Source organism: Stutzerimonas tianxiuensis, assembly GCF_053470365.1.
On the sequence record NZ_JBPVWS010000003.1, the window covers coordinates 1 to 113,066 of the forward strand.

107 protein-coding genes are annotated in these 113,066 nt (G+C 59.9%); 59 read left to right on the forward strand and 48 right to left on the reverse strand.

All coding sequences use genetic code 11. The annotated features are described in order from the left end of the window. Positions 1-909: 909 nt before the first annotated feature. From ACSSNI_RS05145 to ACSSNI_RS05165, 5 genes are all read left to right on the forward strand, one after another. The gene (locus ACSSNI_RS05145) at positions 910-2,103 is read left to right on the forward strand and encodes a flagellin (protein WP_200637097.1); all 1,194 of its coding nucleotides are present in this window, start codon (positions 910-912) and stop codon (positions 2,101-2,103) included. Between the two features lie 69 nt (positions 2,104-2,172). Continuing rightward, a complete protein-coding gene (locus ACSSNI_RS05150; protein ID WP_234484342.1) occupies positions 2,173-2,535 on the forward strand; it encodes a flagellar protein FlaG in 363 nt (120 codons plus the stop codon). Between the two features lie 56 nt (positions 2,536-2,591). Beyond that, positions 2,592-4,013, forward strand: a complete 1,422-nt coding sequence (gene fliD / locus ACSSNI_RS05155; protein ID WP_200637096.1) for a flagellar filament capping protein FliD — start codon at positions 2,592-2,594, stop codon at positions 4,011-4,013. A gap of 394 nt (positions 4,014-4,407) precedes the next feature. Beyond that, complete coding sequence (gene fliS / locus ACSSNI_RS05160; protein WP_200637095.1) at positions 4,408-4,794, forward strand: flagellar export chaperone FliS; 387 nt, start codon at positions 4,408-4,410, stop codon at positions 4,792-4,794. A 73-nt stretch (positions 4,795-4,867) separates the two neighbouring features. Then, positions 4,868-5,161, forward strand: coding sequence for a flagellar protein FliT (locus ACSSNI_RS05165; protein WP_200637094.1), 294 nt, complete (start codon positions 4,868-4,870; stop codon positions 5,159-5,161). Between the two features lie 327 nt (positions 5,162-5,488). Here ACSSNI_RS05165 and ppnP read toward each other — a convergent pair whose 3' ends face one another. Both ppnP and ACSSNI_RS05175 read right to left on the reverse strand, forming a co-directional pair. Next, positions 5,489-5,770, reverse strand: coding sequence for a pyrimidine/purine nucleoside phosphorylase (ppnP, locus tag ACSSNI_RS05170; RefSeq protein ID WP_200637093.1), 282 nt, complete (start codon positions 5,768-5,770; stop codon positions 5,489-5,491). 114 nt (positions 5,771-5,884) lie between these two features. After that, on the reverse strand, positions 5,885-6,226 hold the full coding sequence (locus ACSSNI_RS05175; RefSeq protein ID WP_200637092.1) for a DMT family protein: 342 nt from the start codon (positions 6,224-6,226) through the stop codon (positions 5,885-5,887). Between the two features lie 142 nt (positions 6,227-6,368). Between ACSSNI_RS05175 and ACSSNI_RS05180 the strand changes: the two genes are divergently transcribed. Further along, the gene (locus ACSSNI_RS05180; protein ID WP_102835479.1) at positions 6,369-6,620 is read left to right on the forward strand and encodes a YkgJ family cysteine cluster protein; all 252 of its coding nucleotides are present in this window, start codon (positions 6,369-6,371) and stop codon (positions 6,618-6,620) included. A gap of 23 nt (positions 6,621-6,643) precedes the next feature. On the opposite strand, the gene ACSSNI_RS05185 is transcribed toward ACSSNI_RS05180, so the two are convergent. The 5 genes from ACSSNI_RS05185 to ACSSNI_RS05205 form a co-directional block, all read right to left on the reverse strand. Continuing rightward, a complete protein-coding gene (locus tag ACSSNI_RS05185) occupies positions 6,644-7,333 on the reverse strand; it encodes a glycosyltransferase family protein (RefSeq protein WP_342407090.1) in 690 nt (229 codons plus the stop codon). A gap of 17 nt (positions 7,334-7,350) precedes the next feature. Continuing rightward, on the reverse strand, positions 7,351-8,037 hold the full coding sequence (locus ACSSNI_RS05190; RefSeq protein WP_200637088.1) for a TIGR04282 family arsenosugar biosynthesis glycosyltransferase: 687 nt from the start codon (positions 8,035-8,037) through the stop codon (positions 7,351-7,353). Positions 8,038-8,281: 244 nt separating this feature from the next. Beyond that, positions 8,282-10,435: an FAD-dependent oxidoreductase gene (locus tag ACSSNI_RS05195; protein WP_200637086.1), complete on the reverse strand. Its 2,154-nt coding sequence runs from the start codon at positions 10,433-10,435 to the stop codon at positions 8,282-8,284. 64 nt (positions 10,436-10,499) lie between these two features. Then, positions 10,500-11,507, reverse strand: coding sequence for an arsenosugar biosynthesis radical SAM (seleno)protein ArsS (gene arsS / locus ACSSNI_RS05200; protein WP_234484341.1), 1,008 nt, complete (start codon positions 11,505-11,507; stop codon positions 10,500-10,502). 348 nt (positions 11,508-11,855) lie between these two features. Beyond that, entirely contained in the window at positions 11,856-13,331 is a 1,476-nt protein-coding gene (locus ACSSNI_RS05205; RefSeq protein ID WP_200637084.1) for an FAD-dependent oxidoreductase, read from the reverse strand. Between the two features lie 228 nt (positions 13,332-13,559). Here ACSSNI_RS05205 and ACSSNI_RS05210 point away from each other — a divergent pair, with 228 nt between their 5' ends. The 7 genes from ACSSNI_RS05210 (at position 13,560) to ACSSNI_RS05240 (ending at position 20,207) form a co-directional block, all read left to right on the forward strand. Continuing rightward, positions 13,560-14,639, forward strand: coding sequence for an endonuclease/exonuclease/phosphatase family protein (locus ACSSNI_RS05210; RefSeq protein WP_200637082.1), 1,080 nt, complete (start codon positions 13,560-13,562; stop codon positions 14,637-14,639). Positions 14,640-14,902: 263 nt separating this feature from the next. Continuing rightward, entirely contained in the window at positions 14,903-16,024 is a 1,122-nt protein-coding gene (locus ACSSNI_RS05215) for an aldo/keto reductase (RefSeq protein ID WP_159968444.1), read from the forward strand. Positions 16,025-16,078: 54 nt separating this feature from the next. Then, positions 16,079-17,617: a phospholipase D-like domain-containing protein gene (locus tag ACSSNI_RS05220; protein ID WP_200637080.1), complete on the forward strand. Its 1,539-nt coding sequence runs from the start codon at positions 16,079-16,081 to the stop codon at positions 17,615-17,617. A gap of 267 nt (positions 17,618-17,884) precedes the next feature. Continuing rightward, entirely contained in the window at positions 17,885-18,430 is a 546-nt protein-coding gene (locus ACSSNI_RS05225; RefSeq protein WP_200637078.1) for a c-type cytochrome, read from the forward strand. A 17-nt stretch (positions 18,431-18,447) separates the two neighbouring features. Beyond that, positions 18,448-18,903 carry a DUF305 domain-containing protein gene (locus ACSSNI_RS05230; RefSeq protein WP_148924019.1) on the forward strand — a complete coding sequence of 152 codons (456 nt, stop codon included), beginning with the start codon at positions 18,448-18,450 and terminating at the stop codon, positions 18,901-18,903. Next, on the forward strand, positions 18,903-19,448 hold the full coding sequence (locus tag ACSSNI_RS05235; RefSeq protein ID WP_200637076.1) for a hypothetical protein: 546 nt from the start codon (positions 18,903-18,905) through the stop codon (positions 19,446-19,448). Before ACSSNI_RS05230 ends, ACSSNI_RS05235 begins: the two co-directional genes overlap by 1 nt. Positions 19,449-19,532: 84 nt before the next feature. Further along, the gene (locus ACSSNI_RS05240) at positions 19,533-20,207 is read left to right on the forward strand and encodes a haloacid dehalogenase type II (RefSeq protein WP_200637074.1); all 675 of its coding nucleotides are present in this window, start codon (positions 19,533-19,535) and stop codon (positions 20,205-20,207) included. 19 nt (positions 20,208-20,226) lie between these two features. Here ACSSNI_RS05240 and ACSSNI_RS05245 read toward each other — a convergent pair whose 3' ends face one another. Continuing rightward, complete coding sequence (locus tag ACSSNI_RS05245) at positions 20,227-20,709, reverse strand: hypothetical protein (RefSeq protein ID WP_102835467.1); 483 nt, start codon at positions 20,707-20,709, stop codon at positions 20,227-20,229. Continuing rightward, positions 20,709-23,672, reverse strand: a complete 2,964-nt coding sequence (fdhF, locus tag ACSSNI_RS05250) for a formate dehydrogenase subunit alpha (RefSeq protein WP_200637072.1) — start codon at positions 23,670-23,672, stop codon at positions 20,709-20,711. Before fdhF ends, ACSSNI_RS05245 begins: the two co-directional genes overlap by 1 nt. 287 nt (positions 23,673-23,959) lie before the next feature. On the opposite strand from fdhF, the gene ACSSNI_RS05255 reads away from it, so the two are divergent. The 12 genes from ACSSNI_RS05255 to ACSSNI_RS05310 are packed head-to-tail and all read left to right on the forward strand — an operon-like array spanning position 23,960 to position 35,793. After that, positions 23,960-24,616 (forward strand): cytochrome c3 family protein, encoded by a 657-nt coding sequence (locus ACSSNI_RS05255; protein ID WP_200637069.1) that lies wholly within the window; start codon positions 23,960-23,962, stop codon positions 24,614-24,616. A gap of 3 nt (positions 24,617-24,619) precedes the next feature. Then, positions 24,620-27,580: a TAT-variant-translocated molybdopterin oxidoreductase gene (locus ACSSNI_RS05260; RefSeq protein WP_200637067.1), complete on the forward strand. Its 2,961-nt coding sequence runs from the start codon at positions 24,620-24,622 to the stop codon at positions 27,578-27,580. Next, the gene (gene nrfD / locus ACSSNI_RS05265; RefSeq protein ID WP_200637065.1) at positions 27,577-28,965 is read left to right on the forward strand and encodes an NrfD/PsrC family molybdoenzyme membrane anchor subunit; all 1,389 of its coding nucleotides are present in this window, start codon (positions 27,577-27,579) and stop codon (positions 28,963-28,965) included. The genes ACSSNI_RS05260 and nrfD overlap by 4 nt, the downstream gene beginning before the upstream one ends. Continuing rightward, a complete protein-coding gene (locus tag ACSSNI_RS05270) occupies positions 28,958-29,485 on the forward strand; it encodes a quinol:electron acceptor oxidoreductase subunit ActD (RefSeq protein WP_102835462.1) in 528 nt (175 codons plus the stop codon). Before nrfD ends, ACSSNI_RS05270 begins: the two co-directional genes overlap by 8 nt. Further along, positions 29,485-30,006, forward strand: a complete 522-nt coding sequence (locus tag ACSSNI_RS05275; protein ID WP_159968435.1) for a c-type cytochrome — start codon at positions 29,485-29,487, stop codon at positions 30,004-30,006. The genes ACSSNI_RS05270 and ACSSNI_RS05275 overlap by 1 nt, the downstream gene beginning before the upstream one ends. After that, positions 30,003-31,022: a hypothetical protein gene (locus tag ACSSNI_RS05280; protein ID WP_159968434.1), complete on the forward strand. Its 1,020-nt coding sequence runs from the start codon at positions 30,003-30,005 to the stop codon at positions 31,020-31,022. The genes ACSSNI_RS05275 and ACSSNI_RS05280 overlap by 4 nt, the downstream gene beginning before the upstream one ends. Beyond that, the gene (locus ACSSNI_RS05285; RefSeq protein ID WP_200637063.1) at positions 31,019-31,450 is read left to right on the forward strand and encodes a hypothetical protein; all 432 of its coding nucleotides are present in this window, start codon (positions 31,019-31,021) and stop codon (positions 31,448-31,450) included. The genes ACSSNI_RS05280 and ACSSNI_RS05285 overlap by 4 nt, the downstream gene beginning before the upstream one ends. Further along, positions 31,450-32,262, forward strand: a complete 813-nt coding sequence (locus ACSSNI_RS05290) for an SCO family protein (RefSeq protein ID WP_200637061.1) — start codon at positions 31,450-31,452, stop codon at positions 32,260-32,262. The genes ACSSNI_RS05285 and ACSSNI_RS05290 overlap by 1 nt, the downstream gene beginning before the upstream one ends. Next, positions 32,252-33,277, forward strand: coding sequence for a cytochrome c oxidase subunit II (gene coxB, locus ACSSNI_RS05295; RefSeq protein WP_200637059.1), 1,026 nt, complete (start codon positions 32,252-32,254; stop codon positions 33,275-33,277). The genes ACSSNI_RS05290 and coxB (ACSSNI_RS05295) overlap by 11 nt, the downstream gene beginning before the upstream one ends. After that, positions 33,274-34,899 (forward strand): cytochrome c oxidase subunit I, encoded by a 1,626-nt coding sequence (locus ACSSNI_RS05300; RefSeq protein ID WP_200637057.1) that lies wholly within the window; start codon positions 33,274-33,276, stop codon positions 34,897-34,899. The genes coxB (ACSSNI_RS05295) and ACSSNI_RS05300 overlap by 4 nt, the downstream gene beginning before the upstream one ends. Beyond that, positions 34,886-35,533: a cytochrome c oxidase subunit 3 gene (locus ACSSNI_RS05305; RefSeq protein ID WP_200637055.1), complete on the forward strand. Its 648-nt coding sequence runs from the start codon at positions 34,886-34,888 to the stop codon at positions 35,531-35,533. Before ACSSNI_RS05300 ends, ACSSNI_RS05305 begins: the two co-directional genes overlap by 14 nt. Then, positions 35,530-35,793: a hypothetical protein gene (locus ACSSNI_RS05310; protein ID WP_200637053.1), complete on the forward strand. Its 264-nt coding sequence runs from the start codon at positions 35,530-35,532 to the stop codon at positions 35,791-35,793. Before ACSSNI_RS05305 ends, ACSSNI_RS05310 begins: the two co-directional genes overlap by 4 nt. A 22-nt stretch (positions 35,794-35,815) precedes the next feature. On the opposite strand, the gene ACSSNI_RS05315 is transcribed toward ACSSNI_RS05310, so the two are convergent. The 6 genes from ACSSNI_RS05315 to ACSSNI_RS05340 form a co-directional block, all read right to left on the reverse strand. After that, positions 35,816-38,893, reverse strand: a complete 3,078-nt coding sequence (locus ACSSNI_RS05315) for an error-prone DNA polymerase (RefSeq protein ID WP_200637051.1) — start codon at positions 38,891-38,893, stop codon at positions 35,816-35,818. Beyond that, a complete protein-coding gene (locus tag ACSSNI_RS05320; protein WP_200637165.1) occupies positions 38,890-40,302 on the reverse strand; it encodes a Y-family DNA polymerase in 1,413 nt (470 codons plus the stop codon). Before ACSSNI_RS05320 ends, ACSSNI_RS05315 begins: the two co-directional genes overlap by 4 nt. A gap of 2 nt (positions 40,303-40,304) precedes the next feature. Then, a complete protein-coding gene (gene imuA, locus ACSSNI_RS05325; RefSeq protein ID WP_200637049.1) occupies positions 40,305-40,922 on the reverse strand; it encodes a translesion DNA synthesis-associated protein ImuA in 618 nt (205 codons plus the stop codon). 109 nt (positions 40,923-41,031) lie between these two features. Beyond that, the gene (locus ACSSNI_RS05330; RefSeq protein WP_200637046.1) at positions 41,032-41,355 is read right to left on the reverse strand and encodes a DUF3325 domain-containing protein; all 324 of its coding nucleotides are present in this window, start codon (positions 41,353-41,355) and stop codon (positions 41,032-41,034) included. Beyond that, positions 41,352-42,866 carry a PepSY-associated TM helix domain-containing protein gene (locus ACSSNI_RS05335; RefSeq protein ID WP_200637044.1) on the reverse strand — a complete coding sequence of 505 codons (1,515 nt, stop codon included), beginning with the start codon at positions 42,864-42,866 and terminating at the stop codon, positions 41,352-41,354. The genes ACSSNI_RS05330 and ACSSNI_RS05335 overlap by 4 nt, the downstream gene beginning before the upstream one ends. Beyond that, a complete protein-coding gene (locus tag ACSSNI_RS05340; RefSeq protein ID WP_102835449.1) occupies positions 42,863-43,159 on the reverse strand; it encodes a DUF3649 domain-containing protein in 297 nt (98 codons plus the stop codon). The genes ACSSNI_RS05335 and ACSSNI_RS05340 overlap by 4 nt, the downstream gene beginning before the upstream one ends. 330 nt (positions 43,160-43,489) lie before the next feature. Between ACSSNI_RS05340 and mtnA the strand changes: the two genes are divergently transcribed. The 8 genes from mtnA (at position 43,490) to rpsA (ending at position 55,817) form a co-directional block, all read left to right on the forward strand. Next, the gene (gene mtnA, locus ACSSNI_RS05345) at positions 43,490-44,566 is read left to right on the forward strand and encodes an S-methyl-5-thioribose-1-phosphate isomerase (protein ID WP_200637041.1); all 1,077 of its coding nucleotides are present in this window, start codon (positions 43,490-43,492) and stop codon (positions 44,564-44,566) included. Positions 44,567-44,688: 122 nt separating this feature from the next. Continuing rightward, positions 44,689-47,496, forward strand: a complete 2,808-nt coding sequence (gyrA, locus tag ACSSNI_RS05350) for a DNA gyrase subunit A (protein ID WP_200637039.1) — start codon at positions 44,689-44,691, stop codon at positions 47,494-47,496. A 139-nt stretch (positions 47,497-47,635) separates the two neighbouring features. Beyond that, positions 47,636-48,721 carry a 3-phosphoserine/phosphohydroxythreonine transaminase gene (serC, locus tag ACSSNI_RS05355; protein ID WP_102835446.1) on the forward strand — a complete coding sequence of 362 codons (1,086 nt, stop codon included), beginning with the start codon at positions 47,636-47,638 and terminating at the stop codon, positions 48,719-48,721. After that, the gene (pheA, locus tag ACSSNI_RS05360) at positions 48,721-49,818 is read left to right on the forward strand and encodes a prephenate dehydratase (RefSeq protein ID WP_102835445.1); all 1,098 of its coding nucleotides are present in this window, start codon (positions 48,721-48,723) and stop codon (positions 49,816-49,818) included. Before serC ends, pheA begins: the two co-directional genes overlap by 1 nt. 105 nt (positions 49,819-49,923) lie before the next feature. Beyond that, complete coding sequence (gene hisC / locus ACSSNI_RS05365; protein ID WP_200637036.1) at positions 49,924-51,033, forward strand: histidinol-phosphate transaminase; 1,110 nt, start codon at positions 49,924-49,926, stop codon at positions 51,031-51,033. After that, entirely contained in the window at positions 51,030-53,276 is a 2,247-nt protein-coding gene (locus tag ACSSNI_RS05370) for a bifunctional prephenate dehydrogenase/3-phosphoshikimate 1-carboxyvinyltransferase (protein ID WP_200637034.1), read from the forward strand. Before hisC ends, ACSSNI_RS05370 begins: the two co-directional genes overlap by 4 nt. Beyond that, the gene (gene cmk / locus ACSSNI_RS05375) at positions 53,273-53,959 is read left to right on the forward strand and encodes a (d)CMP kinase (protein ID WP_148924043.1); all 687 of its coding nucleotides are present in this window, start codon (positions 53,273-53,275) and stop codon (positions 53,957-53,959) included. Before ACSSNI_RS05370 ends, cmk begins: the two co-directional genes overlap by 4 nt. A gap of 172 nt (positions 53,960-54,131) precedes the next feature. Next, positions 54,132-55,817 (forward strand): 30S ribosomal protein S1, encoded by a 1,686-nt coding sequence (rpsA, locus tag ACSSNI_RS05380; protein WP_083380720.1) that lies wholly within the window; start codon positions 54,132-54,134, stop codon positions 55,815-55,817. A 152-nt stretch (positions 55,818-55,969) separates the two neighbouring features. On the opposite strand, the gene ACSSNI_RS05385 is transcribed toward rpsA, so the two are convergent. Beyond that, on the reverse strand, positions 55,970-56,413 hold the full coding sequence (locus ACSSNI_RS05385; protein WP_200637032.1) for a MarR family winged helix-turn-helix transcriptional regulator: 444 nt from the start codon (positions 56,411-56,413) through the stop codon (positions 55,970-55,972). Positions 56,414-56,492: 79 nt separating this feature from the next. On the opposite strand from ACSSNI_RS05385, the gene ACSSNI_RS05390 reads away from it, so the two are divergent. Further along, positions 56,493-57,659, forward strand: coding sequence for an aminotransferase-like domain-containing protein (locus ACSSNI_RS05390; RefSeq protein ID WP_200637030.1), 1,167 nt, complete (start codon positions 56,493-56,495; stop codon positions 57,657-57,659). Positions 57,660-57,694: 35 nt separating this feature from the next. Beyond that, complete coding sequence (locus tag ACSSNI_RS05395; RefSeq protein ID WP_159968417.1) at positions 57,695-58,300, forward strand: glutathione S-transferase family protein; 606 nt, start codon at positions 57,695-57,697, stop codon at positions 58,298-58,300. Positions 58,301-58,369: 69 nt separating this feature from the next. On the opposite strand, the gene folE is transcribed toward ACSSNI_RS05395, so the two are convergent. The 4 genes from folE to ACSSNI_RS05415 form a co-directional block, all read right to left on the reverse strand. Next, positions 58,370-58,915 carry a GTP cyclohydrolase I FolE gene (gene folE, locus ACSSNI_RS05400; RefSeq protein ID WP_045427837.1) on the reverse strand — a complete coding sequence of 182 codons (546 nt, stop codon included), beginning with the start codon at positions 58,913-58,915 and terminating at the stop codon, positions 58,370-58,372. Between the two features lie 114 nt (positions 58,916-59,029). Then, positions 59,030-59,587, reverse strand: coding sequence for a Smr/MutS family protein (locus ACSSNI_RS05405; RefSeq protein ID WP_102835438.1), 558 nt, complete (start codon positions 59,585-59,587; stop codon positions 59,030-59,032). Positions 59,588-59,677: 90 nt separating this feature from the next. Further along, positions 59,678-59,995: a hypothetical protein gene (locus tag ACSSNI_RS05410; RefSeq protein WP_200637028.1), complete on the reverse strand. Its 318-nt coding sequence runs from the start codon at positions 59,993-59,995 to the stop codon at positions 59,678-59,680. Positions 59,996-60,185: 190 nt separating this feature from the next. Next, complete coding sequence (locus ACSSNI_RS05415) at positions 60,186-60,824, reverse strand: cysteine hydrolase family protein (protein WP_200637026.1); 639 nt, start codon at positions 60,822-60,824, stop codon at positions 60,186-60,188. 188 nt (positions 60,825-61,012) lie between these two features. Between ACSSNI_RS05415 and prmB the strand changes: the two genes are divergently transcribed. Further along, the gene (prmB, locus tag ACSSNI_RS05420) at positions 61,013-61,942 is read left to right on the forward strand and encodes a 50S ribosomal protein L3 N(5)-glutamine methyltransferase (protein WP_200637024.1); all 930 of its coding nucleotides are present in this window, start codon (positions 61,013-61,015) and stop codon (positions 61,940-61,942) included. 40 nt (positions 61,943-61,982) lie between these two features. Here the strand turns inward: prmB and ACSSNI_RS05425 are convergent, their stop codons facing one another. Further along, positions 61,983-62,723 carry a hypothetical protein gene (locus ACSSNI_RS05425; RefSeq protein WP_200637022.1) on the reverse strand — a complete coding sequence of 247 codons (741 nt, stop codon included), beginning with the start codon at positions 62,721-62,723 and terminating at the stop codon, positions 61,983-61,985. 115 nt (positions 62,724-62,838) lie between these two features. Next, on the reverse strand, positions 62,839-63,804 hold the full coding sequence (locus tag ACSSNI_RS05430) for an alpha/beta hydrolase (RefSeq protein ID WP_200637020.1): 966 nt from the start codon (positions 63,802-63,804) through the stop codon (positions 62,839-62,841). 151 nt (positions 63,805-63,955) lie between these two features. On the opposite strand from ACSSNI_RS05430, the gene aroC reads away from it, so the two are divergent. The 6 genes from aroC to ACSSNI_RS05460 all read left to right on the forward strand — a co-directional run bounded on the left by aroC (position 63,956) and on the right by ACSSNI_RS05460 (position 68,269). Next, positions 63,956-65,047 carry a chorismate synthase gene (gene aroC / locus ACSSNI_RS05435; protein ID WP_102835433.1) on the forward strand — a complete coding sequence of 364 codons (1,092 nt, stop codon included), beginning with the start codon at positions 63,956-63,958 and terminating at the stop codon, positions 65,045-65,047. An 86-nt stretch (positions 65,048-65,133) separates the two neighbouring features. Beyond that, positions 65,134-66,282 carry an MFS transporter gene (locus ACSSNI_RS05440; RefSeq protein ID WP_102835432.1) on the forward strand — a complete coding sequence of 383 codons (1,149 nt, stop codon included), beginning with the start codon at positions 65,134-65,136 and terminating at the stop codon, positions 66,280-66,282. 156 nt (positions 66,283-66,438) lie between these two features. Further along, positions 66,439-66,987 carry a 1,2-dihydroxy-3-keto-5-methylthiopentene dioxygenase gene (locus tag ACSSNI_RS05445; RefSeq protein ID WP_200637017.1) on the forward strand — a complete coding sequence of 183 codons (549 nt, stop codon included), beginning with the start codon at positions 66,439-66,441 and terminating at the stop codon, positions 66,985-66,987. Between the two features lie 322 nt (positions 66,988-67,309). Continuing rightward, the gene (locus tag ACSSNI_RS05450) at positions 67,310-67,519 is read left to right on the forward strand and encodes a PLD nuclease N-terminal domain-containing protein (RefSeq protein WP_102835430.1); all 210 of its coding nucleotides are present in this window, start codon (positions 67,310-67,312) and stop codon (positions 67,517-67,519) included. A 3-nt stretch (positions 67,520-67,522) separates the two neighbouring features. Then, the gene (locus ACSSNI_RS05455; RefSeq protein ID WP_159968411.1) at positions 67,523-67,714 is read left to right on the forward strand and encodes a PLDc N-terminal domain-containing protein; all 192 of its coding nucleotides are present in this window, start codon (positions 67,523-67,525) and stop codon (positions 67,712-67,714) included. After that, positions 67,715-68,269, forward strand: coding sequence for a histidine phosphatase family protein (locus ACSSNI_RS05460; RefSeq protein WP_200637013.1), 555 nt, complete (start codon positions 67,715-67,717; stop codon positions 68,267-68,269). Here the strand turns inward: ACSSNI_RS05460 and ACSSNI_RS05465 are convergent. Beyond that, positions 68,226-69,152, reverse strand: coding sequence for a DNA-3-methyladenine glycosylase family protein (locus ACSSNI_RS05465; protein ID WP_234484340.1), 927 nt, complete (start codon positions 69,150-69,152; stop codon positions 68,226-68,228). The genes ACSSNI_RS05460 and ACSSNI_RS05465 overlap by 44 nt on opposite strands. A gap of 157 nt (positions 69,153-69,309) precedes the next feature. Between ACSSNI_RS05465 and speE the strand changes: the two genes are divergently transcribed. Together speE and ACSSNI_RS05475 are read left to right on the forward strand one after the other, a co-directional pair. Next, positions 69,310-70,170, forward strand: a complete 861-nt coding sequence (gene speE, locus ACSSNI_RS05470; protein ID WP_200637009.1) for a polyamine aminopropyltransferase — start codon at positions 69,310-69,312, stop codon at positions 70,168-70,170. Between the two features lie 376 nt (positions 70,171-70,546). Beyond that, positions 70,547-70,888, forward strand: coding sequence for a ribonuclease E inhibitor RraB (locus ACSSNI_RS05475; protein ID WP_102835425.1), 342 nt, complete (start codon positions 70,547-70,549; stop codon positions 70,886-70,888). Positions 70,889-70,900: 12 nt separating this feature from the next. Here ACSSNI_RS05475 and ACSSNI_RS05480 read toward each other — a convergent pair whose 3' ends face one another. Further along, positions 70,901-71,857: a LysR family transcriptional regulator gene (locus tag ACSSNI_RS05480; RefSeq protein WP_200637163.1), complete on the reverse strand. Its 957-nt coding sequence runs from the start codon at positions 71,855-71,857 to the stop codon at positions 70,901-70,903. 103 nt (positions 71,858-71,960) lie between these two features. Between ACSSNI_RS05480 and ACSSNI_RS05485 the strand changes: the two genes are divergently transcribed. After that, a complete protein-coding gene (locus tag ACSSNI_RS05485) occupies positions 71,961-72,716 on the forward strand; it encodes a sulfite exporter TauE/SafE family protein (protein WP_200637007.1) in 756 nt (251 codons plus the stop codon). A gap of 21 nt (positions 72,717-72,737) precedes the next feature. On the opposite strand, the gene ACSSNI_RS05490 is transcribed toward ACSSNI_RS05485, so the two are convergent. Beyond that, positions 72,738-74,126, reverse strand: coding sequence for an MATE family efflux transporter (locus tag ACSSNI_RS05490; protein ID WP_200637005.1), 1,389 nt, complete (start codon positions 74,124-74,126; stop codon positions 72,738-72,740). A gap of 121 nt (positions 74,127-74,247) precedes the next feature. Here ACSSNI_RS05490 and pdxB point away from each other — a divergent pair, with 121 nt between their 5' ends. The 8 genes from pdxB to ACSSNI_RS05530 all read left to right on the forward strand — a co-directional run bounded on the left by pdxB (position 74,248) and on the right by ACSSNI_RS05530 (position 82,185). After that, positions 74,248-75,393 carry a 4-phosphoerythronate dehydrogenase PdxB gene (pdxB, locus tag ACSSNI_RS05495; RefSeq protein ID WP_200637002.1) on the forward strand — a complete coding sequence of 382 codons (1,146 nt, stop codon included), beginning with the start codon at positions 74,248-74,250 and terminating at the stop codon, positions 75,391-75,393. 109 nt (positions 75,394-75,502) lie between these two features. Next, positions 75,503-77,581, forward strand: a complete 2,079-nt coding sequence (gene dnaX, locus ACSSNI_RS05500; protein ID WP_200637000.1) for a DNA polymerase III subunit gamma/tau — start codon at positions 75,503-75,505, stop codon at positions 77,579-77,581. A 15-nt stretch (positions 77,582-77,596) separates the two neighbouring features. Next, positions 77,597-77,923, forward strand: coding sequence for a YbaB/EbfC family nucleoid-associated protein (locus ACSSNI_RS05505; RefSeq protein ID WP_025241324.1), 327 nt, complete (start codon positions 77,597-77,599; stop codon positions 77,921-77,923). Between the two features lie 145 nt (positions 77,924-78,068). Beyond that, positions 78,069-78,668: a recombination mediator RecR gene (recR, locus tag ACSSNI_RS05510; RefSeq protein WP_102835419.1), complete on the forward strand. Its 600-nt coding sequence runs from the start codon at positions 78,069-78,071 to the stop codon at positions 78,666-78,668. A 200-nt stretch (positions 78,669-78,868) separates the two neighbouring features. Further along, complete coding sequence (locus ACSSNI_RS05515) at positions 78,869-79,858, forward strand: ABC transporter substrate-binding protein (protein ID WP_200636998.1); 990 nt, start codon at positions 78,869-78,871, stop codon at positions 79,856-79,858. A gap of 93 nt (positions 79,859-79,951) precedes the next feature. Beyond that, positions 79,952-80,695, forward strand: coding sequence for an ABC transporter ATP-binding protein (locus ACSSNI_RS05520; RefSeq protein ID WP_200636996.1), 744 nt, complete (start codon positions 79,952-79,954; stop codon positions 80,693-80,695). Then, a complete protein-coding gene (locus ACSSNI_RS05525; protein WP_073300143.1) occupies positions 80,695-81,468 on the forward strand; it encodes an ABC transporter permease in 774 nt (257 codons plus the stop codon). The genes ACSSNI_RS05520 and ACSSNI_RS05525 overlap by 1 nt, the downstream gene beginning before the upstream one ends. Before the next feature lie 9 nt (positions 81,469-81,477). After that, positions 81,478-82,185 carry a type 2 periplasmic-binding domain-containing protein gene (locus ACSSNI_RS05530; RefSeq protein WP_200636994.1) on the forward strand — a complete coding sequence of 236 codons (708 nt, stop codon included), beginning with the start codon at positions 81,478-81,480 and terminating at the stop codon, positions 82,183-82,185. Positions 82,186-82,206: 21 nt separating this feature from the next. Here the strand turns inward: ACSSNI_RS05530 and ACSSNI_RS05535 are convergent, their stop codons facing one another. The 4 genes from ACSSNI_RS05535 to hemN form a co-directional block, all read right to left on the reverse strand. Beyond that, positions 82,207-82,788 carry an SCO family protein gene (locus tag ACSSNI_RS05535; protein WP_200637161.1) on the reverse strand — a complete coding sequence of 194 codons (582 nt, stop codon included), beginning with the start codon at positions 82,786-82,788 and terminating at the stop codon, positions 82,207-82,209. 41 nt (positions 82,789-82,829) lie between these two features. Continuing rightward, positions 82,830-83,378, reverse strand: a complete 549-nt coding sequence (locus tag ACSSNI_RS05540; RefSeq protein ID WP_102835414.1) for an adenine phosphoribosyltransferase — start codon at positions 83,376-83,378, stop codon at positions 82,830-82,832. Between the two features lie 10 nt (positions 83,379-83,388). Next, on the reverse strand, positions 83,389-84,123 hold the full coding sequence (fnr, locus tag ACSSNI_RS05545) for a fumarate/nitrate reduction transcriptional regulator Fnr (RefSeq protein WP_102835413.1): 735 nt from the start codon (positions 84,121-84,123) through the stop codon (positions 83,389-83,391). A gap of 101 nt (positions 84,124-84,224) precedes the next feature. Then, on the reverse strand, positions 84,225-85,607 hold the full coding sequence (gene hemN / locus ACSSNI_RS05550) for an oxygen-independent coproporphyrinogen III oxidase (protein WP_200637160.1): 1,383 nt from the start codon (positions 85,605-85,607) through the stop codon (positions 84,225-84,227). Between the two features lie 193 nt (positions 85,608-85,800). On the opposite strand from hemN, the gene nadE reads away from it, so the two are divergent. Next, the gene (gene nadE, locus ACSSNI_RS05555) at positions 85,801-86,628 is read left to right on the forward strand and encodes an ammonia-dependent NAD(+) synthetase (protein ID WP_200636992.1); all 828 of its coding nucleotides are present in this window, start codon (positions 85,801-85,803) and stop codon (positions 86,626-86,628) included. A 76-nt stretch (positions 86,629-86,704) separates the two neighbouring features. Here nadE and ACSSNI_RS05560 read toward each other — a convergent pair whose 3' ends face one another. The 12 genes from ACSSNI_RS05560 to ccoN (ACSSNI_RS05615) all read right to left on the reverse strand — a co-directional run bounded on the left by ACSSNI_RS05560 (position 86,705) and on the right by ccoN (ACSSNI_RS05615) (position 98,790). After that, on the reverse strand, positions 86,705-87,439 hold the full coding sequence (locus ACSSNI_RS05560) for a sulfite exporter TauE/SafE family protein (RefSeq protein WP_200636987.1): 735 nt from the start codon (positions 87,437-87,439) through the stop codon (positions 86,705-86,707). Then, positions 87,432-87,641 (reverse strand): cbb3-type cytochrome oxidase assembly protein CcoS, encoded by a 210-nt coding sequence (gene ccoS, locus ACSSNI_RS05565; RefSeq protein WP_102835410.1) that lies wholly within the window; start codon positions 87,639-87,641, stop codon positions 87,432-87,434. Before ccoS ends, ACSSNI_RS05560 begins: the two co-directional genes overlap by 8 nt. A gap of 54 nt (positions 87,642-87,695) precedes the next feature. Continuing rightward, a complete protein-coding gene (locus ACSSNI_RS05570; protein WP_200636986.1) occupies positions 87,696-90,134 on the reverse strand; it encodes a heavy metal translocating P-type ATPase in 2,439 nt (812 codons plus the stop codon). A 7-nt stretch (positions 90,135-90,141) separates the two neighbouring features. Further along, positions 90,142-90,645 (reverse strand): FixH family protein, encoded by a 504-nt coding sequence (locus ACSSNI_RS05575; protein ID WP_200636985.1) that lies wholly within the window; start codon positions 90,643-90,645, stop codon positions 90,142-90,144. Positions 90,646-90,656: 11 nt separating this feature from the next. Continuing rightward, positions 90,657-92,069, reverse strand: a complete 1,413-nt coding sequence (ccoG, locus tag ACSSNI_RS05580) for a cytochrome c oxidase accessory protein CcoG (protein WP_200636984.1) — start codon at positions 92,067-92,069, stop codon at positions 90,657-90,659. A 135-nt stretch (positions 92,070-92,204) separates the two neighbouring features. Continuing rightward, entirely contained in the window at positions 92,205-93,122 is a 918-nt protein-coding gene (gene ccoP / locus ACSSNI_RS05585; RefSeq protein ID WP_200636983.1) for a cytochrome-c oxidase, cbb3-type subunit III, read from the reverse strand. Beyond that, positions 93,123-93,305: a CcoQ/FixQ family Cbb3-type cytochrome c oxidase assembly chaperone gene (locus ACSSNI_RS05590; RefSeq protein WP_045427751.1), complete on the reverse strand. Its 183-nt coding sequence runs from the start codon at positions 93,303-93,305 to the stop codon at positions 93,123-93,125. Positions 93,306-93,311: 6 nt separating this feature from the next. Further along, entirely contained in the window at positions 93,312-93,923 is a 612-nt protein-coding gene (gene ccoO, locus ACSSNI_RS05595; protein ID WP_200636982.1) for a cytochrome-c oxidase, cbb3-type subunit II, read from the reverse strand. 12 nt (positions 93,924-93,935) lie between these two features. Next, positions 93,936-95,363, reverse strand: a complete 1,428-nt coding sequence (ccoN, locus tag ACSSNI_RS05600) for a cytochrome-c oxidase, cbb3-type subunit I (protein WP_102835404.1) — start codon at positions 95,361-95,363, stop codon at positions 93,936-93,938. Between the two features lie 344 nt (positions 95,364-95,707). Then, on the reverse strand, positions 95,708-96,643 hold the full coding sequence (ccoP, locus tag ACSSNI_RS05605; protein WP_045427743.1) for a cytochrome-c oxidase, cbb3-type subunit III: 936 nt from the start codon (positions 96,641-96,643) through the stop codon (positions 95,708-95,710). Between the two features lie 99 nt (positions 96,644-96,742). Beyond that, a complete protein-coding gene (gene ccoO / locus ACSSNI_RS05610) occupies positions 96,743-97,354 on the reverse strand; it encodes a cytochrome-c oxidase, cbb3-type subunit II (protein WP_200636980.1) in 612 nt (203 codons plus the stop codon). 11 nt (positions 97,355-97,365) lie between these two features. Next, a complete protein-coding gene (ccoN, locus tag ACSSNI_RS05615; RefSeq protein WP_200636978.1) occupies positions 97,366-98,790 on the reverse strand; it encodes a cytochrome-c oxidase, cbb3-type subunit I in 1,425 nt (474 codons plus the stop codon). An 82-nt stretch (positions 98,791-98,872) separates the two neighbouring features. Here ccoN (ACSSNI_RS05615) and ACSSNI_RS05620 point away from each other — a divergent pair, with 82 nt between their 5' ends. After that, positions 98,873-99,556 (forward strand): alpha/beta family hydrolase, encoded by a 684-nt coding sequence (locus ACSSNI_RS05620; protein WP_200636976.1) that lies wholly within the window; start codon positions 98,873-98,875, stop codon positions 99,554-99,556. An 81-nt stretch (positions 99,557-99,637) separates the two neighbouring features. Here ACSSNI_RS05620 and ACSSNI_RS05625 read toward each other — a convergent pair whose 3' ends face one another. Together ACSSNI_RS05625 and acnA are read right to left on the reverse strand one after the other, a co-directional pair. Further along, entirely contained in the window at positions 99,638-101,206 is a 1,569-nt protein-coding gene (locus ACSSNI_RS05625; RefSeq protein ID WP_200636974.1) for a methyl-accepting chemotaxis protein, read from the reverse strand. 237 nt (positions 101,207-101,443) lie between these two features. Next, positions 101,444-104,119, reverse strand: coding sequence for an aconitate hydratase AcnA (gene acnA, locus ACSSNI_RS05630; protein ID WP_200636972.1), 2,676 nt, complete (start codon positions 104,117-104,119; stop codon positions 101,444-101,446). 308 nt (positions 104,120-104,427) lie between these two features. Between acnA and rlmM the strand changes: the two genes are divergently transcribed. Both rlmM and tusA read left to right on the forward strand, forming a co-directional pair. Then, positions 104,428-105,477 carry a 23S rRNA (cytidine(2498)-2'-O)-methyltransferase RlmM gene (rlmM, locus tag ACSSNI_RS05635; protein ID WP_200636970.1) on the forward strand — a complete coding sequence of 350 codons (1,050 nt, stop codon included), beginning with the start codon at positions 104,428-104,430 and terminating at the stop codon, positions 105,475-105,477. A 54-nt stretch (positions 105,478-105,531) separates the two neighbouring features. Then, positions 105,532-105,783, forward strand: a complete 252-nt coding sequence (gene tusA, locus ACSSNI_RS05640; RefSeq protein ID WP_200636968.1) for a sulfurtransferase TusA — start codon at positions 105,532-105,534, stop codon at positions 105,781-105,783. Between the two features lie 26 nt (positions 105,784-105,809). Here tusA and ACSSNI_RS05645 read toward each other — a convergent pair whose 3' ends face one another. The 3 genes from ACSSNI_RS05645 to coxB (ACSSNI_RS05655) are packed head-to-tail and all read right to left on the reverse strand — an operon-like array spanning position 105,810 to position 109,590. Beyond that, positions 105,810-106,169 (reverse strand): hypothetical protein, encoded by a 360-nt coding sequence (locus ACSSNI_RS05645; RefSeq protein WP_200636966.1) that lies wholly within the window; start codon positions 106,167-106,169, stop codon positions 105,810-105,812. Continuing rightward, positions 106,169-108,700, reverse strand: coding sequence for a cytochrome c oxidase subunit I (ctaD, locus tag ACSSNI_RS05650; RefSeq protein ID WP_200636964.1), 2,532 nt, complete (start codon positions 108,698-108,700; stop codon positions 106,169-106,171). The genes ACSSNI_RS05645 and ctaD overlap by 1 nt, the downstream gene beginning before the upstream one ends. Continuing rightward, complete coding sequence (coxB, locus tag ACSSNI_RS05655; protein WP_200637159.1) at positions 108,697-109,590, reverse strand: cytochrome c oxidase subunit II; 894 nt, start codon at positions 109,588-109,590, stop codon at positions 108,697-108,699. The genes ctaD and coxB (ACSSNI_RS05655) overlap by 4 nt, the downstream gene beginning before the upstream one ends. Positions 109,591-109,734: 144 nt before the next feature. Between coxB (ACSSNI_RS05655) and ACSSNI_RS05660 the strand changes: the two genes are divergently transcribed. Continuing rightward, entirely contained in the window at positions 109,735-110,199 is a 465-nt protein-coding gene (locus ACSSNI_RS05660; RefSeq protein ID WP_200636962.1) for a DUF2231 domain-containing protein, read from the forward strand. Between the two features lie 74 nt (positions 110,200-110,273). Here the strand turns inward: ACSSNI_RS05660 and ACSSNI_RS05665 are convergent, their stop codons facing one another. Further along, positions 110,274-110,687 carry a CopD family protein gene (locus ACSSNI_RS05665; RefSeq protein ID WP_102835394.1) on the reverse strand — a complete coding sequence of 138 codons (414 nt, stop codon included), beginning with the start codon at positions 110,685-110,687 and terminating at the stop codon, positions 110,274-110,276. Positions 110,688-110,807: 120 nt separating this feature from the next. After that, positions 110,808-111,689 carry an ion transporter gene (locus tag ACSSNI_RS05670; protein ID WP_200636960.1) on the reverse strand — a complete coding sequence of 294 codons (882 nt, stop codon included), beginning with the start codon at positions 111,687-111,689 and terminating at the stop codon, positions 110,808-110,810. 234 nt (positions 111,690-111,923) lie between these two features. On the opposite strand from ACSSNI_RS05670, the gene moaA reads away from it, so the two are divergent. Beyond that, positions 111,924-112,919, forward strand: coding sequence for a GTP 3',8-cyclase MoaA (gene moaA, locus ACSSNI_RS05675; RefSeq protein ID WP_200636958.1), 996 nt, complete (start codon positions 111,924-111,926; stop codon positions 112,917-112,919). Positions 112,920-113,066 lie beyond the last annotated feature (147 nt).

The following is a 113,066-nucleotide window of genomic DNA, read 5'->3' on the forward strand; positions in this document are numbered from 1 at the left end:
CCATGTGAGAGTAGGTCATCGTCAAGCTTCTACACCAAACCCCCGATCTTCGTAAGAGGATCGGGGGTTTGTCTTTGCGCACTGAAAAATTCGAAGTCCGCGGCACCGTTCTGCCCCGTAAATGATTCTGTAGTCCGCTGCCACTGACTTTCAGAACGGGCGAGCCATCGCGGCCCGACTTGGCAGCTAAGAGAACGCGAGAAAGTCATCAGCGGTCTGCGCGGGTTGCCGGACGCTTACATGCCCAGAGCCCGGCGCTAATACCGCGCCAGAACCACCTTCGGCTTCGAGCGAATGGCTCAATCCCGCGATGCGGGCGGATGCATTCCGCTGTGCCTGGTCCTCTCTAGAAAGGTCGCTGGTTGCTCTGCTCTTGTTCAGTAAGCGTGGTGGTCCACGCGCCAAAATTCGCCTGGTGGCGAAGAGTTCGGCACTTTCATAGGCGACAGCCTGCGGCGCTGGTATCTGTTAAACGCAAGGTTCGTTCGGCTGGCGACCAGTGGTCACTCTTCGGCGAAACACTCCTTCATTACTGTGTTTGCGAAAGCTTCGGATTCTGGAGGTGCTTGGTTGCGATCGTACAGACGATCACCCAACCGCCTGCACAATACCCAATAGAAGCAGCAGCGCTTAGGATCGGGGCGTTTTTCAAGCTTGGCGCAATACTCATTAAAGAATCTCGCCACTTGTCCGAAAACCTGTGCAGGCGGGCTCGCTCCTTTGCAAATCCGCCGGTGTCGTACAGGTTGTTCTCGGGGCTTGCAAATTATTTTCGACTGCCTCCTAAAGCTCACCGAAACGACGCCGATAAGCTAATCGAATGCGAACTCAATGGGTGCCTGGGCAAACAGCCGGCCCGGAGTCGCAAGCTCAGGCAACCCAAGTAACTAGCGCCCTTGGAGGCACATCATGGCTCTTACAGTCAACACTAACATTGCGTCGCTCAACACTCAGCGCAACCTCAGCAACTCGTCAAATGCACTGAGCACTTCTATGCAGCGCCTTTCTACTGGCAGTCGTATCAATAGTGCTAAAGATGATGCTGCTGGTCTCCAGATTGCGAACCGACTCACAAGTCAGATAAATGGACTGGGCGTAGCGGTTCGCAACGCAAACGATGGCATTTCGCTCGCACAGACAGCAGAAGGAGCTTTGCAACAGTCAACAAATATCCTTCAGCGTATGCGGGACCTTGCATTGCAATCAGCAAATGGCAGCAACAATGATGACGACCGGTCTTCGATCCAAAAAGAAGTATCGCAGCTAAAAGACGAGTTGGACCGCATCAGTGATACAACCACGTTCGGTGGACGTAAATTGCTGGACGGGACTTTTGGAACTCAGCAGTTCCAAGTTGGCGCGAACGCTAACGAAGTGATTTCGGTTAGTGTAGGGAAAATGAACACTGCGAGTCTGTCGGGAACGGTGGCAGAAAAAATTGCGGTGAGTCAAAAGCAGGTGTCTACAGTTGCCCTAGATACTACGCCGCTTGCCGCAGGTAACATTGGAGACTTCACTCTGAAAGTGGGTGACGGTGAAGCAGTTACGATATCTGCTATCGCCGGAGACACGGCTACTACATTAGCTGCACGCATAAACGATAAAGCAATAGGCGGATTGAAGGCGACGGTCGAATCTGGAGCGCTTGTGCTAACAAGCGAAGTCTTGGGAACATCTACCCAATCAGATGCGGCTATCACTATCGGTGGGAATACAGCGACTATGACTGCTGTGTTTGGTGCGACACCAACCGTTACTACGCCCACAGTCAGTGCAGCGGCGGGGCAGAAGTTTGTAAGCGATGTTACGGTCGCTACCGCTGCAGATTCTCAAGAAGCGATTCAAATCATAGATGGCGCTATCGCTCAGATAGACTCGCAACGTGCTGCCCTTGGTGCTGTTCAGAATCGTTTTGATAATACCATCTCGAACTTGCAGAACATTTCTGAGAACTCTTCTGCCGCACGTGGCCGTATTCAGGATACAGACTTCGCTGCTGAAACCGCCAACCTGAGCAAAAACCAGATCCTGCAACAGGCTGGTACCGCGATCCTTGCCCAGGCCAAGCAGCTGCCGCAGGCTGTTCTGAGTCTGCTGCAGTAATAAGCAGAATGCGTTAATGATGAGGGTAGGGCTGCGCTCTACCCTCATTGATTCATGAGAGGTGAATCAATGGACGTCGGAAAAATATCTGGCGGAACCGCACCGCAAACACAGATGACAGCTGGATCGCCACCCAGCCTCCGCAAAGAGGCTGGGTTTTCTGCGTCCGATACGATTCAGGCAGTGACATCTCCGGCAGAAGCGGAAGCCCAGCAAAGCACTGCTGATCTTGTCGAAAAGTTCCGGTCCCAGATGCAAAATATACAGCGAGATCTGAGCTTCAGCGTGGACGATTCTACGGGCGACGTGGTTGTTCGTGTGATCGATGGCGAATCAGGCAAAATCGTCCGGCAGATACCGTCAGAGGAAATTCTTCGCCTTACCGAGCGATTGGATGAAATGCGTAGTTTGTTATTTGAAGCCAAAGCGTGACGGTACGCTTTTTGTATCGGGCTTTGCGGCTAACAATTTCTTGACGAGGTAAGGCTATGGCTGGCGTAACAGGTATTGGTTCAGGCATCGACATCGACAGCATCGTAAAGAGCATGGTCGCTGCCGAGCGCGCGCCAAAAGAGTCGCAACTCGCCAACCTCGAAAAGAAGACCACCACTCAAATTACAGCTGTCGGCGCATTGAAAAGTGCTATTAGCGATTTTCAGACGGCGCTTGGTGGGCTGAACAAGCCGGAGCTGTTCCAGGCCCGCGCAGCGAGTTCATCTAATGCTGATCTACTCTCAGTAACCGCTGGCGTGACTGCTGGTGCTGGCAGTTATCAACTCAATGTTACTCAGCTTGCTGCTGGCAGTAAGGTGGCGCTCCAAGCAATCAAAGATGATCCCGCGGCTCCTGTCACGCTCGGCACTGGTACCTTGACGGTCAGTGTGGGCGATGAGCCGTTGCCAGCGATCACCGTGGATGAAAGCAATAACACGCTGGCTGGTATCCGCGATGCGATCAACAAGGCCGGCGCTGAGAAGGGGTTGACTGCAACCATCGTCACCGATACGTCGGGCTCGCGATTAGTGCTGAGCAGTTCGAAAACCGGTGTGAGTGAGGACATCACCGTTGCGGTAGGCAGCGGTTCGACTGGAGATCTCTCCAAACTTGCCTTTGCGGGTGGGACGGGTGCTCCTGGCGCTGACGGTTCGGCCGGGGTCGTTACCAAGGCTGCCAACGCCGAACTCACTATCGATGGCCTCAATATCAGCAGCGCTACCAACAAGATCGATACCGCCATTGAGGGTGTAACGCTCGACCTGAAAGGCCTGACGGATACAGGAAAGCCGATTACGGTCGGCGTCACGCTGGATGAGGCGGGGGTCAAGAAGCAAGTTCAATCATTCGTCGACGCATACAACAAGCTTATTGGCGTTATCAGTGCGCAGACTAAAGTGACGTCTGTTGGCGACGGCAAGGCACCGGTGACAGGCGCTCTGGTCGGGGACGCAACCGCACGCACGCTGCTCGGCACCATCCGAAACGAGCTGGTGAATGTTCAAGGTTCAGGTGCCATCCGGGCGCTAACAGATATAGGGGTTACCACGCAGAAAGACGGCACCCTGAAAGTTGACACCGATAAGCTCGATACGGCGATGCACAGCGGCTTTGAGGAGTTGGCTGCGTTATTTGCGGGCGAATCAGGCCTTGCGACCCGGCTGGATGCAAAGCTCAAGCCCTACACCGAAACCGGGGGAATTCTCGAGCAACGCAATAAACAGATGACGGAGACTATTTCCGGTATCGACAAGCAAAAAGAAGATCTCACCCGGCGCATCACGTCACTGCAGGACCGGCTTTACAAACAGTTCAATGCGATGGATTTGCTGGTTGGGCAGTTGGCCAACACGTCAAGCAGCCTTATTGCTTCGCTGGAAAATCTGCCGTGGGCGGCGAGCAATTCCAAAAGATAAATAGCTTTGGTAGGCCAATTTGGTGGGTGAACCCCACCCTACGGTTTGACGACCTCCCTCCGCCTTTAGGGTGGGCTTCAGCCCACCAGCGGAGCGCCACACGACCTATCTCAAACGGCTAACGTTGGTCCGATAGCGGGCTCGTCCATGCGTGACGCTTACTGTTCTGGTTCCCTGTACGCATACCGCGGAAACGCAGCCAGGCGCACGGAATTCCCAAAGCCTGCTCCGGCGACTAATGGTCCGATTCGCCAAGTTGTGTGAAACGCTTCATAAATCTCAATCCGCCGCTGAGGTGGTTTTTATTACTGTGATTTATCCAGCTGCTATCAAGCTTGAGCAACCGCGACCGATAAGCTGTACATGCAAACGATGTAGCAAGGGGCTTATTCACATGTACGCAATGTCCGCAATGAAGCAGTACCAGCAAGTGGGTGTGAAGGTTCAAGTCAACGAAGCTGATCCGCACCGCTTGATTCAGATGTTGATGCAGGGCGGTTTGGATCGCATCGCTCAGGCTAAGGGCGCCATGGAGCGTGATGCGTTCGCTGAGAAAGGTGTTCTGGTCGGCAAGGCCATAAACATTATCGGCGGACTGCGCGATGCGCTGGACAAGAGCATCGGCGGCGAGCTGGCCGAGAATCTGGATCGCCTCTACGAATACATGACGATGCGCCTGTTCGAGGCCAGCCGGCATAACGATATTGAGAAGTTGAACGAAGTTGGCAGGCTGCTGGGCGAGATCAAGGTGGCCTGGGACCAGATTGCGCCCAAAGCGTAAGTTATCTGTTCTCCTAGCATCCTGCGGATTGGCTTCCGATTTACTCACCATGCGCTGAAAAACGAGGATGCCCATGTCGTCACCCAAGCAAGCATTCTCACTACTCGCGAACAAGTTGCGTGATGCATTCGCAGCGAGCGATTGGGAAGCCGTTGCGCTGTTGGATGAAGAATGCCGTGCCCTGGTGGCCGCACTAGGTGATGGAGACGCATCTGACTTGGAGCTACGCAAGCAACTGGCCGAGCTTTCACGCGTCTATGACGAGCTTCAACAGGCTGGTAGAGCGGAGCGAGAGCGATTGGCTGGGGACCTGACGCGTTTGAATCAGTCGAAGCAGGTCACTCAGGCCTACAAGCCGCTGGGCTGAAGCGGTCGGGATCGATGGCTGTTTCCGGCTTTGGTGGGCTGAAGCCCACCCTACAGGTGACGTAGGGTGGATTAGCCGACGGAGTAGTCCGAGGTCCGGTTGATGCGGTTGTGGTGCCGTGGTGAGAAACGGCGCCGTACGCGGTAAACGACGGAAGCGCCTCTGGCGATTCCATCCTACGAGGAGCGGTTCACCGTGCTGCGGCTGGGTGGGCTGAAGCGGAGCGCCGCCCGGCGCACCCTGCGGGTTACAGGGGACGTGGGGTGGATGGCGCCTTACCCATCCACCGCAACAAAAGCCCGGATTGCCGCGTTTCAAATCTGCCGCTTAGCGGTACTCACACAAGTAGGCAGTCGCCTCGGCTACTTTCAGCTGAAACTTGCTGTTGGCCGGTACGGTGAACTGGGTGCCAGCGCCGAAAGTTTCGTAGTTTTCGCTTCCCGGCAGTTTCACGTCGAGGCTGCCGGCAACCACGTGCATCACTTCCAGCTGGCTGGTGCCGAACTCGTAATCGCCAGGCGCCATGACGCCGATGGTGGCCGGGCCTGCTGCCATGTCGAAGGCGATGGATTTGACGGTGCCGTCGAAGTACTCGTTGATCTTGAACATTTAGAAAATCTCTAAGGGGTGGGAAAGGGCGGCCAGTATGCCGAAGCCGCTGAATGCCGTCATCAGGTCGTATAACGGCATGGCACGGTGCAGAAATACCCGTCGAAACGGCTGCTACGAGCGAAAGATGAAATAAACCGCCCCCAGCAAACACAACCCGGCCCACAGGTAGTCGAGCTTCATGGGTTGCTGCATGTACAGCACGCTGAACGGCACGAAGATGGCGAGGGTGATGACTTCCTGCATGATCTTCAGCTGGCCGATGGACAGCTCGGTGTAACCGATGCGGTTGGCCGGCACCATGATCAGGTATTCAAACAGGGCGATGCCCCAGCTGATCAACGCGGCTATCAGCCAGGGTTTACCGTTGAGCGTCTTCAGATGACCGTACCAGGCGAAGGTCATGAACAGGTTGGAAATGCAAAGCAGTGCAGCGGTCTGAATCCAGATAGGCATAGGACACTCCGGGGCGGTGGCGAATCCTATTGGCCCTGGATAGGGTCTCGCAAGTATCTGACGAACGCTGCGCAACGCTAGTGCCTTTTGCCGGGGCGGCGATTATGATCGCCGCCCCCGTTATTTCATTTCGGACGTTGAAATGAATTGCCGTCCCGGTTGCGGTGCTTGTTGTATTGCCCCTTCAATCAGTTCACCGATTCCCGGTATGCCTGCTGGCAAACCGGCGGGTGAGCGCTGCCTGCATCTTTCCGAGCGAAACCTCTGCGGGCTATTCGGCCTATCGTCCAGGCCTGCTGTTTGTAGTCAGTTTCAGGCCGATCGTGAGGTTTGTGGAGACTCTGAACAGGAGGCCATTCAGCTACTCGGGTGGTTGGAGCAGGCGACCGCCTAATCCCTTTGGCGTGTCAGTGGCAGTTACCGTTTCGGGACTGTTTTTCTGGCATACAGCCGCGCCAGCGTGAAGGGCGACAGCTTGAGCATGAACGCAATGGCTAACAGGCGGTTTCGACCGGCGCGGCGCCACCAGCCGTCACGTTGCCAGCGGCGTGAGCTGACCCCAAGGCCATGCTCGAGGCGCTGAAAAATTCCCTGCTGGCGCAATCCTTTGACCAGGGGCACTTCCTCGAAAAGCGGCCAGGGCGCATGTTGTCCAGCGGCGAAATAGGCCGTGCGCCGGGCGAAGATGCCCTGATCACCATAAGGCACGCCGACCCGGTTTCGCCACGCCACCAGGCGTTCGATCAAGCGGCCCTGCCAACAGTTGGTGTCGCTGAAGCGCAAGGTGAAGTAGCCTCCCGTAGCACCTTCCTCTATGGCCTCGCTTACGGCCATCAGTGCCTGACGCCCCAGATCGGCGTCGGCATGCAGAAACCAGAGGGTCTCATACACAGAGAGCGCGGCTCCCTGGCGTAACTGCTCGCCTCTCGACGGCGTTGCCGATGACCACAGCGCATCGTTGCTCCGGCACAGCGCTTGGCATCGCTCGCTGACAGCCGCATCCACTACGACGATTTGCAGCGGTATTTCTGTTTCTGACTCTGTCAGGCGCAATTGAAGAAGCAGCCGCTCAAGGCGGTCTTCGTCGTGCAGGCACGGAATGATCACGCTGATCCCCGCTGAGCTCACGCTTGTCGTCTCTCAAGATTGTTCAGCGTCTTTAGCAGTCTCCGCCTCGCTGCTCGGGGGTCGTCAGCGAGCGCCTGGGCTGCAAGGGGTAGGTCTGCCTTTTCATCGATATCAAACAACTCGCCGCTGAGCGAGACCGAATGACCCGCTCGACGGCATGTCTCCGTCAGTGCGTGACCCAGCTCAGGCGTGCTCCAAGGCAGGTCAGCCAGATCCGGCCACGGAAGGTTCGACGCCATCAGCACCACCCCTCCGTCTCGCGCAGCCACGAGCACCGTATCGCGTGTCTCCAACGCAGCGTGTACCCGCTGATAGTCATCCGGTGTGAGCGCCGGGGCATCGCTTCCGATGTACAGAAGCTGCCGGTGGCCGCGGCCGCGCAAGCTGTGGTCCAGGTTGTTGATTCGTTCGCCCAGATTGCCGGCAGTCTGCGCCAGACACAGAGCCTGCGGCATCAGCTGTGTGGCCCAGTCACACGCATCCCTCTGATCGGGGGCAATGACGACCGGCCCGGACCAGCCGCGCAGGTCTTCCAGCGCGCAATCCAGCAGATGCTCGGCGATATTCAAGGCTCGCTCGACGCCGATCTGCGCGGCCAGGCGCTGTTTGCCGTGGCCTAGGGCAGGTCGCTTGCAAATGAGGACCAGCGCTGCGTCGGTTGGAAGGGTTTGCTTTGTAGTCATCAAGTGGCTCTTTGGGGACGTCGGACGCGGCACATCTCGGCGCTGCGGTTATATACGATTTGGAGAGGCCGCCATGCCGATCGTTGCAGCGAGGCGTTGAAGGTGTCTTTGGATCTGTACTGTCGGGCATTCGATGCAAGGTCCAGCGGCTAGCCGTTGAGTTTCATCCGCTGCTTACCTACACGAACAACAAAGTGACGGTGCCGTTTTTGTTTAAGCGGACTTGAACTGCGCTTTGCCATGGTTATTGTGAATCTGCGCTGCCGCCACGTCGCCAGCGATGAAACCGCGCCACCCAGCGCAGCACTCTGGCTGGGGCGTGGGCACGTTTCCATTCGCCTGCAACAGATTTGTTGGCTTCGGCCAGGGTCGGGTAGATGTGGATGGTGCCGAGAATCTTGTTCAGCCCCAGACTGTGCTTCATCGCCGAGACGTATTCGGTGATCAGGTCACCCGCATGCTCGCCGACGATGGTGGCGCCGAGAATCTGGTCCTTGCCTGGCACCGTCAGCACCTTGATATAACCATGCGCTGCCTCGTCGGCAATGGCGCGGTCAAGCTCCTCCATGCCGAAACGGGTGACCTCATAGGCAACACCCTGGGCCTGCGCTTCCTGTTCGTTGAGCCCGACATGTGCCACTTCCGGGTCAGTAAAGGTCGCCCACGGAATCACCCGGTAATCTACTTTGAAGCGTTTGAACCCGCCGAAGAGCCCGTTCACCGCGCCGTACCAAGCTTGGTGAGAGGAAACATGGGTGAACTGAAAAGGCCCGGTCACGTCGCCGACGGCGTAGATGTTGGGGAAGCGAGTAGCCAGGTAATCATCGGTGGCGAGGGTGCCGTTTTTCCGCACTTCCAAACGCAACTCCTCGACACCAAAACCCCTGATATTGGCGGTGCGGCCCAGCGCCAGCAGTACTTGGTCAAACTCGATAACCACTTCGCCGTCGCTATCAAGACTGCGACAGACGAGCTGCCGCTGTCCGTCCGTGAAGCGTTCAGCGTTGTGCCCCAGACGCACATCCACGCCGTCAGCACGCAAGCCCGCCAGTACTGCGGCGCTGGCATCGGCGTCCTCACGGGGTAATAGGCGCTCGTTGCGCTGCACCAGCGTGACCTGGCTGCCGAGACGCTGAAAGGCCTGGGCCAACTCGCAACCGATTGGCCCGCCGCCGAGCACCAGCAGCCGTTTCGGCTGCTTGCGCAGCGCCCACACCGTATCCGAGGTGAGCGGCGCAACCTGCTCGATACCCGGGATGCTCGGCACCGTTGGCCCCGCGCCGGTGGCGATGACGATGGCGCGGGTGGTGATTCGCTGGCCGTTGACCTCAACCGTCCACGGCGAAGTGATCCGCGCCTCGCCCTCGATCACCTCGACACCGAGCCCGGTGTACCGCTCGACTGAATCGTGCGGCTCGACCGTGGCAATCACGCGCTGAATACGCGCCATGACCGCGGCAAAGTCCACTTCGACGTCGATTGGCTTGAAGCCCAGCTGTTCGGCTTTCTTCAGATCGCTGGCCAGTCTCGCCGAACGGATCAGCGCCTTCGAAGGCACGCAGCCGGTATTCAGGCAATCGCCACCCATCTTGTGTTTTTCGATCAGGGTGACCTTGGCTTTTACGGCTGCGGCGATATAGGCGCTGACCAGGCCCCCGGACCCCGCGCCGATGACCACCAGATTGCGGTCGAAATGACGAGGCTTATCCCAACCGGCGTACACCTTGCGCGCTTTGAACCAGGCCAGCGCCTTGCGCGACAGGACGGGCAACAGCCCCAACAGGACGAAGGCGCTGATCAGGCCCGGCGAGAGAATTCCGCCAAGTGATTCCAGCTGACCAAGCTCGCGTCCGGCATTTACGTAAACCAGGGTGCCGGGGAGCATCCCCAGCTGACTGACCCACCAGAATGTCCGGACGGGCAGTCGCGTAAGGCCCATCGCCAGATTGATCAGGAAGAAGGGAAAGACAGGCACCAGACGTAAGGCAAACAGGTAGCTGGCGCCTTCGCGCTCGATCCCCTGGTCGATTTTCGCGAGTCGCTGTTGGAAGCGTGTTTGTACCCAGTCGCGAAGCAGGTAGCGGCTGAGCAGCATCGCCAGAGTCGCCCCCAGTGTCGACGCAAAGGAAGCCAGCAAGGTGCCGCCCAGCAGGCCGAACAGCGCGCCACCCACCAGCGTCATCAGCGCTGCGCCAGGCAGGGATAGCGCGGTAACCAACACATAGACGATGAAGAACACGCTGCCAGCGACCCAAGGGTGAGCCTGCACCTGCGCATCAAGCGCTGCTTGCTGCGTCTTGATGGTGTCGAGACTGAAGTACTGGCTGATGTCGAATACGAAGAAGCCTGCCAGCAGGGCCAGAACCAAGGCTATCAAGGCCACTTTGCGGCTGCTCATCCTTGCGTCTCCGTTCATTGAGGCCTGGTCGGCTAGTCCAGCCGCTTGCTATTGCGCCTTACCTCTAATCGCTCAGGCTGCCACCGCAGCTCGAGCCTTGCCCGGCGGTGCAGGCGTAGCAATGGTCACGCGTGACGATGGCGTTGCCGTTGAGGCTCGTCGTCTGCAGCAGGTTGCGCAAGTGTGGTCGGTCGCGACCAATCAGCTCAGGCATGGCCATTGGCAGGTCGAGCATCTGGTTGAAATCGCAGTCATACAGATAGCCCTGCCAGTCCACGCTGATCAGGCTGCGGCACATCAACGCGCCGATATTCGCCGGCCGGTAGCTGTCGCGCAGCAGCTGCATGTAATCGCCGAATTGGCCCTTGCTGATCAGGGTACTGCCGAAGCGGGCGATGGGCTGGTTGGTAATCGTCAGCAGGTAATTGAAACGAATGCCGAAGTCTTGCCCCAGGTGGCTCTTGTAGTCGGCCTCGAGCTGGTTCTGCGGGGGTGGCAGGCTTGGGCCTTGGGGGTTGTAGACCAGATTGAGGATGCGATCACTGCCCTCGGCTCCGTAGCCGAGACGGTTGAGTTTTCGTAGCCCGGCGATGCTGGCTTCGAACACGCCGTCGCCGCGTTGCTTGTCGACGTTTTCACGCGAGTAGCAGGGCAGGGAGGCGGTGATCTCAACGCCCTGGTCGGCAAGGAACTCCGCCAGATCTTCGTATCCCGGTTCGCTCAGGATGGTCAGGTTGCAACGGTCGATCACCCGCAACCCCTCTCGCCGCGCATGGATGACTATCTCGCGAAAACGAGGGTGCATCTCCGGCGCGCCACCGGTTAGGTCGAGCGTATGCACCGGGTGCGCGTCGATTACCTCATGCAGCAGGCACAGGCTTTCATCGGTCATCGCCTCCGTGCGCGTCGGCCCGGCGTTCACATGGCAATGCAAACAGCGCTGATTGCAGCGGTAGGTCAGGTTGACCTGCAAGGCCTCCAGCGACCCACGACTGATCGGGGGAAACGCAAGGGCGTTGAGAAGAGGAAGCGTGGCATGCATGGCGATCGCTACTCTTGAAGTGGTGTCCATTGGAGCCGCGCCGCGGCCCAGCGTTACAGTTTTTTCTGTATGCGGACAGCGGATCGGCTTGCTCAGGTCGCTTCGGCGAACAGACTCTCGCGATCCGGACACCGAACAGCGTCTCCGGGTGGCACGAACCTATGTGCGAAAGGATGCCCTCAGATCAGGTAAAAATGCACGGGCGATGTATGTCAGAAGGTTATCTATGGCTTACCAGCCAATAGTTACCCAGCCGTCCAGCAGCGCCTCAAGGCTATGCATCGCCTCTGCAAACGAGCTGTGTTCACCAACGAGAGCAATGTCAGCCAGCCGAAGCCGCTTCCGAGCGTGCTTCGGCTTACAAATGCCCCCGATGCGTCAGAGCGGCTTGCTGGCCAGGGGCTGCGTGGCCGGACCATGGATGACTTCGCCGTCGGCCTGGAAGATCGAGCCGTGGCACGGGCAGTCCCAGGTGCGGTCGGCGTTGTTCCAGGTCACGCTGCAGCCCATGTGCGTGCAGGCCGCGGAGACGCCATGCAGCGCGCCGGCATCGTCGCGCCATACCGCAATCTGTTCATCGCCGCGGGTGATCACGCCGCCTTCGCCCGGGCCGATGGCCTCCAGATCATCGACCTGCGACTGGCTCTCACCGCTCTGGTTGTAGTCGTCCGGCGACGGACGCTGGGGATCGAACAGCGTCTTCCATGGCCTGCGTCCGGTCACTATCTGGCGGGCGATGCCGAGCCCGGCGGCGGTGCCGTTGCTGATGCCCCAAGCGTTGAATCCGGTCGCGATGAACAGCCCGGGCGCCTGCTCGGGGTCCGCTTCGCCAACGTAGGCCATGCGGTCGGCCGTGTCGTAATCCTCGTTGCACCAGCGCCACACCGCTTCACCGACTGGCAGGTTGCTGCGCGCCCATTGCTCTAGATCGACAAAGCGCTTCGCCACGTCGCCGTCCTGTCCGGTGTTGAAGCGCGGTCCGAGCACGAGCAGCAGCGGGCCGTGTTCGTCGCGGCCCATGCGAATCGAATGAGTCGGCTCTTCAACGGCAATGAACATGCCGTCGAGGCTGGCGCCATCCTCTGGCCGGAAGGCGATTGCCACGTGACAGCGCGGTTGAGTGGGGCTGGCCATATCGATTGGCGTCTCCACCGGCAGGTGCGTGGCGATGATTACCTGGTCGGCCTGGATCGTGCCGCCGTCGAAACCTACCTGCCAGCGCTCGTTGCGTTCGAAGCTCAGGGCGCGGGTCTGCTGGTGGATCTGCCCACCGCGAGCCTGTACTGCCGCCGCGAGACCGACCAGGTAGCGGGTCGGATTGAACTGTGCCTGATCGGGAAATTCCAGCGCACCGGTGGTCTCGAAGGGCAGGGGGGCACGGTCGAGTACACGCGCTGCAAACCCCAGACAGTGTGCCGCCTCGGCCTCGCGCTCGATGGCTTCGCGGGCGTCGGCCGAACAGGCATAGGCGAAGGCGGATTGACGCTGGTAGTCACAATCGATCTGCAGGCTCTCTACCCACTGACGAATGCGGTTCACCGCTTCGCGGTTGACGTCGGCGTAGCACTGCGCCAGGTCCTGGCCAACGGTGTCGATCAGGTGTCGGTAGATGAGCGCGTGCTGTGTGGTGACCTTTGCGGTCGAGCGACCAGTGACCTGCCGGCCGACTTCGCGCGCTTCGAGCACCACGACCTTCTTGCCTGCCTCGCAGAGGGTCATGGCTGCGCTCAGTCCGACGATGCCGGCGCCGACCACGATGACGTCGCATTCGCTGTGGCCAGTCGCTGGCGGAAATTCGCAGTGGGGTGCGCTGGCAGTCCAGCAGCAGTCAGGTTTTGCAGATAGCGCAGGCATGGTCGGGTCTCCTCGGCTGAGTCGCATGGGCTGTCGACATTTCGCCATCCGTCGCGGCGGCGCCGGCATGACGGGCGGAAAGATCGTCAGGCACTGGGCAGTAGAGCGACCCGGTTCGGGCGGGTTCCAGACCGCCCGGCAGGCAGCCGTTACTCTGCAGAGGAACAATCAGCGCGAAGGCCGATCCGAACTAGCTATGGACTGGACTCAAACAGTGGAGGGCAAGCCATGACCCAAGGCATCCTGGTTGGGGTGACGGTGGTATTCGTGGCGGTCACTCTCATTCAATACTGGAGCAACCCGAGCTGGTGGATACGCGGCTGGGATTTCCCCAAGTTGCAGATCGGTGCGTTGTTGCTGGTGCTGCTGCTGATTCAGCTCGTACTGCTGGATTTTTCGAACCATTGGAATCTGCTACTGCCACCCGCGACACTGGGGTGCCTGGCCTATCAGTGGTGGTGGATACGCCCATACACGCCGTTGGTGCACTGTGAGGCCGATTGGGCCGACCCGAACGACGACGGGCCGCGGATTCGTATCCTGTCCTCCAATGTGCTCACCCCGAACCGCCATGCCGACCGCCTGATCGCTCTGGTGAGACAGTATCGTCCGGATGTATTGGTCACCCTTGAGAGCGACCAATGGTGGGAGGACCAGCTGCAGGTCCTCAGCGACGATTACCCCTTTTCCATCCGCTGTCCGTTGGACAACCTCTACGGCATGCACGCGTTCTCGCGGTTGCCCTTGGAGAATCAGCGGCTGAGTTACCTGGTGCAGGACAATATCCCCTCGATGCACGCCCGGCTGCGGGTCAATGACGAGCTGGGCGTGCGAATGCATTTCCTGCATCCGGCACCGCCGAGCCCGACCGAGAACGACGAGTCCACCGAACGTGACGTCGAACTGCTGATCGTCGGGCGCAGCGTCAAGCAGACCGATGAACCGGTGATCATCACTGGCGATCTGAACGACGTAGCCTGGTCGCCGACTACTCGGCTGTTCCGCAAGATCAGCGGCCTGCTCGATCCGCGCATCGGTCGCGGCATGTTCAACACTTTTCATGCGCAGCACCGTTTGCTGCGCTGGCCGCTGGATCACTTCTTCCACAGTGCTCACTTTCGCGTCGTGCGCATCAAGCGCCTGACGGATATCGGGTCGGATCACTTTCCAATGTTCATCGAACTGCAATACGACCGCCGCCACGCGAGCGAACAGCACAGCCTGGACACCAACGCTGATGACCGGGCGCGCATGCAGAACAAAGTCGCGCAGGAACCGGCCAGCAAGGACGATGTGCCGCATCCTTGAGCGGGCAGCGCGGGCAGCGCGGGCAGCCGTTGGCGGCAGGCGAGGGCGTGACCGCGCGGCTGTGCGCTGGAATGCCGCCGCCCGGGGCCGACAGTCACTATGAGGCTACTGGTCGACATGGATATGCGCAGCGGCCAGATCCTCGTAGCCACGTGACGATAGGGGTCACATCACGCGGCGAAGTGGGGTGCCTGAGGTCCCGGCGTACACGGCGGGCAACATCTAAAGGTCTGCACGCAGGCCGCACACGGTTAGGAGGCAACATGCAGCGTCGCGTCTTTCTTTCTACATTGGCTGCCGGCAGTGCACTGGCGCTGACTGCACCGCCGCTGCTGGCGCAGACCACAGAGGATCAGGTAGCGAGCCGTTCGCCCGATTCACTGCCACGCAACGAGGGCGATCACCCTCGCTATCGACCGCCACAACGCTTTGGCCTCGGGGGCGCCATCGCGCTGGGCGACATGCGGCGCCAGATCAGCGAGGAACAGGCGCGCGCCATTCTCAAGGCTGCCTGGGAGCAGGGCATCCGTTATTACGACACCTCGCCCTGGTACGGGCTGGGTCTGAGTGAGCGCCGGGTCGGCCAGTTACTTTACCCGCGCGATCGCGACGGCTACGTACTGTCATCGAAGACCGGGCGGCTGCTCGAACCCGATCCGGGCTATGACCATCCCGGTTGGCAGGGGGTGGACAACTTCCGTCCCGAATGGGATTTCTCAGCGTCCGCTACCCGTCGCTCCATCGAAGACAGCCTGCAGCGCCTGGGCGTGCCGCGCCTGGACATGGTGTTCATTCACGACCTGTCACCCGACCACATGGGTGAACAATGGCGCGAGCATTTCGAAGTGGCGCGCAAGGGCGCCATGCCTGAACTGGTGAAGATGCGGGAGGAGGGGCTGATCAAGGGCTGGGGGCTGGGCGTCAATACGCTCGAGCCACTGCTCGACGCGCTGGACGCCTCTGATCCGGATATCAGCTTGCTGGCCACTCAGTATTCGCTGCTGAAACATGAGGATGCGCTCACGCGCGCCTTTCCTGCTTGTGCGAAACGCAACGTCTCGCTGGTGCTCGGCGCGCCGCTCAACTCTGGCTACTTGGCCGGTGGCGAGTATTTCAATTACGACCGAGGTGCGCCGGCCGATATTGCCGACAAACGCGAGCGCTATCGGACGCTGGCGCGTGATCACGGCGTCGATCTGCGCACCGCGGCGTTGCAGTTCTGCAATGCACCGGACGTTGTGGCAGCTGTAGTAGCCGGGGCGAGCAGCCCCGAGCAGGTCCGAGAAAACGTTGCATCGATAGTTGATGCGCCTGTACCGGCTGCCTTCTGGGCGGCGGCCAAGGATCAGGGGTTACTGCATGCCGACGCGCCAATACCGCGCTAAACGACGTCCAATGCGAGGGCTGATTTGACTTTTACTGATGGCCGAGCCGGCCGCATGAACTGTCCGGACGGCTTCGGACGAGCACCCTACCTCCGGTCCGGCTCGGCGCACCGAACGTCGGTGGGCGGCGATACGCCCATATCGAGCTTGAAGGCGCGTGTCGACGCTCTGATCCAGGCCTCCACGCCCGGCCATTCGGGATTTCGTCTGCTGCTGTCCGGCGAGGATGCGTTCAATGCGCGGGCCGAAGCCATAACGCAGGCCACCGAGTCGCTCGACCTGCAGTACTACATTACCCACGACGGCATCAGCACACGCCTGTTGCTTGGCGAGCTGCTACAGGCGGCCAGCCGCGGCGTGCATATCCGGCTGTTGCTCGATGACTTCGCCAGCGATGCGCGCGATCACCGCATTCTGCTCAGCGCCGCCCATCCCAACATCGAGATGAAGGTGTTTAACCCGCCGAAAAAGGGCCGCAAACGAGCCATTACGCGACCTTTGGGTCGCCTGCTTGAGCTCCCTCATCAACATCGGCGGATGCATAACAAGCTGCTGCTGGCTGATCGCAATCTGGTCGTCATGGGCGGGCGAAACCTCGGCGATGAATATTACGATGTCGACGCTGATCGCAATTTCGTCGACATCGACCTGCTGTGTATCGGCGCCGTGGCCAGCGATCTGTCCGGCAGTTTCGAGGAGTACTGGCAACATTCACTGGCCGTACCCATCGATCAATGCCTGCGTAAATCCATCAGGCGGTTCGGACGAAGGCAGCAACCTCGGCCCCTGGCGCAGGAAATAGACGATGCCTGTAATCAGGAGCCGGGCCAATGCGCGCAGCTGACCGCTTACCGTCAAGCGCCACAGCTCGGCACATGGCTGGATCAATTGGTCTGGGCGAAGGGCACAGCGCTGTGGGATCCGCCCGGCAAGCTTGCGACGGCCACGGTGCCCGACGAGGACGAGATGATGACTGCACCGTTGCTGCCCGTGGCGCAGGCCGTTCGACGGGAACTGGTGATGGTGTCCGCTTACTTTGTGCCCACCCGAGCGGGGCTGGAGTATCTAAGTAATTGTGCAGGTAGGGGTGTGTCGGTTCGGATTCTGACCAATTCGCTGGAGGCGACGGACGTGCCACTGGTACACGGTGGCTACCAGCCCTATCGCGCGGCTCTGTTGCGCGCCGGCGTAAGGCTGTTCGAGATGCGGAAAAAACCGGCAACGCACTCGCGCTACAGGCTCGCCGACACGCCGGTGAGTCTGCATAGCAAAGCGGCCGTGTTCGATGGTCGTCAGGTATTCATCGGCCCTCTGAACCTGGACCCACGCTCGGTACTGTGGAATTCCGAGGTGGGCGTTCTGATCGACAGCCCGACGTTGGCCAGTGCTGTACGCCAGCTGGTGGCTGAGGGGCAATCCGGAACCGTGAGCTACGAAGTCGAACTCGGCGATTGTAGTCAGAGCGCCGGGCTTGTCTGGAACTATGAGGATGACCAAGGCCGCGCGCTCAGGCTCAAACGTGAACCGGCCAATCCATGGCGTCGCTTCAATGCCTGGCTGGCGCGCTTTTTGAAGATCGAGGCCTATCTGTAGTTCAAGCCGCACTCGGGAGGATCCAGCTCTCGGCAGAGCATATGTCTCTCCTAAATGATTGGAGGCGCGATGCACTGTAGGGATGGAAACAACCAGTGAATGCGCACCAATTATGTCTCTGACATTCAACTCAGAGATGAAGAACCGCTTCGTTTTAATGATCTACATTACGTTTTTGTCAGTTAGCGGAATTGCCAGCAACTAACCTCCGCGCAGTTATGTCTACGCCATAAGCAAAGCCACTCACTCAATGGAGGTAATGAGTACATGGAAAACTCCAGAGGCTCCTTTACCAAAGGCATAGCGGCAGGCGTGGTGTTAGCTGCTTTACTTGCCTTGTTACTCATGTTGTTCGTGGCCTATACCGGCTCATACAACATCGCCGCTTCCCAGGATCATTCACCCTTCGTTCGGTGGTTGTTCTCCACCACCATGAGTAACTCAGTGGCGGCCAGGGCCGATGAGTTGGAAGCGCCTCAAGAATTTTCCGAAGAGCAGGTCGAGGCCGGCGCAGAACACTACAAGGCAATGTGCGAACACTGCCATGCAGGCCCCGGTGTCAAACGAGCCGAGTGGGCCACGGGCATGCTGCCGCAACCGCCGCACCTGGTTGAGGAGGCTGCACATTGGCAGCTAAACGAGGTGTTCTGGCTGGTCAAGCATGGCGTTCGTATGTCGGCCATGCCGGCTTTCGGCGAAACGCATGAGGATGCCGAGCTCTGGGATATTGCCGCTTTCGTAAAGCGGCTACCCGGTATGACCAGCAGCGAGTACGCCGCACTGGGTCAGCAAACCGGCACGCATAAGCACTAATAAAAGGAAACGAGATAATGCAAATGTCCTATTGGCGCTTTGCCGCCATGATCGCAACTTCTACCGTCGTGATGTTCGGCCTGATGTACCTGAACACTTATGCCTTCGAGCATATTTTCTGGAGCGAAACCCGGGCATGGATGGCGCTTCTGATGGGCGCCGTTATGGCGGTGATCATGCTGAGCTTTATGCTCAATATGTATCAGAAGAAGGGCGTCAATATCGCCATATATATTGGCAGCATTGTTGTATTCGCCTTGACGCTCTGGGTAATTAGAAGCCAGTCCACGGTAGGCGATACGGACTATATGAAGGCGATGATTCCCCACCATTCGATTGCAATCATGACCAGCGAGCGCGCACAGATTACCGATCCGCGCGTGCGCAAACTGGCTGATGAAATCATTGCGGCGCAGCGTCGCGAAATATCCGAAATGAAATACTTGATCAACGAACTCGAGAGGGTCGACTGATGCAACTTCATATGCACCGGAGCGGCTCTCGTTCGCTCGCCTGGAAATTGCTCACGCCGCTTGCCGCACTGTTGCTGACCGCCTGTGGCGACCCTGCGCCTGGGGAAGGTGTTAAAAAGCCGCTGATGAGCGGACCGACACCAGAGGTTGTCAGTGCGCGCGAAGCGGTGGGCACGCCTGACATTCCGACGATTGATCCGCAGACGCTCGACGTAGCCGAAATCGACAAGGTGCTGGGCGCAGGGCCGCGCTGCATTTTTGCCTACACCGCCGAAAGCGCGCCTGTTGTCGCTCTTGGGTTGACGGGTGACAAAGCTGGCCAAGGCGTGATGAAGGTTCATGGCCGGTTGGTGAAGCTCGCGGCGCAGCGTGCCGAGGCCGGTGGTTTCGCGCTGAGCACTGATGGCATGTCGGTCAGTATCAAACCCGCTGAGATAGCGGGCGACCCTATGCCAGCCAAACTCACGGAAGCCGATATGGTATTCGAGCTGGAGCAGGGGCTACGGGTTGGCTACCGCGGCTGGTATCGCTGCACCACGCCGTGATCCCTGCGCGATAAGCAGCGATCCGCGCCATTGCCATCCCATGAGGGTCTTTTGGCCCTCCACCGATCCGTGTAGGAGGAGAGCATGCTTCGCCACCTTGTGTTCGATGTAAACGAGACGTTGCTGGACGTTGCCGCGCTTGATCCGCTCTTTGAGCGCCTTTTCGGTGATGCTAGTAGCCGTGTCGAATGGTTCCTGACCTTGCAGGAGGGCTGGATGACCGCGACCATCATTGGCCGCTTTCAGCCTTTCGCTGATCTGGCTCAGGCCGCATTGGTCGTGGTCGGACGCCGGCACGGGGTCGAGGTGAGCGAAGCGCATTGTCAGGAGCTGGTAGAGGGCATCAAGCGGCTGCCGGCCCACCCGGATGTGCGCCCCTCGCTGGAACAGCTGCGCGACGCGGGATTTCACCTGACCGCCCTAAGCAACGGCAGCCTGCAGGCGCTACGGCAGCAGCTGGAGACGGCGGGGCTGGGCAAGAGCTTTGACGCTGTTCTGTCGGTCGAAGAAACACAGCGCTACAAACCGGCAGCGGAGCCGTATCGAATGACTGCCGAGCGCCACGGTATAGCGCTGGGAGAAATGATGATGGTCGCGGCTCATGCCTGGGACATCACCGGCGCGGCGGCAGCAGGTTGCCGGACCGCGTTCATCGCGCGTCCGGGCAAAGTGCTCAATCCGGCCGGAAGCCAGCCGGATCTGATCGGTGATGATCTGCAGGATTTCGCCGCGAAGCTGCTGGCCGGGCGTCAGGCTTAACGCGAGATAGCACTCGGTTTTATTGCTCCGTCTTCTTGCCGCTAAAGGCGGTGATCGGCTTTTCCGCTTCCTTGTCCAGTCCGCTGGCAAAGGTCTTCAGCCCCTCGATGATGGGCATCAGCGCAGCCCATAGTTCGTCGTCGTGCAGCATCTTGTAGGCGCCGGTCACACCCGGCGCTTCGTCGTGCTTGTCGTCCGGCTGGTACCGGCCAACGGCTGCAAAGGCGGACTGGAAAGCGAACACGGTTTTGTAGAACTGCGCGGGCTCGATGCGGGACAGCGCCATGCCGAGGATCGACAGGTTCTGCATGGCGTTGAGCGAGCCTTCCTTGCTCATGCCATCCACCAGCACCTTGAGCAGTTGTTGCTGCGAGCCGGCCAGATCGTTAGCGAAGCGCAGGATGCCGCCTTGATGCAGGGTTTCCAGCAGGGTATCCAGTTCTTCGCGGGCGGTCGGCTCGGTCGGGGTCGGCTTGACGTCGTAATTCAATCGTTGGGCCATCAGAATCTCTCCGGGTGCGGGGCTTGGGCGGGCGGTTCGACGTAGTCCTCGCGATACCACTTCACCTCGACGGGCACGCCATCGTTCGGTGTGCGATGGGCGTTGCGGAAATTGTTCGACGGCAGCGGCGGCTCGCCTTTCTCTGGCAGTACTTCCAGCTTGACCGCGGTTTCCTTGTAAGCCGGCGTGTTCACATCCGGGTCGTGATGTTCACCGGTGAGCAGGTTCAACCCGGGTTTGCCCTGGTGGATGGGCATGAACAGCGTGTTACCGGCGACGCGGTCAGTCACCGTGGCACGCACTTCTACTGAACCGCGCCGTGAGGTCACACGTACCCATGTGCCGTCCTCGATGCCGCGCTCGGCGGCCAGCTCCGGGCTGACTTCGACGAACCAGTTCGGCGCCTGCGACCAGATGCGTGGCCCGCGCCCGGTCTGATTGGTGCTCTGGAACTGCTCGAGCATGCGGCCGTTGTCGAGCATGATGTCGTACTCGCTGTCGGCCGCTTCGGCGGGCGCCTTCCATTCCAGCGGGAAGAGCACGGCCTTGCCGTCATCGGTGTGGAACCGCTCGGTGTAGAGCAGCGGTGTGGTGCTGCCGTCGCTTTGCATCGGCCAGAACAACGATTGCCAGCCTTCCAGCCGCTCATAGCTGACGCCTTGGAACATGGTGGCGATGCTGGCGGCCTCGTCCATGATCTGGCTCGGGTGGGTGTAGCCCCAGTCATAGCCCATGCGCTTGGCGAGGTCGGTGAGGATTTGCCAATCGGGACGGCTGTCGCCGAGTGGCGGCAGCACCTGATAGAAGCGCTGAATGCGGCGTTCGGTGTTGGTGAAGGTGCCGTCCTTCTCCACCGAGGGAGAGGCCGGCAGCACCACGTCGGCGAACTCGGCGGTGCGGCTCATGAAGATGTCCTGCACTACCATGAAATCCAGGCTTTCGAAGCCGCTGTGCACGCTAGTGCTGTCAGCGTCGGAGAACGCGGTTTCCTCGCCGATGATGAACATCGCCTTGACCGAGCCCTCGTCGGCGCCCTTGACCATGGTGAAGTTGTCGTTGCCTTTTTCCAGCGACAGTTTCTCCTTGGGCACGCCCCAGGCTTTGGCCCACTTGTCGCGGTTCTTTTCCTCGGTGACCTTTTCGTAGCCGGGGTACATGTTTTTCAGGCAACCGAAGTCGCTGGCGCCCTGAACGTTGTTGTGGCCGCGCATTGGATAGCCGCCGGTGCCGGGCCGGCCGTAGTTGCCGGTAACCAGCAAGAGGTTCGACAGCGCCGTGCTGGTGTCCGAACCGTGACTGTGCTGCGTGATGCCCATGGCCCAGAGCAGGCACACGCTTTTCGCCTGGCCAATCAGCTCGGCGGCTTCGATCAGTTTTTCTTTCTCGATACCGGTGATCTGCGCAGCGAAGTCCATGGTGAAGGGCTCAAGCGACTGCTTGTATTCCTCGATCTGATTGACCCGTGCATCGAGGAACTCCTGGTCGGCATAGCCCTGCTCGAACATGTAGCGCGACAGCGCTGATGCCCAGACCATGTCGGTGCTGGCGTTGGGGCGCAGGTGAACATCGGCGCGCTCGGCCATCTCGTGCTTGCGCGGGTCGAACACCACCCACTTCTGGCCCCGGTGCTTTTTTTGCGCCTTCAGCTTGGAGGCAATCACCGGATGGTTTTCGGACAGGTTGCTGCCGACCATGACGATCAGGTCGGCCTTCTCCATATCTTCAATGGTGCCGGCATCCCCGCCATAGCCGACTGTGCGGAACAGGCCTTTGGTGGCCGGGTTCTGACAGTAGCGCGAGGAGTTGTCGACGCTGTTGGTACCGATGATCGCGCGGGCGATCTTCTGTGTGAGGTAGGCCTCTTCGTTACTGGCCTTGCTCGATCCGATGAAGCCGATGGCGTCCGGTCCGTGGTTATCGCGGATCTGCAGCAGACGATGGGCGACCAGATCGAGCGCCTCGTCCCAGCTGGCCTCACGAAACTTGCCGTTGTCGCGGATCAGCGGGGTGGTGAGCCGCTTCGGATCGTTGACGAAATCCCAGGCGAACTTGCCCTTGATGCAGGTGGATATACCGTTGGCTGGCGCATCGACCACCGGTTGCACTTTGAGAATATGCCGGTCGCGCGTCCACATCTCGAACGAGCAGCCCACACCGCAATAGGTGCACACGGTTTTGGTGCGTTTGATCTCCGGCTGGCGCCAATGCATGTCCAGCTTCGAGATAGCGGTGATCGGCCGCGCGCCGATGGTTTCCTCAAGCTTCTTGACCATGTCGATCATCGGCCGCTTCACATCCTGCGGCAGCGCCGTGAAGGGGCCGGCGTCGGGCTGCATGGTCTTTTCCAGCAGCGCGTTGCACGGGCATACGGTGACGCAGTGGCCGCAGCTTACGCAGCTGGATTCGTCGATCGGCTTGCCGCCATCCCACAGCACGCGCGGATGTTCCATGTTGAAGTCGATGGACAGCGTCTCGTTGACCTCGACGTTCTGGCAGGCTTCGACACAGCGGCCGCAGAGGATGCACTGGTCTGGATCGTAGGTGTAGAAGGGGTTGGAATGGTCCTTGTCGTAAGGCTTGCGCTTGAATTCGTAGCGCTGGATCGGCGGATTGATCTGCGCATAGGTGTTGTGCAACGTGCAGTCGCCGGTGTTGTGCTCGCACAGCGTGCAGTACAGCTCGTGCTTGGCCACCAGCCGATCCATGCCTTCCTCGCGCGCGGCCTTGGCCTCGGGTATCTGGCTGGTGACTTCGAGCCCGTCGTGCGCTTTCAGCGTACAGCCGCGCACCAGTTCGCCATCGACCTGAACCCAGCAGACGTCGCAGGTTTGTGGCGATCCCAGCGCGCGGTGATAACAGACGTGGGGAAGGTCGATGTCATGGCTGGCTAGAAAATCGATCAGCGGGGTGTCGGCATCGCCGTTGAGTGGCTTGCCGTCGAAATGGATCGTGCAGTTGCTCATCAGGCCTCCGTTTTTGTTGTCGGATGGGTGCGGATGGCATCCTGGCCTGGCGCCGGCACGGCCCGGCGGCTCCTGCGAATCCCAGCGCTCTAGCGCAAGGCTAGAGCGCTGGTTCCGGAAATGATTGTTCATAGCTGACTGACCGCCCGGCGCAAATGTTCCCTTCTGATCTGTGGGGTCTCCATGGCCTTTGGCACCTGGATCGCCGCTTCGATTGAACTCATGCGCCGGTGGGCGGCCAGAAACATACAGTCACATACGGATACAGTCAGGACGCACCCTCCCGGATGGCCCAGCTTTTCCCCCGCACCGCCGACATGTGGTTACGTCTGGTATTGCTCCTTTTGTCATTGGGGCTTGTCGGGGTTTTCGTCGCGTTCGCCATCCTGTCGCGCTCGTCCTATGTCACCGGCCAGGGTTTCACGGTCAACCAGCCGGTGCCTTTCAGCCATGAACATCACGCCGGTGCGCTGCAGATCGACTGTCGCTACTGCCACGACAATGTCGAGACCAGCCCGGTGGCGGGCCTGCCGCCAACTCACACCTGCATGAGCTGTCATTCGCAGATCTGGACCGGCGCGGAAATGCTCGCACCGGTTCGCCAGAGCTTCGTTCAAGGCGAGCCGTTGCGCTGGAATCGCGTGACCGAACTGCCGGATTACGTGTTCTTCCATCACGGTGTGCACGTTAACGCCGGCGTGGGTTGCGCCGAATGCCATGGGCAGGTCGACGGCATGCCGCTGATGAGCAAGGCGGAGCCATTCACCATGAGCTGGTGTCTCGATTGTCATCGGGACCCTGCGCCGCGCCTGCGCCCACGGGACGCGGTGACCGACATGAACTGGCAATACAAGGGCGACCGCCGGGAGCTCGGCGAGGCGCTGATGCGCCAGTACCACATCGGCAACGGCAACCTGACCCATTGCTACACATGCCATAGGTAGGCCATGCAGATTCGAGACGAAACCGACCCACAGCACCCTGCGCCCCTCGACTGGACGGCAATTCGCGAGCGTCTGGAAGGCGAGCGCGGGGCAGGGTACTGGCGCAGCCTCGAACAGCTGGCAGACGAACCGGCGTTTGCCGAATTCGTCGAGGCGGAATTTCCGTCGATGGCGCCGCAGATGGACCGTCGACGCTTCCTGCAGGTGATGGGCGCCTCGATGGCCATGGCTGGACTCGCCGGCTGCAGTGAACCGGAAAAGGGCGTGCCTTATGTGGTGCAGCCGGAAAAGATCATTCCCGGCGAGGCGCAGTGGTATGCCACCACGGTGACCTTTGCCGGCTACGCCCAGCCGGTAGTGGGCCGCACCCATGTGGGTCGTCCAACCAAACTCGAGGGCAATCCGGATCACCCGCTCAGCCAGGGAGCCAGCACGGCGATCATTCAGGCAGCGATTCTCCAGCTGTACGACCCCGACCGCTCGCAGGCACCACGTTTCAAAGGCGTGGATACCACCTGGGACAGCTTTCAGCTCGATGCCAGCCGCCTGGCTGAACGGCTTGATCAACAGCGTGGTCGCGGGCTGCACCTGTTGTTTGGCGCCAGCAGCTCACCGACGTTGCGCCGTCAGCTAGAAGAATTGCTGCAGCGCTGGCCCGAGGCTCAGCTGTATAGACACGAACCTTTCGAGGGCGATCACTACCTGGCTGCCGAGCGCGCCTTCGGCCGTGCCGTCGAGACGCACTACCGCTTCGAGGCCGCCGAATGGGTGGTGAGTTTCGAACATGACTGGCTCGGCGCCGGGCCTCGCGAACTGCCGCATGCGCTCGGCTGGGGCGAGCGCAAGCGGCGAGCAGCGAAGGGCGACGGCGATGCACGTTTGCTGGTCGTCGAATCAGTGCCGACGCTGACCGGGGCGAAGGCCAGCGAGCGCCAGCGAATCGAGCCGGAGACGTTGCAAGCCTGTTTGCAGGCGTTGGCCGCCGCGCTGGGTGAGGGCGAAGGTCCGAAGCAACCGCTGCCGGCCGAGCGTCAGCGCTGGATCGAGGCGGTTGCCCGCGAACTGAAAGCCCGCGCCGGACGCTGCCTGATCACTGCTGGTGAGCGCACACCGCTGGCGGTCCAGGCGGCTGTGCACCGGCTCAATCAGCGGCTGGGTAATGTCGGAAACACGCTGACCTATAGCGAGCCGGTGGTCTGGCTCGAAGCGGCGGGGCAGCGTCTGGGCGATCTTCCGCAACTGGTCGAGGCGATTCGCGACGACCAGGTCGAAGCGCTGCTGATGCTCGAATGTAATCCCGTGGACACCGCACCGGCGGATCTGGAACTGGAAGCAGTGCTTGATCAGGTTCCGCTGCGCATTCATGCCGGGCTCTACTACGACGAGACGGCTGCCCACTGCCACTGGCATCTGCCGTTGACCCACAACCTCGACGGTTGGAACGACGCCCGCGCCGCCGATGGTAGTGTCTGTCTTGGCCAGCCGTTGGTGCGCACCTTCTACAGCAGCCGCACGCTTTCTGAGGTATTGGCGCTGTTGCAGGGGGACCTCACCCCCGATGGTCGCGCCGAACTGCGTAAGACCTGGCAGGCGCTCGATGAAAACGCCTGGCGGCAGGCGCTGGAACTGGGCTTTATCGCTGGCACCGCGCTACCTCCGTTGACCATCGAGGCGGCGCCCGTCACCTGGGAAGCAGAGCCCGCTCCGGTGGAAGGGCTGACTCTGAGCTTTCTGCCGGACCCCAGCGTATGGGATGGACGCCTGGCAAACCTCGGCTGGCTGCAGGAGCTGCCCAAGCCGATCACCAAACTCACCTGGGACAACGTCATCGGCGTGGCGCCGAAGCTGGCCGAAGCCTATGGGCTGGCGAACGGTGACATGGTGCGCGTCACGCTAGAACGCCGCGTGGTGATTGGCCCGGTTTGGATCATGCCTGGCCACGCCGAGCACACCCTCAGCCTTTATGCCGGTTATGGCCGCACCCGTGCCGGGCGCGTGGCGGATCGTCTGGGCTATGACCTGGCGCCGTTGCGCACAGCTGTTGATCCCTGGCTGCGTCGCGGCGCCATGCTGGAGAAGACCGGTGAGTTCATGCCGCTGGCCACCACCCAGTCGCATCACGTGCTGCATGGCAAAGAAGCCATCAAGAGCGAGCCGCGCGATGAGGCCTATCGCAAGGTGGCGACAGAGCCGCTGTACCTCTTTGAGCAAGCGAAGACGCTCTACCCGCCGACGCATCCGAAAGAGCCGGTGTGGGGCATGACCATCGACCTGGATCAGTGCATCGGATGCAACGCCTGTGTCGTTGCCTGCCAGGCCGAGAACAATATTCCCGTAGTTGGCAAAGAGCAGGTCGCCGTGGGCCGCAACATGCACTGGCTGCGGGTTGACCACTATTACAAGGGCGACCCTGACGAGCCCGAGTCGTCGGCGTTCCAGCCGGTGCCCTGCATGCAGTGCGAACAGGCGCCGTGCGAGGTCGGGTGCCCGGTCAACGCCACGGTGCACGGGCCGGACGGTCTCAATGAGCAGATCTACAACCGCTGCATCGGCACCCGCACGTGCGCGTCCTACTGCCCGTACAAGGTGCGACGCTTCAACTGGTTCGACTGGACAGGCGACGATGAGCCCTCGATCCAGCATCAGCGCAATCCCAACGTCACGGTGCGCTCGCGCGGTGTGATGGAAAAGTGCACCTACTGCATTCAGCGCATCAGCGAAGCGCGCATCGCTGCGCGTATTGACGATCGTCCGGTGGCCGACGGCGAGGTGCAGACCGCCTGCCAGCAGAGCTGCCCGACCCAGGCCATCGTGTTCGGTGATCTGTCCGATCCCGGCGCTCGCGTGCGCCAAGGGCGCGACACCAAGCGTCATTACTCACTACTGGAAGAGCTGGGCACGCGACCGAAGACGACTTATCTGGGTCTGGTCGATCTGCCCAAGATCGTCGAGGACGAGTCGTGAGCGGCGCTGGTGTGGGTTCCGGGTACACAGGTGCCGATACGCCGCACTTCCTGCCCGGGCAGATGCCGCTCGGTGAAGTTTCGGACCGGGTGCTGACCGTCCCGGTCGACTTTGCTCGTTATCGCCGCGCCTGGTGGGCGCTGTTCATCTTCAGCTGCCTGCTGCTGGGGCTGTTCGTCGCCTCGGCGGTCGTGGTGGTCTGGAAAGGTGTCGGCGTGTTCGGCAACAACGATCCGGTGTTTTGGGGGTTTCCCATCCTCAACTACATGTGGTGGCTGGGCATCGGTCATGCCGGAACCTTCATTTCGGCGATGTTGCTGCTGCTCAATCGGCCGTGGCGCAACTCGCTCAATCGCATGGCCGAGCTGATGACGCTGATGGCGGTGGTCTGCGCAGGCATCTACCCGATCCTGCACCTGGGGCGGCCCTGGCTGTTCTACTGGAGCGCCCCATACCCGAACACCATGGAGCTGTGGCCGCAGTTCAAGAGCCCGACGTCGTGGGACTTCTTTGCCGTGCTTGGCTACCTGTTCGTGTCGTTAATGTTCATCTACATCGGCGCGATACCGGATTTCGCCTCGGCGCGCGATCACGCCCGCAAACGGCGCTACAAGATTTTCTACGGTCTGCTGGCACTCGGCTGGCGCGGTGCTTCTTCGCACTGGGCGCACTGGCGGCGGGCCTACCGTTTCATTGCACTGCTGGCGATTCCGCTGGTGTTTGCGGTGTCCAGCGGCTACTCGTTCCTGCTCGATCTGTCACCGGAAACCGGCTGGCACTCGACGGTGTTTCCTCCGTATTTCGTCGCTGGCGCAATCTTCTCCGGCTTTGCCCTGGTGATCATCATTGCGCTGGGGCTGCGCCGTTTCTTCGGTTGGCAGTTGCTGATCACGGTCAGGCATCTGGACGTGCTCGGCGTATTGCTGCTTGCAAGCGGCTGGATGACTGCCTACGGCTATTTTGCCGACACTTTCATCGCCTTCTATTCGGGCAAGGAACACGAGATCACCATGGCCATGGCGCGTCTGACCGGGCCGATGGCCTGGAGCTGGTGGACGGCGATCTTCTTCAATCTAGTCTGCCTGCAAGCGCTCTGGTGGCCGCAAGTGCGGCGCAATGGCAAGGCGTTGCTGGCGATTGCAGTCGGCGTCCTGATTGGCATGTGGTGCGAGCGCTGGATGCTGATCATCGTGCCGGCCACCCGTGATTACCTCACAGCCACCTGGCAGGGCTACAGCCCGACGTTCTGGGACTGGTCCTTGTTCATCGGTACCTTCGGGCTGTTCCTTGTGCCGTTCAGTTTGTTCATGCGGCTGCTGCCGATGGTCTCCACCTTTGAAGTCAAAGAGGCGCTGCACCGCTATCGGGGAGAGGCCGATGACTGAGCGCTGCTACGGATTTCTGGCTGACTTCACCCAGCCCGAGCCGCTGATCGAGGCGGCCCGCGCCGCGCGCGAGGCTGGCTACACGCGGATGGAGGCGTACAGCCCGTTCATGCTGCCGGAGCTGGAGCCGGTGCTCGGCCAGCGCAACAATCGCGCCTACTGGGCCGGGATCCTCGGTGCGCTGATCGGCGGCGGGCTGGGATTGGGCATGCAGATATACGCCAATCTCAGTTACCCACTGGATATCGGCGGCCGGCCGCTGATCGCTTTGCAGGGCTTCGCCGTCATCACCTTTCTACTGACCATCACCGGCGGCGCGCTGGGTGCGCTGTTCGGTCTGCTGTTTCTTTGCCGGTTGCCGCTGCTGCACCACCCGCTGTTCGAAATGGAAGCCTTCAAACGCGCCACGGACGATCGCTTCCTGCTCTGTATTCGGGCGGACGATCCGCTGTTCAGCGAGACCGAGACAGCGCTATGGCTGGCGGAACGGGCGGTGTCGGTCAGCAAGGTGCCTGCCTGATGCCTTGGCTTTTCGTTTTCATCCTGTTGCTCAGCGGCTGCGATCAGATGGCGCAGCAGCCACGTGCCGACGCGCAGGAGGCCTCCCTGTTCTTCCCGGACGGCAAGGTGAACCAGGCGCCGCCGGTAGGCACGGTGGCGCGCGGCGAGTTGGCATGGGGGGCGGTCCTGGCCGAGCGTCCGCCGCTGACTGAAGCGCTGCTGGCGCGTGGTGAGGAGCGCTATCGCATCAATTGCGTGCCTTGTCATGGCTTGGCCGGTGATGGCCTGGGCGCGGTGGTCGAGCGGGGCTTTCCGCAACCGCCAGACTTCGCCGAGCCGCGTCTGATTCAGGCCGCGGATCGCCACTTTATCCGGGTAATCGCCGAAGGTTATGGGGTGATGTACAGCTATGCCGCGCGCGTGAAACCGGCTGATCGTTGGGCCATCGTTGCGCATATACGCGCCTTGCAGTTGGCGCGGGCGGCCAAGGTCGGGACGCTGCCGGAGCTGGATCGCCGCGCGCTGGAGGCATTGCCATGAGCGCGGTGAGTTTCAAGGGCGCCAAGGGTGCACGCAGCATTGCCTGGGTGGCGTTGACCATCGGCGTGGTTGGGCTCGGCATCGGCCTGCTGCTGGCGCCGCGCGACACCCTGGCCGCCTGTGTGGCCAGCCTGCTGGGGCTTGCCGGGATTCCGCTGGGCGCATTGGCTTTGGGGCTTGCACTGGCGCCGGTCAGCGGCAGCGTTCGCGATCAGCTATGGCCCTGGACGCTGGTTGCCAGCCGGGCCATGCCGGGGTTGGCAATACTGGTGCTGCCCGGGCTGCTTGGCGCCGGGTTTATCTACGAGTGGATGCACCAGTACAACGATGGCTTCCGCGGATTGTGGCTCTGGTGGCCCAGTTTCGTCGTGCGCGGTTTGCTCTATGTCGTCCTGTGGTGGGCGCTGGCGCGCTGGCTGCTACCGACCACGCTGCACAACCCTGCTGGGGCCGGTCTGGGCCTGATCGCGGTGGTGCTGAGCGTGTCGCTGGCGGCCTTCGACTGGGCTCAATCGATGGACCCGCACTTCGCGTCCAGCATATTCGGGCTGTTGTGGCTGGGCCGGCTGATGCTGTCCGGGATCACTGCCTGCATTCTGTTCAGCCTGTTCGCCGGTGCCTCCCACACGGGTGTTTTGCGCGGCTTGCTGTCGGCTGCGGCGTTAGCCTGGATCTATCTGCACTTCATGCAGTATCTGATTGTCTGGTACGGCAACCTGCCCGAAGAGGTTCGCTGGTACGAGATCCGCGCCCGCGAATGGCCATTGTTGACCTGGTTGGTGGCGCTGCAGAGCCTGGTATTCGTCGCGACCTGGTGGCCGTTTTCAGCGCGCCGGGTGCCACTGGCGGTGCTCGCCGGTGGCACGCTGCTGCTGGGGCTGGCCGAAGGCGCCTGGCTGAGCCTGGCGAGCCTGTCTGGTTTGAATGCGCTGGCGAGCGGCTTGGCGATGTTGGCCGCTGCCGCCGCTGGTGGCGGACTGATCGCGCTGCTGGTTCTACCGAGGAGGTCCGCATGAGCGTTCCGGTCGACCCGCGCTCGAAAGACGATGGCTTCGAACATCACGACGCCAATGTCAAAGGCCTGTTGGCGGTTGGCTTCGGCTTGCTGGCTACGCTGGCAGTGTCACTTACTGCCGTTGCTGTGCTGATTAGCTACTACGAGTCGACGCCCGAGCCCCCGGTGACGGCGCTCGAACGCGACAGAATTATCCCGCCGGCGCCGCGTCTGGAAACCAGTAGCCGTGGCAACGGCCAGCAGGTGATCCGCGAGGCCGAGCAGCGCCTGAGCCGCTATGGCTGGATCGACCGCGATGCTGGCACTGCGAGCATCCCGCTCCAGCGGGCACGCATCCTGTTGCTCGAGCGCGGCTGGCCGGCGCCGGTGGAGGCCGGTGGCGGGCGGGACGTACGCCTGCAACAGACCAAACAGAGGGCGCAACCCTGATGAGCCGTCTGTTGCTGATCCTCGCCGCTGCCTTGTCCTTGGTGCTGACATTCTCTGCGCGAGCCGCCGAGCCATTTGATCCCTTCGCTGCCGCCGGCATCGACCCGCAGCCCGGTGCACAGGTGCCACTGGATACGCGCTTCACCGATGACAGCGGCAAGTCGGTCACGCTTGCCGAATTGCTCGATGGTCGGCCCGCGGTGCTGGTGCCGGTGTATTTCCGCTGCCCCAACGTGTGCGGGTCGCAACTGGCGAGCCTGTTCAACCTGCTCGGCGCGGTGCCCTTCGAACTGGGCAAGGATTACGTGGTGATCGCCTATAGCTTCAACCCGCACGAGACACCAGCCGATGCCCGCGCTGAACGCGACAAGCTCGAAAGGCGTTGGCCAGAGTTGGCGGGTTCTCAATCGGTTCATCTGCTCACCGGACAGGAGTCGGCCAGCCGCCGTGTCAGCGACGCGCTGGGCTTTCATTACCGCTGGGATGCGGAAATTCAGGAATACGCGCACGCCTCCGCGGTCGCCACGCTGAGCCCGTCCGGCAAGCTGGTGCAGTGGCTGTATGGGCTCGGCTATCAGCCCAGCGATCTGCGGCTGGCCCTGACTGATGCTGGCGAAGGGCGGGTCGGCGATTTCAGTGATCAGCTACTGCTGCTCTGTTACCACTACAACCCGCGCACCGGCGGGTACGACAACTGGGTCATCGGTGCGCTGCAGGTGGGCGGCACCGGCACGGCGCTGGCATTGCTCGGTTTCATCGGGCTGTCGCTGTGGCGCGAGCGACGTAAGCGGGAGGGCGGCGATGAACGATGATTTTCTGCGCCTGTGGCCGCAAACCGCTTCAGATCATGCGGGCAGCATCGACTGGCTGATCTGGTCATTCACCGGAATGATGACGATCTTCGTCGTGCCGGTGTTCGTGCTCACGATTCTTTTCGCAATACGCTACCGCAAGGGCACCAAGGTCCGACGCGACCATCGCCCGCGCGGCAGCATGAAGGTCGAAATGACCTGGATCGTACTGCCCTTCATTGGCTCGATGATCATCTATCTGGTCTCGGCAAAGCTGTATTACGAAGTGCGCACGCCGCCGGTGGATGCCATGGAGATTCAGGTGGTGGCCAAGCAATGGATGTGGAAATTCCAGCATCCCGGTGGTCAACGCGAGATCAATACCTTGCACGTGCCGGTTGGGCGCCCGGTGCGGCTGAACATGATCTCCCAGGACGTGATTCACAGCCTTTACTTTCCGGCCCTGCGCATCAAGCAGGACCTGTTGCCGGGGCGTTACACGCAGCTTTGGTTCAACGCTACCGAAGCGGGTCGCTACGAGGTGTTCTGTGCCGAGTACTGCGGCACCGATCATTCGAAGATGCTTGCCACGCTGATTGTGCAACCGCCACAGGAGTACGCGCGCTGGCTGTCACAGGCCGGTGCCAGCGAGTCCCTGGCCGAGCAGGGTGAGGTGCTGTTTCGCCAGTTCGGTTGCAGTGGTTGTCATGGCCCGGCCGCCGTGGCCAAAGCGCCGAAGCTGGAGGGGCTCTATGGCCGTCGGGTGGCGTTGGAGGACGGCAGCTTTGTCGTGGCCGACCAGGCCTACATTCGCGACAGCATTCTGCTGCCGCACAAGCAGATTGTGGCTGGCTACGAATCGATCATGCCGAGCTTCGCCAACGTGATCGATGAGGAGGGCGTGCTGCGCCTGACCGCCTATATCCAGTCGCTTGGCAAAGTAGGCCACGCCCCCGGCACGATTGATGAGCGCGGGCAAGGCGAGCCGCATGCCGACAGCCCCCGCAGCCCGACGCCAGAGGAGACACTACCTTGACTCAGAAGAACCCGGCCGCCGACCGCTCGCCCAGTTACCTCGCCGACGAGCACGGGCTACGCACCTGGCTGCTGACCACGGACCACAAGCGCATCGCAATCCTCTACCTGATCGGTGTAACGGTCTTCTTCTTTCTCGGCAGCCTGGCTGCCGGCCTGGTGCGCATCGAGCTGGTCACCCCCGAGGGCGATCTGTTGAGCCCGGACGGCTACAACCGCACCTTCACGCTGCACGGTGTGGTCATGGTGTGGTTCTTCCTGATTCCCTCGATCCCGGCGGTGTTTGGCAACTTCCTCATCCCGATCATGATTGGTGCCAAGGAGATGGCCTTTCCCAAGCTGAATCTGTTCAGTTGGTATCTGCTGGTGGGCGGCGGCCTCTTCACGCTGTATTCGCTGCTGGCTGGCGGTGTGGATACCGGCTGGACCTTCTACACGCCGCTGTCGACGATGTTCAGTAACGGCCATGTGGTGGCGGTGATTCTCGGGGTGTTCATCGTCGGCTTCTCGTCGATCCTGACGGGGCTGAACATCATCGTCACCATTCATACGCTACGTGCGCCGGGCATGACCTGGTTCCGGATGCCGCTGTTCTGTTGGTCGCTGTATGCCACCTCGGTGATCTTGGTGCTGGCCACGCCGGTGCTGGCCATCACACTGCTGCTGGTGGCGGCGGAGTACCTGTTCGGTATTGGCGTGTTCGACCCTAACCTGGGCGGCGACCCGTTGCTGTTTCAGCACCTGTTCTGGTTCTACAGCCATCCGGCGGTATACATCATGATCCTGCCGGCGATGGGCGTGATGAGCGAACTGATTACCGCGGCGTCGCACAAGCGCATTTTTGGCTACTCATTTGTCGCCTATTCAAGCCTGGCTATCGCGGTGATCGGCTTCATGGTCTGGGGTCACCACATGTTCGTGGCGGGGCAGTCGATGTACGCCAGCATGGTCTTCTCGTTGCTGAGCTTTCTGGTGGCAATCCCTTCGGCGATCAAGGTCTACAACTGGACCGCGACACTCTACAAAAGCAATTTGACCATCGACGCGCACTTTCTCTATGCACTGACCTTTATCGGCCTGTTCGTCATTGGCGGGGTAACTGGGTTGTTCCTCGCGCTGCTGGCCGCGGACGTGCACGTGCACGACACCTATTTCGTGGTCGCGCATTTCCACTACATCATGGTCGGCGCGGCGGTGGCCGGGTTCTTTGGCGCGCTGCACTTCTGGTGGCCGAAGATGACCGGGCGGATGTACTCGCAGCTGTGGGGCAAGATCGCGGCGGTGATGATCTTCTGCGGTTTCAATCTGACATTTTTCCCACAGTTCCTGCTCGGCTATCTGGGCATGCCACGGCGCTACCACAGTTATCCGGAGGACTTTCAGTTCCTTCATGTGCTGTCGTCCGCTGGCGCAGGGGTACTGGCGGTGGGTTACGTCATGCCGTTCTGCTATCTGCTCTGGTCTTTGCGTTACGGCCCGTTGGCTGATGACGACCCATGGGATGCGGCGGGGCTGGAATGGCGCACCTCGTCGCCACCGCCCCAGTACAACTTTGTCGAGACGCCGATCGTTGACTTCGAGGCCTACGATTACCCCCCAGAGGCGACCCATGGCCGATCCTGACGGGTATCTGACCGAGCCTTACCAGACCGCAGCCCAGCAGCGAGAAGCGAGTTTTCTGGGCATGTGGTTGTTTCTCGCCACTGAAATCATGATGTTTGGCGTGCTGTTGCTGGTCATCTACTACTACCGACTGCAGCACCCCGAGGCAGTGGGCGAGGCGGTGCAGCACCTGCATTCGATTCTGGCGGGATTCAACAGCGCGCTGTTGCTCACCGGTAGCCTGTGCATGAGCCTGATGGTGCAGGCTTCGCGCTTGGGTAACTACCGTCGGGTGCAGCAGTGGCTCTTGCTCAGCGCCTTCTTCGGCCTGGCGTTCCTGGGGGTGAAATTCTTTGAGTACGGCTGGGAATACCACGAAGGGCTGTTACCCGGCATAGGCCCCGAGTCGCCGCTGGGGGATCCCGCCGCGCGGCTGTTCATGAACATCTATTTCTTCGCCACCGCGCTGCATGCGGTGCACCTGACCATTGCAGTGGTAATTGTGCTGGGCATGGTGGGGCGCATTCACTTCGCCCATATGAAACTGCCGGAGCGGGCGATCACACTGGAAATGGTCGGCCTGTACTGGCATCTGGTCGATGTGATCTGGATCTTCTTGTATCCCTCGCTTTATCTGGTCGGGAGGGCAGCATGAAGGCAGGCAAGCTGGTGCTGATCTATGTCGGGCTGCTGGCGCTACTGGCGATCAGCGCCACGATAGCCATTCAATTCCCACAGTGGGCGATGCTCGCGCTTGTGTGTGCAGCCGGGCAGGCCATGCTGGTGCTGTTCGGCCTGGCCCAGCTCGGCACCCATTCGCCGCTGGTGCGCTTTTTCGCACTGGGCGCGGGCTTCTGGCTGGTGTTCCTGTTCGCCCTTTCGATAGCCGATCTAATGACGCGCGGAGTGAATTGATTGCTGTGTGGCTGGTGTTGGGTCACTGAAAGTCCCGGCTGCGCACATCGAGGCCGGTGAGCATTGGGGTGAGATCGCTGAGACGCCCGGCGATGACGTGGCGTACACCGTTTGCCGATTCCAGATGCCCATCGATTCGAAGCATCTGCGACTGTATCAACACGCGCCGTTGCCGCTCGGCCAGGTCGTGCCAGACCACCACGTTGATCATGCCGAACTCGTCTTCCAGAGTGACGAAGATGACCCCGCTGGCGGTCTGTGGGCGCTGGCGCCCGATGACCAGCCCGGCGACGCTGACCAGGCGACCATGTTCCACTTCAGACAACTCTCGCGAACTGCGGCAGCGCCGGCTGCGGAGTTGCTCACGCAACAAGGCCAGCGGGTGCGGGCCAAGCGTGGTGCCAAGGGTGGCGTAATCGGTCATCAGCTCTTCCCCGACAGAGGGTACCGGCAGTGGCACTGGCGCTTCCTGCTTCGCGACCTGTTCAGCGAACAGCGGCAGTTGGGGCTCGAAGCCGGCCACGGCCCAGCGAGCCTGGTGCCGATGCCCGACAAGTCCTTTCAGCGCCCCGGCGTCAGCCAGCTGTTCACGCGCACGTGCATCCAATCGGGCTCGCAAGCAAAGGTCGTCGATACCGGTGAAGGCTTGCTGCTCACGAGCCGTTTCGATGCGCTTCGCATCCTCCTGACGAAAGCCGCGTACCAGGCGCAGCCCCAGACGGATTGCTGGTTGCTCGAACTCGGTCGGCTCGAGACTGCAATCCCAGCCGCTGTGGCGAACATCCAACGCCCGAATTTCGAGGCCGTGACGGCGAGCGTCCTGCAGAATCTGATCGGGATTGTAAAAGCCCATCGGCCAGCTGTTGATCAAGGCACAGGCGAAGGCGGCTGGCTCATGACATTTCAGCCAGCAGCTGGCATAGGTGAGCAGGGCGAAGCTGGCCGCATGCGACTCGGGAAAGCCGTAACTGCTGAAGCCTTTGATCTGTTCGAAGATCCGTGCAACGAATTCTGCGCTGTAGCCACGGGCGAGCATGCGTTCGCTCAATCTCACGCGGTGCGGCTCGAGACTGCCGTGCCGCTTCCAGGCGGCCATGGCGCGGCGCAGCCTGTCGGCTTCATCGGCGGTGTATTGGGCGGCGACGATTGCCAGTTCCATCACCTGCTCCTGAAACAGTGGCACGCCAAGGGTGCGCTCGAACACCGGCTTCAATTCTTCGGAGGGATACTCAACAGGCTCTTCGTTATTGCGTCGGCGTAGGTAGGGGTGAACCATGTCGCCCTGAATCGGCCCGGGCCGCACAATGGCCACCTGAATCACCAGATCGTAGAAAGTTCTGGGACGAAGCCGCGGCAGCATGGCCATTTGTGCGCGCGATTCGATCTGGAAAACGCCCACCGTGTCGGCGCGGCTGATCATTTCGTAGGTCGGTCGATCTTCCTTGGGCAGTGTGGCAATGGTCCACTGCGTGCCGCGATAGCGAGCTATCAGATCGAAACAACGGCGCAGCGCACTGAGCATGCCGAGCGCGAGCACATCGACTTTGAGCAGGCCGACCACGTCGAGATCGTCCTTGTCCCACTGGATCACGGTACGGTCGGCCATGCTGGCATTTTCGACCGGCACCAGGGTATCCAACGGATACTCGGAAATGACGAAGCCGCCCGGATGCTGTGAAAGGTGACGAGGAAAGCCGATCAATTCACTGGTCAGCACCAGAACCCGACGCAACACTGGACTGCTGGGATCGAAGCCGGCTTCCTGTAGCCGGGCGTCATCGGGTATGTGCTCACTCCAGCGCCCGCAGCACTCGGCCAGAGCATTGATCTGATCAGGCGGCAAACCAAGCGCCTTGGCAACGTCACGCAGTGCGCCAGTGGCGCGGTAGGAACTCGCCACCGCAGTCAGAGCGGCGCGATTGCGGCCGTAGCGGCGAAACACATACTGGATCACTTCCTCACGGCGCTCGTGCTCGAAGTCGACGTCAATGTCCGGTGGCTCATTGCGTTCGCGCGAGAGGAAACGCTCGAACAGAAGCCGGCTATGCGTGGGGTCGAGTTCGGTGATGCCCAGTACGAAACACACCGTCGAGTTGGCTGCCGAACCGCGACCCTGACACAGAATGTGACGTTCGCGGGCGAAGCGGACGATGTCGTGGACGGTGAGAAAGTAACTCTCGTAGTGCAGCTCGGTGATCAGCTGCAATTCATGTTCGACCAGCGCACGTGATTTATCCGTCACGCCTGCCGGCCAGCGCCATCTCATTCCTTCTTCGACCAGTTTGCGCAGCCATGAACTGGCATCGTGACCGTTGGGCACCAGCTCGTGTGGGTACTGATACCTGAGCTCGTTGAGGCTGAACTGGCAGCGCTCGGCGATACACAGCGTCTCGGCAAGCAACTCGGCCGGATACAGTTGCGCCAATTCCTCGCGCCGGCGCAGATGGCGTTCGCCGTTGGGAAACAGATAGCGCCCGGCCTCGGCTACTGGCAGGTGATGTCGAATCGCAGTCATGCAATCCTGCAGGGCACGACGGCCGCGGGCATGCATATGCACATCGCTACAGGCCACCACGGGTATGCCCACGCGCCTGGCCATTGCCTGCAAATGCTGCTGGTGCATTGCATCGTCAGGTCCGCGATGCAGTTCGATACCCAGCCAGAGGCGTCCCGCAAAGCGCTCGAGCAGCCAGAGACCTTCAGCGTCAGCATCGGGTTGCCGGGTAAGCCAGATGGCCAAAAGTCCATCCAAGGGCTCGTTCAGGTCATCGCCCAGCAGCTGGTATTGACCTTTCTCGGCGCGACGTCTGGCGCAGGTAATCAGCCGGCACAAGCGCTGATACCCAATCAGGTTTTCGACCAGCAGGAGCAGCTTCGGGCCGTTTTCGATCTGCATCTCACTGCCGACAATCAGCGGCAGGCCTGTTTCCTTTGACGCCTGCCAGGCACGGACGATGCCCGCTAGCGTGCATTCGTCGGTAATCGCCAGGGCTTGATAGCCTTGGAGTGCAGCGCGTTCGAACAACTCTTTGGCGCTGGAGGCGCCCCGTTGAAAGCTGAAGTTCGAGAGACAGTGCAGCTCCGCGTAATCGGGTGTCATCCGAACCAGCCGTGCAGCATCAGCGGCCCTCCCGTGACTGAGCGAAAGGCCCATCCGCGTTGGCCCGCCCGGGTTTCCACCAGATAGTAGTCGCGGCGCACGTCGCCTCCGTCCCACCAACCCGATTCGATACGCTCAGGGCCCGATAGAACGCGCAATGACGCTTCGTGGAGCGGCTTCGACTCCGACAGCAGCCAGCCGGGGCGGGGTGCCGCGAACGATGGCGTTTCCTGGTGGGTCGCTGACTCTGGTCGCCAGGCGCATTCGGGGCGATGGTCGGCGCGAGCAGCAAGTCCCTGTACGGCGTCGTCACCCAGTCGGGCTCGCAACCGCTCTCGCAACTGTTCCCATGGCAATGACTGCTGCGGTCGCTCTTCGAAGAGTTCGCGATGCTCGGGTACGAATGTCGGCAACTGGTCTGCAATCAACCGTATTGCCAGCACCGGGGCTGGGAGTTGCAGGTGATCCAGGCGACCGCGGGTCAGCTCGAACAGCATGGCCGGGTCTCGCTCCGTGCCGAGCAGACCGACCGGTAACAGGCTTTCGGGCAGGCTGCGGTGCTCCAGGTGCAAGGTGAAGCGTTGCACCCCGCTGTCGCGGCCTGCCAAATAGGCGGCGAGATCGGCGGTCAGGCGGCGCAGCGGGAACAGCAGCGCCTGATGCGACTCGACCTCGAAGTTCAGCTCGATCCGCGCAGCGAATCGATCAGGCGGACGATAGAAACTCAGACCCAGCGGGCGGTGCTCCAGCAGGGTATCGAGGTGTCTCAGCGCGTCAGCCGGAAAACGCTTCGCCAGTCCGTTTCGAGGCAGTGCCAGCAGTTGCTTGAAGGTGCGCAGACCCATTCGCGCCAGAGCATTCGAGACATCACGTGGCAAGCCGAGGCGATCTACAGGCAGGTCAGCCAGTACCTGATGCAGCTCAGGTGTATCCGTTACCGCCAAGCCGTCGTGCACGTTGGCCAGTACCCGCGCAGCTGCCGGGTTGGGTGCCAGGGTGATGCGATGCCCAAAGCCCAGCGCGCTCAGCTCCGTGCGCAAGCGTGCTTCCAGACGAGGCCAGGGGCCGAACAGGCCAAGACTGGACTGCACTTCCATGAGCAGGCAGCGCGGGTAGTGCAGGCTGACCTGTGAACTGAAGCCGTAGGCCCAAGCGGCGAGGAATTGCTGCCAACGTTCGATCGAAGCCAGGTCATACTCGGCCGTCTCGAATTCCCGGGTCAGCGCTTGGGCGGCTATCAACGATTGCCCTGCCTTTAGCCCTAGTGATCGTGCCGCTGGGTTGACTGCTTGTAGCACGCGGCGCTGTGGCGTACCGCTCAGTAGTGCCAGTGGCGCGTCGGCATCGGTACGGCTACGCAGCACACCGTCCATGGCCAGTTGCGGCAGCAGAATGCAAGCCCAGAGCATCATCACTGCCATCCCACGGCAGAAATCGGCTGGACGGGCGCCAGTCCGCCGCGGCACTTGAGTACACGCACTTGAGCCGGCCGAGCTTCGACTGCCAAGCGCAGTGCCGCTGGAGAAGGATTCACGGCTTCGTGCAAAGAGCGGTAGGCGAAGGCCAGCGTCTGTCCGGTTTCGGCGGCCACCTGCAGGCGACGCAAGGCGCGATCATCCGCTTTCTGCGGCCAGCACAACACAGCACCACAACTCCCTGAACGCAGACACTGTTCCGCTGCCCACAATGCATCACGTCCTTGCGCTTGAACGAGGCTGAGTTGGCGCAGATCGACGCCGGCAGCGAGCCAGGCATGAGGGAAGGGCAGATGAGGCGGGGCGATCAGTACCACCCGTTCGCCAGCAGCGGTCAGGCGTGCCAGGGTGGGCCAGAGCAGCCGTAACTCGCCAATCCCGGTGGTAGCGATCAGCAGCTCGCTCAGTGCTGCATCCGGCCACCCCCCGCCGGGCAGAGCGGCGTCGAGTGTGGGATGTCCGGTTGGCTGGTTACTGGTCGAGACGACGCTGGGCTGGCCGCGCCATAGGCGGCGTGCATCGAGCAACCGATCAAGGGAGACAACGGAGGACATGATGAACCGCAAACCCAGAATACTGTATATGGATACAGTATTCTGCTTTGTCTGAGTGCGGGTCAAGTCGATGTGATGAACGTCATCGACTGAGGGGGTATGCGCTAGCTCACACTAGAACGTTCAGGGCTCCTATCACGCTGAGGGCAGCGCCCATTGGCAGTGCCATGCGCTCACGCCAGGCGAGCATCAGGCCTACCAGCAGCCCGGCGCACATCAACTGACCCAGGCAGACGATCAGACCTATCGACACCCCCAGTGCTGCCACATCAAGCATGACGATGGCGATCAGCAGTCCGCCTGCCAGCAGCCGCAGCCCTCGCTGTAGAAGAGGGCTTGGTGCCCGACTGAACAGTTGCCGATGATGACGGGGCATGGCCAGGCACAGCGCAAGCATGCCCACGTAAGCCAACGCAAAAGCGAGTAGCGTCATGGTGAAACCTCCTGCATGCGCCTCTCTCGTGCCGGTCGCGCCTCGGGGCGAGCAACAGCCCGCCAGGCACACACCAACCCAACGGTCAGCAATACCAGGTCGATGCCGAAGAGCGTCATGTCACCTCGCGTCAGGCTCGCAACAAGGTTGCCTTGCGGAGCCACGATACCGTTCAGCGCAGGCAGGCCAAGGGCGAGAATCGCCAGGACCGCAAACAATTGACGGGTGGTCCGTGCTGGTTGGCCAGGCCTGATGCATGCGAAGGCTGCCACTGCCAGCCAGCTCAAGGCGAAGCACCAGCCTTCGACTGCCGCCCGCTCAGGCAGGGTGTCCGGCAACAGACGGTTGGCCCAGAGGAGGGTGAGCGAAGCGATCGGAAATCCGAAAAACACCGCTCCGTTGAGTGCGCGAACCACCTTTAGCCCTGTGATCTGCCGAGCTTCACGCTTGCGCAACCAGACTGCTGAACCGGCAATCAGCATTGCGCAGCCGGCCAGTCCCATCAGTCCGTAGAACAGTCGAACGATCTGCCCGCCGAATTGCGCCATGTGCAAACCGACCATCCACATATAGGCCTCGTAGCTGGTGGGTGCCTGCTGCTGGTGGAGCATTTCGCCAGTGGTGGCGTCGTAATTCAGGGTGTCCTGTGGTGAACCGATACGTGAAGGGTCAAGCCGACGAATGCTGACCACTGCCGAGGCGTCGAACGGGTGCTCGACGATCAACCAGCCTGGCTCGCCGCCGTTCCAGCGCTGACGGGCCTCGCTGATCAGACCATTCAGGGAAGTCAGTTCACCTGCGGGTTTGTCCATCTCGTTGCGGTGATAGCCGCCCTGGACCTCCTCGAAAAAGGCCAGCGGATCTCCGTCATAGGCCACCATCGCGCCGGCCGGCATGTAGGTCGCGACAAAAATGGCGACACCTGTGTAAGCCAGCACCAGATGGAAGGGCAGGCCGATTACCCCGAACAGGTTATGCGCATCGAGCCAGGCACGTTGGCCGTTGGCCTGCGGCCGGAGGGTGAAGAAGTCCTTGAAAATCCGCCTGTGAACGATGATTCCGGACACCAACGCGACCAGCATGAACATGCCGGCAAGGCCGACGATGTACATGCCGATCGTGCCCGCCTGAAGGTTGTAGTGCAGGGTGAAGAAGAACTCACCCCCCAGCGTGTCCGGCATGGGCTTTCCGGTAGCGGGATCGAAAGCTGCACGGCCGCGTTCGCCAGTACCATCTTTCTCCCAACCCAGCTTCCAGTAAGGTTCGCGTTCGGTAGGACCGTGCAGCCAGTAGGCATGCAGAGGCCCTTCCACATGGGCGTTCAACCACTGCCGGACGTTGTCAGCATCGATGGTGCTGGTTGCAGGCACGTGCAACGCGGGCCGCATCCAGCGTTCGATTTCCTTGTCGAAGCAGGCCAGCGTGCCGGCGAACAGAATGACGAACAGCAACCAGCTGGGCAGAAGCCCGCCCCAGGTGTGCAGCCCGGCCATCGATTGACGTAAGGTCACGGTCGGCTTCTCCATTCAACAGGCAGATAAGCAGCCAGACAGAGCAGTACTGTCAGCGCTCCCAGCCAAAGCCAGGCCCGCAAGGCGCTGCGGGCCGCAAAGGTGTAAATGACGGCGGCTACCCAGACGGCAAAACACAGCAAGCTGGCTGTGACCACTCGATCCGCTCGCGCCAACGGCAAGTAAACAGATAGAAAGGCGGTAGAGCCGAAAGCCAGCGCATAGCCGCCGAACAGAGCGGCCGTGATGCGGCCGGCCAAGTCCAGTGAGAGGAGGGGGTGGTAACGCTTCATGACAGAGACGATCCGCGGATGGTAGGCGCTCATGTTAATGCGAATCTGTTTGATTTGTAATAAGCAAGAGCTCTGGTTGCTCACGCAGCGATCCAGCGGAAGCGCTGAAGCCAATCAACAGCGGCCAGCGACCGTCGCTTGTGCTAGCAAAATCAGTCGATTAGGATTCGCGCCGGGTGAACGGTGCAAGGCGATTATTCGGTCCGCCGTCCCAATCTATTGAAGCGAGGAAGCCCGGCCCGAAAGCGACCGGGCTTCTTTGTTTTCCGGCCTTGATTTCGCGCCGAAGCGCTCGTCAGCCAGGCCACTGCTTACTAAAAGAGGTATGCCATGCGTGAACGTTTGTTGGCCGCGGAAAAGGTAAAGGCCATCGAATGGGAGGGCGGACAGCTGCGTTTGCTCGACCAGCGCAAGCTGCCCCTGGAGGAGCTCTGGCACACCTGTAATTCTGCTGCAGCGGTGGCCGCGGCGATCCGTGAAATGGTCGTGCGCGGCGCGCCAGCCATCGGTATCAGCGCCGCCTACGGACTGGTCATGGGACTAAGGGCCCGGCTCGCCGAAGCTGAGGACTGGCGTGCGGCACTTGAATCCGACTTTGAGCTGCTGGCGGCCACGCGTCCAACCGCCGTCAATTTGTCTTGGGCGCTGAACCAGATGCGCGAACGCCTTGACCGTCTGAAGCCCGGCGAAGATCCGCTGACCGCTGCCGAGGCTCAGGCGGCGTCCATCCATGCCAGTGATCGCGAAGCCAATCTGACCATGGCGCAATTCGGCGTCGACCTTATTCGCAAGCATCAGGGCAACTCGCAAAACATTCTGACTCACTGCAACACCGGGGCATTGGCTACCGGAGGGTTCGGCACTGCGCTCGGCGTTATCCGCGCGGCACACCTGGAAGGGCTGGTCGAGTGTGTCTATGTCGACGAAACCCGTCCGTGGCTGCAGGGTTCCAGGCTGACCGCCTGGGAGTTGGCCGGCGAGGGCGTGCCGGTCATGCTGAATGCCGACTCGGCGGCGGCGCATCTGATGAAGACCCGCGGCATCACCTGGGTCGTTGTTGGCGCCGATCGGATCACGGCCAATGGTGACATCGCCAACAAGATCGGTACCTACCAGCTTGCCGTGCTGGCCATGCACCATGGCGTACGGTTCATGGTGGTAGCAGCCAGCTCGAGTATCGATATGGAGCTGGAGTCAGGTGAGGACATTCCCATCGAGGAGCGCGGCGGTCACGAACTGTTGGAGGTCAACGGCCAACGGTTCGCGGCTGATGTCGAGGCATTCAACCCGGTGTTCGATGTGACTCCGGCTGACCTGATCGATGCCATCGTCACTGAAAGAGGCATCGTCGAACGACCGAATGCGGCCAAGCTCGCCGCGCTGATGAGTCGAAAGCGGCTCCATTGAGGTTGGCGATGCACACCCGGTCATGCATTCCAGAGTGCATCCTGGAGCCTGCGGCTCCCCAGCTGTGATACCATTCCGCGCTTAATCGCAGGACCCTGCTGACTACAAGGAACCAGGCTTCCATGGGCGAACTGGCCAAAGAAATCCTCCCGGTCAATATCGAAGACGAACTCAAGCAGTCCTACCTCGACTACGCCATGAGCGTAATCGTTGGTCGTGCGCTGCCGGATGCGCGCGACGGATTGAAGCCTGTGCATCGCCGTGTGCTTTTTGCCATGAGCGAGCTGGGCAACGACTGGAACAAGCCGTACAAGAAATCCGCCCGTGTGGTCGGTGACGTGATCGGTAAATACCACCCTCACGGCGACTCAGCTGTTTACGACACTATCGTGCGTATGGCGCAGCCTTTCTCGCTGCGCTACATGCTGGTCGACGGCCAGGGCAACTTCGGTTCGGTGGACGGCGATAACGCTGCAGCCATGCGATACACCGAAGTGCGTATGGCCAAGCTGGCGCACGAGTTGCTGGCGGATCTGGATAAGGAAACCGTCGACTGGGTGCCCAACTACGATGGCACCGAGCAGATCCCGGCAGTCATGCCGACCAAGATTCCAAACCTGTTGGTCAACGGCTCCAGCGGTATCGCCGTGGGCATGGCGACCAACATTCCGCCGCACAACCTCAGTGAAGTCATCGACGGTTGCCTGGCGCTGATCGAAAACGCCGATATCACCATTGATGAACTCATGCAGTTCATTCCTGGCCCGGACTTCCCGACCGCGGGCATCATCAACGGCCGCGCCGGCATCGTAGAGGCCTACCGCACCGGTCGCGGACGCATCTATATGCGTGCCCGCTCGACCATCGAAGACATCGACAAGGTGGGTGGCCGTCAGCAGATCGTCATCACCGAGCTGCCTTATCAGCTGAACAAGGCGCGGCTGATCGAGAAGATCGCCGAGTTGGTCAAGGAAAAGAAGCTCGAAGGCATCACCGAGCTGCGCGATGAGTCCGACAAGGACGGCATGCGCGTAGTGATCGAGCTGCGCCGCGGTGAAGTGCCTGAGGTCGTTCTGAACAACCTCTACGCTCAGACCCAGTTGCAGAGCGTGTTCGGCATCAACGTGGTGGCCCTCATCGACGGCCAGCCGCGCACCTTGAACCTCAAGGAGCTGCTCGAAGCCTTCGTCCGCCATCGCCGTGAAGTCGTGACTCGCCGGACCGTCTATGAGCTGCGCAAGGCGCGTGAGCGTGGGCATATTCTCGAAGGCCAGGCAGTCGCACTGTCCAACATCGATCCCGTGATTGCGCTGATCAAGGCCTCGCCGACGCCGGCCGAAGCCAAAGAAGCGCTGATCTCCAAGGAGTGGGAATCGAGTGCAGTTGAGGCGATGGTCGAGCGCGCCGGTGCCGACTCCTGCCGTCCTGAAGGTCTCGATCCGCAGTACGGTCTGCGCGACGGCAAGTATTACCTGTCTCCGGAACAGGCCCAGGCCATTCTTGACCTGCGCCTGCACCGCCTGACGGGGCTTGAGCACGAAAAACTGCTCAGCGAGTACCAGGAGATTCTCACCCAGATCGGCGAGCTGATCCGCATCCTGACCAACCCGGTGCGCCTGATGGAGGTTATCCGCGAGGAGCTCGAAGGCGTTAAGCGGGATTTCGGCGACGCGCGTCGTACCGAGATTCTCGAAGCGCGGCTGGATCTGACTCTGGCTGATCTGATCACCGAAGAAGAGCGCGTCGTCACCATCTCCCACGGCGGTTATGCCAAATCCCAGCCGCTTGCCGCTTATCAAGCGCAGCGTCGGGGCGGTCGCGGCAAGGCTGCAACCGGCGTGAAAGAAGAGGATTACGTCGAGCATCTGCTAGTTGCCAACAGCCACACCACGCTTCTGCTGTTCTCCAGCAAAGGCAAGGTTTACTGGCTCAAGACGTATGAAATTCCAGAGGCCTCGCGTACGTCTCGTGGGCGTCCGCTGGTGAACTTGCTGCCGCTCTCCGAGGGTGAGCACATCACCGCGATGTTGCAGGTCGATATCGAGGCGGCGCGGCAGCAACAGCTTAACGGCGACGATGATATCGAAGACGCCGAAATCATCGGCGAAACCGATGATGTCGAAGAGTCGATTGAGGGTGACGAGACCGACGAGTCGGTGGACGAACCTACCGGTACTTATATCTTCATGGCCACCGCGAAGGGCACCGTGAAGAAAACGCCGCTGTCGCAATTCAGCCGCCCGCGTAGTGTGGGTCTGATCGCGCTCGGCCTGGAGGAGGGCGATACCCTCATTGCTGCCGCCGTGACCGATGGTGCGCGCGAAGTGATGCTGTTCTCCGATGGCGGCAAGGTTATCCGGTTCAAGGAAAAGCACGTCCGCACCATGGGTCGTACCGCCCGCGGTGTGCGTGGTATGCGCCTGCCTGAAGGGCAGCGCCTGATTTCGATGCTGATCCCTGAGTCAGATGCCCAGATCCTGACGGCGAGCCTGAACGGTTATGGTAAGCGCACCGTGCTGGATGAGTTCCCGCGCCGCGGTCGTGGCGGTCAGGGTGTGATTGCAATGGTCTCCAATGATCGGAACGGGCCGTTGGTTGGCGCAGTTCAGGTGCAGTCAGGCGAGGAAATCATGTTGATTTCCGATCAGGGCACGCTGGTGCGTACGCGAGTCGACGAGGTGTCTTCGCTGGGCCGCAACACGCAGGGCGTTACCCTCATCAAGCTGGGCAAGAATGAACACCTTGTAGGCCTTGAGCGGGTACAAGAACCTTCCGAAGAGGACGTCCTGGAAGATATCGAGGCGGTAATCGATGAAGATGCGCTGGATAAGGAAATGCCCGTAGTCAGCACCGAGCCAGGCGAAGATGATTTGCTGGGCGGCGGGGGCGACGTTCCGCCAGATGTAGTGCCCACCGACGACGAGGATTGATCGGACGACGGCGCAGCCTTGAAGGCTTCGCCGTCGTTTCGTGTGTGCCTCTTTGCAGATGAAGGAATGGCGAGCACTGAGCCGAGCCCTTGGCGCGGACGGAGCGAGCTAGGTATCGACCGTTTTTGAGAGAACGAAGATGAGCAAACGCGCGTTCAATTTCTGCGCTGGCCCGGCCGCGCTCCCTGAGGCCGTACTGCAGCGCGCCCAGGCTGAACTCCTTGACTGGCATGGACGCGGTCTATCCGTGATGGAAATGAGCCATCGCAGTGACGAGTACACAGCGATTGCCGAGAAGGCCGAGCAGGATCTGCGCGATCTGCTGAGCATTCCTTCGAACTACAAAGTGCTGTTTCTGCAGGGCGGTGCCAGCCAGCAGTTTGCCGAGATACCGCTGAATCTGCTCCCTGAAGATGGCGTCGCCGATTACATTGATACCGGCATCTGGTCGCGAAAGAGCATTGAGGAAGCCAAGCGTTTCGGCCACGTCAATGTAGCCGCCAGCGCCAAACCCTATGACTATTTCGCCATCCCAGGCCAGAACGAGTGGAAGCTGAGCGCCAATGCCTCGTACCTGCATTATGCAAGTAACGAAACCATCGGCGGCTTGCAGTTCGACTGGGTTCCGGAGGTAGGCGACACCCCGCTCGTTGTCGATATGTCGTCGGATATTCTTTCGCGACAGCTGGATGTTTCCCGCTTTGGTCTGATCTATGCGGGTGCGCAAAAGAACATCGGGCCATCGGGTCTGGTGGTGGTAATCGTTCGTGAGGACCTGCTTGGGCGGGCGCGTTCCAGCTGCCCGACCATGCTCAATTACCAGATCGCCGCCGACAATGGTTCGATGTACAACACACCGGCGACCTTTTCCTGGTACCTCTCGGGCCTAGTGTTCGAGTGGCTGAAGGAGCAGGGTGGCGTCGAAGCCATGGAGCAGCGCAACCGCGCGAAGAAGGACTTGCTCTACGGCGTGATCGATTCAAGCGATTTCTATTCCAATCCAATAGCCACCAACGCCCGTTCCTGGATGAATGTCCCGTTCAGGCTTGCCGATGAGCAGCTGGACAAAGCGTTCCTGGCCGGTGCGGACGCGCGTGGGCTACTCAACCTCAAGGGTCACCGTTCAGTGGGAGGCATGCGTGCTTCCATCTACAACGCGGTCGGCCTGGATGCGGTCGAAGCGCTGGTCGCCTATATGCGCGAGTTCGAGAAGGAGCACGGCTAATGAGCGATGTCGATCGGCTGAAGGCGCTGCGTGTACGCATCGACAGTCTCGACGAGAAGATTCTCGAGCTGATCAGTGAGCGGGCTCGTTGCGCTCAGGACGTGGCTCGGGTCAAGACAGCCGCGCTCGCGGAGGGCGAGGAAGCGGTGTTCTATCGCCCCGAGCGCGAGGCCTGGGTGCTCAAGCACATCATGGAGCTGAACAAGGGGCCACTGGATAACGAGGAAATGGCACGCCTCTTCCGGGAAATCATGTCGTCCTGCCTGGCGCTGGAACAGCCGCTGCGGGTTGCCTACCTTGGGCCGGAAGGCACCTTCTCCCAGGCTGCGGCGCTCAAGCATTTCGGTCAGGCGGTGATCAGCAAGCCGATGGCCGCGATCGACGAGGTGTTCCGTGAAGTGGTCGCCGGTGCGGTCAATTTCGGCGTAGTGCCTGTGGAGAACTCCACCGAAGGGGCGGTCAACCATACCCTCGACAGTTTTCTCGAGCACGACATCGTCATCTGCGGCGAAGTCGAGCTTCGCATCCATCATCACTTATTGGTGGGCGAGACAACCAAGACGGATCGCATCACCCGTATCTACTCGCATGCCCAGTCGCTGGCGCAATGCCGCAAGTGGCTTGATGCGCACTACCCGAACGTCGAGCGCGTGGCGGTTTCCAGCAATGCAGACGCCGCGAAGCGGGTCAAAAGCGAGTGGAACTCCGCTGCGATCGCCGGCGACATGGCGGCGCAGTTGTATGGCTTGACCAAAATTGCCGAAAAAATCGAGGATCGCCCGGACAATTCCACGCGCTTTCTTATCATCGGCAGCCAGGAAGTACCGCCCACCGGTGATGACAAAACCTCGATCATCGTTTCCATGCGCAACAAGCCGGGCGCGCTGCATGAGCTGTTGATGCCGTTTCATTCCAATGGCATCGATCTCACGCGGATCGAAACGCGGCCGTCGCGCAGCGGCAAATGGACCTATGTGTTCTTCATCGACTGCATCGGTCACCATCAGGATCCCTTGATCAAGGATGTCCTGGAGAAAATCGGCCGCGAAGCGGTGGCACTGAAGGTGCTGGGGTCCTATCCCAAAGCAGTACTCTAAATAGCAGCTGCAAGCTGGCAGCTGAGGCTGGAAGTCGAGAGCAACGTCGTTTGCCTGGCGCTTCAGACTTCACGCTCCGGGCTTGCAGCTCCAGCGGAGCTGAATATGTCTTGTGATTTCCTTGCGCTGGCTCAGCCAGGTGTGCAAAAGCTGTCGCCCTATGTGCCTGGCAAGCCTGTGGAAGAACTGGCCAGAGAGCTCGATCTCGATCCGCAGTCCATCGTCAAGCTGGCCAGCAACGAGAATCCGCTGGGCCCCAGCCCGAAAGCCCTCGATGCGATCCGCGCGCAGCTTGATGAGCTGACCCGCTATCCCGACGGCAACGGTTTCGCGCTAAAGCAGAAACTGGCGCAGCGTTACGGCGTCGGCATCGAGCAGGTCACGCTCGGAAATGGCTCCAACGACATACTCGAGCTGGTCGCACGGGCCTATCTAGCCCCTGGTCTCAATGCGGTGTTCAGCGAGCATGCGTTTGCGGTTTATCCCATTGCTACCCAAGCTGTGGGCGCTGAGGCCAGGGCTGTCGCTGCCAAGCAGTGGGGGCATGATCTGAATGCCATGCAGGCCGCCATTGATGCGAACACCCGGGTCGTGTTTATCGCCAACCCCAATAACCCTACAGGTACCTGGTTCAGCGCCGCAGCGCTGGAGCAATTCCTGGCTGCCGTGCCTGAGCATGTCCTGGTGGTTCTCGATGAGGCTTATATCGAATATGCCGATGATGGGGAGCTGCCGGACGGATTGGCTTTCCTGAGCTCGCACTCGAACCTGCTGGTTTCACGCACTTTTTCCAAGGCCTACGGGTTGGCGGCGCTGCGCGTGGGCTATGCGATCTGTTCAGCTCAGATCGCGGATGTCCTTAATCGCGTGCGACAGCCATTCAATGTCAACAGCCTCGCGCAAGCCGCGGCTTGTGCAGCGCTTGATGACCACGAATACCTGGCCAGAAGCCGTGCCAGCAATGCCGCTGGTATGCAGCAACTGGAAGCGGGATTCAAAGAGCTGGGGCTGGAATGGATACCTTCCAAAGGTAATTTCATAGCGGTCGATTTTGGCCGTGACGCGGCCCCCATCAACCAGGTATTGCTGCGTGACGGAGTGATCGTACGGCCTGTGGCTGTTTACGGGATGCCGACTTTTCTCAGGGTGTCGATCGGTACCGGCGCTGAGAACGAACGGTTTCTGGAAGTTCTGCGCAAGGCGCTTGGACGTTGAGCCGAAACGGCGAGCCGCTCCCCGGAACGAAGCCGCTGCCTCGACTGGCCGTCGTTGGTCTGGGTCTGATTGGTGGCTCGTTCGCCAGGGGGCTGCGTGAAGGCGGGCACTGTGGCGAGGTCGTCGGGTTTGACTTGGACCCACGGTCGCGCGAGTTAGCGGTCGAACTCGGAGTAGTGGATCGCTGCGCTAGCAGCCTCGCCGAGGCCTGTCAGGGCGCAGACGTGATTCAGCTTGCCGTCCCGATCCTGGCGATGGAGCGCCTGCTGGCCGAACTCGCGCGGCTCGATCTCGGGCAGTCGGTGTTGACTGACGTAGGCAGCGCCAAAGGCAACGTGGTCCGCTGCGCCCGCGAACAGTTTGGTCGAATGCCGCCTCGCTTCGTGCCTGGGCATCCGATAGCCGGCTCGGAACAGAGTGGTGTCACAGCTGCCCAAAGCACGCTTTTCCGCCGGCACAAGGTAATCCTGACGCCTCTGGAAGATACCGATCCGGCTGCGCTAGCGCTTGTAGATGGGTTGTGGCGTGCCTTGGGCGCCGATGTCGAGCATATGGATGTCCGGCATCACGATGAAGTGCTGGCCGCGACCAGTCATCTGCCGCATTTACTGGCATTTGGTCTTGTGGATTCGCTGGCAAAGCGCAACGAGAACCTGGAAATATTTCGCTACGCCGCGGGTGGGTTTCGAGATTTCACCCGTATTGCGGGCAGCGATCCGGTGATGTGGCACGACATCTTTCTCGCCAATCGAGAAGCGGTGCTGCATACCCTGGACGATTTTCGTGCCGACCTCGACGCCCTGCGCGCCGCGGTCGATGAAGGAGACGGGCATACATTGTTGGGCGTGTTCACGCGCGCCAAGGCTGCCCGGGAACATTTCAGCAAAATACTGGCTCGCAGAGCCTATGTGGACGTTATGCATTCCAAAGATCTGATCTTCCTCGCCAATCCTGGCGGCAGCCTCAGCGGCCAAATTCGTGTTCCAGGTGACAAATCCATTTCTCATCGATCCATCATGCTTGGTTCGCTCGCAGAAGGCACCACAGAAGTTGAGGGCTTTCTTGAAGGTGAGGATGCACTGGCAACCATCCAGGCATTCCGCGACATGGGTGTGGTTATCGAGGGCCCTAATCAGGGGCGTGTGACGGTTCACGGTGTCGGCCTGCATGGCTTGAAGGCGCCGCCAGGGCCGATCTATCTCGGTAATTCCGGCACATCAATGCGCCTGCTGTCCGGCTTGCTCGCAGCCCAGCCGTTCGATACCACCCTGACCGGCGACGCCTCGCTGTCCAAGCGGCCGATGAACCGTGTCGCCAAGCCCTTGCGCGAGATGGGGGCGGTGATCGAGACGGCCCCGGAGGGCCGCCCGCCGATGATCATCCGCGGCGGTCAGAAGCTTTCCGGTATGCACTACGACATGCCCATGGCCAGTGCTCAGGTCAAATCCTGCCTGCTCCTCGCGGGTCTGTATGCTGCCGAAAAGACATCCGTCACTGAGCCTGCGCCAACACGGGACCATACCGAGCGGATGCTGCAAGGCTTCGGCTATCCGGTGCAGGTTGAGGGCAACACGGCTACGGTCGAGTCAGGTCATACCCTGCGCTCGGCTCAGATCGAAGTGCCAGCCGATATTTCGTCGTCAGCATTCTTTATGGTTGCTGCGAGCATTGCGCCGGGTTCCGATATCACGCTCGAACACGTAGGGGTCAATCCGACTCGTACCGGCGTCATCGACATTCTCAAGCTGATGGGCGCCAACATCGAATTGATCAATCAGCGCGAAGTGGGCGGTGAGCCGGTTGCGGATATCCGCGTGCGTGCCGCTCAGCTGAAGGGGATCGATATACCCGAAGAACTCGTGCCGTTGGCGATTGATGAATTCCCTGTGCTGTTTGTGGCTGCATCCTGTGCCGAAGGGCGAACCACGCTGCGCGGAGCCGAGGAGTTGCGAGTCAAGGAGTCCGATCGCATTCAGGTAATGGCCGATGGTCTACAAGCACTCGGTGTGAATGCCACTCCCACCCCGGATGGGATTATTATCGAAGGCGGCAGCTCCTTTGGTGGCGGAGAGGTCTGGGCGCACGGTGACCACCGTATCGCCATGTCCTTCAGTGTGGCCGCGCTTCGGGCAAGTGCACCGATCCGAATCCACGATTGTGCCAATGTTGCTACCTCGTTTCCGAACTTTCTTGCACTGGCCGAGCGGGCCGGGATGCGAGTTGGTGTGGAGGATAACTCATGATCAGGCAGGTCCCCGTCATCACCATTGACGGTCCGAGCGGTTCCGGCAAAGGTACCGTAGCGGCGTTACTGGCGGCCAAGCTGGGGTGGAATTTCCTCGATTCCGGTGCGCTGTACCGTTTGCTTGCCTTCGCAGCGCGCAACCACGGCGTAGATCTGACCAATGAAGAGGCTCTGAAACTGCTGGCCGCTCATCTGGATGTGCAGTTCGGAGCGGCCAAAGGTGGCGAGGGAATGCAGATCATCCTGGAGGGCGAAGACGTCACTCAGGCGATTCGCAACGAACAAGTCGGCGCTGGGGCCTCACAGGTCGCCGCGTTGCCAGTGGTACGTGAAGCGCTGCTGCAGCGGCAGAAAGCCTTTCGTGAACCGCCCGGACTTGTTGCTGACGGTCGAGATATGGGTACGGTGGTTTTCCCCGACGCGCCATTGAAGATTTACCTTACGGCCAGTGCCGAAGAACGGGCCCGACGCCGTTACCTTCAGTTGAATAGCAAGGGTGATGATGTTAATCTCGCGAGTCTTCTCGATGAGATACGGGCGCGCGACGAGCGTGATACCCAGCGTGACGTGGCGCCATTGAAGCCGGCAGATGATGCGGTTCAGCTGGATTCCACCGATCTTTCCATCGAGCAGGTGCTAGGACAGATTCTGAGCGAAGTTGCCAAACGCGATTTCGCCTGAAGAGCGACCGCCGAGAGGCGGCCTGACGGTCACCCAATTCGGGGGCTGTTAACAAGGAGGCATGTGGGAGACCAGATCTAGTCCCGCAGGCCTTTTTTTATATGAATGAACCCACTTCTATCTGGGATGTGGAGATTGGGCGGATCCTCGTCCGAAAACAGCAGGAATAAACATGAGCGAAAGCTTTGCAGAACTTTTTGAAGAAAGCCTAAAAACCCTCGACATGCAGCCGGGTGCGATCATCACCGGCATCGTGGTCGACATCGACGGTGACTGGGTCACTGTTCATGCCGGTCTGAAGTCCGAGGGCGTCATCCCGGTCGAGCAGTTCTACAACGAGCAGGGCGAGCTGACCATCAGCGTGGGTGACGAAGTTCACGTTGCGCTGGACGCGGTTGAAGATGGCTTCGGTGAAACCAAGCTGTCCCGCGAAAAAGCCAAGCGTGCAGAGTGCTGGATTGTTCTGGAAGCGGCTTTCGCAGCTGAGGAAGTGGTCAAGGGCGTTATCAACGGTAAGGTTAAGGGCGGCTTCACTGTCGACGTTAACGGCATCCGTGCGTTCCTGCCAGGTTCCCTGGTTGATGTCCGTCCAGTGCGTGATACCACTCACCTGGAAGGCAAGGAACTCGAATTCAAGGTCATCAAGCTTGACCAGAAGCGCAACAACGTTGTCGTTTCCCGTCGTAGCGTCCTGGAAGCCGAGAACAGCGCCGAGCGTGAAGCTCTGCTGGAATCGCTGCAGGAAGGCCAGCAGGTCAAGGGTATCGTCAAGAACCTCACCGACTACGGCGCCTTCGTGGACCTGGGCGGCGTGGACGGCCTGCTGCACATCACCGACATGGCCTGGAAGCGTATCAAGCATCCGTCGGAAATCGTCAATGTTGGCGACGAGATCGACGTCAAGGTGCTGAAGTTCGACCGCGAGCGTAACCGCGTGTCGCTGGGTCTGAAGCAGCTGGGTGAAGACCCATGGGTTGCCATCAAGGCTCGTTACCCGGAAAACACCCGCGTTGTCGCGCGTGTTACCAATCTGACCGACTACGGCTGTTTCGCTGAGCTGGAAGAGGGCGTTGAAGGTCTGGTGCACGTTTCCGAGATGGATTGGACCAACAAGAACATCCACCCGTCGAAGGTTGTACAGGTCGGCGACGAAGTGGAAGTCATGGTTCTGGACATCGACGAAGAGCGTCGTCGTATCTCCCTGGGCATCAAGCAGTGCAAGTCCAACCCATGGGAAGACTTCTCTGGCCAGTTCAACAAGGGCGACCGCATCTCCGGCACCATCAAGTCGATCACCGATTTCGGTATCTTCATTGGTCTGGACGGCGGCATCGACGGTCTGGTTCACCTGTCCGATATCTCCTGGAACGAAGCTGGCGAAGAAGCCGTGCGTCGCTTCAAGAAGGGCGACGAGCTGGACACCGTTATCCTCTCGGTCGACCCGGAGCGTGAGCGCATCTCCCTGGGCATCAAGCAGCTGGAAGACGATCCGTTCTCCAACTACGCCGCCGTCAATGACAAGGGCAGCATCGTTCGCGGTACCGTGAAAGAAGTTGACGCCAAAGGCGCCATCATCGATCTGGGCAACGATATCGAAGCCACACTGAAAGCCTCTGAAATCAGCCGTGACCGCGTTGAAGACGCGCGCAACGTACTGAAAGAAGGCGAAGAAGTCGAAGCCAAGATCATCAGCATCGACCGTAAGAGCCGCGTTATCAGCTTGTCCATCAAGTCGAAAGACGTTGAAGACGAGAAGGACGCGATGAAGGAACTGCGTACCAAGCAGGACGTAGAGCCGACTGCCGGTCCGACCACCATTGGTGATCTGATCCGTGCACAAATGGAAAACCAGAACTAAGTTCTGTAATCCATAAAAAAGGGCGACTGCGGTCGCCCTTTTTTGTGCCTGAATTTTGTGTCTTTGGGATCGAGCAAGGTTTGGTGCTTAGACCCGCCTTTAGTGGTTGGGCAGCACTGCAGCCAGTTAGCAGTCTGACTGCCGGCCGGTTTTCAGATGCGCGTCATGCCCGTTGCCAGTGCTTGGTTTACCGCCAGCCAGCCATTCACTGCATCTTCTCCTGCATGCTCAAAGGCCCGTTCGAGCAACCGCACCTGCTCGCGTCGCAATGCCTGTTCGAGCTTTGCACCTTCCGCGGTGAAGCGCAGCATGCGCTTGCGCTTGTCGTCATCGGCCGTCCTGCTTTCCACAAGGTGCATCTCGATCAGCTGGCGCAACGGCGTATTCAAGGCCTGCTTGCTGACCCCCAGGTAACCGAGTAGCTCCTTCACACTGAGGTCTGGATAACTGGCGATAAAAAACAGGATCCGGTGATGCACCCGGGACAGTCCGCGTCGAGCAAGCATCTCGTCCGGCTTGGCGGTAAAGGCCTGGTAGCCCAGAAAGAAACTCTCCATGATCTGGCGCTGGACAGTGCTTTTTTTTAGGTCAGGCATATTGACGTATTCACGATTGGGGGCGTAATTTCGGTCAAGCAGTTTGACTCATTTTTCTTTTCCCCGCATCTGGTGCCCCATGGCCTTCTCCGAACGCGTCGACCGCCTGAAAAGCTCGCTGATCCGTGAAATTCTTGCCGCTGCACAGCGACCTGAGGTGATGTCGTTCGCCGGTGGATTGCCTGCCGAGCCCATGTTGCCGAAGGTAGATTGGGCGCCTATGCCGGCGAGCCTGGGGCAGTACGGGATGAGTGAAGGGGAGCCCGCCTTACGCGAAGCCATCGCTGCTGAAGCACGTGCCATCGGAGTTTCTTGTTCTGCCAGCCAGGTACTCATTGTCAGTGGTTCCCAGCAGACGCTGGACCTCGCTTCCAAGCTGTTCATTGATCGGGGCACCGAGGTGCTGCTTGAGGCGCCGACTTACTTGGCTGCGCTGCAGGCCTTTCAATTATTCGGTGCCGAGTGTCCGGCAGTGGCGCAGGAAACCGATGGCCCATCGCTGGCCGCGCTGCGTCAGCGGCTGGAGCAGCACAAGCCGGCTTTTGCCTATCTTATTCCGACGTTCCAGAACCCTTCGGCGGTGCGTTATAGCGAGGAAAAGCGCGACGCAGTAGCCGCGCTGCTTGATGAGTTTGGCGTAACCCTGATTGAAGATGAGCCCTATCGCGAACTGGTATTTGACGACGGGCGGGCTCGCCCAATCGTTAGCCGCTTGCACAAGGCGAGCTGGATCTACACCGGGACGGTTTCCAAGACGCTGCTACCGGGGCTGCGAGTCGGCTATCTGATCGCGACCCCAGACCTGTTCCCTTATCTGTTACGTCTGAAGCAGTCAGCTGACTTGCACACCAATCGCATCGGTCAGTGGCAGGCGCTTCAGTGGCTTGGCAGTGAGCAATATCGGGCGCACCTGAGCGAGCTGCGCAGCTTCTACCGCCTGCGTCGGGATGCTATGCAGGCGGCGTTGGCGGAACATTTCACTGATCTCGCCGATTGGTTGGTACCACAGGGCGGGCTTTTCTTCTGGCTGCAGCTGAAACAATCGATCGACACCCGAACGCTGCTTGATTCGGCGCTAGCACAGGACGTGGTGTTCATGCCGGGCGAACCGTTCTTCGTCGACCCAGAACAGAATCTTGGATATCTGCGGCTTAACTTCAGTCACGTCGCACCAGAGCGCCTTGATGAAGGCATTCGCCGGCTGGCAGGGGTAATCCGTGAGGCGCTGTTGGTCGAAGCAGCCTAGTTCAGGCGCGGTGGGAACAGCCGCTGGAGGGGCAAATGACTTACAAGGTTTATGGCGACCATCGGTCCGGCAATTGCTACAAAGTGAAGCTGATGCTGCACTTGCTCGGGCTGGCGTATGAGTGGATTCCGGTGGATATCCTGCGCGGTGAAAGCCGCGAGGCTGCCTTTCTGGAAAAGAATCCCAACGGCAAGATTCCGGTGCTCGAACTGCAAGACGGTACCTGCCTATGGGAATCGAATGCGATTCTGAATTTTCTTGCCGAAGGAAGCGAATACCTGCCGGCCGATGCTCGCTTGCGGACCCAGGTTCTTCAGTGGCAGTTCTTTGAGCAATACAGCCATGAACCCTTCATCGCTGTAGCGCGCTTCATCAAGGTTTACCTCGAGCTGCCTGATGATCGCCTTGATGAGTATGCTGCCAAGCAGCTGGATGGCTATCACGCGCTCGATGTGATGGAGCAGCAACTACTTCGCACGTCATATCTGGTTGGCGAGCGTTACTCGATCGCGGATGTGGCGCTCTATGCTTATACCCATGTAGCCGAGGAGGGTGGCTTCAGCCTTGATCGCTACCCGGCCATCAGCGCTTGGCTGCAGCGTGTAGAAAGTCACCCTCGCCATGTCGGTATGTACGATTAACGCCAAACGTGACCGCGTGGTTAAGGCGCTAGCCTCACGCGGGCACGGTTAGGCTCACAGCCTTGCAGCTTATTTGACCAAGCCGAGAAATTCGCTGCGGGTCGCAGCATTCTCGCGAAATTGGCCGAGCATGACCGAGGTGACCATCGATGAGTTCTGTTTCTCGACGCCGCGCATCATCATGCACATGTGCTGCGCTTCGATCACCACAGCGACCCCCCATGCACCTGTAACCTGCTGAATCGCTTCTGCAATCTCGCGGGTGAGATTTTCCTGGATCTGCAGCCGGCGCGCATACATGTCTACGATGCGGGCGACCTTCGACAGGCCGAGCACCTTGCCGTTGGGCAAATAGGCGACATGAGCCTTACCGATGAAGGGCAGCATGTGATGCTCGCACAACGAATAGAGTTCGATGTTCTTGACCAGCACCATTTCGCTGTTGTCGGAGCTGAACAGTGCGCCATTCGTAACGTCCTCCAGCGTCTGCTGGTAGCCCTTGCACAGGTACTGCATGGCTTTGGCGGCCCGCTTGGGCGTATCGAGCAGACCCTCGCGGTTGACGTCCTCACCCAGTTGGCCAAGGATCGCGGTGTAATGTGTTTCCAGAGACATTTGTCTACCTGTCAGGCTTGCAAATAAGCGCGAGTGCGAAGGTTAGGGACTTGACGGCTGGGCTGCAAGCAGCGCGCGCCTTATTAGAGAGGTTCATGAGTGGCCGCGCCAGGGTTACTCGTCGCGCCCTTCGAGCATGGTTCGTTTGAGCATCACATACACCGCGCCGGTACCGCCGTGTCTCGGCACGCAAGAGGCGAAGCCCAAAACCTGAGAGTGCTGGCGTAACCACGTATTGACGTGGCTTTTGATCAAAGGACGCTTGCCGTCCTTTCGTGCTGCCTTGCCATGGGTTACGCGCACGCAGCGAATCTCGAGTTTGCTCGCTTCGGCGAGAAAATCCCAAAGCAGCTCACGGGCTTTCTCGACGCTCAGTCCATGCAAATCCAGGCTGCCCTCGAACGGGATTTGTCCCGCTTTCAGCTTGCGCATCTGGCTGTCCTGAACACCGTCGCGGACCCAGTACAGTTCGTCTTCAGCCGCAACATCAATTACAAACTGATCAGACAGCCCGTCGATCCGGATATCGCCGTCGCTGATCGAGGCGTTGGCCCGCAGCGTGGCGATCTGTGCCTTGTTGCTGCGTGGTTTGCCCGTCTCAGCCCGATCGTGCTCAATCGGCTTGACGCCACGCACAGCTGATCTGAACAGTGAAAAATCATCGTCTTGCATGAGGCCTCCGCGTTAGTCGGCCATTTTATCGCAAAGCTTCTGTCGTGAGCCGCATCCATTGCCGACGACGACATCGGGCTGGCCGACATCTCAGCGCCTTTTTCCGAGGCGCGGCGACAGGCTCAAGTCGTTCGATGCGTGCGCGCGGCGGCGAGCTCGGCGTCGGATGATCATGCCTAGGAGAAGTAGAACCACGCCCAAGGTCAACAACGTCACTGCGGCTTCTTTATCCAGCGGCATGCTAGTGAGGGCTTCGATTTCGCTAAACAGCGAAGCCGCGCCAATGCCGGTGAAGAGCACTCCAGAGACGATCAGCAGCAGGCCGAGCGCGGCCCCAAGTCGCGAGCCCCAGCTGCGGTGTTGGCGAGGGCGGAGACGGCGAGCATCGAATCCATCGGTTCGTTTCATTCCAGTTCGCTCCTCAGAACGGCTATCGCCCCGTTAAAAAACGCAGGCGAGGTAGGCAAGACGAGGCGAAAGCAGCCGAAGACGCCGGGTTTGACTGTACTTGAAGATCACGCTGAGATTTTTCTACAGCCGGGTTGCCAGGGCAGGCCAGGTATCAACAGCCTGCTACTCCTGAATCCATTGGGCCAGTCTATTCGATGTCAGCTAACACTTTTCGGTTCGGTTCGGTTGCGGCTTGTACCAATGCGCCGGCATCAGCTACGCAGACCGCAAAGTTGTCCGCGAGAATGGTCATCTCCATACGATGCACCTCTGCCGCCGCAATTGCGCCGTCTCCCATCGGCAGGTCGCGTGTGGCACAGGCCTTGTCAACGAGTGTGCAACGGTAGCCGTAATCTTTTGCGGCGCGGACCGTGGTGCTCACGCTTGAATGTGTCATGAACCCACAAACAATGAGGTCGAGGCGACCATGCTGCTGCAAAAGTTCATGCAATCGTGTGCCGGCAAATGCGTTGGGCAGCGTTTTGCCGATCACCGTTTCGCCAGGAAGCGGCGCTGCCTCCGGCATGATCTGACCGCGTAGCCCTTGAGGATCGAACAGCCCACCCGGAATGCCCAAATGGTGGACATGCACGATGGGTGCGCCAGCCGCGCGGGCGGCGGTCAGTAGCTCGCTGACCTGCTCAAGCGCCGACGTCAGATTCGGTAGTGCCAGTGTCCCCGTCCGATATTCTTCCTGAACGTCAATGACGACAAGGGTCGCGTTGGCCAGAGTCGCCGGTGCATAACTGCGGCCACTGAGCTGAAGCATGGTCTGTGGCTTGGACATGACTGACTCCTTGTTCTGAGAGGGGCATGATTGTGGCGCCAGTCGCGCGAGATGTGAACAGCCATTAAGTGATGAATTGGTCATATAGATTGGTGTTATGGGCGTTTTGCCATCGCACATAACCGCAAAACTCGCGAAACGCGCGTGGCCATCGGCTAGACTTCCGCCCTTTTTAGAGGAGATGCCCCGTGACCGCTTCGCCTTCCCGTTTGCGTACTTTGCGTGATCATATTCGCTGGGCTGTCAGCCGCTTCCACGCCGAGCAACTTTTCTTCGGCCACGGCACGGACAACGCTTGGGACGAGGCGCGTCAGTTGGTACTGGGCGCCTTGCACTTGCCCTGGGAAATGGCTGACAGCTATCTCGATTGTCGGCTGGAAGACGATGAGCGTGAACATCTGCAGACTCTGTTGCAGCGACGGATCGAGCAACGCGTACCGACTGCTTATCTGCTTGGACAGGCCTGGTTTTGCGGGCTTCCATTCATCGTCAACGATCACGTGCTGATTCCGCGCTCGCCGATTGGCCAATTGATTGAACGACGCTTCGAGCCGTGGTTGGCGCAGGCGCCAGCACGAATTCTGGATCTCTGTACCGGCTCCGGTTGCATCGGCATTGCCTGCGCCTATGAGTTTCTTGATGCCGAGGTGCTGTTGGCCGACCTGTCATTCGAAGCGCTGGAAGTGGCCAATCGCAACATTGAACAGCATGGTCTGGAAGACCGGGTCTACACCGTTCAGAGCGATGGATTCGATGGTTTACCCAAACAGCGCTTTGACCTGATCGTTTCCAATCCGCCGTATGTGGACGCCGAAGACTTTGCCGATATGCCTGCCGAGTTCCAGCATGAGCCGGCACTCGGCCTGGCTTGCGGTGACGATGGTTTGGATCTCGTTCGAAGAATACTGGCGGAGGCGGCGGACCATCTGACGGAAAAGGGCAGCCTGATTGTCGAAGTCGGCAACAGTCAGGTGCATGTCGAGGCGCTTTATCCTGAAGTCGACTTCACCTGGCTCGAGTTCACCGAGGGTGGGCATGGGGTTTTTCTGCTTGCCGCGAGTCAATGCCGTGATCATCAGGCGCTCTTCCAAGAGCGGCTTGTGCCAAAGGGCAACTGACGGTCTGCGCGGTACTCTGCTCGGTACAAGGGCAGGGCTGTCAGCGGGTTGCGATCCAGATCAGTAGCCCGGCCTGAAACAGTGAGAACACAATCAGGCAGGCAATGGTGAATCGGAGGGTGCCATCCTCTCGACGGAGTTTGCTCAATCGTTCATGGGTGTCGCGAATCCGATTTTCCTGTTCGAGTAGATTTCGATCAGCCTGCTCGAGCATAGCCGCCGCTTCTTGCAGTTCGATGATCTGCACTTTTTCGAGGTTCCAGTCTGGCCGTAAGGCGCTGACACGAGCTGCGCTATAGGTTGCCTTGGGCTTCTGGGGCTCGGCGTAGACCACGTCGAATCCTTGACTCAGCAGGCAATGATCGCGCCGCAACCGTGCATCTTCGCCGGTTATATCCTTGACCGGCAGCGCGCCGCCTTCTACCAGATAGTGCGCCCAGCGTCGTTGCGCCCAAGCTGCCCCTTGCGCCAGCAGGAAGCGCCCGAGGCCACGGTTTATCGGTTCTACATGCAAGCCTGAATCGGGGCCGAAGCGCAGCTCCTTGGCCCGGTGGTCGGCCCAGACCTCCAGCAGGTTCTGCTGCTTCGATAACACTTGGCCCGGTATACGAATGAAGAGCCTCAACAGGCTCTGCTCAGGCGTATGTCGCTCGACCTGGGCCAGCTCGACGAAACGCAGCGGACGTGTCCCGGTGTCCCGGTCGGTAGGCAGCGGAGCCAGACGGAGCAGCCGGAATCGATCCGGCGCGAGCGCGGCCCAGGGGTGCGGCTGCTGCGCCACCGCGGGCGTCTGGGCGTCGTTTTCTTCAGGGCTGTTGGGCTGTCGGTCATCTCGGTGTCCATAGGCCTGGCGGTGGTCGTTGCGGCAGGCAAGGAGCGTATCGGCCGGCGGTCGCCTAACTGGAGGCTGGCAATACGCCGTGCTCGGTCAAGAACCGGCTGATCTGTTCCGTCAGTTCATGCGCGATAGGCAGTTCGGGGCTGTTGTAGGAAGCCACTTGTCCGGCGCTATCCTGCGGCGTGATGCGCAATACGTGGCCCATCCCTTTGATCAGCGCTAACTCGGCATCTGCCCTGGCCTGTTTCAGCGCTTGCGCATCTTTGGAGCTGACCTGAATGTCATGAGAGCCCTGAATGATCAAGGCCGGCGCTGTGGTGTTGGCAAATGCAGCGGCCGGATCTTCCTGGAACAGAGAGATCAGGTAGGGTTGAACGCTCAAGCGAAAAAGCACTTGCAGCGGCTCGGGCACCTGCTGGTGGATTCTTCCCGCGTTCAGTTCATCGATCAGGTAGTTCGCGCTTGCCAGAAGCGCTGTTGGTAGACGGCCCTGCAGCTGCTCTCGCAGTAGCGCATCGATGGGGCGACCGCTGCCTGCGAGGCTGATCAACGCGGCAGGTTTGACGGTAGGTTCGGCCAGACTGGCAATCAATGCGCCTTCGCTATGGCCAATCAGCACGAGCGCCGAAAACCGTGGATCGGCTTGTAGCAACCGTGACCAAGCCACTGCATCGTCGACATAGTCTTCTACCTTCAACTGACTTTCGTCCGGCGCCACCGGTTGGCTCTGACCGACTCCACGCTTGTCGTAGCGCACACTGGCGATACCGCGCTTGGCCAATGCCTGCGCCAGTCGCTTGAGGCTGTCGTTGTGTCCCAGTGGGTTGTTGCCGTCGCGGTCGGTCGGGCCCGATCCTGCTATCAACAGCGCGACCGGCAAGGGTGCGTCAGTCTTAGGCAGCAGCAGGCTGCCATGAAGATGCCCGGCCGGCACCTGCACAGTCATCCTCTGATTTACCCACGTCTGGGCTTGGGCTAAGGGAGCGAACATGGCGAGCAAGCCGAGCAGTAAAAAGAAACGCATGGACAAAAATAAACCATAGGCGGAACGGGGATACGAAGCGAGCTCGCGAGCCGGCGGGTTGGCAGTATGCGCCGCGTCCGCAGGCAGCGAAACCTTCAGCAGCTCGGGTATACTTCCGCCCCCTCTTTAGGTCGATCGCGGAGCGCCCTGCATGTCCGGCAATACATACGGCAAGCTGTTCACCGTCACCACGGCTGGCGAAAGCCATGGTCCGGCACTGGTCGCGATTGTCGACGGCTGTCCGCCAGGCCTGGAGCTAAGCGCCGCTGACCTGCAACGCGACCTCGATCGACGCAAGCCCGGCACCAGCCGGCACACCACTCAACGCCAGGAGGCCGACGAGGTCGAGATTCTTTCTGGCGTGTTCGAAGGGCGGACAACCGGTTGCCCGATCGGTCTGCTGATCCGCAACACCGATCAGAAATCCAAGGATTACTCAGCCATCAAGGATCAGTTCCGTCCCGCACATGCCGACTACAGCTATCACCACAAGTATGGCCTGCGCGACTATCGCGGAGGTGGCCGCAGCTCAGCCCGCGAAACCGCCATGCGCGTCGCTGCCGGTGCCATTGCCAAGAAATACCTGGCGACCCTGGGCATCCAGGTGCGCGGCTACATGAGTCAGCTGGGCCCGATCGAAATTCCTTTCAAGACCTGGGACAGCGTCGAGCAGAACGCTTTTTTCAGCCCAGACCCGGACAAGGTCCCGGAGCTGGAGGCCTACATGGATCAGTTGCGTCGTGATCAGGATTCGGTTGGCGCGAAGATCAGTGTCGTCGCCGAAGGCGTTCCGCCGGGGCTTGGGGAGCCAATTTTTGACCGCCTTGATGCTGAACTGGCACATGCCCTGATGAGCATCAACGCAGTAAAAGGCGTGGAGATTGGCGCCGGTTTTGCCAGCGTGGCCCAGCGCGGTACCGAGCACCGTGACGAGATGACGCCAGACGGCTTCCTGTCGAACCATGCTGGTGGTGTCCTGGGAGGCGTTTCGTCCGGCCAGCCGATCATCGCGCATCTGGCGCTCAAGCCTACGTCGAGCATCACGACACCAGGACGCTCCATCGACGTCGACGGCAATCCGGTTGAGGTCATCACCAAGGGTCGCCACGATCCATGCGTAGGTATCCGAGCCACGCCAATCGCCGAAGCGATGATGGCCATCGTGTTGCTTGACCATCTGTTGCGCCATCGCGGGCAGAACGCCGATGTGCTGGTGGGTACGCCGGTGTTGGCGCAGCTCTGAGCCTGCCGCTGGAGGCCTGAAGCTGGAAAGCGAGCAAAGCGCTCGCTCCAGCGTCACGTTTGTTTCCAGCTACTGGCTTGTTGCTTATGGCGGCTTCCATTCCCTACTGGCGTCTGTCCGGTTTTTACTTCTTCTACTTTGCGCTGCTCGGTTCGGCGGCGCCGTTCCTCGGCCTCTATTTCGACCACCTCGGCTTTACTGCCGAGCGCATTGGCGAGCTGGTGGCCATTCCCATGCTGATGCGTTGCCTGGCGCCGAACCTGTGGGGTTGGCTGGGCGATGTCACAGGCCGACGTCTGGCGATTGTTCGGATTGGCGCACTCTGTACGCTGATTTCGTTCAGCTTGATCTTCTACAGCAAGAGTTACGCTTGGCTGGCGCTGGTGATGGCGCTGCATGCCTTCTTCTGGCATGCCGTGCTACCGCAGTTCGAGGTCATTACGCTGGCGCACCTGCATGAGCAAGCGTCTCGCTACAGTCAGATCCGCCTCTGGGGCAGCATCGGTTTCATCGCGGCGGTAGTAGGGCTTGGCGCGTTGTTCGAACACCTGAGTCTCGACATCTATCCGGCGGCGGTCCTGTTAGTGATGACCGGGATCGTGATCAGCAGCTTATGGGTGCCCAATGCGGTGCCGGCGGAGCGTCCTGAGCCGGAGGGGCAGGGTGGCTTTCTTCGCCAGCTCTGCCGGCCGGGGGTATTGGCATTCTTCGTGTGCGTCGGTCTGATGCAGGTCAGTCATGGTCCGTACTACACCTTTTTTACCATTCATCTCGAGGCGCTCGGCTACGGGCGTGGCACCATCGGCCTGCTCTGGGCACTCGGAGTGGTAGCTGAGATCCTGATCTTCCTGGTAATGGCACGGCTGCTTGCGCGCTTTTCGTTGCGTCAGGTCCTTGCCGCTAGCTTTCTGCTGGCGGCGCTGCGCTGGCTACTGCTGGGAACGCAGGCTGATCATCTTGGGGTGCTGTTGATTGCGCAGCTGATGCACGCGGCAACCTTCGGCAGTTTTCATGCGGCTGCCATTCATTTCGTCCAGCGCAGCTTTGGTCACCGCCAGCAAGGGCAGGGGCAAGCGCTGTATGCGACCCTTGCCGGAGTGGGCGGGGCGCTGGGTGCGCTTTACTCCGGCTACAGCTGGGCCAGTCTCGGCCCTTTGTGGACCTTCGCCATTGCCAGCCTGTCAGCGCTCGGCGCAGCCGTTATCATCGTCTTCCCGCGCAGGAATTCGGTATGACCGCTATACCGTGGAAACCGTCATCGACGCTGGCCTGTTTCGCTATGGCAGCGGTTGGTCGCCGGCCATCAGCAGTAACGCTCGGCCCGTCTGATAAGCGCCGAGGTTCCGACCTTTCCAACGCCGGGGCAGCCATCCCGATAGGAGACAGCCAGTATGAGCATCCTTAGCGTTTATCAGGACACTGCGCCGGAGCAGCCTCTCAAAGTGCTCACGCATGTTGAAGATATTGCCGCCACCCTGGCCGAAGTCGGGGTGCAGCTGGAACGCTGGGAAGCCAGCACACCCATTCGTGCCGGTGCAAGTTCAGAGGAGGTAATAGCCGCCTATCGTCCGCAGATCGATCGATTAATGGGAGAGCGCGGCTACGTCACAGTCGACACCCTCAGCGTGACCAGCGATCATCCAGATAAGGCAGAACTCCGCGCCAAGTTCCTTGAAGAACACCAGCACGCCGAGGACGAGGTGCGTTTCTTTGTCGTCGGCCGCGGGCTGTTCAGCCTGCATATCGAGGACAGGGTGTATGCCGTGCTGTGCGAGAAAAACGACCTGATCTCGGTGCCTGCAGGAACCCGGCATTGGTTCGATATGGGCGAGCACCCTCACTTCGTTGCCATTCGCCTGTTCACTAACCCAGAAGGTTGGGTCGCGCAATTCACCGGGGAAGACATTGCCGGCCGTTTTCCGCGCCTTGATGACTTCTGATCCCGGCAAAGCCATCCTTACCGATGTCGAAAACATCACCAGCGCCGTGAGGTCCGTCTTCGACGTGCTGTTCCCATGTATTGCGGGCTCGATCAGCTTGCAGTCCGACGGGATTCTCTTTCTCTTCTATATATGAAGAGCTGGATGCTGCGCAGCAGTGTCGGCACACCTGCGGCCTGCTGTGAGAGGGTGTGAGCTGGCTGATCATCCAGCGTTCGCCAGCTTCGAGGCGAACGATCCGCGCCGTGAGCAGATCGCGTACTGAACCCTCAAACCCGCCTGGCATCCTAATTACGAACTCACTGTAATTTGGAGTCTTGTCATGACCGATGCCTTCGGCGGTATTTTCGGCCTGCTTATCCTGGCACTGGATATCTGGGCAATCATCAGCGTGGTGCGAAGCGACAGCAGCACCGGGAAAAAAGCTCTCTGGGTGTTGTTGATCGTCATCCTGCCAGTGTTGGGCCTGATCATCTGGGGCATCATGGGGCCGCGTGGCAATCGGCCTGATGAGCGCAACCTGAGGCACTGACCGGTGGAAACCTGGAGTACGCTGCTGGCCTTGATCGTGTTGGTGGCTAATCTGGTAGCCATCGTGCAGATCTGGCGAAGTCGTATCGAGGTGGGTCGCAAGATCATCTGGAGTCTTGTTGTCGTCCTGTTGCCAGTTGTCGGACTGATCATGTGGTTCGTGGCCGCCGGACATTTCGCCAAAGTCAGGTTGTAAATGCGCATATCAGTTCTGGTCGCGTTGATGCTTTGGGCCGGTAGTGCCTGGAGTGGTGACGAGGTGGCTTGGACTGCCCTGCGGGAGGGCCGTGCCGTTCTGCTCATGCGTCATGCCTTGGCGCCTGGGACAGGCGATCCGCCGGGTTTCGTACTGGAGGACTGCACGACTCAGCGCAATCTTGATCAGGCGGGCCGCCTGCAGGCAGCGCGGTGGGGTGATCTGCTCCGGCAGAACAGCATTACTTCGGCGCGGGTACTCAGCAGTCGTTGGTGCCGGGCGTTGGATACGGCAGAACTGCTGGGCTTTAAGCCAGTTGAGCCGCTGCCGCTTCTCGATTCGTTCTTTGCCCAGACCTACCGCAAGAACGAGCAGACCCAAGCCTTGCTCATGTACTTGCGAGCATTGCCAGGGACATCACCCATCGTGCTAATCAGTCATCAAGTCAATATCACCGCACTGACGGGCATCTTTCCCCGATCCGGTGAGGCTTTGGTCCTAGCGTTGCCGATTAGCGACCCGCCACGAGTTCTGGCCAGGCTTCCTCCGCCTTGATCGGCGCTGCGGCATAACTCTCCCAGATATGCACTGCGGCATAGGCCCGCCAGGGTCGCCAAGCCTGTGATCGCGCGAGCAACTCTTTCGCGCTGATGCCGTCACTTCCCCATAACGGCGATTTCAGCAGGCCAAGGTCGGCTGCTGGAAAGGCATCCGCCTCGCCGAACCCCCTCAACGCAATGTATTCAGCCGTCCATGGCCCAATACCGGGTAGCTGGCAAAGATGGCTGACCAGCGCGTCTGCACCGTTTTCGACATGCAACTCAAGTGCGCCGCCAGCAACGGCGGCTGATAGATGTTGCAGTGCCGCCACCCGCTTGCCGGGCATGCCGATATTTTCCAGTGCCGCGGTGGCTAGCGTTTGTGGGCCGGGAAACAGCATGGTCAAGCCATTCGTTCCAACCGCAGATTGGCTAAGCCGGTTTTCCCCAGATCGTTCGATCAGGCGTCGGGTGATGGTCACTGCTGCCTTAACCGTGACCTGTTGACCAACGATAGCCCGCACGGCTTGTTCGAACGGATCGAACGCGCTGGGTAAGCGCAATCCGGGGTTAGCCGCGACCAGAGGGCCGAGCTGAGGGTCCGAAGCGAAATGGCGCGTTATGGCGACCGGATCGGCATCGAGGTCGAACATCTTTCGTACACGCATTGCCAATGTCGAGGCGTGTCCCTCTAGCGAATCGCTGATGACCAGTTCAAGAGCAGATTGTGGCAGCAGTGGTCGTACGCTGAACCAGCCGACATCGTCACCCACTTGCACGGTGCGGCTGTAACGCTCCGGCTCCAGCGCCTCGATACCCGGCAGGAGGCGCAAGGCAAAGTGCCGATGAAACTGAGACCAGCTCCATGGGGCGTTATAAGGAAGTTGGATAGAAATCATCACTAGACAATAGCCAGTGGTGATGGGGCAGTCTTCATCAAACGTGCCTTGAGGACGGGCGGTTACTCCTGTCATAAGACCAAAGTAGAATGCGCCTCTCTGGCAATCGGGCCGCCTGCGAGGCCCGTCTGTTAAGTCATCCATTAGGGAGACACCCATGAGCGACTATCAGGAAACTCTCTACGAGGGGTACGGCCAGCGCTTCAGAGTCGACAAGATTCTGCATGAAGTGCACACCGGGCATCAGCATCTGGTGATATTCGAGAACGCCCGTATGGGACGTGTGATGGCGCTCGATGGGGTTATCCAGACCACCGAGGCAGACGAATTCATCTATCACGAGATGCTTACACACGTGCCGATCCTGGCTCACGGGCTGGCGCGGCGAGTGCTGATCATTGGTGGGGGTGATGGCGGCATACTGCGGGAGGTGGCCAAGCACCGTGACGTCGAAAGCATCACCATGGTCGAAATCGACAGCACCGTAGTGGAGCTATGCAGGGAGTTCTTGCCAGAACACTCCAAGGGAGCGTTCGACGATCCTCGGTTGGGCCTGGTAATTGATGACGGTATGCGCTTCGTGGCGACCACCGATCAGAAGTTCGATGTGATTATCTCCGACTCGACCGATCCCATTGGGCCGGGAGAGGAGCTGTTCTCCGAAAACTTCTATCAGGCGTGTCGTCGTTGCCTCAACGAAGGTGGCATCCTGGTCGCGCAGAACGGCACTCCGTTCATGCAATTGGCTGAAGTGCAGACCACCTCCAAGCGGATGGCCGGCCTGTTTCCCGACTGGCATTTTTACCAAGCTGCGGTTCCCACCTATATCGGGGGCGCCATGACGTTTGCCTGGGGCGCTTGCGATGCCGACAGTCGCAAGCTGTCGTTGGAAACCCTGTGCCAGCGTTTCGCCGGCAGTGGGATCGTGACCCGTTACTACAATCCACACCTCCATATTGGCGCGTTCGCGCTACCTCAATACGTGTTGCAAGCCATCAGCAAGCCCAGCAACGGCTGAGTGATCAGCTTGCTGCAACGAGATTCGGTGCAGCAAATTGGTCGCTGGCATTCCTGTCAGTGGTGATTGAGTGGGATTAAACCTTCCCGTTGCGGACGCGGTTTATACGTCGTATGTTCCAGTGGTAGCGATGGAGCACTGAAATCGCTTGGTGCTTAGCTGCTAGGCCGTGTGGTATTGGTGACGTACGGTCAGGGTCGTTCGATTGCTGTATCGAACTCCCAGACGTTGCCGAGGCCTATTAGAAACACCGCTGGGTTTCTTTTTTCGATCAACCAGGCAATTCGCGTCCGGCGCTGTCCGGTCGTTCCGCAACGAGGTAGACAAGGCTTTCCATTCCTGAAGTCGTCATCCATGAGTGAGAGGAGGTTGTTTTATGAGTACCACCTTCCATGAGGATGTAAGCGGCAATGTTCTTTTGAGGATGAAGGAGGGCGGTTTCGACTTTGCCCGCGTCCATCCGATCGAGTTCTATGCCGTGTTTCCCGATCGTGAACGTGCCTGCGCCGCGGCCAGCAATTTCCGTGGCGAGTGCGTCAATACACAGATAGCACCCCGCGACGATGGCGCCTGGGACCTCCAGGTCAGCAAGGTGATGTACGCCACTTTTGATGGTATCGGCGATTTCGAGCAGGACCTGGAGAACCTGGTCGAGCCGCTAGGTGGTGTGCTGGATGGTTGGGGGGTGACCCAGGAGCTTTCTGGGTGCGCTGTCTGACACCTCAATGCTTTAAGTAAGTGTGAGTCCGCTTTGCAGCGCCTGGTCCCATGGCGGGACCGGGCCGAAGCGACCCTTCAAAAACTCAAGCAACAATCGGCTGCGTGAATCGGCTTCCCGGGTCAGGCGCAACGCATAAATGCCGCTAGATTCCGGTTCGGGCAGGCCACCTTCACAGAACAGCGGCAACAAATCACCACTGAGGAGTTGGTCACTGATCAGCCAGGTGGGTAGATGGGCGATACCCAATCCAGCCAAAGTGGCGGTCAGCAACGCTTCCGCATTGTTCGCTACCATACGCAGCCGCTTCGGTCTCAGCAGTTGTCGCTTGCCCTCGTGCTCGAAACGCCATGCGTGCGGAGGCGCCAGCGCGTCCCAGTCCAGCCCGTCGTGTTCCGGCAGTTCCGCTACCGATTGCGGTGCTCCTCTCCGTTGCAAATAACTCGGGCTGGCACAAACGATGCGCCTCATCGGTGCCAGCGGCGTTGCCACGAGGCGCGTGTCGGCAAGCTGGCCAATACGTAGCACCAGATCGACCTCTCCCAGATGCTCACCGTGCATATCGATGAAGCTATCGATCAGGCGTAGCTGGATGTCCACTCGAGGGTAGGCCTGCAAGAAATCGGCAAGTGCTGGCGCCAGATGTCTGCGTCCGAAAGGAGCGGGTGCGTCAATGCGGATGCGGCCTTCCGGTGCGCTTTGTAGCGAGGCCATCTCGGCCCGAGCAAGTTGCAATTCCTGAACGATGCGTCTGGCACGCTCGGCAAACAGCTGCCCAGCAGCGGTAGGCTTGATCGCATGGCTGGTACGACTGACCAGCTGGCAACCAAGTGAACGCTCCAATGCGTCCATGCGTCGCGAGACGGACGAAGGCGCTAGCGCATGCAGCCTGCCTGCTACCGAGAAGCTTCTGGTATCGATTACGTCGAGGAATAACTTGAACTGATTAGTAAGGACTGTTGCATCCATGATGCTCGCTTCGCTTTGCGGAATACGCAAAGCCATTGTGCATGCTTGTGCATATGCCTACTAGAGCGCGCTGAGTAGCATTGCGCCTTTGATAGGAGGCGTCATGGACCTGGTCGGATTTGTTTTGGATGTGGTTCTGGGTCTGGCGTTGGGCACGCTGGGTGGCCTGTTCGGTATTGGGGGAGGGCTGATCGCAATTCCGGTATTAGGTGTGTTGTTCGATCTGGACCAGCAGGTCGCTCAGGGCACCGCCTTGGTCATGGTGGTGCCCAACGTGCTGCTCGCCATCTGGCGCTACCATCAGCGCAATCGCATCGACCTTCGCCACGCGGCAGCGTTGGGCATCGCCAGTTTTTGCTTCGCCATCGCGGGTGCTGCGCTCGCTGTATCGCTGAACGCTGAGCGCATGCGGATTGCCTTTGTGGTGTTTCTCGTCGCCTTGGCTATACACACATTGTCGCGGGTGTTCTTCAGGCCGCCATCCGGTGGGACCGAACTGCGTCATCCCTGGCCCTGGTTAGGCGTACTGGGCGCTGGCGCCGGCGGGCTGGGCGGGTTATTTGGCGTGGGGGGCGCAGTGCTTGCCACGCCAGTACTCACAGCTGTATTTGGCACGTCACAGGTTGTGGCACAGGGTCTTTCTCTTGCGCTGGCGGCGCCAAGCACCGCGGTTACGCTGGTCACTTACGCCACTCATGGTCAGGTGGACTGGATGCTGGGGTTGCCGCTTGCCATTGGGGGGCTCTTGAGCATCAGCCTCGGGGTGAGGTTGGCCCATGCGCTGCCGGAGCGTACTTTGCGTCTGCTATTCAGCGGCTTCCTGTTGCTGAGTGCTGTCATGCTGGCCTTGGAGGTCTGAACAGCCGGTAGCAGATAAGCGCTAGATTGCTGCCTGGTTCGGCTTTCGGCGAATTTCACGACGGGCGCTGCGCACCAGGCGAATGGTCAGCAGAAACGCGGCGCAGCTCAGTCCGGCGATCAAGCCCTGCCAAAGCCCTGCCGGTCCGCTGGGCTCGCCAAATTTGTCGGTAAGGCCAAGCAGGTAGCCCACCGGCAGGCCGATTCCCCAGTAGGCGAAAAGCGTGAATATCATGGTCATTCGCGTGTCCTGATAGCCGCGCAGTGCGCCGGCTGCGGTGACTTGAACTACGTCCGAAAACTGAAACAGTGCGGCGTAGAAAAACAGGCTGGCGGCTACGGCGATCACAGCCTGATCGGTTGTGTAGATGCGCGCAATCTGCTCGCTGAACAACAGCATGCTGCCTGCCGAGAAGCAGGCATAGACGAGGCTCGATACGATCCCCACGCCAGCAACAAAGCGTGCGTCGCGTGGGGCGCCTCGGCCCAGCGCCTGGCCGATGCGGATGGTGATGGCCATGCCCAGCGACAGCGGAATCATGAAGATCAGCGAAGTGAAATTCAGCGCGATCTGATGCCCGGCTACCACGGTCGCACCGAGGCCGCCGATCAGAAGTGCGATGACCGAAAAAATACTGGCCTCGGCGAACACCGCAACACCAATCGGTACGCCGACCGATAGCAGTCGGCTGAGCACCGGCCATTCCGGCCAATCGAAACGGGTGAACAATTGGCTTGGCTGGTAGTAGTTGGCGCGGCGCACCCAGAACAGCATCGCCAGCAGCATGAAAGCCATGACCACCGCGGTAGCCCAGCCACAACCGACGCCGCCCATGGCCGGCAGCCCCAGCTTGCCGTAGATGAAGATGTAATTGAGCGGAATATTCAGCATCAGCGCAAGAATGCCGACCACCATGCTGGGCCGGGTGTGGCCGAGCCCATCGCTGTAACAACGCAGCACCTGGTACAACGCCACTGCGGGAAAGCCGCAGGCGACTGCACGCAAATATGCCATGGTCGGGTCAATCAGTGCCGGTTCGACCTTCATCAGATGCAGGACCGGTTCAGCGTTCCACATCAACAGCGCGAACAACGATCCTACACCGAGCCCCATCCACAACGCCTGGCGGACCAGCGGCCCAATCCGTTCGTGCTGGTCACGGCCAAAGTGCTGAGCGACATTCGGGGTGGTCGCCAGGATGACACCTGTCACAAGCAGAAATACCGGCACCCAGATCGAGTTGCCCAAGGCAACTGCTGCTAGGTCTTCGGGACTGACGCGGCCAGCCATCAGGGTGTCGACAAAACCCATGGCTGTGTTTGCCAGTTGAGCAATCATCATCGGCAGGGCGAGGGCGAAGAGGGTGCGCAGTTCAACGCGAACCCGTCTGAGTCTGAACTCAGTGGGCATTGCAGATTATCCGGATTGTATACAGGAAGCCGACTAGTCTACGCCGCCAGGCGCACGCACGGGAAGCCAGCAGAGCGGCTCGACGCGGTCTAGAATGGGTAATCACTGACGGAGCCTGACAATGCGCATCCTTGCCGATGAGAACATTCCTCTGGTCGACGCTTTTTTTGCTGAGTTCGGCAAGATACGCCGCATGCCAGGGAGAAGCATCAACAGGGCCGCACTCGAACAGGCCGACGTGCTTCTGGTTCGGTCGGTCACCCGAGTTGACCGCGAGCTGCTCGAAGGGAGTGCAGTCCGCTTTGTGGGCACTTGCACAATCGGCACCGACCACCTCGATCTCGACTACTTTGAAGAGGCGGGAATCAGCTGGGCTAGCGCACCGGGTTGCAACGCTCGGGGCGTCGTCGATTATGTGCTCGGCAGTCTTCTGGCTCTGGCCGAAGGTGAGGGCGTTGAGCTAGAGGGACGCCGCTATGGTGTGATCGGCGCCGGCGAGGTCGGTGGCCGGCTGGTAGAGGTCTTGCGTGGTCTGGGCTGGGACGTGCGAGTCTGCGATCCGCCGCGGCAGGCACGTGAAGTGGGTGAGTTCGTCACGCTGGATGAAATACTGGCCGAGTGCGATGTCATCAGCCTGCATACCCCGCTGACCCTGGAAGGCGAGCACTCGACTTTTCATTTATTGAATCAGTCCCGTCTGGAGCAGCTGCGACCCGGTTGCTGGCTGATCAATGCGGCTCGCGGCGCGGTTGTCGACAATGACGCTTTGCGCGGGCAGTTGGCCAGGCGGACAGACCTCCAGGCAGTACTCGATGTCTGGGAGGGAGAACCGCAGGTCGATGTCGAATTGGCCGAGCTGTGTTGGATTGCGACTCCGCATATTGCTGGCTATAGCCTCGACGGGAAGTTGCGCGGAACGGCGCAGATCTATCAAGCGTTTTGTGCCAGCAAAGGGCTGGAGCCAAAGGTCGAGCTGGCAGAGCTGATGCCGCCCACATTGCTGCGCGGTCTTATCTTCGATGCGTCCGCAGGGTCGGCTGACCTGTTGGCGACAATCTGTCGGGCGGTTTACGACCCACGACGTGATGACGCTGCGTTTCGCCGTCATCTGGGCGCCGACGAGGCCCAGCGCCGGGTCGGCTTCGATCAGCTGCGCAAGCAGTACCCGCCGCGTCGCGAAATAGACGGTTTGCAGATCGAGATTAACGGCGGTCAACCAAAGCTGGAGAAAATCGTACGAGCCTTGGGCGCAACCGTTAAGTGTTAACCGATTGGTGGCGACCAGGAGCGCCGACGGGGCGGACGTCAGGCTGGATGCAATTTGCAGCCTGCTCCGCTAGCATTACCCGTCCTCTGCTTTATCCCGCGATGGTGTTATGAGTTATCAGGTACTAGCCCGTAAATGGCGTCCGCGTTCGTTCCGCGAAATGGTCGGGCAGACGCATGTGCTCAAGGCCCTGATCAACGCGCTGGACAGCCAGCGCCTGCACCATGCCTACCTGTTCACCGGTACTCGTGGCGTCGGCAAGACCACCATCGCGCGGATCATCGCCAAGTGCCTCAATTGCGAGACGGGCATCAGCTCCACACCTTGCGGTGAATGCTCGGTCTGCCGGGAAATCGATGAGGGTCGGTTCGTCGACCTGATCGAGGTCGACGCCGCGAGCCGCACCAAGGTCGAAGACACCAGGGAGCTGCTGGACAACGTGCAGTATGCCCCCAGCCGCGGGCGCTACAAGGTCTACCTGATCGACGAAGTGCACATGCTCTCGTCGCACTCGTTCAACGCATTGCTTAAGACGCTTGAAGAGCCGCCGCCTCACGTCAAGTTCCTGTTGGCCACCACAGATCCGCAGAAGCTGCCGGTGACCATCCTGTCCCGCTGCCTGCAGTTCTCGTTGAAGAACATGCCGCCCGAGCGGGTAGTCGAGCACCTGACCCATGTGCTTGGCGTCGAGCAGGTGCCATTCGAGGAGGATGCGCTCTGGTTGCTCGGCCGTGCCGCTGACGGTTCAATGCGCGATGCGATGAGCCTCACCGATCAGGCGATCTCCTTTGGCGAGGGCAAGGTGCTCGCGGCTGATGTACGCAGCATGCTCGGAACCCTTGATCATGGACAGGTCTATGGCGTGCTGCAGTCGCTGTTGGAGGGCGATGCCCGCGCGCTGCTCGAAGCGGTACGTCATCTCGCAGAGCAAGGCCCCGATTGGGGGGGCGTGCTCGCGGAAATGCTCAACGTCTTGCACCGCGTTGCTGTCGCCCAGGCTTTGCCGGATGCGGTCGACAATGGGCAGGGCGATCGCGATCGAGTGCTGGCCCTGGCGCAGGCGTTGCCGGCCGAAGATGTACAGTTTTATTACCAGATGGGGCTGATCGGCAGGCGCGATCTGCCGTTGGCCCCCGATCCGCGAAGCGGCTTCGAAATGGTTCTGCTGCGTATGCTCGCGTTTCGGCCTGCCGATGCTGAAGGCGCGCCGCGAACACCGCTAAAGATATCGGGAGTCAGTCCGGCCACGACTGATTCCAGAGCAACGAACGTGGCCGGTTCAGCAACATCGGCTGCGCCGGTTCGTGATCCGGTTGCGGTGCCAGCGGCTTCGGCACAATCACCGACTCCCATACAGGCGCATCCGTCGCAGACTGCCCCCGATTCGGCGGTTGTGGCTACCGAACGAACTGTGGCACCCGTGCCTGTAGCCAGTATTTCGTCCCCGGAAATCGCAACCGTGACGAATACTGGGTCTGCGCCTGCCTTGTCCGGGCCTGCTAAGGCCGAAGCTGCGCCACCGGTGGTGGATGTGCCCTGGAATGAGCCTCCAGACACCCCACCGGTAGCCGTGGAAAGTGAGGCACTGGAACGAAAGGCCGAGCCTTTAGCTGAGCCAGCGCATCACGCTGCGGTGGTTGAAGTGAATGAGCCGGACGATGATGAGCCGCCGCTCACGGACGAAGACTACTTCGAAGTCGAAACGCAGGCGGAAGCCTACCTTGGCGGATTGGACGATTTTGAGGCTGACCCACAGCCGGCCGAACCGGCTCCAGCCGTTGAGCCGGCCACGGGGTTGGCGGCCGAGTGGCTGGACATTTATTTGAAGCTGGGACTTGCTGGTCTGACCGGAAGTATTGCGGCTAACTGCACCTTGATTGCTGTAGAGGGCGACCGCTGGCTCATGCATCTGGACCCGGCGCAAAGTGCGCTGTTTAACGCCACTCAGCATCGGCGTCTCAACGACGCACTCAACCAATACCATGGGCGCACTTTGCAGCTGGATATCGAGTTGCAGACCCCGCAGCAGGAAACGCCGGCGCAGGCTGCTGCTCGGCGCCGTGGCGAACGTCAGCGGGCTGCGGAGCAGTCGATTCAGGCAGATCCCGTGATCCAGCAGTTGATGCAACAGTTCGCTGCCGTCATTCGCGACGGTACCATTGAACCCGTAGAACACTCCGAACCCTAATCCGAGGTAAACCCCATGATGAAAGGTGGCATGGCCGGCCTGATGAAGCAGGCGCAGCAGATGCAGGAAAAAATGCAAAAGATGCAGGAGGAGCTGGCCAACGCAGAAGTGACCGGTCAGTCCGGTGCTGGCTTGGTGAGCGTTGTGATGAATGGTCGGCATGACGTCAAGCGCGTCAGTCTTGATGACAGCCTGATGCAGGAAGACAAGGAAATTCTCGAGGACTTGATAGCCGCTGCGGTGAACGACGCGGTTCGCAAGATCGAGCAGAACAGCAAGGAAAAAATGGCCGGCATGACCGATGGTATGCAGTTGCCACCGGGTTTCAAAATGCCCTTCTGATGTGATTCCGGGGGCCGTTCCAGGCGCTCGTCCAGCGTGGCCTATCGGCGCCGTGAATGACGCTTAGCGAAGCGAATTCCACGGCGCTGTTCTGAGCGCCGCCTCTGTATAAAACAGCCCCATTACCTCTCAGTTTGGTGAGCCCATGTCTTTCAGTCCGCTTATTCGTCAACTCATTGATGCATTGCGCATTCTTCCAGGCGTGGGGCAAAAAACCGCCCAGCGCATGGCTTTGCAGATGCTCGAGCGCGACCGCAGCGGCGGGCTGAGACTGGCTCAGGCGCTTGCGCGTGCAATGGAGGAGGTGGGCTATTGCCGTCAGTGCCGCACACTAAGCGAGGAAGAGCTGTGCCCCCAATGCGCTGACCCGCGTCGAGACGATACCTTGCTTTGTATCGTCCAGAGCCCTGTGGATGTATTCGCAGTGGAGCAGACCGGTTTCCGAGGTCGCTATTTCGTCCTCAAAGGGCACCTGTCTCCGCTCGATGGCCTCGGGCCAGAGGCCATAGGCATCCCTGAATTGCTCGGCAGGGTGGCTGAGGGAAATTTCAAGGAGGCGATACTGGCCACCAATCCCACCGTCGAAGGCGAGGCTACTGCGCACTACATTGCTCAGCTTTTGATTCCCAAGGGGTTGACGCTCAGCCGTATCGCGCACGGTGTGCCGCTTGGCGGAGAGCTTGATCTTGTCGATGGGGGCACGCTTGCACATGCGTTAGCTGGACGGAAGACGATCACACTCTGACTTATCGTTCTCGCGGTGCCGAAGTGATGCGACGTCTGCTGCTATATAACCTCCGGTTTAATGCTTATGGCGCCTAAGTGGGTGCGTTGCTCAGCTGAGTTGATGTAAAGTTCTAAGCCATAACTCGTTAATAACCAAATCAATGGATTACCGTTCGTTCGGTTATATGCATGGCGCTGCCTATCCACTTGAGGTCGACAATGAAGGCAAAACACTGGTTGGTTCCCGCACTGCTGCTGCTAAGCGCTTTTGCGCAGGCGCAGGAAAAATTCAAAGTCGGCTATATCCGTGTAATGGATGATGCTCAGGCGATGGTTGCCCATGAGGGTGGCTTCTATAAGAAGCATGGTCTCGACGTTGAGCTGGTCGAGTTCAGTTCCGGTACCGATCTGATCAAGGCCATCATTGGCGGCCAGCTGGACACCGGAGTTCTGGGCTTTACCAATGCGGTCGCATGGGCATCCAAGGGTGCTGACCTTAAGGTAGTCGGTGGTGCTCAGCAGGGCTATCACTCGATCGTGGCGCGCGAAGGAACCGGCATCGAGGAGATCGCCGACCTGAAAGGCAAGATTCTGGCATCCCAGAAAGAAGGCAGCACCGCCGATGCGGTGCTGCGTGGCGTCACCTTGAAAGCTGCCGGCTTGGCGCCCAGCGATGTCAACATCATGGGTACGAGTCCGGCAGTAGCCGTCCAGTCGCTCGTCTCGGGACGCACCGATGCTGCGTTTCTCTTCGAGCCCTACGATCGGATCGCTCAGCTCGTGGCACCCGTCAAGCAGATCTATGAAATAGGCGAGGTCTGGCCGTTCCCGTGCATGGTGGTAATTACCGCCGGCGAAACCTTGGAAAAGCGCAAAGAGGCAGTTTGGAAGTCATTGGATGCTCAGCGTGAGGCAATTGAGCTGCTGGAAAATCAGCCAGCAGAAGCTGCCAAATTGATTGCCGACTACTTTATCGCCGAGCCTACGCTCAAGACGCTGAACCGCGGTGAATTGCCCCGTGAAGTGGTAATTGAAGAGGCCATTGCGACCCAAACCTTCGGCGCCAAGCTTGGCAGCGATGATCTGGCGCGTATTCAGGAACTGGCCAATATTCTACAAGAGCTTGGTTCGCTCAAAACTCGCGATGGCAAGCCATTCGATACCAGCGCCATTCTCGACCTGTCCTGGCAAGAGTCGCGCGAGCTGTAAACATCGGCAGATCGTTCCGCACTGCCCGGCCATAGAGCCGGGCAGTGTCATTTAGCCCACTGATTGGGCAGTTCTTGAGGTTTCCCTAGCGATATGCAACTCAGGTTCGAAGAAGTAGACAAGCAATTTGGCCAGCTTGAAGTCATCAAGGGTTTCAGTGGCGAGTTTGCCCAAGGTGAGCTGGTCGCTCTGGTAGGACCTTCCGGTTGCGGGAAGTCGACGTTACTGCATTTGGTTGCCGGACTCGAAAAACCTACCGCAGGACGTGTACTCGCCGATGGCAAAAAAATTCCTGGTCCCAGTCCCCGGCGCACCTTGGTTTTCCAAGAGCACGCGCTATACCCCTGGCTGTCATTGCAGGCCAATGTGGCAATGGCTCTTGAGTTACAAGGCGTAGCTAAGGCCGATGCCTTCGAGCAGGCCAGGGTCTGGCTCGCTCGGGTCAGCCTAGAAGGCTTCGAGCACTACTACCCGCATCAGGTCTCGGGCGGCATGCGGCAGCGCACGGCACTGGCACGTGCATTCATTGCCAAGCCGGAAGTTTTGCTGCTCGATGAGCCGTTCGGTGCGCTTGATGCGCTTACACGCATGGCATTGCAGGATGTTCTGCGTGAATTGATCGACGAGCATCAGCCTACGGTGTTGTTGGTCACGCATGACGTTGATGAGGCGCTGTACCTGGCTGATCACGTGCTGGTGTTCAGTGCCCGTCCGGCCAAAGTACTTAGAACGTTCAACTTCATCCATTGCGAGAAAAGCCACGATCTATCCGAGTTCGCTGCCGAGCGGCGCGAGATTCTTCGCTTGTTGGGTATCAAGACGGAGGTAGGGCACTGATGAGCCAGGGGCGTCGTCTGACCGGACCGAAGAAATACCTCGCCGTGGTGTTGGCGATTCTATTCATCCTGCTGATTTGGCAGATCGCTGCATGGAGCCTTCCTGCATTTCTGATGCCTGGGATACCTGTTGTTTTCGAGCGGTTGTTAACCACGGTCTATGAGCCGGAGTTTCGCGAAGGGCTTTATGGCAGCATGAGCCGACTGGGGAGCGGTTATAGCTTCGCAATGCTGTTTGGTATCGGCTTCGGATTGCTGGGTGGTGTGCTGTTCTTTTTTCGTGAAATCCTACGTTCTGCCATCGTAATCCTCCAGTCAATCCCCTCGATCGCGTGGGTGCCGCTGTTCCTGATCGTGATGGGTTTCGGCAACTTACCAATCATCGTCGTGGTCGCACTGGCAGCATTCTTCCCGATGGCGCTGTCGGTCATGAACGCCACCGAAAGCGTGCAGCCTGTCCAGGTTGCCGCTGCTCGGGTGATGGGCGCATCACGTTGGCAGCTGGTGCGGCGGGTCTATCTCCCGGCCGTGATGCCCGAACTGATTACCGGCGCGCAGCTGGCTTTCGGAAACGCATGGCGAGCGCTGATCTCGGCAGAAATGCTGATCGGCTTCGGTCAGGGCCTTGGGCGCTCGCTGGCTTATTCCGGTGAGATTGCCGACATGGCCGGCGTGATGATGAATATCCTGGTCATCGCTATTCTGGCGACGTTGATCGATCAGGTTGTTCTGGAGAAGTTCAAGCAGCGCATGCTGCGCTATCAGTACGTGTAGGACGGCGCCGTGAAAACCTGTCTGTTACGGCTGATGCTCCTGCTGATGGCGCCAGTTGGGGCTCAGGCTGCCACGCTGGAGGCTGTTGCGGTTGACTCTTATCGTCCGCTCAAAGCGGCGGAGGCTGAATCAATCGGGGAGGGTTTCGAGGCCGATTGGCTTGTCCGCCTGGGCGAAGCCTTGGGCTACAACATAGTGCCCATAGTTATCACCGGAGAGGGCCAGCTTCGCTTTGGTCAGCTTGGCCCAGTTGCTGCTTACTATTCCAGTGAGATCAGCGCTCTAACCGCAAGCGAAGCAGGCCCAGACGGCTGGGCTGAGCTTGCTGGTGAGCCGTTCTGTGTCACCGCAGGAAGCCCGCATGCGGGCGTTGTGGTCGGTCGCTTCGGCGGCGTGGCACATATATACCCCAGTACGGCACAGGCACTGATCGGGCTGAAACTCGGTGAGTGCCAAGCGGTTGTAGGCGACCTTGTCTTACTGCGGCAAATCGCCGAGTTGCCTGAGTGGCGTCGTTATAGCCGGCTACTTCCTGCCCTTGGAGATGCTCACGTGACATTGAGCGTTGCGACAGCTGATATAGCGCTGCAGCAGCGCATCGAGCAATTCACTGCCAGCCGTGAGGGGCAGGATGCATTGGCTGAGGTAACGCAGCATTGGATCGAGGAAGTTGCCTTTCAGGCCTACGTGCTCGCCGATACGCTTGACTGTCACTAGGTTATCCAGACCTAGATGCCGTCATTTCGCGTCGATTAGCTGTTGCAAGGCCCTGCTTAACCCTTCCAGCTTCAATGGGGCTCGGATATGTCCGCGCAGCGTCCCGTTCGGGCCAACGATCGCTAGATTGCTGCTGTGACTGACGTTGTAGTCGGATACCGTAGTATCCGTTGCCGAAACGAAAGGAAGCCCAAGACCTTTGGAGAGCTTCTGCAGTTCGGGCATTTCGCCGGTCAATCCTTTGAAGTCTGCTCGGTAATAACTCAGGTAGGTACGCAGTGCTTCAGGCGTGTCGCGTGCAGGGTCGGCGCTGACCAAGATCACTTGCAGCTGGTCACGTACCGTGGGCGGCAGCTGGTTGAGTAAACGACGCATGTCGCTCAGCGTTGTCGGACAGATGTCAGGGCAAGCCGTGAATCCAAAAAAGAGCAGGAACCAGCGCTCACGTAGCGCATCGCTTGTGAAGCTCAGGCCCTGTTCGTCAACGAGTTCAACCGTAGGCAACTGTCGCTCCCGTGGAAGCACTAGCAGATTAGCCTCGTCGAGCATGGCTCCGCGATCAATTGCAAACGACGCTGAGCAGAGCGCGAGGAGACCGAGCATCGCTCCGCAGCGTATCGCCGACGTCCAACTGATGATCAAGCCTAGCGCTCGTTCAGTTCGAATGCGGTCAGGGTGAAGGTGGGGATGCCCATGTCCTGCAATTTGCGTGAACCTCCGAGTTCAGGGAGGTCGATAATCGCAGCGGCCTCATGAATGTGAGCGCCCATGCGGCGAACCAGCTGAGCCGCGGCGACCAGCGTACCGCCCGTGGCGATCAGGTCGTCCAGCAGTAGAACCGAATCCCCTTCGCAGAGGCTGTCGGTATGCACCTCAAGGTAGGCTTCGCCGTATTCGGTACTGTAGGCCGCTGCCAGCACGTCGGCTGGAAGCTTGCCCTTCTTACGAAACAGGACCAAAGGCCGGTTCAGTTCGTAGGCGATGATCGAACCGATGAGAAATCCACGGGCATCCAGCGCACCCACATGGGTGAAATCGCTTTCGACATAGCGCTGAATCAGGCTGTCCGCCACCATGCGCAGGGCTTTTGGCGACTGCAAGAGTGGCGTGATGTCACGGAACACCACGCCCGGTTTGGGGAAGTCCGGAACCGGTCTGATCAAGGTTTTGATCGCGAATTCGTCAAAAATCATACGAGCTCCGTTAGGCGTCCATGTTTCCGCCCGCCAGGGCGCACAACCGGATGGAATCAAGAATTCGGACTTCCTTTCCTTCAGCTTCGAGCAACCCACTCGCTTGGCAGCGGGTGAACACGCGCGAAACGGTTTCCACCGCGAGACCCAGGTAGTTGCCTATTTCATTGCGTGACATGGGCAGACGGAACTGATTGGCGGAAAAGCCGCGGGCGCTGAAGCGGGCCGACAGATTGATCAGAAAGGTCGCGATGCGCTCGTCGGCAGTCTTCTTCGACAGCAGCATCATCATCTGCTGATCATCGCGAATCTCGCGGCTCATGATGCGCATCAGCTGACGGCGCAGCTGGGGCAGCAGCACACTGAGCTCGTCGAGGCGTTCGAAGGGGATTTCACACACCGAGGTTGTTTCAAGCGCTTGCGCGGAAACTGGATAGGTTTCGGTGTCCATTCCGGACAGCCCGACCAGCTCGCTCGGCAGGTGGAACCCGGTGATCTGCTCCTCGCCGGCATCCGTGACGCTGAAAGTGCGAAGGGCACCGGAGCGGATGGCGAACACGGAATTGAACGCATCACCCTGACGAAACAGTGTTTCGCCTTTCTTCAGGGGGCGTCCGCGCTTGACGATCTCGTCCAGCGATTCCATGTCCTGCATGTTCAACGAAAGCGGCAGACAGAGGCCAGAGAGGCTGCAATCCTTGCAATTAGCCTGCGGCTGTTTGCGGACCTTGATGGGCTCGGACATTGCGGGATCCTGATAAACCTTACGGTGCGCAAGACTAACTCACGCAGGCACCTTAGGCCAATCGGTACAAGGGTCGCAGTGGGGGTGGCAAGGGCCGTTATTCACATGGCGTGTAAGAACCGCGACGCGGGGCGAGGTGGCAGGCAGTGGTCGAACTGCATACACACGGCATGGACGAGTAACCGCCCGGCCGGCAGAATGGTCATCGCGTCCGCACTTAGCTGGATGAGACCATCAGCAGCCATCTGCTCCAGAACTGGCCAGGTTTCCTCAAAATAGACCTTGAAGCTGACACCGAAGATGCTTTCGATTTCGTCGAAACGGAGCTCGAAATCACAGAGCAAGGCCTGAATGGTGTAGTGCCGGATCTGATCGTCTTGATTGCATAGCAGACCCCGAACCGTAGCGAGTTGGCCTTGTGCCAGCGACTGCTGGTAGAGCGTGATGTCGCTGTTGTTCTGGCAATATAAGTCGCCGATCTGGCTTATCGCTGAAACCCCGAGGCCGACCAGATCGCAATGTCCATGAGTCGTATAGCCCTGGAAGCTGCGTTGAAGGGCCCCATCTTCCTGGGCCATCGCGAGCTCATCGTCGGGCAGGGCGAATAGATCCATGCCTATATAGCGATAGCCCGCGCGAGTCAGCTGTTCCACGCTGTGCTGCAGCATCGCCAACATATCCGACCGTGTTGGTAGCTCTGCAGCGTTGATCTTTCGCTGCGCCATGTGCCGCTCGGGCACATGCCAATAGCTGGAAACTGAAACCCGCTCCGGCTGCAGAGCGATCACAGCAGTGATCGTGTGAGCAAATCGCTCAGGGGTCTGCAGCGGCAATCCATAGCTCAGATCGAGTTGTATCGAGCGAAACTGCAGGGTTCGGGCAGCTTCGATAACCGTCTGGGTCTGTTGCAGAGTCTGAATGCGGTTGATTGCTCGCTGCACATCCGGATCAAGATCTGTCAGGCCTATGTTGATGCGGTTGAAGCCAAGCTCACGCAATAGCCCCATCGTCGGCCAGTCTGCTCTGCGGGGATCAATGTCGATGCTGAAATCACCATGATCGTCGTTTTGCAGGTTGAAGTGCTCGCGCAAATGGTTCATTAACCCGCGCAGCTCGGCGTGAGTGAGAAAGGTAGGTGTGCCACCCCCGAAATGAAGTTGCTCCACCACCTGGTCCTGGCTGAGGTGACAGCCGATCAGCTCGATTTCCTTCGCCAGTTGCGCCAGGTACGTAGAGGCACGTTCGCGGTCTTTGCTGATGACCTTGTTGCGCGGGCAGTGGTAGCAGATGTCGGCACAGAATGGCAGATGTACATAGAGCGACAGCGGTCTGGCCGCTTGGCGGCTACTGCGCAGTGCATACAGCAGGTCGAATGAGCCCAGATTGCTGTTGAACTGCAAGGGCGTCGGATAAAGGGTATAGCGCGGTCCATCCTGATCGTAACGATGAATCAGGTCGGCATCCCAGCGAATGGCGTCGAGCATCATACGGTCTCGGGTTGACTGCGGTGAGCGGATTCTAGGGCGGGCGCTACCGCGTAGACTTGACCTGTATCAAGCGAGCCAAGACCCTGCTGCGGAGCTGGAGACCAGTGGTACATACCAGGAGATTTATTGACTGAGTTATGGTCGGATTAGCTACCGTCTTGCCAACCTTATCTATTGCAAGGAGACACCAATGCATCACCGTCAGCAAGAAATCGCTGCTGCGCTTAACGTCTGCGGCCCTTTTGATGGAGCAGCGGCAATACAGGCTGAGATTGACCGGCGTATTGCCTTCATTCAGCGATGCCTGCGCGAATCTGGTCTCAAGACGTTGGTGCTGGGCATTAGTGGAGGTGTCGACTCGACCACCGCCGGTTTACTTGCGCAGCGCGCCGTCGAGGGCATGCGCGATGCCGGCGAAGGCGACGACTACCGATTCATCGCTGTCCGGCTTCCCTACCAAGTCCAGCACGACGAAGACGAAGCGCAGCTTGCAGTCGATTCGATCAAGCCGGACGAGTGCCACACGGTTAACATCGGCGCCGCTGTGCAAGGCTTGACGCGAGCGACCGAAGCGCTTGATGACTTGGCGCCGGAGAAACGTGACTTCGTTGTCGGCAATACCAAGGCGAGGATGCGGATGGTGGCGCAGTACACGATTGCCAATGCCCGGCAGGGACTGGTTATTGGCACCGATCATGCCGCCGAGGCGGTTATGGGGTTCTTTACCAAGTTTGGTGATGGCGCTTGTGACCTGACGCCGTTGGCCGGTCTGGTCAAGCATCAGGTTCGTGAGCTGGCCGCTGCGTTAGGCGCACCTGAGCAGCTGGTTAAGAAGGTCCCCACCGCCGATCTCGAGGAGCTTTCACCTGGCAAGCCGGACGAAGAGGCTCATGGGGTGACGTATCAGGATATCGATGCCTTTCTGCTGGGGCGCTCAGTGCCGGACGAGGCGGCTCGCATCATCATCGACACTTACGACAAGTCGGCTCATAAGCGCCAGCTGCCGAAAGAACCCTGAGTCCAACCTTGGCGGGAGGCCCGTTGAAACCTGTGCCAGCGATTCGATGGGTTCTCTCGCCGCGATGACCGACGCTTCAGTGATTAGCGTGCGTTGGCGCTTGCTGTGCGGACGCGCTGTCAACGTGGCCGTGGCCCATTAACCATTGCTGGTGAGGGCCCGGAAGTGTCCAAAGGCCGAACAGAATGACGGTGAGTCCGCCGAGCATTCGTACGCCGCGTTTGCGAAGCAGTGCGGTAAGGCGTTCGGCGGCTAGGCCGGTCGCCAGAAGCACGGGCCAGGTGCCGATACCAAATGCCAACATCAGCAAGGCGCTATCCAGTGCATCGCCCTGGCTGGCGGCCCACAGTAGGGTGCTGTAAACAAGACCGCACGGCAGCCAACCCCAAAGAGCACCAAGCAGGAGCGCGCGTGGCACGCTCTTGACGGGCATGAGCTTGCTTGCGAATGGTTGTATATGCCGCCACAAGCCCCTCCCGACTGCTTCGACACGCGTCAAGCCTGTCCACCAGCCCGCCAGATACAAGCCCATGCTGATCAACAGAAGGGCGGCTAAAATCCGCAACGCCATCGCGAAGGGGCTGTTGGCAACTGCCCAGCCTGCCAGTCCGATGAGCAGGCCGGCACTGGTATAACTGAGTACCCGGCCCAGGTTATAGGCCACGAGTAAGCGCAGGCGTTTGCCACGCTGCTCAGCAGGAATGGCCATGGTCAGGGCACCCATCAAGCCGCCACACATGCCCAGGCAGTGACCACCGCCAAGCAGGCCAAGCACCAGCGCCGACACCAGCAGAGGCAACAATTCACTCACGATCAGACTTCCCTTCATCGTGAGCTTTGTCTGCTTGCTCGATGCCTGCCCTGTGCTTTGGGTCCTCTTCGTCGAAAAGGATGCTGTGGGCCGGACCGTCCAGATCATCGTATTGGCCGCTGTCCACAGCCCAGAAAAATATCCAGATGGCCAGCGCGACCAGAACCACGGCCACGGGAATCAAGATGTAAAGTGCGGCCAAAAGAGCCTCCAGAAGTGGTGGGTAACGCCAAGCCCCGAGTAGGCGCTACCTATCCTACGCCGGTCGGACCAGACTGTCGGGTCGCTGCTGATTCGGCACTCGGCTCAGACGCAATGCGTTCAGTACGACCAGCAGCGAACTGGCAGACATGCCCAGAGCCGCCCATAGCGGTGTTACCCAGCCGATAGCCGCGAACGGCAAGATCAAGCCGTTGTACAGGCTCGCCCAAGTCAGGTTTTCAATGATGATGCGGCGGCTGCGGCGCGCCACGCTGAATGCCTGCACCAGACTGTCGAGACGGTTGCTGAGAAGGACGGCGTCAGCGCTGGTCTTGGCTAGATCGGTCGCTGACCCCATGGCCACGCTGATGTCCGCCGCTGCGAGGACCGGCGCATCGTTGACACCGTCGCCGATCATCAGCACACGACGACCGTCGGCTTGCAGTCTCTGCAGGTGAGTGAGTTTGTCGGTTGGGGTCATGCCGCCGTGGGCATCACTGATGCCGAGCTGCTGAGCGATTTCTCCTACCATCGGAGAACTGTCGCCGGACAAGAGGACGGTGTCCCAGCCACGTGATCTACACGCCTGTAACAGTGCCGGCGCGTCATCGCGCAAACGGTCGTTCAGTACCAGCCAGGCCAGAGGCCCCTGGGCGTCGCCCAACAGCAACCACTGGCCCTCTTTTCCGGGAATCTCGGGCGCTGCGCCGGCATAGCCGATTGCTACGAAATCGGGTTGTCCAATACGCAGCGTACGTTGGCCAACCGAACCTTGGAGGCCTAAGCCGGGAAAGCTGGTCACGGCATCGGCCGCCTGGGGCGCCCGACCGAACGCCCGGGCAACCGGGTGCTCGGAGCGGTTTTCCAGGGCGGCGGCCAACTCCAGGCAGGCGCCGGCTTCCAGCTCAGCCAGTGGTTGAACTTCATTCAAGGTCAGTCGCCCTTCGGTGAGGGTTCCGGTCTTGTCGAAGATCACCGTGTCGATGTGATTGAGCCCCTCCAGCACATGACCCCGGGTGAGCAGTAAACCCAGTTTGTGCAGCGTGCCGGTGGCCGTGGTCAATGCGGTGGGTGTAGCCAATGACAAGGCGCAGGGGCAGGTGGCCACGAGGAGCGCAAGCACGATCCAGAAAGCGCGTTGCGGGTCGATCTGCCACCAGACAATGCCAACCACTGCGGCGGTCAATAGCACGATTATCAAGAACCACTGCGAGACGCGGTCGGCCAGTTCGGCCAGGCGTGGCTTGTCTGACTGGGCGCGCTCCAGCAGGCTAACAATGGCAGAAAGCCGCGTGTTGTCGCCCAGCGCTTGAACCTCGATGGTCAATGCGCCCTCGACGTTGAGGGTGCCTGCAGTGACGGTATCGCCAACGATTCGAGCCTGTGGCAGGTACTCTCCGGTGAGTACCGATTCGTCCACACTCGATTGGCCGCTGAGGATACGGCCGTCTGCCGGAATCAGCGCGCCGGGTTGAACCAGCACTCGATCGCCAAGCTGCAGTTCTCGAAGCAGAATGCGAGCTGTCTGTCCGTCGTCGGACAATTTCAGGCACGAAGCTGGCAGCAGATTGACCAGCTGTGCAGTCGCCGCCGCGGTGCGCTCGCGCGCACGGCGCTCGAGAAAACGTCCAGCCAGAAGAAACAAGGCGAACATGCCCACGGCATCGAAATACAGCTCGCCCTGACCGGTGACCGTCGACCATATACCGGCGACGTAGGCGCCGCCGATCGCCAGTGAGACAGAAACGTCCATGGTCAGGTGACGGGTGCGCAGGTCACGCAGTGCACCTTTGAAGAAGTCGGTGCAGCAATAGAAGACAATTGGAGTGGTGAGCAGCAGAGCGGTCCAGCGAAGGATGCTAGCCATGCCTGCCGAGAGGTCGATGTTGAATTCGGGCCAGGTCGCCATTGTCGCCATCATCACCTGCATCCAGAGCAAGCCAGCCACGCCCAGCTGGCGCATGCTGCGGCGGTTCTCATGAGCAAGTCGTTCCGCAGCCTGGTCCGCTCGATAGGGGTGGGCGGCGTAACCGACACGACGAAGCTCGACGAGCAGCTCGCTCAGCGGCAACGAGGCATCATCCCAGCGCACCCGCAGGCGGTGGTTCGACAAGTTCAGGCTGGCCTCGGACACCGCGTCGAGCCGGCGCAGGTGTTTTTCGATCAGCCAGCCGCAAGCGGCACAGCTGATGCCTTCAATCATCAGGGAGGCATCGGCCAGCTCACCTTCGTGGCGTACGAAAGGCGCCTGTACGTCCTTGCGATCGTAAAGCTCCAGTTCGTCGGTCAGCGCTTGCGGCAGTGAGTCGGGATTGATGGACGCATCGCTGCGATGCGAATAGTAGTTTTCCAGACCGCCCTGGACGATAGCTTCCGCAACTGCCTGGCAGCCAGGACAGCACAGCGCCCGCTGCTTGTTCAGCACGCGGGCGTGGTAGGTACTGCCAGCAGGAACTGGCAACCCGCAGTGGTAGCAGGGGACAGGGCTTGCCATCGTTCGGTCAATAGCTCAGTTTGATCGTCTGACCGCTAGCGATTTCCTTTTCCTCGAACAGCCGCCAATCCTGGTCGCCCTCACGGCCAAGCAGCTCAACGAAGCGCCTGCCGGTGACGGGCTCCTGCATCTGCCCTTGATAGAAGCCATCGCCCTGCGGCTGTAAAACGATGCGACGATCGCGTTCTGGTTGCGTAGGGGAGATCAGGTTGAGTATCACTTGTTGCGGACGGCTCGCGCCGCTCAGCTGGACCTCGGCGAGCCCGCGCTCATCGTTGAGGTTGAGTTGCGCCTGCATTTGCAGGCGCTCGGCGAGCTTTTCGCGTTCCAGTGACTGGTTTATGCCTTTGCCGGCGTCGTAATAGTTGTCTGAGACCAGGGTGTCGGCATTGCGAATCGCGATTGTCAGCATCGAGGTGCCAAGGATGACCGACATCAGCAGGATGCCGATCACGAACCAGGCCCAGAACTGCTTGTACCAACGCGTACTTTCTTGCTCAGAATTGCTCATGTACTACCTGTTTAGCGGATGCTGGGGCCGATGAAGCGGCTTTCCGCTTCATCTTCAATTGAGGAATCATCTGCCGATCTGATGTGGAAGACGACTTCGTTGGTGCTCGACGGAAGCTGCTCTGGTGCAACCGACAGTTCTACTGGAATGGTGACCAGTTCGCCTGCTTCAGCACGAACCTCATTGCGCCCCTCGTATTGCAAGCCTTCAAGGCCAACGGCCTCAATGATGAAGGTCTGCTCACTTTGGGCCTTGTTCATCACCTTGAGCGTGTAGACGTTTTCGATTCGTCCTTGCTCGTTTTCCCGGTAAAGCACGCGGTCCTTGAGCACATCGAGCTTGACGAGCGCACGGTCCGAGACGGCATAGGCAAACACGCCCATCATCGCCGTCAGCGCAACGGCATAGCCGATCAGTCGCGGCCGCACCAGATGGGTTTTTTGTCCGGACAGGTTGTGTTCGGTGGTGTAGCTGATCAGCCCGCGCGGGTAGTTCATCTTGTCCATGATGGTGTCGCAAGCGTCAATGCACGCGGCGCACCCGATACATTCGATCTGCAGTCCGTCGCGGATGTCGATGCCGGTGGGGCATACCTGCACGCACATGGTGCAATCGATACAATCTCCCAGGCCCATCGCTTTGTAGTCGGCATCCTTTTTCCGCGGACCACGACGCTCGCCGCGGCGTGGGTCGTAGGAGACGATTAAGGTGTCCTTGTCGAACATCACGCTCTGGAACCGAGCGTACGGGCACATGTAGATGCACACCTGCTCGCGCAAGTAACCCGCGTTGCCGTAAGTCGCTAGGGTGAAGAACCCCACCCAGAACAACGCCCAGCCGCCTACCTGGAGGGTCACGAGATCAGGCACCAGGTCCCTGATCGGTGTGAAATAGCCTACAAAGGTAATACCGATCGCTAGAGAAACAGCCAGCCAGATCGAGTGCTTGGCGGCTTTGCGCAAGAACTTGTTGGCACTCATGGGCGCCTTGTCGAGCTTCATGCGCTGGTTTCGGTCACCCTCTGTGACCTTCTCTGCCCACATGAAGACCCAGGTAAACACGCTCTGGGGGCAGGTGTAGCCACACCAGACGCGACCAGCGAAAACGGTGATGAAGAACAGGCCGAATGCGCAAATGATCAACAGGGCAGAAAGCAGGATGAAGTCCTGCGGCCAGAAGGTGGCGCCAAAGATATAGAACTTGCGCTCTGGCAAGTCCCACCAAACCGCCTGCCGTCCGTTCCAGGTCAGCCAGACGGTGCCGAAGTACAGTACGAACAGGAGTGCACCGCCAGCGAGTCGCAAGTTGCGAAACAGGCCGCTGAAGGCTCGTGTGTAGATCTTTTCGCGCGCTGCGTAGAGGTCGCCCGATGCTTCGGACTTGGAGGGAGGTGTTACGTTGCGGACGGGAATCTGCTCAGTCATCAAGTGCGTACCACGGCGGAGGGTGAGTGTCCCGGCCGATGCATGTCGGCCGGGATCTTTTGCTTACCTGCTGCGAATGGTACGCCTCGTCAGTCGAACTAAGGTGCGACCTTGGGTCGCGCCAGGACCGATGGATCAGTCCTCCGACTCTTGCGAGAGGCTATACACATACGCTGCCAGCAGGTGCACCTTGTCGTTGCCAAGAATGTGTTCCTGGGCAGGCATACGGCCGTTCCGACCGTAGCGCAGGGTCTGCTGAATCTGTCCGAAACTCGAGCCGTAAAGCCAGACGTTGTCGGTCAGATTAGGCGCGCCCATAGCCTGAGTGCCTTTGCCTGCAGGACCATGACAAGCTACACAATTGGCTGCGAAGATTTTTTGACCCTGCTCAATGTCGACGTTAATACCCTCGGGGGTATCGCGGCCGGACAGGCTGCGAACGTAGCCAGTTACATTGCGGATACCATCTTCGCCAATCACATCGCGCCATGCGGGCATCGCTGCCTGCCGCCCGCCCATGATGGTGGTTTTAATGGTTTCAGGCGCGCCGCCCCATAGCCAGTCGTTGTCTGTCAGGTTGGGGAAACCGTAGGCACCCTTGGCATCCGAACCATGGCACACGGAGCAGTTGGAGGCGAACAGACGGCCACCCATTTTCAGGGCTTGCGGATCCTGAGCAACCTGTTCAACGGGCATCGCTGCGAATTTGGCATAAAGCGGGCCATACTGCTCGTCCGCCTTATCCATCTCACGCTGCCATTCCTTCACCTGGGTCCAGCCACCTTCGTAGCCGGGCAGCATGCCCTTCCAGTTACCCAGCCCCGGATACAGTGCCAGATAACCCAGCGCGAAGATCACGGTGGCAACGAACAGCAGGAACCACCAGCGCGGGAGCGGGTTGTCGTACTCCTCGATTCCATCATAGGAATGGCCAACGGTTTCTTCGGTACTGTCGTGGCGTTGTCCCTTGCGAGTGGCGAGCAATAGCCAGACCAGTGCGGCAATGGTCCCCAGGCTCAGCAGGGTTATGTACCAACTCCAAAACGAGGTCATTTATTTCTTACTCCTGGAAGCTTCTTCATCACGCTTGTTGGCGTCGGGCTCATCCGCGAAGGGCAGGTTGGCCGCTTCATCGAAGCTTTTCTTGCGCTTGCTGCTATAAGCCCAGAGGATGATGGCTATCATTGCGACGAAAACAAGAATGGTGCCCAGGCCGCGAAGAGTCCCGATATCCATGGTGCGTTACCGTTTGTTGGTGAGTGCAGTGCCGAGTACTTGCAGGTAGGCGACAAGGGCATCCATTTCGGATCTGCCTTTGACCGCGTCCTTAGCGCCGGCTATGTCTTCTTCGGTGTAAGGCACGCCAACGCTGCGCAGCGCAACCATCTTGTCGGCGGTGTTCTTGCCATCAAGGCTGTGCTCGACCAGCCATGGGTAGGAAGGCATCTTCGATTCCGGTACTACGTTGCGCGGGTTGTAGAGGTGCGCCCGGTGCCAGTCATCGGAATAGCGGCCACCGACACGCGCCAGGTCCGGGCCGGTACGCTTGGAACCCCACAGGAACGGGTGGTCGTACACGCTTTCACCAGCAACCGAGTAGTGGCCATAACGCTCGGTCTCGGCGCGGAATGGACGAACCATCTGCGAATGGCAGCCAACGCAACCTTCACGGATATAGATATCGCGCCCTTCGAGCTGTAAAGCTGTGTAGGGCTTCATACCTTCCACGGGCTCGTTGACCACATCCTGAAAGAACAGCGGAACGATCTGAGTCAGACCGCCGATGCTCACTGCCAGGATCATGAACAGGGTCAGCAGACCGATGTTCTTTTCGAGTATTTCGTGATTCTTCATTTATCGGTTCCCTCAGGCGATCTGCGCAGCGGCTTCGAATTCAGCCGACTTGGCGGCACGCACAGTGCGCCAGGTGTTGTAAGCCATCAGCAGCATGCCGGCCAGGAAGAACGCGCCGCCCAATGCCCGCACGATGAAGCCCGGATGGCTGGCTTCCAGGGCTTCGACAAAGGAGTAGGTCAGCGTGCCGTCTTCGTTGATTGCGCGCCACATCAGGCCCTGAGTGATGCCGTTGACCCACATCGAAGCGATGTAAAGCACGGTACCGATGGTTGCCAACCAGAAGTGGGCGTTGATCAGACCAATGCTGTACATCTGCTCGCGAGCGAAGACCTTCGGAATCAGGTGATACAAGGAGCCGATGGAGATCATGGCGACCCAGCCGAGGGCGCCGGCGTGCACGTGGCCGATGGTCCAGTCGGTGTAATGGGACAGCGCGTTGACGGTCTTGATGGCCATCATCGGACCTTCGAAGGTCGACATGCCATAGAACGCCAGGGACACGACCAGGAAGCGCAGAATCGGATCGGTACGCAGCTTATGCCAGGCGCCCGACAGGGTCATCATGCCGTTGATCATGCCACCCCAGCTCGGGGCCAGCAGGATGATCGACATCACCATGCCCAAACTCTGTGCCCACTCTGGCAGCGCGGTGTAGTGCAGGTGGTGAGGGCCAGCCCAGATATAAAGCGTGATAAGTGCCCAGAAATGCACGATAGACAGGCGGTATGAGTAGACCGGACGGCCAGCCTGCTTGGGTACGAAGTAATACATCATGCCCAGGAAGCCGGTAGTCAGGAAAAAGCCTACGGCGTTGTGGCCATACCACCACTGAACCATCGCATCGGTTGCACCCGAGTAGATCGAGTAGGACTTGAACCAGCTCACCGGTACTTCCAGGTTGTTGACGATATGCAACATCGCCGTCACCAAGATGAATGCACCGTAGAACCAGTTACCTACGTAGATATGGGCAGCCTTGCGCTTCATGATCGTGCCGAAGAACACTACGGCATAGCTGACCCATACGAGCGTGATCAGGATGTCGATCGGCCACTCGAGCTCAGCGTATTCCTTCGAGCTGGTGAAGCCTTGCGGCAAAGTGATGACGGCCAGAACGATCACCGCCTGCCAGCCCCAGAAGACGAATGACGCGAGGCCATCCGAGAACAGGCGAGCCTGCGAGGTCCGCTGTACCACGTAAAAGGACGTGGCCATCAGGGCACAACCACCGAAGGCGAAAATCACCGCGTTGGTGTGAAGCGGGCGTAAACGACCGAAACTGGTCCAAGGCAGGTCGAAGTTGAGTTGAGGCCAGACCAGCTGTGCGGCGATAAACACACCCAGGCCCATTCCGATAATTCCCCACACCACCGTCATGATGGCGAATTGGCGAACCACCTTATAGTTATATGCAGTCTCACTTATTGCTGTGCTCATGCAAGGCTTCCACGCTAATGGCATTTCAAGGGGGCAAAAACGGCGGCAAGTATGGAGAAAGGAGGGGGGCAATGCAATCAAGGCCCAGGCCGTCTCATGCCGTTCGGACCCTGATTCCAAGCGTTTTCCATGCTCTTTGCAGGGTCGTTTAGCACATCATGCCGATGTGTTGAATCGAGGGCTTCGCCTTATAGTTCTGCGCGACTTCGGCGAGTAGAGAGGAATATTAGATCAGCGGGCGGGAGGAGCAAACGGAGGAGGGGTGGGCGGTCTGCGACAGAGCGTCGCATACAGCAGAAAATTGATCAGGAGCAGGGCGATACGGCGTATCGCCCTGTAAAGCGTTACTGCTTGGCTACGCGTTCTGGTTGCTGTGAAAGGCTATAAACGTAAGCGGCCAGGAGGTGCACTTTGTCGTTGCCGAGGTACTGTTCCTGCGCAGGCATCTGCCCGTTGCGGCCGTGACGAATGGTCTGCTGCAGCTGCGGCAGGCTGGAGCCGTAGATCCAGCCGGCTGGGTTGGTCAGTTTCGGTGCGCCGAGGGCGGCCATGCCTTCCCCATTTGCACCATGGCAGACCGAGCAGGTCTGAGCGTAGACCTGGCCACCCGCAGCAGTGTCTGCATCGCTGCCTTCCGGCAGGGGCAGACCACCCAGATCATTGCGAACATAGGCTGCGACGTTCTTCACGCCTTCTTCACCGATGACCTGACCCCAGGCCGGCATCGCTGCCACGCGACCGTGGAGGATAGTCGTCTTGATGGTTTCGGCATCGCCACCCCAGCGCCATTCGCTATCCGCCAGATTCGGGAAACCGACAGCGCCCTTGGCGTCCGAGCCGTGGCAAACCGAGCAGTAGTTGGCGAACAGGCGACCGCCGATCTTCAGCGCCCGCTCGTCCTGAGCGACCTGCGCCACAGTCATGGCGGAATATTTGGCAAAGATAGGACCGAATTTCGCGTCAGCCTGATCAACTTCACGCTGCCACTGCTTGTCCTGCGTCCAGCCATCTTCATAGCCCGGCATCACGCCTTTCCAGTTACCCAGGCCCGGGTAGAGCACCAGATAGAAAATGCCGAACACCAAGGTGCCGATGAAGAGCATGAACCACCACCGAGGCAGCGGATTGTCGTATTCCTCGATACCGTCGAAGGAATGTCCCATGGTCTTGTCGGTCGTGCCTGCGGATTCGCCCTTGCGGGTGGCGAAGATCAGCCAGAACAGAGCGACAATGGTGCCCAGCGTCAGCAGGGCGATGTATCCACTCCAGAAAGCGTTCATCTGTTACTCCTGGGCAGCCCGAACGCTCGAACTGCCCGCGATGTTGGTTCCCTGACGGCTGCGCTGCAGCGCGTCGTTCTCGATAACTCGCCGTCGATCTCAGCGCTTGTTCTGCAGCGCGGTACCGAGCACCTGCAGATAGGCCACCAGAGCGTCCATCTCGGTCTTGCCCTTGACAGCGTCTCCCGCAGTGGCGATGTCCTCGTCGCTGTAAGGCACGCCGACGGTGCGCAGCGCTTTCATCTTCGTAGCGGTGTCCTGGCCGTCAAGGCTGTCCTCAACCAGCCACGGATAGGACGGCATCTTCGATTCAGGCACGACGTTGCGCGGGTTGTAGAGGTGCGCACGGTGCCAGTCGTCGGAGTAGCGGCCGCCGACACGCGCCAGGTCTGGACCGGTACGCTTGGAGCCCCACAGGAAGGGGTGGTCGTACACGCTTTCACCCGCCACTGAGTAGTGCCCGTAGCGCTCGGTTTCGGCGCGGAACGGACGGATCATCTGCGAGTGACAGCCGACGCAGCCTTCACGGATGTAGATGTCGCGTCCTTCCAGCTGCAGCGCGGTGTAGGGCTTCATGCCTTCCACCGGCTCGTTGACCACGTCCTGAAAGAACAGTGGAACGATCTGGGTCAGACCGCCGATGCTCACTGCCAGAATCATGAACAGAGTCAGCAGACCGACGTTCTTCTCGAGTATTTCGTGCTTCTTCATCAGTCTGCTCCTCAGGCGATCTGCGCGGCGGCTTCGTATTCGGCCGGCTTGGCGGCCTGTACGGTGCGCCAGGTGTTGTAGGCCATCAGCAACATGCCGGTGAAGAAGATCGCACCACCGAGCATGCGAACCACAAAGCCCGGATGGCTGGCTTCAAGCGCTTCGACGAAGGAGTAGGTGAGGGTGCCGTCTTCGTTAATCGCACGCCACATAAGGCCCTGAGCGATACCGTTGACCCACATCGATGCGATGTAGAGTACGGTGCCGATGGTGGCGAGCCAGAAGTGCGCGTTGATCAGGCCGATGCTGTGCATCTGGGCACGACCGAACACTTTCGGGATCAGGTGGTACAGCGCACCGATGGAGACCATGGCAACCCAGCCGAGCGCACCGGCATGCACGTGACCGATGGTCCAGTCCGTGTAGTGGGACAGTGCGTTGACGGTCTTGATGGCCATCATCGGACCCTCGAAGGTCGACATGCCATAGAACGCCAGGGACACGACCAGGAAGCGCAGGATCGGGTCGCTGCGCAATTTATGCCAGGCCCCGGAAAGCGTCATCATGCCGTTGATCATGCCGCCCCAGCTTGGCGCCAGCAGAATCAACGACATCACCATGCCCAGGCTTTGTGCCCAGTCCGGCAGCGCGGTGTAGTGCAGGTGGTGCGGACCGGCCCAGATGTAGACGGTGATCAGTGCCCAGAAGTGGACGATCGACAGGCGATAGGAATACACCGGACGCTCGGCCTGCTTGGGCACGAAGTAGTACATGATCCCGAGGAAGCCTGCAGTGAGGAAGAACCCTACGGCGTTATGACCGTACCACCACTGGACCATTGCATCGGTCGCACCGGCATACACCGAGTAGGACTTCATTGCTGTGACCGGGACTTCCAGGTTGTTGACGAGATGCAGGATCGCCACGGTCAGGATGAAGGCGCCGAAGAACCAGTTACCGACGTAGATGTGCTTGACCTTGCGCGTGGCCAGGGTGCCGAAGAACACGACCGCGTAAGACACCCAGACGATGGTGATCAGGATGTCGATCGGCCATTCCAGTTCGGCATATTCCTTGGAGCTGGTGAACCCCAGCGGCAGCGATATCGCGGCCAGGAGGATGACCAGTTGCCAACCCCAGAACGTGAACGCGGCCAGCTTGGGCGCGAACAGAGTGGTCTGACAGGTGCGCTGGACCGAATAGTAAGACGTCGCGAACAATGCACAGCCGCCGAAGGCGAAGATCACCGCGTTGGTGTGCAATGGGCGTAGACGACCGAAACTGGTCCACGGGAGGTCAAAGTTGAGAAATGGCCAGGCCAATTGTGCTGCGATGAAAACGCCGAGCCCCATCCCGACGATTCCCCACACCACCGTCATGATGGCAAATTGGCGGACCACCTTGTAGTCATAGGCGGTACTGGTTGCTGTGTTCATGTATGGGCTTCCATCCACGGTAATGAGCATGTTTTTTGTTGCGGTGAGCAGAGATTTCTTTCAATAGAAAGCGGGGGCAAGGATGGGCACTGGGCAAATGGCCGGTATTGACGCCGGTCAATACTCAAAGGGCGACGAAATTCCATTCGTCCGGCGTGATCAACCAAAGGGGGCGGTTTGCGCCAGCCTGATCCTGGCGCATGGAGCTGGCGCTCCGATGGACAGTCCGTTCATGGAGCAGATGACTGAACGGCTGGTAGAGCGGGGCGTGGCGGTCTTTCGTTTCGAGTTTGCCTATATGGCCAGCAGGCGCATCGACGAACGCAAGCGTCCGCCAAATCCACAGGCACAGCTGCTTCAGCAATGGCGTGCGGTTTATCGAACGGTGCGACAGCAAACCGCAGGGCGATTGGCGATCGGTGGCAAGTCGATGGGCGGGCGAATGGCGAGCTTGTTGGCCGACGAACTCGCGGTCGATGCACTGGTATGCCTGGGCTATCCGTTTCATGCCGCACGTAAGCCGGAAAAGCCACGAGTGGCGCACCTGGCCGAGCTGCGAACACCGACGCTGATTATTCAAGGGGAGCGCGATGCCATGGGTAACCGAGACACCGTCGCTGGCTACTCACTGTCGCCGGCGATTCGCCTCGATTGGCTGATGTCGGCCGACCATGATCTCAAACCACTGAAACGCTCAGGCTTTACCCATGAGCGGTATCTGGACAAGGCTGCAGACGCAATCGCGGCATTCCTCGGCAGTCCTTAGCCCCAATAGGAAATAGGAATGCCCGCTGCCGCAATGCGGTAAGCGGGCATGCTTGGTGGCATCAGCGAGATGAGGCTTTAGTTAGCGGTTGAAACGCTCTACCAGGCTGTACTGCGACTGTGCAGTCGCCGCCAGGTCTTCAGAAAGCAGCGCTGAGCTCTGCGCATCGCCAGAGGTCTGGTCGGCGAGTCGGGCGATATTGCCAACGTTCTGGCTGATTTCGTCGGCCACTGCGCTTTGCTGCTCGGTTGCGGAAGCGATCTGCGCCGTCATGTCGATAATGCGTCCCACCGCCTCACTGATGCCGGTCAGTGCCCCGTCGGCATCGATCACGCGCTCGACGCCACGGCTCGCCTGGCTACGGCCTTGCTCAGTGGTTTCCACGGCTTGGCGTGCCTGCTGTTGCAGCTTTTCGATCAGCTGATGAATCTGTCCGGTGGCGGATGCCGTGCGCTGAGCCAGTTGTCGGACCTCGTCGGCCACCACGGCGAAGCCGCGGCCGCTTTCACCCGCTCGCGCGGCTTCGATGGCTGCGTTCAGCGCGAGCAGGTTGGTCTGGTCAGCAATGCTCTTGATCACATCGACAACAGTGCCGATCTCGTTACTGTTCTGTGCCAGCGCTGACACCGCATCGCCGGTTTCGGTGACGGCAGCAGCCAGCAGTTCGATGGCCTTGCGAGTCTGCGAGCTAATCTGGCGACCCTGGGCGGTGAGCTGGTTGGCTTGTTCGGTGGCCTCCGCTGCAAGAGCCACGTTGCCGGCAACCTCCTGGGTGGTGGCGGCCATCTGCGTGATTGCAGCAGCGACCTGCGAGGTCTCGTGATGCTGTCGCGACAATCCATCAGAGCAGCTATGCGCCAAGTCGTCCGCACGCTTGGCCTGCTGCTGCAGTTGCACGGCGCTGTCCTGCAGGCGGGTCAGGCATGTCTTGAGTCGTGCATGCTCGCTGAGCAGGGCCATCTCCAACTGTGCCTCGGCACCGTGGCTGTCGGTGTACATTTTAGCGATCAGCGGATCACTGGTTGACTGCTGGGCCAGGCCTAGCAATCGCCGCATCCCGCGCATCTGCCAGTGACGACCGATCAAACCGAGGGGTATTGATAGCAGGGCGGCGAGCGCGAACCCCCAGCCGTGGTCGTGCCAGGCTCCGATCAGGAAGCCAACCTGACTGATGACGATAAAGGGCAGCCAATTGACCAAGATGGGAAGCCATTTGTCGCGCTGGGGAACCCCACTTTTTCCTGCGTTTAGCCGAGCATAGAGCACTTCTGCGCGCCCGACCTGTTCACGGGTTGGCTTGGTGCGGACCGACTCATATCCAATGACCTTGCGCTGAGCATCCAGCACCGGCGTGACATAAGCGTTGACCCAATAGTGATCGCCGTTGTTGCGGCGGTTCTTAACGATGCCCATCCAGGGCTTGCCATCCTTGAGTGTGGCCCACATATGGCCGAACACCGCCGGCGGGACGTCTGGATGGCGTATCAGGTTATGTGGCGCGCCGATCAATTCACTGCGTTCAAAGCCACTGACTTCGGCAAAGATATCGTTGCAATAAGTAATCTTGCCGGTCAGGTCAGTGGTCGAAATCAACCTTTGCTGATCGGGAAACGCATATTCACGTTGAGTAACGGGCTGGTTGTTTCGCATGCAATACGCCTGGCAAGTCGGGGTGGCTGCAGCCACTTATTGTGTTCGGTCAGTCCGCCAATTCTGCGGTGCGGGGAATGATGGCATTTTGACGCCAAGTTCACGACCGTTGTGCTTGGCATCCTAACGGCTGATTTTCCAAAGACTTAAGCGTCAACAGATAAATGGCAGCACAAAAAAGCCCGCTGCAGATGTGCTGCAGCGGGCTTTGATTGAAGCGACATATGTTTCGGGCTATCAGGCCTCGATCAGCTGGCGCAGCACGTAGTGCAAAATGCCGCCGGCTTTGAAGTACTCAACCTCGTTGAGAGTGTCGATGCGGCAGAGCACCTGAAAGCTATCGCGCCCGCCGTCGGCACGTTCTACGTCGACGGTCAGCAGCTGACGCGGCTTGATGTCGGCGCCCAGGCCACGGATCGACAGCTTCTCGTTACCGGTCAACCCCAGCGATTGCCTGGTCTGGTCGCCGACAAACTGCAGCGCCAGTACGCCCATGCCTATCAGGTTCGAACGGTGGATTCGCTCAAAGCTCTCGGCAATAACGGCCTTTACCCCTAGCAGATTGGTACCTTTTGCGGCCCAGTCGCGGCTGGAACCGGTGCCGTACTCCTTGCCCGCGATGACGACCAAGGGCACAGCCTCCGCCTGGTAGCGCATCGCAGCGTCGTAGATGGACATGGGCTCACCACTTGGCTGATACAAGGTGTTGCCGCCTTCCTCGCCGCCAAGCATCTCGTTTTTGATGCGGATGTTGGCGAAGGTGCCGCGCATCATGACTTCGTGATTACCGCGGCGCGAACCATAGGAGTTGAAATCCTCCGGCTGTACGCCCAGCTCCTGCAGATACACGCCGGCAGGGGAGCTGGCCTTGATATTGCCGGCCGGGGAGATGTGGTCGGTGGTGATGGAGTCACCAAATACCGCAAGGACTCGCGCGTTCTCGACATCCTTCGGTGGCGTCAGGGGTTGCCCGATGTCCTCGAAGAAGGGTGGGTTCTGCACATAGCTGGAATTATTGTTCCATTTGTAGGTGTCGCCAGCGGTGACCGCAATGGACTGCCAATGCTCATCGCCACTGAATACGTCGGCGTAGCGGGTACGGAACATTTGTCCGTCGATCTTGCTGACTGCCTCGTTCACTTCCGCGCTGGTCGGCCAGATATCCTTGAGGTAAACGGGCTGGTTCTGCTCGTCATAGCCCAGCGGATCTTTTTCCATGTTGATCCGCGTGGTTCCGGCCAGCGCGAAGGCCACCACCAGCGGCGGCGATGCCAGCCAGTTGGCCTTGACCAGCGGATGCACGCGGCCTTCGAAGTTACGGTTGCCGGAAAGCACCGATGACACGACAAGATCGTTATTGGTAATCGCCTTGCTGATGGCATCAGGAAGTGGCCCGGAGTTACCGATGCAGGTTGTGCAGCCATAGCCGACGAGGTTGAAGCCAAGTTGATCGAGGTAGGTGGTCAATCCGGCGCGCTCGAGGTAGTCGGTGACGACCTTGGAGCCCGGCGCCAAGGATGACTTCACCCAGGGCGCGCGCTTTAGGCCGCGCTCGAGTGCCTTCTTCGCCACCAGGCCGGCAGCCATCAGCACGTTCGGGTTGGAGGTGTTTGTGCAGGAAGTAATGGCTGCAATCACCACCGCGCCGTGCTTGAGGCGGTAGTCTTCGCCGGCCACCACGACCGAGCTGGCGGCCTGCTGGGCTTTGCCACTGGTTTCCAGCAGCAGGTCAAAGTTGGCACCGATATCCTCAAGCGATACGCGGTCTTGCGGTCGCTTAGGGCCCGCCAGGGATGGCTTGACCTCGGCCAGGTCCAACTCCAACGTGGCTGTGAAAACGGGATCGGGAGAGTGGGTGTCGCGCCACATCCCCTGGGCTTTGCTGTAGGCCTCGACCAGGGCGATACGGTCTTCGTCACGTCCGGTCAGACGCAGGTAATCAATGGTGACCTGATCGACCGGGAAAAAGCCGCAGGTCGCACCGTACTCCGGCGCCATGTTGCCGATGGTCGCGCGGTCGGCGAGTGGAAGATGGTCCAGACCGGGGCCGAAGAACTCGACGAACTTGCCCACCACACCGTGCTTACGCAGAATTTGGGTCACGGTCAGCACCAGATCGGTGGCGGTCACGCCTTCGTTGAGCTTGCCAGTCAAGCGCATGCCGATCACTTCCGGGATCAGCATCGAGACCGGTTGGCCGAGCATCGCGGCTTCCGCTTCGATCCCGCCGACGCCCCAACCCAGCACGCCGAGACCGTTGATCATCGTGGTATGCGAGTCGGTGCCGACCAGGGTGTCGGGGTAGGCGATGGTTTCGCCGTTCTCTTCCTTGGTCCAGACAACCTGTCCCAGGTATTCCAGGTTGACCTGGTGACAGATTCCGGTGCCAGGCGGCACCACGCGGAAATTGTCGAATGCTTGCTGACCCCAGCGCAGAAACTCGTAGCGCTCCCCGTTGCGCTGCATTTCGATGTCGACGTTCTGCTCGAACGCCTTGTCCGTGCCGAACCGGTCCACCATCACAGAGTGGTCGATCACCAGATCGACCGGCGACAACGGATTGATGCGCTGTGGGTCGGCACCGGCCCGGGAGACCGCGTCCCGCATGGCAGTGAGGTCGACGACTGCGGGTACGCCAGTAAAGTCCTGCATCAATACTCGCGCGGGGCGATACTGGATCTCGCGTTCGGAGGTGTGTGTCTTGAGCCACACGGCCAACGAGTTGAAGTCATCGGCGCGAACGGTGGCGCCATCTTCCCAGCGCAGCAAGTTTTCCAGCAGTACCTTCAGCGAGGTAGGTAGTCGGCTGATGTCGCCCAACTGTGTCGCAGCTTCCGGGAGGCTGTAGTAGTGGTAGGTCTTGCCGTTCACGTCGAGACTGCGACGGCAATTCAGGCTGTCCAGGGATGGCATTCGTCTCTCCTTGTGCCCGCACGGCCGGGCTGATTGAGTCGGGAGCGTTCTTGGAACCTAGCTTCTGGCGAAGTGATTCGCCACGAAACTGGCCGCCAATCGTCATGGCTAAACTGCAAGGGTCGGGCCGCGACAGCTTGTTCGCAGCGGCGCAAAGGCGCTGCTTGTCGGGACGCAAACGACTCCTGCAACTGTTCACTGGACCGAACCAGCAAGCCCGTGGTTCCCCACTCGGCTATCATGTGCGGCTTTTGTCGCAGGGGGGTGCTGGCGCCGATGCGCTTTGTGCCGCTTATAGGGTTCGTACCATGAATACATTGCTGCTGCATTGCCGCCCCGGTTTCGAGAGCGAGGTCTGCGCTGAAATCAGTGACCAGGCTGCTCGCCTTGATGTGGCCGGCTACGCCAAGGCCAAAGCTGACAGTGCTTGTGCCGAGTTCATCTGCAACGACGCGGCAGGGCCTGAACGCCTGATGCGCGGCGCGCGTTTCGCACGGCTTATATTTCCCCGGCAATGGGCGTGCGGGGAATGGCTGGCGCTTCCGGAAACTGACCGGATCGGTGTATTGCTCGATCAGCTGAAATCCATGCCGGTGTGCAGCAGTCTGTGGCTGGAAGTGTTGGATACCAACGACGGCAAAGAGCTGTCGAACTTCTGCCGCAAGTTCGAGGCGCCGTTGCGCAAGGCGCTGGAGAAAGCCGGCAGGCTGAAGGAGGGCAGCCATGGTCCCCGCCTCTTGCTCACGTTCAAGAGTGGTCGTGAGGCCTTTGTGGGGTTTGCCGAAGCAGAGAACAGTGCCATGTGGCCGATGGGCATCCCCCGGCTGAAATTTCCTCGCCAGGCGCCAAGCCGCTCGACCTTGAAGCTCGAGGAGGCGTGGCACCATTTCATCCCGCGCGAGCAATGGGATGAGCGGCTGGCGCCAGGCATGACGGCGGTCGATCTTGGCGCCTCACCGGGCGGCTGGACCTGGCAGCTGGTCAACCGCGACATCGAAGTAATGGCTGTCGACAACGGGCCGATGAACGAGGAATTGCTCGAGTCCGGTCTGGTGGGTCATTACCGCGCCGATGGCTTCGCCTTCCGTCCTAAGCGCCCGGTGAACTGGATGGTCTGCGATATCGTCGAAAAGCCGGCGAAAAATGCCGCGTTGCTCGAAACCTGGATCGGCGAAGGCTTGTGTCGCGAAGCCGTGGTCAACCTGAAGCTGCCGATGAAGCAGCGCTATGCCGAGGTGAAACGACTGCTGGAACGCATCGCCGATGGGCTTGCCGAACGAGGGGTGAAAGCGAGCATCGGCTGCAAACAGCTCTATCATGACCGAGAGGAAGTGACTTGCCATTTGCGTCGGTTGTGAACCCTGCCGCCTGCTTTCTTGCGCGAAATACCGTCCTGTTTTCTGGAGCCTCTGATGTCTCGAACTACCGAACTGTCTGCTGATGCGCTGCTCGATGCCAGCGGCCTCAACTGCCCCGAGCCGGTCATGATGCTGCACAACAAGGTGCGCGATCTGCCTGCGGGCGACGTCTTGAAGGTCATTGCGACCGATCCGTCGACTCAGCGCGATATACCCAAGTTCTGCGTTTTTCTGGGCCATGAACTGGTCGACCAGCAGACCGACGACGGCGCCTATCTGTACTGGATACGCAAGAAGCTCGATTAGACGCCCGCAATATTTGGGCGCCTGGTTTAGATGCAGGGCGGCAGAAACACCAGCTGCATGCCAACGAAAACCGTCGCCAACGCTGCGATGAAGTGAATCCCGGACGACACCTTGATCACGAAAACCTGGCGTTCATTGAAATCGTTCGGTTCATGAGACAGCTTCCAGGTCCGGCGTCCCAGCCAGAGCAGCAACACTATCACCAGTACCGTGAACAGTCCGAAGCTCGCATTCAACCAGTTGAAGACCCCGAGGCTGGGGTCCGGCGGGGCGATCGAACAGACCACCGCGTGTGAGCCGTACATGATGGCAAACCAGAGGCTCCAGATGGTCAGCCCAAACGGAATCTGAATGGGGTGGAAGACAGATGTGCGGCTGTACTTCATCAGGCAGCCCCCCATGCATTCGGGAACAGGACAATCGCGGCATAGGCGCTCCAGACTACGCCGAGGTTGTAGTACCAGAGCTGCTCGACGACCACCACCTCGTAGGGCGCCTTGTCACCCACGTAGCCGTACATCACCCGCAGCGTCTGCAGCAGCGTGAGGATCGTGGCCAGCCCGCAGTGAATCAGCCCGTAGGCAAGAATCACGAAGACCACCGCGTCGTGCGCCGTCTCGGTCACCCTCAGGTTGGCCGTTAGCAGCAGCCACAGCAACATCGCCCACTGCACTGCACCGATCGCCGTGATCGCACCGAGATTGAGCATCAGCTGCCCGCCGCTTCCCCGCCGCAGCCGGCCAGGCACCAGGCGCATCCACAGCGTTCCAGCGCTGAGCACTACTGCGCTGGCAAACATCAGCCAGCCGTTCAGGTCGGAGTGCTCCGGCACCATCCATTCCGGTGAAACCGTCCACAGGTAGAACCAGCCGAACAGCAAAGACAGGTAAAGGGTGCCATTGGCCAGCAGGGTCACGCCCATCCCCCAGAGGCCGGGGCCGTCAAAGGTGCGTGAGTGCAGCGGGGGTTCGCCGGGCTGCGTCTGCGCGTCAGGTGCTGCGGCAGGGTGCGCACCGTTTTCCCAGGACCAGCGAAACAGCACGATCAAGGTGGCGACCGTCGCAATCAAAGCGACCCAGTAAAATTTGTTCAGCAGGCTCAGGCAGAGCACCGCCAGAAACACCGAAGCCACGAACGGCCACCAGCTGTTGCCAGGCAGATGGATGATTTCACGGACCTTGCCAGTCAGCGGGTCTGAGCCCCAGGTTTCGCGCCGGCCATGATCGATGGCCTTCAGCGAATGCTCGGCGCGGGCGATGCTGTTGGGCAGGTCCGGATCCTTCCACAGCGGATGACGGTCGGTAATGTCCGGCAGGCTGACGAAGTTATAAGGACTCGGGGGCAGGGCGGTACCCCATTCCAGCGTGTCAGCATTCCAGGGGTTGGTTTTTGCGGGCTGGCCGAAGCGGAAGTGCAAGACGATATCCAGCAGGATGGTGCCGATGCCGATGGCCATGATGAAGCTGCCGATCGACGAGATCAGGTTAGGCATGTCCCAGCCCAGACCGGTGTCATAGGTGTAAACCCGTCGCGGCATTCCGATCAGGCCGGTCCAGTGCATAATCAGGAAAGTTGTGTTGAAACCAATGAATACCAGCCAGAAGCCCCAACGGCCCAGGCGCACCGAGGGCATGCGGCCGGAAAAGTGCGGCAGCCAGTAGTAAAGCCCGGCCATCAGCGGGAAGAACATCCCGCCCACCAGCACGTAATGCATGTGCGCGACGATGAAGTGGGTGTCATGCACCTGCCAGTCGAAGGGCACCAGCGCCACCATCACCCCGGTCAGGCCGCCACAGACGAACACGATCAGGAAGCCCACCAACCAGAGCATCGGCACGTGATAGACCGGTTTACCCAGCCATAACGTTGCGATCCAGGCAAAGATCTGTACCCCGGTGGGTATTGCCACGAGCATGCTCGCCGCGGAAAAGAACCCCAGCGCCAGTGCTGGAATGCCGACGGTGAACATGTGGTGCACCCACAGCCCGAAGCTCAGGAATCCGGTAGTCAGCACGCCGAGCACCACCCACCGATATCCCACCAGTGGCCGCTGGCAGAACACGGGCAGCAAGGTGGAAACGATGCCGGCTCCGGGCAGGAAGATGATGTACACCTCTGGATGGCCGAACAGCCAGAACAGGTGCTGCCAAAGCACCGGATCGCCGCCCTTGGCTGAATCGAAAAATGGCATGCCGGCAGCGCGCTCCAGCTCCAGCAAAATGCTGCCCAGGATCAGCGGAGGGAAGCCGAACACGATCATCAGCGCCATCACCAGGATGTACCAGGCATACAGCGGCATCTTGTGCAGCGCCATGCCGTTGGTTCGGGTGCGCAGGATAGAAACCACCAGCTCGACACCGGCACTGACTGCGGAGATCTCGACGAAGGTGATGCCGAGCAGCCAGAAGTCGGAGTTGACGCCAGGCATGTGCGCCGAGCTCGACAGCGGGGTGTACATGAACCAGCCCGCTTTGGGGGCGACGCCGAGAAACACGCTGGACAGCAGGATGATGCCGCCGAACAGGTAGCAGAAATAGCCAAGTGACGAGAGGCGCGGAAAGATCAGGTCTCGCGCGCCGATCATCTTTGGGATCAGGTAGACCGCCAGCCCCTCCATCATCGGTACGGCGAACAGGAACATCATCACCGAGCCATGCATGGTGAAGACCTGGTTGTATACCTCAGGCTCCATCAACACATAGCCGGGCAGGGCGAGCTGGGTGCGGATAAGCATCGCCATCAGCCCGCCGATCAGGAAGAACACGGCTCCGGTGACCAGAAAGCGCAGGCCAATCGTGGTGTGGTTGACGATAGTCAGCGCGCGCCAGCCGCGCGGGTTGCCCCAGACGTCGTTGAACTGGTCGCGTAGCTGATCCGGATGCGTGCTGGGCTTGCTGCTTTGGTCGAGTTGAGTCATGGAGCGAGCGTCTCCAGCCAGTCGGCAATCTGATCGAGTGTTTGCGGCGGAACGTCGTCATGCGCGGGCATGCCGTTGCCGAATTTGAGCGTCTTATGGTCACGTAGCCACTGCCGCAGCCCGTCATGGTTGTTGTCGAGCACCCCCGCGCCGAGGGTTGGCCGTGTGGCGAGGTCGGTGAGGTCCGGCGCACGAGTGCCGTTGCTGATGCCCGCGACGCGGTGGCATTGACCGCAGCGCTCATCGAACACCCGACCGGCGTCGCCAGGGGCGCGTTGCTCGATACTGAGGTTCTCCCGCACGGCGATCCATTGATCGAAACCGGCTTCGTCCAGCGCCTCGACATGCAGTTTCATGTGCGCATGCTGCAACCCGCAGAATTCCGAACACTGGCCGTGAAAGACGCCGGTATGGCCTGCTTGCAGACGGATGACATTGGTACGCCCAGGGATCATGTCCATTTTTCCGCCGAGTCTCGGAATCCAGAACGAATGGATGACATCGGCGCTGGTGATATTCACGTCTATCAGTCGTCCGGCCGGGATGATCAGCTGGTTCGCCGTGGTGACACCGCTCTCGGGGTAGTGCACCTCCCACCACCATTGGTGGCCAGTAACCTCTACCTCCAGCGGCTGCTGACCTTCGACCGGCAGGGGCATCATGCTGCGCCCGGTAGGTATGCCGAAAATCAGCAAAACAACGATGCTCAGACTCGGCAGTACGATGCCGCCGCCAATGACCCAGCGGCGATTGATCTTGAGCGCCGTTTCCTCGCTGGTTTCCCGCGGCTTGCGTGCCAGCGCATAGATCCATATCGCGCTGACTGCGACCAGCACCAGCGTGGCGAAGGCAAACATGCCCCACCAGACGTGGGATATCTGGCGCGCCATGGGACTGGCTGGGTTGAGCGACGACAGCGGACCGCCACAGCCACTCAGTAAAGGAACTGCCAGCGCCAGCGTGGTCCATTTCAAAAGGTCGCCGGCTCGTTTTGCGCGGTGGCCTACCCCCGACAAATGCTGCCGGAGCGTCCAATGGCCCGATACAGAGAATCCATCCACAGCCGCGCTGCGATAGCCGGCCACCCGCTGCACCCGATGTTGATCCATTTTCCGGTCGCCGCACTGACCGGCTTGCTGCCGGTTGATCTCGCGCACCTCTGGACGTTGGATGACTTCTGGTGGCGAGCCGGCCTGTGGCTGTCCGGCGTAGGAGCCCTGGGTGGCTGGATCGCCAGCATCTTCGGACTGATCGATTTGGTGACCGTGCGTGAGATTCGCCACAAGATCACTGCCTGGTGTCATGCGATTCTCGCCGTGATGATGCTGTCTCTGGCCTCGCTGAACTGGCTGCTGCGCTACCAGAACGACGCCCAGAGTATGCAGCTGTGGGCGCTGTACCTGTCGGCGATCACCGCCGTGTTGATTTCCCTCGCGGCGTATCTCGGCGGCCGGCTGGTCTACGAGCATGCGGTCGGGGTCGACCTGGACAAGGTCTGAATCAGAAAGATACGGGGCTTGGGATCGTTCGGTCATGGGCATCTTCGAGGTGATCGAGCGGTTTGGGGCACGGGCTAGAAAGGTTTTGCCAGCACCAGCCAAAGCGTCGCGGTGATGAACGTTGCGGCAACTGCTCCAAGGAAACGACAACGGATGCTCACGCTCTGCTCAGGCGCCCGTTCGATATGCAGTACCAGCACGCCACATAGGGTGTGGCAGAGCACCATCCCGGCCACGGTGCTGAGCTTGACGATCAACCAGCCGGCCACGAGACCCTGGCTCAGGAATAGCGCTGTACCCGAACCAATGGCGACCAGCGCCGCTGGCGTGCCGATCAGGTTGAACACCATGCGCGTCAGATGCGCATGGTCACGATAGAAAAGTGGGTCACTGCGTCGAGTACCTGCTGCAATCAGCGCAGGCAGGTAGAGCAGTGTGCCGCACCAGCAGAGCAAGCCCGCGAAGTGCACCAGTTTGAGCAAGGGCATGCATGTCTCCGTCCAGCCCGCGGCAAGTCAGAGGTTGTGACAGCCGCTTGCCGAGGGGGTTCGGAGTTCGCAATGGAAGCGTCTGGAAGAGGATTCAGATCGGCGAAGCGAAGCGCTGCCTCAGTCGCTCTGCTGCTTCGGTGGGTCCTGCTCGTCGTCGGGCTCAGGCTCACTGCGTTTGAACAGGTGAGTGCCACAGCGGCTGCAAAAGGCCGCGTTTGGTTCGTGGCTCAGTTTTTCGCAGGTCGGGCAGCGCTGCTGAAGACTGTCGGCGCGCATGGCGGTGGCCAGCTCCGCGGTAAAAATGCCGGTGGGCACCGCGATGATCGAATAACCGGTGATCATCACCAGGCTGGCAACCGCCTTGCCCAGCGTAGTGTGGGGAACGATGTCGCCGAACCCCACCGTCGTGATGGTCACGATTGCCCAGTAAATACTGATCGGAATGCTGGTAAAGCCCCTTGATGGCCCTTCGATCACGTACATCAAAGTGCCGAAAACCAATACCAGCGTGCTGACGCTGAGCAGAAAGACGATGATTTTCTGCTTGCTGCCTCGCAGCGCGACCATCAGAAAGTTGGCCTGACTCAGGTACTGGGTAAGTTTAAGCACGCGGAAGACGCGCAGCATTCGGATCGCACGTACTACCAGTAAATACTCAGCGTCTGGCAGCAGCAGGGCAATGAAAGCCGGAACGACCGAAAGCAGATCGATCGCACCATAGAAGCTGAAAATGTATTTGCGTGGCTCGGGATGACAGTAGATCCGGACCAGGTACTCGATCAGGAAAACGCCGGTGAACAACCATTCCAGACCGTCCAGTAATCCGCCGTAGCGCTCGCTGTACAGCGCTACGCTGTCCAGCATCACAACTACGAGGCTGGCGAAGATGACCACCAATAACCAGGTATCGAAGCGCTTACCGGCCGGCGTATTGGTGAAAAAAATGATGATATAGAGGCGTTCTCGCCAGTTCATCGACTGGAGGGCGTCGTTGTCCATGTGGGCTCCCGGCAAAACTCGAGCGCGAAGTATCCCCGAGTTCGATCCGCAGGCAAAAGGATCGTTGCAAGAGTGCCTTGTTTGTAGCCATATCAAGGCGCTCCGGCAGGCTAAAGTTCAATCTCGCTGAATCGTGCCCGGATACCTCGGGTCTACCATTCAGCTCGCAGCCTTTGCTACGTCTGGCGTTCAGTAATAGTCTTAGTCTTGCGCATCAAACCGCTGGAGAGCGAAATGCCAGATTCGAAGTTGGTCGACCCATTCGGCCGACGCATCACCTACCTCAGATTGTCGGTCACTGACCGTTGCGATTTCCGGTGCACCTACTGCATGAGTGAGGACATGGTCTTCGCCCCACGTGCGCAAATCCTCACCCTGGAAGAGCTCTATGCCGTGGCTGACGCCTTTATCAGTCTGGGCGTCAAGCGTATCCGTGTGACGGGTGGAGAGCCGCTGGTGCGCAAGGGGTTGCCGAGCCTGTTGAGTCGACTGGGTGCGCGTGAAGAGTTGGAAGATCTGGCAATCACAACCAACGGTTCGCAGCTGCCGACACTTGCACCGGTTCTTCGCGAGGCTGGCGTCAAGCGTCTTAATGTAAGCCTGGATTCGCTCAAACGTGAACGTTTCGCCGAGCTCACGCGCCGCGACATGCTCGAACAAGTGGTCGCCGGTATCGATGCTGCACGTCGTGCCGGGTTCGAGCGAATCAAGCTCAACAGCGTGATTCAGAAGGGCCGTAACGACGATGAAGTGCTGGATCTGGTGAATTTCGCCGTCGAGCGCGGGCTGGATATCAGCTTTATCGAGGAGATGCCGTTGGGCAATGTCTCCAGCCATGAGCGTGAGATCACATTCTGCTCCAGCGAGGAGGTCCGTGAGCGTATCGAAGTCGGCCATCAGCTGATACGAAGCAGCCACACCACCGGCGGTCCCTCGCGGTATTGGCAAGTGGCCGGCAGTGACACCCAGGTCGGCTTCATCTCGCCTCATAGCAACAACTTTTGCGGCAGTTGCAACCGGGTTCGGGTGACCGCCGAAGGCAAGCTGGTGCTCTGCCTCGGGCATGAAGGCGCGCTGGATCTCAAGACCTTGATGCGTCGCTACCCCGGCGACAGCGAACGGCTGCGCCAGGCGTTGGTCGATGCGCTGCAGCTCAAGCCTGAGAAACATGAATTCCGGACTGATGAACAGGTCCAGGTTGTGCGGTTCATGAGCATGACGGGCGGCTAGCGCCAGCATCCTTTGTGAAGGATGTCGCCCGTTCCTCACGCCATCGATGTCAGTTCAGTCGTGGCGTGGTAGCGGCTTTTCCCTTCGACAATGGCTAACCACTGCCGGCCGTTAGCTCGCGGTCAAACCTGTCATTTCTGACTTCCC

Bases quoted from the DNA above. Each gene is read 5' to 3' on its own strand.
- ACSSNI_RS05385 (WP_200637032.1), bottom strand. From the start codon at position 56,413: ATGCCTGACCTAAAAAAAAGCACTGTCCAGCGCCAGATCATGGAGAGT.
- serC (WP_102835446.1), top strand. From the start codon at position 47,636: ATGAGCAAACGCGCGTTCAATTTCTGCGCTGGCCCGGCCGCGCTCCCT.
- ACSSNI_RS05570 (WP_200636986.1), bottom strand. From the start codon at position 90,134: ATGGCAAGCCCTGTCCCCTGCTACCACTGCGGGTTGCCAGTTCCTGCT.
- ACSSNI_RS05340 (WP_102835449.1), bottom strand. From the start codon at position 43,159: ATGAAGCGTTACCACCCCCTCCTCTCACTGGACTTGGCCGGCCGCATC.
- ACSSNI_RS05285 (WP_200637063.1), top strand. From the start codon at position 31,019: ATGAGCGTTCCGGTCGACCCGCGCTCGAAAGACGATGGCTTCGAACAT.
- ACSSNI_RS05415 (WP_200637026.1), bottom strand. From the start codon at position 60,824: ATGTCCAAGCCACAGACCATGCTTCAGCTCAGTGGCCGCAGTTATGCA.
- ACSSNI_RS05190 (WP_200637088.1), bottom strand. From the start codon at position 8,037: ATGACTACAAAGCAAACCCTTCCAACCGACGCAGCGCTGGTCCTCATT.
- cmk (WP_148924043.1), top strand. From the start codon at position 53,273: ATGATCAGGCAGGTCCCCGTCATCACCATTGACGGTCCGAGCGGTTCC.
- ACSSNI_RS05235 (WP_200637076.1), top strand. From the start codon at position 18,903: ATGCAACTTCATATGCACCGGAGCGGCTCTCGTTCGCTCGCCTGGAAA.
- moaA (WP_200636958.1), top strand. From the start codon at position 111,924: ATGCCAGATTCGAAGTTGGTCGACCCATTCGGCCGACGCATCACCTAC.
- ACSSNI_RS05280 (WP_159968434.1), top strand. From the start codon at position 30,003: ATGAGCGCGGTGAGTTTCAAGGGCGCCAAGGGTGCACGCAGCATTGCC.
- ccoP (WP_045427743.1), bottom strand. From the start codon at position 96,643: ATGAACGCTTTCTGGAGTGGATACATCGCCCTGCTGACGCTGGGCACC.
- ACSSNI_RS05230 (WP_148924019.1), top strand. From the start codon at position 18,448: ATGCAAATGTCCTATTGGCGCTTTGCCGCCATGATCGCAACTTCTACC.
- ACSSNI_RS05660 (WP_200636962.1), top strand. From the start codon at position 109,735: ATGGCCCGATACAGAGAATCCATCCACAGCCGCGCTGCGATAGCCGGC.
- ctaD (WP_200636964.1), bottom strand. From the start codon at position 108,700: ATGACTCAACTCGACCAAAGCAGCAAGCCCAGCACGCATCCGGATCAG.
- ACSSNI_RS05270 (WP_102835462.1), top strand. From the start codon at position 28,958: ATGACTGAGCGCTGCTACGGATTTCTGGCTGACTTCACCCAGCCCGAG.
- gyrA (WP_200637039.1), top strand. From the start codon at position 44,689: ATGGGCGAACTGGCCAAAGAAATCCTCCCGGTCAATATCGAAGACGAA.
- ACSSNI_RS05410 (WP_200637028.1), bottom strand. From the start codon at position 59,995: ATGAAACGAACCGATGGATTCGATGCTCGCCGTCTCCGCCCTCGCCAA.
- ACSSNI_RS05210 (WP_200637082.1), top strand. From the start codon at position 13,560: ATGACCCAAGGCATCCTGGTTGGGGTGACGGTGGTATTCGTGGCGGTC.
- ACSSNI_RS05275 (WP_159968435.1), top strand. From the start codon at position 29,485: ATGCCTTGGCTTTTCGTTTTCATCCTGTTGCTCAGCGGCTGCGATCAG.
- ACSSNI_RS05520 (WP_200636996.1), top strand. From the start codon at position 79,952: ATGCAACTCAGGTTCGAAGAAGTAGACAAGCAATTTGGCCAGCTTGAA.
- ACSSNI_RS05240 (WP_200637074.1), top strand. From the start codon at position 19,533: ATGCTTCGCCACCTTGTGTTCGATGTAAACGAGACGTTGCTGGACGTT.
- ACSSNI_RS05505 (WP_025241324.1), top strand. From the start codon at position 77,597: ATGATGAAAGGTGGCATGGCCGGCCTGATGAAGCAGGCGCAGCAGATG.
- ACSSNI_RS05390 (WP_200637030.1), top strand. From the start codon at position 56,493: ATGGCCTTCTCCGAACGCGTCGACCGCCTGAAAAGCTCGCTGATCCGT.
- ppnP (WP_200637093.1), bottom strand. From the start codon at position 5,770: ATGTTCAAGATCAACGAGTACTTCGACGGCACCGTCAAATCCATCGCC.
- ccoO (WP_200636982.1), bottom strand. From the start codon at position 93,923: ATGAAGAATCACGAAATACTCGAAAAGAACATCGGTCTGCTGACCCTG.
- aroC (WP_102835433.1), top strand. From the start codon at position 63,956: ATGTCCGGCAATACATACGGCAAGCTGTTCACCGTCACCACGGCTGGC.
- arsS (WP_234484341.1), bottom strand. From the start codon at position 11,507: ATGGACACCACTTCAAGAGTAGCGATCGCCATGCATGCCACGCTTCCT.
- fliD (WP_200637096.1), top strand. From the start codon at position 2,592: ATGGCTGGCGTAACAGGTATTGGTTCAGGCATCGACATCGACAGCATC.
- folE (WP_045427837.1), bottom strand. From the start codon at position 58,915: ATGTCTCTGGAAACACATTACACCGCGATCCTTGGCCAACTGGGTGAG.
- ACSSNI_RS05205 (WP_200637084.1), bottom strand. From the start codon at position 13,331: ATGCCTGCGCTATCTGCAAAACCTGACTGCTGCTGGACTGCCAGCGCA.
- ACSSNI_RS05315 (WP_200637051.1), bottom strand. From the start codon at position 38,893: ATGACACCCGATTACGCGGAGCTGCACTGTCTCTCGAACTTCAGCTTT.
- ccoO (WP_200636980.1), bottom strand. From the start codon at position 97,354: ATGAAGAAGCACGAAATACTCGAGAAGAACGTCGGTCTGCTGACTCTG.
- ACSSNI_RS05305 (WP_200637055.1), top strand. From the start codon at position 34,886: ATGGCCGATCCTGACGGGTATCTGACCGAGCCTTACCAGACCGCAGCC.
- ACSSNI_RS05485 (WP_200637007.1), top strand. From the start codon at position 71,961: ATGGACCTGGTCGGATTTGTTTTGGATGTGGTTCTGGGTCTGGCGTTG.
- ACSSNI_RS05450 (WP_102835430.1), top strand. From the start codon at position 67,310: ATGACCGATGCCTTCGGCGGTATTTTCGGCCTGCTTATCCTGGCACTG.
- ACSSNI_RS05515 (WP_200636998.1), top strand. From the start codon at position 78,869: ATGAAGGCAAAACACTGGTTGGTTCCCGCACTGCTGCTGCTAAGCGCT.
- ACSSNI_RS05540 (WP_102835414.1), bottom strand. From the start codon at position 83,378: ATGATTTTTGACGAATTCGCGATCAAAACCTTGATCAGACCGGTTCCG.
- mtnA (WP_200637041.1), top strand. From the start codon at position 43,490: ATGCGTGAACGTTTGTTGGCCGCGGAAAAGGTAAAGGCCATCGAATGG.
- ACSSNI_RS05575 (WP_200636985.1), bottom strand. From the start codon at position 90,645: ATGAGCAATTCTGAGCAAGAAAGTACGCGTTGGTACAAGCAGTTCTGG.
- fnr (WP_102835413.1), bottom strand. From the start codon at position 84,123: ATGTCCGAGCCCATCAAGGTCCGCAAACAGCCGCAGGCTAATTGCAAG.
- ACSSNI_RS05165 (WP_200637094.1), top strand. From the start codon at position 4,868: ATGTCGTCACCCAAGCAAGCATTCTCACTACTCGCGAACAAGTTGCGT.
- ACSSNI_RS05175 (WP_200637092.1), bottom strand. From the start codon at position 6,226: ATGCCTATCTGGATTCAGACCGCTGCACTGCTTTGCATTTCCAACCTG.
- ACSSNI_RS05440 (WP_102835432.1), top strand. From the start codon at position 65,134: ATGGCGGCTTCCATTCCCTACTGGCGTCTGTCCGGTTTTTACTTCTTC.
- ACSSNI_RS05460 (WP_200637013.1), top strand. From the start codon at position 67,715: ATGCGCATATCAGTTCTGGTCGCGTTGATGCTTTGGGCCGGTAGTGCC.
- ACSSNI_RS05625 (WP_200636974.1), bottom strand. From the start codon at position 101,206: ATGCGAAACAACCAGCCCGTTACTCAACGTGAATATGCGTTTCCCGAT.
- imuA (WP_200637049.1), bottom strand. From the start codon at position 40,922: ATGTCCTCCGTTGTCTCCCTTGATCGGTTGCTCGATGCACGCCGCCTA.
- ACSSNI_RS05670 (WP_200636960.1), bottom strand. From the start codon at position 111,689: ATGGACAACGACGCCCTCCAGTCGATGAACTGGCGAGAACGCCTCTAT.
- ccoP (WP_200636983.1), bottom strand. From the start codon at position 93,122: ATGACCTCGTTTTGGAGTTGGTACATAACCCTGCTGAGCCTGGGGACC.
- ACSSNI_RS05150 (WP_234484342.1), top strand. From the start codon at position 2,173: ATGGACGTCGGAAAAATATCTGGCGGAACCGCACCGCAAACACAGATG.
- ACSSNI_RS05480 (WP_200637163.1), bottom strand. From the start codon at position 71,857: ATGGATGCAACAGTCCTTACTAATCAGTTCAAGTTATTCCTCGACGTA.
- ACSSNI_RS05225 (WP_200637078.1), top strand. From the start codon at position 17,885: ATGGAAAACTCCAGAGGCTCCTTTACCAAAGGCATAGCGGCAGGCGTG.
- ACSSNI_RS05665 (WP_102835394.1), bottom strand. From the start codon at position 110,687: ATGCCCTTGCTCAAACTGGTGCACTTCGCGGGCTTGCTCTGCTGGTGC.
- ccoN (WP_102835404.1), bottom strand. From the start codon at position 95,363: ATGAGCACAGCAATAAGTGAGACTGCATATAACTATAAGGTGGTTCGC.
- ccoG (WP_200636984.1), bottom strand. From the start codon at position 92,069: ATGACTGAGCAGATTCCCGTCCGCAACGTAACACCTCCCTCCAAGTCC.
- ACSSNI_RS05525 (WP_073300143.1), top strand. From the start codon at position 80,695: ATGAGCCAGGGGCGTCGTCTGACCGGACCGAAGAAATACCTCGCCGTG.
- nadE (WP_200636992.1), top strand. From the start codon at position 85,801: ATGCATCACCGTCAGCAAGAAATCGCTGCTGCGCTTAACGTCTGCGGC.
- ACSSNI_RS05330 (WP_200637046.1), bottom strand. From the start codon at position 41,355: ATGACGCTACTCGCTTTTGCGTTGGCTTACGTGGGCATGCTTGCGCTG.
- rpsA (WP_083380720.1), top strand. From the start codon at position 54,132: ATGAGCGAAAGCTTTGCAGAACTTTTTGAAGAAAGCCTAAAAACCCTC.
- ACSSNI_RS05245 (WP_102835467.1), bottom strand. From the start codon at position 20,709: ATGGCCCAACGATTGAATTACGACGTCAAGCCGACCCCGACCGAGCCG.
- ACSSNI_RS05395 (WP_159968417.1), top strand. From the start codon at position 57,695: ATGACTTACAAGGTTTATGGCGACCATCGGTCCGGCAATTGCTACAAA.
- ACSSNI_RS05220 (WP_200637080.1), top strand. From the start codon at position 16,079: ATGAACTGTCCGGACGGCTTCGGACGAGCACCCTACCTCCGGTCCGGC.
- speE (WP_200637009.1), top strand. From the start codon at position 69,310: ATGAGCGACTATCAGGAAACTCTCTACGAGGGGTACGGCCAGCGCTTC.
- acnA (WP_200636972.1), bottom strand. From the start codon at position 104,119: ATGCCATCCCTGGACAGCCTGAATTGCCGTCGCAGTCTCGACGTGAAC.
- pdxB (WP_200637002.1), top strand. From the start codon at position 74,248: ATGCGCATCCTTGCCGATGAGAACATTCCTCTGGTCGACGCTTTTTTT.
- ACSSNI_RS05535 (WP_200637161.1), bottom strand. From the start codon at position 82,788: ATGCTCGGTCTCCTCGCGCTCTGCTCAGCGTCGTTTGCAATTGATCGC.
- coxB (WP_200637059.1), top strand. From the start codon at position 32,252: ATGAACGATGATTTTCTGCGCCTGTGGCCGCAAACCGCTTCAGATCAT.
- fdhF (WP_200637072.1), bottom strand. From the start codon at position 23,672: ATGAGCAACTGCACGATCCATTTCGACGGCAAGCCACTCAACGGCGAT.
- ACSSNI_RS05195 (WP_200637086.1), bottom strand. From the start codon at position 10,435: ATGAGCAGCCGCAAAGTGGCCTTGATAGCCTTGGTTCTGGCCCTGCTG.
- ACSSNI_RS05290 (WP_200637061.1), top strand. From the start codon at position 31,450: ATGAGCCGTCTGTTGCTGATCCTCGCCGCTGCCTTGTCCTTGGTGCTG.
- ACSSNI_RS05590 (WP_045427751.1), bottom strand. From the start codon at position 93,305: ATGGATATCGGGACTCTTCGCGGCCTGGGCACCATTCTTGTTTTCGTC.
- hemN (WP_200637160.1), bottom strand. From the start codon at position 85,607: ATGCTCGACGCCATTCGCTGGGATGCCGACCTGATTCATCGTTACGAT.
- ACSSNI_RS05405 (WP_102835438.1), bottom strand. From the start codon at position 59,587: ATGCAAGACGATGATTTTTCACTGTTCAGATCAGCTGTGCGTGGCGTC.
- ACSSNI_RS05260 (WP_200637067.1), top strand. From the start codon at position 24,620: ATGCAGATTCGAGACGAAACCGACCCACAGCACCCTGCGCCCCTCGAC.
- ACSSNI_RS05180 (WP_102835479.1), top strand. From the start codon at position 6,369: ATGAATTGCCGTCCCGGTTGCGGTGCTTGTTGTATTGCCCCTTCAATC.
- fliS (WP_200637095.1), top strand. From the start codon at position 4,408: ATGTACGCAATGTCCGCAATGAAGCAGTACCAGCAAGTGGGTGTGAAG.
- ACSSNI_RS05430 (WP_200637020.1), bottom strand. From the start codon at position 63,804: ATGCGTTTCTTTTTACTGCTCGGCTTGCTCGCCATGTTCGCTCCCTTA.
- tusA (WP_200636968.1), top strand. From the start codon at position 105,532: ATGTCTCGAACTACCGAACTGTCTGCTGATGCGCTGCTCGATGCCAGC.
- ACSSNI_RS05255 (WP_200637069.1), top strand. From the start codon at position 23,960: ATGGCCCAGCTTTTCCCCCGCACCGCCGACATGTGGTTACGTCTGGTA.
- coxB (WP_200637159.1), bottom strand. From the start codon at position 109,590: ATGGCGCGCCAGATATCCCACGTCTGGTGGGGCATGTTTGCCTTCGCC.
- ACSSNI_RS05145 (WP_200637097.1), top strand. From the start codon at position 910: ATGGCTCTTACAGTCAACACTAACATTGCGTCGCTCAACACTCAGCGC.
- ACSSNI_RS05645 (WP_200636966.1), bottom strand. From the start codon at position 106,169: ATGAAGTACAGCCGCACATCTGTCTTCCACCCCATTCAGATTCCGTTT.
- ccoN (WP_200636978.1), bottom strand. From the start codon at position 98,790: ATGAACACAGCAACCAGTACCGCCTATGACTACAAGGTGGTCCGCCAA.
- ACSSNI_RS05215 (WP_159968444.1), top strand. From the start codon at position 14,903: ATGCAGCGTCGCGTCTTTCTTTCTACATTGGCTGCCGGCAGTGCACTG.
- ACSSNI_RS05490 (WP_200637005.1), bottom strand. From the start codon at position 74,126: ATGCCCACTGAGTTCAGACTCAGACGGGTTCGCGTTGAACTGCGCACC.
- ACSSNI_RS05310 (WP_200637053.1), top strand. From the start codon at position 35,530: ATGAAGGCAGGCAAGCTGGTGCTGATCTATGTCGGGCTGCTGGCGCTA.
- recR (WP_102835419.1), top strand. From the start codon at position 78,069: ATGTCTTTCAGTCCGCTTATTCGTCAACTCATTGATGCATTGCGCATT.
- dnaX (WP_200637000.1), top strand. From the start codon at position 75,503: ATGAGTTATCAGGTACTAGCCCGTAAATGGCGTCCGCGTTCGTTCCGC.
- rlmM (WP_200636970.1), top strand. From the start codon at position 104,428: ATGAATACATTGCTGCTGCATTGCCGCCCCGGTTTCGAGAGCGAGGTC.
- ACSSNI_RS05445 (WP_200637017.1), top strand. From the start codon at position 66,439: ATGAGCATCCTTAGCGTTTATCAGGACACTGCGCCGGAGCAGCCTCTC.
- ACSSNI_RS05620 (WP_200636976.1), top strand. From the start codon at position 98,873: ATGGGCACTGGGCAAATGGCCGGTATTGACGCCGGTCAATACTCAAAG.
- hisC (WP_200637036.1), top strand. From the start codon at position 49,924: ATGTCTTGTGATTTCCTTGCGCTGGCTCAGCCAGGTGTGCAAAAGCTG.
- ACSSNI_RS05475 (WP_102835425.1), top strand. From the start codon at position 70,547: ATGAGTACCACCTTCCATGAGGATGTAAGCGGCAATGTTCTTTTGAGG.
- ACSSNI_RS05465 (WP_234484340.1), bottom strand. From the start codon at position 69,152: ATGATTTCTATCCAACTTCCTTATAACGCCCCATGGAGCTGGTCTCAG.
- ACSSNI_RS05320 (WP_200637165.1), bottom strand. From the start codon at position 40,302: ATGCTCTGGGCTTGCATTCTGCTGCCGCAACTGGCCATGGACGGTGTG.
- pheA (WP_102835445.1), top strand. From the start codon at position 48,721: ATGAGCGATGTCGATCGGCTGAAGGCGCTGCGTGTACGCATCGACAGT.